General features: G+C 69.6%; 69 protein-coding genes and 2 riboswitches (1 of these 71 running past the window's edge). Of the genes, 23 read left to right on the forward strand and 46 right to left on the reverse strand.

The window, feature by feature from the left end; translation table 11 throughout:
• The 22 genes from ileS to CA982_RS09215 all read right to left on the reverse strand — a co-directional run.
• Positions 1-2,996, reverse strand: the 5' portion of a protein-coding gene (gene ileS / locus CA982_RS09105) for an isoleucine--tRNA ligase (RefSeq protein WP_279627962.1). It extends 148 nt beyond the left edge of the window; 2,996 of the gene's 3,144 nt are visible here — the first part of the coding sequence; the start codon lies at positions 2,994-2,996; its stop codon lies beyond the left edge, outside the window.
• A gap of 390 nt (positions 2,997-3,386) precedes the next feature.
• Complete coding sequence (locus tag CA982_RS09110) at positions 3,387-4,286, reverse strand: hypothetical protein (RefSeq protein WP_086535014.1); 900 nt, start codon at positions 4,284-4,286, stop codon at positions 3,387-3,389.
• Between the two features lie 33 nt (positions 4,287-4,319).
• The gene (wag31, locus tag CA982_RS09115; RefSeq protein ID WP_086535015.1) at positions 4,320-5,135 is read right to left on the reverse strand and encodes a DivIVA-like cell division protein Wag31; all 816 of its coding nucleotides are present in this window, start codon (positions 5,133-5,135) and stop codon (positions 4,320-4,322) included.
• A 334-nt stretch (positions 5,136-5,469) separates the two neighbouring features.
• Positions 5,470-5,811: a YggT family protein gene (locus tag CA982_RS09120; RefSeq protein WP_086535016.1), complete on the reverse strand. Its 342-nt coding sequence runs from the start codon at positions 5,809-5,811 to the stop codon at positions 5,470-5,472.
• 56 nt (positions 5,812-5,867) lie between these two features.
• Positions 5,868-6,584: a cell division protein SepF gene (locus tag CA982_RS09125; protein ID WP_086535017.1), complete on the reverse strand. Its 717-nt coding sequence runs from the start codon at positions 6,582-6,584 to the stop codon at positions 5,868-5,870.
• Positions 6,585-6,697: 113 nt separating this feature from the next.
• Complete coding sequence (locus tag CA982_RS09130; protein WP_086535018.1) at positions 6,698-7,465, reverse strand: YggS family pyridoxal phosphate-dependent enzyme; 768 nt, start codon at positions 7,463-7,465, stop codon at positions 6,698-6,700.
• A gap of 25 nt (positions 7,466-7,490) precedes the next feature.
• The gene (pgeF, locus tag CA982_RS09135; protein ID WP_086535019.1) at positions 7,491-8,291 is read right to left on the reverse strand and encodes a peptidoglycan editing factor PgeF; all 801 of its coding nucleotides are present in this window, start codon (positions 8,289-8,291) and stop codon (positions 7,491-7,493) included.
• A gap of 8 nt (positions 8,292-8,299) precedes the next feature.
• Positions 8,300-9,466 carry a cell division protein FtsZ gene (ftsZ, locus tag CA982_RS09140; RefSeq protein ID WP_086535020.1) on the reverse strand — a complete coding sequence of 389 codons (1,167 nt, stop codon included), beginning with the start codon at positions 9,464-9,466 and terminating at the stop codon, positions 8,300-8,302.
• Positions 9,467-9,792: 326 nt separating this feature from the next.
• The gene (locus CA982_RS09145; RefSeq protein WP_086535021.1) at positions 9,793-10,494 is read right to left on the reverse strand and encodes a cell division protein FtsQ/DivIB; all 702 of its coding nucleotides are present in this window, start codon (positions 10,492-10,494) and stop codon (positions 9,793-9,795) included.
• Positions 10,491-12,053 carry a UDP-N-acetylmuramate--L-alanine ligase gene (murC, locus tag CA982_RS09150; protein ID WP_167383348.1) on the reverse strand — a complete coding sequence of 521 codons (1,563 nt, stop codon included), beginning with the start codon at positions 12,051-12,053 and terminating at the stop codon, positions 10,491-10,493. Before murC ends, CA982_RS09145 begins: the two co-directional genes overlap by 4 nt.
• A 112-nt stretch (positions 12,054-12,165) precedes the next feature.
• Positions 12,166-13,293: an undecaprenyldiphospho-muramoylpentapeptide beta-N-acetylglucosaminyltransferase gene (gene murG, locus CA982_RS09155; RefSeq protein WP_086535022.1), complete on the reverse strand. Its 1,128-nt coding sequence runs from the start codon at positions 13,291-13,293 to the stop codon at positions 12,166-12,168.
• Positions 13,294-13,450: 157 nt separating this feature from the next.
• Positions 13,451-15,403: a putative lipid II flippase FtsW gene (ftsW, locus tag CA982_RS09160; RefSeq protein ID WP_086535081.1), complete on the reverse strand. Its 1,953-nt coding sequence runs from the start codon at positions 15,401-15,403 to the stop codon at positions 13,451-13,453.
• A gap of 5 nt (positions 15,404-15,408) precedes the next feature.
• A complete protein-coding gene (gene murD, locus CA982_RS09165) occupies positions 15,409-16,992 on the reverse strand; it encodes a UDP-N-acetylmuramoyl-L-alanine--D-glutamate ligase (protein ID WP_086535023.1) in 1,584 nt (527 codons plus the stop codon).
• Entirely contained in the window at positions 16,985-18,082 is a 1,098-nt protein-coding gene (mraY, locus tag CA982_RS09170; protein WP_086535024.1) for a phospho-N-acetylmuramoyl-pentapeptide-transferase, read from the reverse strand. Before mraY ends, murD begins: the two co-directional genes overlap by 8 nt.
• A gap of 124 nt (positions 18,083-18,206) precedes the next feature.
• Positions 18,207-18,692 carry a UDP-N-acetylmuramoyl-tripeptide--D-alanyl-D-alanine ligase gene (locus tag CA982_RS09175; protein ID WP_086535025.1) on the reverse strand — a complete coding sequence of 162 codons (486 nt, stop codon included), beginning with the start codon at positions 18,690-18,692 and terminating at the stop codon, positions 18,207-18,209.
• Positions 18,692-20,365: a UDP-N-acetylmuramoyl-L-alanyl-D-glutamate--2,6-diaminopimelate ligase gene (locus CA982_RS09180; protein WP_244176187.1), complete on the reverse strand. Its 1,674-nt coding sequence runs from the start codon at positions 20,363-20,365 to the stop codon at positions 18,692-18,694. The genes CA982_RS09175 and CA982_RS09180 overlap by 1 nt, the downstream gene beginning before the upstream one ends.
• A 274-nt stretch (positions 20,366-20,639) precedes the next feature.
• Entirely contained in the window at positions 20,640-22,565 is a 1,926-nt protein-coding gene (locus CA982_RS09185; RefSeq protein ID WP_086535027.1) for a peptidoglycan D,D-transpeptidase FtsI family protein, read from the reverse strand.
• A gap of 108 nt (positions 22,566-22,673) precedes the next feature.
• Positions 22,674-23,525: a cell division protein FtsL gene (gene ftsL / locus CA982_RS09190; RefSeq protein WP_086535028.1), complete on the reverse strand. Its 852-nt coding sequence runs from the start codon at positions 23,523-23,525 to the stop codon at positions 22,674-22,676.
• A 2-nt stretch (positions 23,526-23,527) separates the two neighbouring features.
• Positions 23,528-24,514 carry a 16S rRNA (cytosine(1402)-N(4))-methyltransferase RsmH gene (gene rsmH, locus CA982_RS09195; protein WP_086535029.1) on the reverse strand — a complete coding sequence of 329 codons (987 nt, stop codon included), beginning with the start codon at positions 24,512-24,514 and terminating at the stop codon, positions 23,528-23,530.
• A 261-nt stretch (positions 24,515-24,775) separates the two neighbouring features.
• Positions 24,776-25,216 (reverse strand): division/cell wall cluster transcriptional repressor MraZ, encoded by a 441-nt coding sequence (gene mraZ / locus CA982_RS09200; RefSeq protein ID WP_010843655.1) that lies wholly within the window; start codon positions 25,214-25,216, stop codon positions 24,776-24,778.
• A gap of 560 nt (positions 25,217-25,776) precedes the next feature.
• A complete protein-coding gene (locus CA982_RS09210) occupies positions 25,777-26,181 on the reverse strand; it encodes a DUF3040 domain-containing protein (protein ID WP_086535031.1) in 405 nt (134 codons plus the stop codon).
• A 166-nt stretch (positions 26,182-26,347) separates the two neighbouring features.
• Positions 26,348-26,827 (reverse strand): SAV_6107 family HEPN domain-containing protein, encoded by a 480-nt coding sequence (locus CA982_RS09215; RefSeq protein WP_086535082.1) that lies wholly within the window; start codon positions 26,825-26,827, stop codon positions 26,348-26,350.
• Positions 26,828-27,217: 390 nt separating this feature from the next.
• Here CA982_RS09215 and CA982_RS09220 point away from each other — a divergent pair, with 390 nt between their 5' ends.
• From CA982_RS09220 to CA982_RS09230, 3 genes are all read left to right on the forward strand, one after another.
• The gene (locus CA982_RS09220) at positions 27,218-27,892 is read left to right on the forward strand and encodes a GNAT family N-acetyltransferase (protein WP_086535083.1); all 675 of its coding nucleotides are present in this window, start codon (positions 27,218-27,220) and stop codon (positions 27,890-27,892) included.
• A gap of 1 nt (position 27,893) precedes the next feature.
• Entirely contained in the window at positions 27,894-29,513 is a 1,620-nt protein-coding gene (locus tag CA982_RS09225; protein WP_086535032.1) for a phytoene desaturase family protein, read from the forward strand.
• A 196-nt stretch (positions 29,514-29,709) separates the two neighbouring features.
• Entirely contained in the window at positions 29,710-30,705 is a 996-nt protein-coding gene (locus CA982_RS09230) for an LppM family (lipo)protein (RefSeq protein WP_086535033.1), read from the forward strand.
• A 75-nt stretch (positions 30,706-30,780) separates the two neighbouring features.
• Here CA982_RS09230 and CA982_RS09235 read toward each other — a convergent pair whose 3' ends face one another.
• Positions 30,781-31,758, reverse strand: a complete 978-nt coding sequence (locus CA982_RS09235; protein WP_086535034.1) for a methylenetetrahydrofolate reductase — start codon at positions 31,756-31,758, stop codon at positions 30,781-30,783.
• Positions 31,759-31,769: 11 nt separating this feature from the next.
• On the opposite strand from CA982_RS09235, the gene CA982_RS09240 reads away from it, so the two are divergent.
• The gene (locus CA982_RS09240; protein WP_086535035.1) at positions 31,770-32,939 is read left to right on the forward strand and encodes a polyprenyl synthetase family protein; all 1,170 of its coding nucleotides are present in this window, start codon (positions 31,770-31,772) and stop codon (positions 32,937-32,939) included.
• Entirely contained in the window at positions 32,936-34,567 is a 1,632-nt protein-coding gene (locus CA982_RS09245) for an alpha-(1->6)-mannopyranosyltransferase A (RefSeq protein WP_086535036.1), read from the forward strand. Before CA982_RS09240 ends, CA982_RS09245 begins: the two co-directional genes overlap by 4 nt.
• On the opposite strand, the gene CA982_RS09250 is transcribed toward CA982_RS09245, so the two are convergent.
• Positions 34,536-34,901, reverse strand: coding sequence for an Rv2175c family DNA-binding protein (locus CA982_RS09250; protein WP_086535037.1), 366 nt, complete (start codon positions 34,899-34,901; stop codon positions 34,536-34,538). The two genes, CA982_RS09245 and CA982_RS09250, sit on opposite strands and share 32 nt — an antisense overlap.
• A 153-nt stretch (positions 34,902-35,054) precedes the next feature.
• On the opposite strand from CA982_RS09250, the gene CA982_RS09255 reads away from it, so the two are divergent.
• Complete coding sequence (locus tag CA982_RS09255) at positions 35,055-36,269, forward strand: protein kinase domain-containing protein (RefSeq protein ID WP_086535038.1); 1,215 nt, start codon at positions 35,055-35,057, stop codon at positions 36,267-36,269.
• Between the two features lie 113 nt (positions 36,270-36,382).
• Here the strand turns inward: CA982_RS09255 and CA982_RS09260 are convergent, their stop codons facing one another.
• Positions 36,383-37,774 carry a class II 3-deoxy-7-phosphoheptulonate synthase gene (locus CA982_RS09260; protein ID WP_086535039.1) on the reverse strand — a complete coding sequence of 464 codons (1,392 nt, stop codon included), beginning with the start codon at positions 37,772-37,774 and terminating at the stop codon, positions 36,383-36,385.
• Between the two features lie 43 nt (positions 37,775-37,817).
• A complete protein-coding gene (locus CA982_RS09265) occupies positions 37,818-38,300 on the reverse strand; it encodes a polyadenylate-specific 3'-exoribonuclease AS (protein ID WP_004022893.1) in 483 nt (160 codons plus the stop codon).
• Between the two features lie 103 nt (positions 38,301-38,403).
• Between CA982_RS09265 and CA982_RS09270 the strand changes: the two genes are divergently transcribed.
• A complete protein-coding gene (locus tag CA982_RS09270; protein WP_086535040.1) occupies positions 38,404-39,975 on the forward strand; it encodes a mannosyltransferase in 1,572 nt (523 codons plus the stop codon).
• A gap of 336 nt (positions 39,976-40,311) precedes the next feature.
• On the opposite strand, the gene CA982_RS09275 is transcribed toward CA982_RS09270, so the two are convergent.
• The 6 genes from CA982_RS09275 to CA982_RS09300 all read right to left on the reverse strand — a co-directional run bounded on the left by CA982_RS09275 (position 40,312) and on the right by CA982_RS09300 (position 45,034).
• Positions 40,312-41,022 carry a lysophospholipid acyltransferase family protein gene (locus CA982_RS09275; protein WP_086535084.1) on the reverse strand — a complete coding sequence of 237 codons (711 nt, stop codon included), beginning with the start codon at positions 41,020-41,022 and terminating at the stop codon, positions 40,312-40,314.
• Between the two features lie 154 nt (positions 41,023-41,176).
• Positions 41,177-42,184 (reverse strand): ROK family protein, encoded by a 1,008-nt coding sequence (locus tag CA982_RS09280; RefSeq protein WP_086535041.1) that lies wholly within the window; start codon positions 42,182-42,184, stop codon positions 41,177-41,179.
• Positions 42,184-42,690 (reverse strand): hypothetical protein, encoded by a 507-nt coding sequence (locus tag CA982_RS09285; protein ID WP_086535085.1) that lies wholly within the window; start codon positions 42,688-42,690, stop codon positions 42,184-42,186. Before CA982_RS09285 ends, CA982_RS09280 begins: the two co-directional genes overlap by 1 nt.
• Before the next feature lie 201 nt (positions 42,691-42,891).
• Positions 42,892-44,121, reverse strand: a complete 1,230-nt coding sequence (locus CA982_RS09290; RefSeq protein ID WP_086535042.1) for an ArsA-related P-loop ATPase — start codon at positions 44,119-44,121, stop codon at positions 42,892-42,894.
• A 20-nt stretch (positions 44,122-44,141) separates the two neighbouring features.
• On the reverse strand, positions 44,142-44,579 hold the full coding sequence (locus tag CA982_RS09295) for an SRPBCC family protein (RefSeq protein ID WP_086535043.1): 438 nt from the start codon (positions 44,577-44,579) through the stop codon (positions 44,142-44,144).
• The gene (locus CA982_RS09300) at positions 44,579-45,034 is read right to left on the reverse strand and encodes a hypothetical protein (RefSeq protein ID WP_167383346.1); all 456 of its coding nucleotides are present in this window, start codon (positions 45,032-45,034) and stop codon (positions 44,579-44,581) included. Before CA982_RS09300 ends, CA982_RS09295 begins: the two co-directional genes overlap by 1 nt.
• Before the next feature lie 108 nt (positions 45,035-45,142).
• Here CA982_RS09300 and CA982_RS09305 point away from each other — a divergent pair, with 108 nt between their 5' ends.
• Positions 45,143-46,951: an AMP-dependent synthetase/ligase gene (locus tag CA982_RS09305; protein ID WP_086535045.1), complete on the forward strand. Its 1,809-nt coding sequence runs from the start codon at positions 45,143-45,145 to the stop codon at positions 46,949-46,951.
• Positions 46,952-46,991: 40 nt separating this feature from the next.
• Here the strand turns inward: CA982_RS09305 and CA982_RS09310 are convergent, their stop codons facing one another.
• From CA982_RS09310 to CA982_RS09325, 4 genes are all read right to left on the reverse strand, one after another.
• Entirely contained in the window at positions 46,992-48,116 is a 1,125-nt protein-coding gene (locus CA982_RS09310) for a glycosyltransferase family 4 protein (protein ID WP_086535046.1), read from the reverse strand.
• Entirely contained in the window at positions 48,116-49,513 is a 1,398-nt protein-coding gene (locus CA982_RS09315) for a hypothetical protein (RefSeq protein ID WP_086535047.1), read from the reverse strand. The genes CA982_RS09310 and CA982_RS09315 overlap by 1 nt, the downstream gene beginning before the upstream one ends.
• A 6-nt stretch (positions 49,514-49,519) precedes the next feature.
• Complete coding sequence (locus tag CA982_RS09320; protein WP_086535048.1) at positions 49,520-50,557, reverse strand: NlpC/P60 family protein; 1,038 nt, start codon at positions 50,555-50,557, stop codon at positions 49,520-49,522.
• 223 nt (positions 50,558-50,780) lie between these two features.
• The gene (locus tag CA982_RS09325; protein ID WP_086535049.1) at positions 50,781-51,464 is read right to left on the reverse strand and encodes a C40 family peptidase; all 684 of its coding nucleotides are present in this window, start codon (positions 51,462-51,464) and stop codon (positions 50,781-50,783) included.
• A 16-nt stretch (positions 51,465-51,480) separates the two neighbouring features.
• Positions 51,481-51,712: riboswitch (cyclic di-AMP (ydaO/yuaA leader) on the reverse strand.
• A gap of 613 nt (positions 51,713-52,325) precedes the next feature.
• On the opposite strand from CA982_RS09325, the gene CA982_RS09335 reads away from it, so the two are divergent.
• Positions 52,326-54,128 (forward strand): DEDD exonuclease domain-containing protein, encoded by a 1,803-nt coding sequence (locus CA982_RS09335; protein WP_086535051.1) that lies wholly within the window; start codon positions 52,326-52,328, stop codon positions 54,126-54,128.
• A 26-nt stretch (positions 54,129-54,154) separates the two neighbouring features.
• Positions 54,155-54,433, forward strand: a complete 279-nt coding sequence (locus tag CA982_RS09340) for an Lrp/AsnC family transcriptional regulator (RefSeq protein WP_086535052.1) — start codon at positions 54,155-54,157, stop codon at positions 54,431-54,433.
• Between the two features lie 44 nt (positions 54,434-54,477).
• On the opposite strand, the gene trpD is transcribed toward CA982_RS09340, so the two are convergent.
• Together trpD and CA982_RS09350 are read right to left on the reverse strand one after the other, a co-directional pair.
• Complete coding sequence (trpD, locus tag CA982_RS09345) at positions 54,478-55,548, reverse strand: anthranilate phosphoribosyltransferase (RefSeq protein WP_086535053.1); 1,071 nt, start codon at positions 55,546-55,548, stop codon at positions 54,478-54,480.
• A 181-nt stretch (positions 55,549-55,729) separates the two neighbouring features.
• Positions 55,730-56,215, reverse strand: coding sequence for a hypothetical protein (locus CA982_RS09350; RefSeq protein ID WP_086535086.1), 486 nt, complete (start codon positions 56,213-56,215; stop codon positions 55,730-55,732).
• Positions 56,216-56,368: 153 nt separating this feature from the next.
• Here CA982_RS09350 and ctaE point away from each other — a divergent pair, with 153 nt between their 5' ends.
• From ctaE to CA982_RS09375, 5 genes are all read left to right on the forward strand, one after another.
• Positions 56,369-56,980, forward strand: coding sequence for an aa3-type cytochrome oxidase subunit III (ctaE, locus tag CA982_RS09355; RefSeq protein ID WP_081487040.1), 612 nt, complete (start codon positions 56,369-56,371; stop codon positions 56,978-56,980).
• 55 nt (positions 56,981-57,035) lie between these two features.
• Positions 57,036-57,932 (forward strand): cytochrome bc1 complex diheme cytochrome c subunit, encoded by an 897-nt coding sequence (gene qcrC / locus CA982_RS09360; RefSeq protein WP_086535054.1) that lies wholly within the window; start codon positions 57,036-57,038, stop codon positions 57,930-57,932.
• A complete protein-coding gene (gene qcrA, locus CA982_RS09365; protein WP_086535055.1) occupies positions 57,929-59,086 on the forward strand; it encodes a cytochrome bc1 complex Rieske iron-sulfur subunit in 1,158 nt (385 codons plus the stop codon). The genes qcrC and qcrA overlap by 4 nt, the downstream gene beginning before the upstream one ends.
• On the forward strand, positions 59,083-60,705 hold the full coding sequence (gene qcrB, locus CA982_RS09370; protein WP_004022914.1) for a cytochrome bc1 complex cytochrome b subunit: 1,623 nt from the start codon (positions 59,083-59,085) through the stop codon (positions 60,703-60,705). The genes qcrA and qcrB overlap by 4 nt, the downstream gene beginning before the upstream one ends.
• A 200-nt stretch (positions 60,706-60,905) precedes the next feature.
• Positions 60,906-62,354, forward strand: coding sequence for a bifunctional phosphatase PAP2/diacylglycerol kinase family protein (locus CA982_RS09375; protein ID WP_086535056.1), 1,449 nt, complete (start codon positions 60,906-60,908; stop codon positions 62,352-62,354).
• Positions 62,355-62,474: 120 nt separating this feature from the next.
• Here CA982_RS09375 and CA982_RS09380 read toward each other — a convergent pair whose 3' ends face one another.
• Together CA982_RS09380 and ctaC are read right to left on the reverse strand one after the other, a co-directional pair.
• Complete coding sequence (locus tag CA982_RS09380; protein WP_004022916.1) at positions 62,475-62,891, reverse strand: cytochrome c oxidase subunit 4; 417 nt, start codon at positions 62,889-62,891, stop codon at positions 62,475-62,477.
• 2 nt (positions 62,892-62,893) lie between these two features.
• Complete coding sequence (ctaC, locus tag CA982_RS09385) at positions 62,894-63,991, reverse strand: aa3-type cytochrome oxidase subunit II (protein ID WP_086535057.1); 1,098 nt, start codon at positions 63,989-63,991, stop codon at positions 62,894-62,896.
• A 404-nt stretch (positions 63,992-64,395) separates the two neighbouring features.
• Between ctaC and asnB the strand changes: the two genes are divergently transcribed.
• The gene (asnB, locus tag CA982_RS09390; RefSeq protein WP_086535058.1) at positions 64,396-66,321 is read left to right on the forward strand and encodes an asparagine synthase (glutamine-hydrolyzing); all 1,926 of its coding nucleotides are present in this window, start codon (positions 64,396-64,398) and stop codon (positions 66,319-66,321) included.
• A gap of 125 nt (positions 66,322-66,446) precedes the next feature.
• On the opposite strand, the gene CA982_RS09395 is transcribed toward asnB, so the two are convergent.
• From CA982_RS09395 to CA982_RS09410, 4 genes are all read right to left on the reverse strand, one after another.
• The gene (locus CA982_RS09395) at positions 66,447-66,761 is read right to left on the reverse strand and encodes a DMT family transporter (RefSeq protein WP_086535087.1); all 315 of its coding nucleotides are present in this window, start codon (positions 66,759-66,761) and stop codon (positions 66,447-66,449) included.
• Positions 66,762-66,770: 9 nt separating this feature from the next.
• Positions 66,771-66,837, reverse strand: a riboswitch (guanidine-III (ykkC-III) riboswitch).
• A 66-nt stretch (positions 66,838-66,903) separates the two neighbouring features.
• A complete protein-coding gene (locus tag CA982_RS09400) occupies positions 66,904-67,881 on the reverse strand; it encodes a carbohydrate kinase family protein (RefSeq protein ID WP_208617918.1) in 978 nt (325 codons plus the stop codon).
• A 204-nt stretch (positions 67,882-68,085) separates the two neighbouring features.
• Complete coding sequence (locus CA982_RS09405; RefSeq protein WP_004022921.1) at positions 68,086-68,445, reverse strand: HesB/IscA family protein; 360 nt, start codon at positions 68,443-68,445, stop codon at positions 68,086-68,088.
• A 221-nt stretch (positions 68,446-68,666) separates the two neighbouring features.
• Complete coding sequence (locus CA982_RS09410) at positions 68,667-69,743, reverse strand: glycerate kinase family protein (RefSeq protein ID WP_086535059.1); 1,077 nt, start codon at positions 69,741-69,743, stop codon at positions 68,667-68,669.
• A 252-nt stretch (positions 69,744-69,995) separates the two neighbouring features.
• Between CA982_RS09410 and CA982_RS09415 the strand changes: the two genes are divergently transcribed.
• From CA982_RS09415 to CA982_RS09425, 3 genes are read left to right on the forward strand one after another with little or no spacing between them, the layout of a single operon-like run.
• Positions 69,996-70,685 carry a DUF3043 domain-containing protein gene (locus CA982_RS09415; protein ID WP_086535060.1) on the forward strand — a complete coding sequence of 230 codons (690 nt, stop codon included), beginning with the start codon at positions 69,996-69,998 and terminating at the stop codon, positions 70,683-70,685.
• Between the two features lie 3 nt (positions 70,686-70,688).
• Positions 70,689-72,521: a nicotinate-nucleotide--dimethylbenzimidazole phosphoribosyltransferase gene (gene cobT / locus CA982_RS09420; RefSeq protein ID WP_086535061.1), complete on the forward strand. Its 1,833-nt coding sequence runs from the start codon at positions 70,689-70,691 to the stop codon at positions 72,519-72,521.
• A 17-nt stretch (positions 72,522-72,538) separates the two neighbouring features.
• The gene (locus CA982_RS09425) at positions 72,539-73,336 is read left to right on the forward strand and encodes an adenosylcobinamide-GDP ribazoletransferase (RefSeq protein WP_086535062.1); all 798 of its coding nucleotides are present in this window, start codon (positions 72,539-72,541) and stop codon (positions 73,334-73,336) included.
• Positions 73,337-73,348: 12 nt separating this feature from the next.
• Here the strand turns inward: CA982_RS09425 and CA982_RS09430 are convergent, their stop codons facing one another.
• Positions 73,349-74,455, reverse strand: coding sequence for a branched-chain amino acid aminotransferase (locus tag CA982_RS09430; RefSeq protein WP_086535063.1), 1,107 nt, complete (start codon positions 74,453-74,455; stop codon positions 73,349-73,351).
• 91 nt (positions 74,456-74,546) lie between these two features.
• Positions 74,547-75,665 carry a glycine cleavage system aminomethyltransferase GcvT gene (gene gcvT / locus CA982_RS09435; RefSeq protein ID WP_086535089.1) on the reverse strand — a complete coding sequence of 373 codons (1,119 nt, stop codon included), beginning with the start codon at positions 75,663-75,665 and terminating at the stop codon, positions 74,547-74,549.
• Between the two features lie 113 nt (positions 75,666-75,778).
• Here gcvT and CA982_RS09440 point away from each other — a divergent pair, with 113 nt between their 5' ends.
• The 4 genes from CA982_RS09440 (at position 75,779) to lipB (ending at position 81,032) form a co-directional block, all read left to right on the forward strand.
• Positions 75,779-77,323, forward strand: a complete 1,545-nt coding sequence (locus CA982_RS09440; RefSeq protein WP_086535064.1) for a leucyl aminopeptidase — start codon at positions 75,779-75,781, stop codon at positions 77,321-77,323.
• A gap of 229 nt (positions 77,324-77,552) precedes the next feature.
• Positions 77,553-79,367: a 2-oxoglutarate dehydrogenase, E2 component, dihydrolipoamide succinyltransferase gene (sucB, locus tag CA982_RS09445; protein ID WP_086535065.1), complete on the forward strand. Its 1,815-nt coding sequence runs from the start codon at positions 77,553-77,555 to the stop codon at positions 79,365-79,367.
• Between the two features lie 35 nt (positions 79,368-79,402).
• A complete protein-coding gene (locus tag CA982_RS09450) occupies positions 79,403-80,302 on the forward strand; it encodes a TIGR01777 family oxidoreductase (RefSeq protein ID WP_086535066.1) in 900 nt (299 codons plus the stop codon).
• Positions 80,295-81,032, forward strand: coding sequence for a lipoyl(octanoyl) transferase LipB (lipB, locus tag CA982_RS09455; protein WP_086535067.1), 738 nt, complete (start codon positions 80,295-80,297; stop codon positions 81,030-81,032). The genes CA982_RS09450 and lipB overlap by 8 nt, the downstream gene beginning before the upstream one ends.
• Positions 81,033-81,066 lie beyond the last annotated feature (34 nt).

Consider the following 81,066-nt stretch of genomic DNA (forward strand, 5'->3'; position numbering starts at 1 on the left):
GGCACGACGAGTCGCACGGTGATCCGGTCGGAGACGTCGAGTCCCAGGGTGCGCCGGGCATCCTGCAGCTCGCGTACCCGGTCCTTCGCCCATCCCTCGGCCTCCAGTTCGGGCGTGACGGTCGTGTCCAGGACGACCAGACCGTTCCCGCCCGGCAACTCCGCGGTGGAATCGGGCTCGACGGCCACGAGCCGTCGGGTGAACTCGCCCTCGCGGAGTTCGATGCCGTCGGCGACGACCACCTCCGACCCGTCGGAACCCTCACTCACCGTCCAGTCGCCCGACTTCACCGCCTTGATGGCTCGTTGCACATCCTTGCCCAGTCGCGGTCCGGCGGCTCGGGCGTTGACCGCGATCTCGTAGCGCCCGTAGTCGCTCGCGTCGGCGGCGAGGGTGACGGTCTTGACGTTCATCTCGTCCTTGACCAGATCGACGAACGGCTCCAGCGACGCAGCCGCCGGCGAGGCGACCGTCAGGCCCGGCAATGGCAGACGCACCCGCAGCTTGTTGGCCTTGCGGACACTCGACGCCGTCGAGCACACAGCCTGGACCTGGTCCATCGCGGTGACCAGGTCGGCATCGGCCGGGAGTTCGTCGCTCGTCGGCCAGTCGGTCAGGTGCACCGACCGCTCGCCGGTGAGACCCCGCCAGATCGCCTCGGTCGCCAGCGGGAGCAGCGGCGAGGCGAGCCGGCAGGCCACCTCGAGCACGGTGTAGAGCGTGTCGAATGCGTCGGTGTCCTCGTCCTGGCCCGCCCAGAAGCGCGCGCGGGACCGTCGCACATACCAGTTGGTGAGCGACTCGACGAACTCGCGGAAGGCGTCACATGCCCCCGCGATGTCGTAGATGTCGAGGGCCTCGGTCATCGTCTCGCGCGTCGTCGCCAGCTTGGCCAGGATGTAGCGGTCCAGCACATGCTGCGAGTCGGTCCGCCAGGTCGCCGGGCGCTCGGCGTACAGCTGCAGGAAGCTGTAGGCGTTCCACAGTGGCAGGAGCGCCTGGCGCACCCCCTCGCGGATGCCCCGTTCGGTGACGACGAGGTTGCCGCCGCGCAGGATCGGTGAGGCCATCAGGAACCACCGCATCGCATCCGAGCCGTCGCGGTCGAAGACCTCGTTCACGTCCGGATAGTTGCGCTTCGACTTCGACATCTTCTGACCGTCGTCACCCAGCACGATCCCGTGCGCGGCAACAGTCTTGAACGCCGGGCGATCGAACAGCGCGGTCGCCAGCACGTGCAGGGTGTAGAACCAGCCGCGGGTCTGCCCGTTGTATTCGACGATGAAGTCGCCCGGATTGTGCGCCGGGGCATTCGCGGAGTCACCCCCGTCGAACCAGTCGCGGTTCTCGAACGGGTAGTGCACCTGAGCGAAGGGCATCGACCCCGACTCGAACCAGCAGTCGAGGACCTCGGGCACGCGCCGCATCGTCGACTTCCCGCTCGGGTCGTCGGGATTCGGGCGGGTGAGTTCGTCGATGAACGGGCGGTGCAGATTGTCCGGCCGCACCCCGAAGTCGCGTTCGAGGTCGTCGAGCGAACCGTAGACGTCGATCCGCGGGAACTCGGGGTCGTCGGACACCCAGACCGGCAGTGGCGCACCCCAATACCGGTTCCGGCTGATGTTCCAGTCCCGGGCGCCCTCGAGCCACTTGCCGAACTGCCCGTCCCGGATGTGTTCGGGCACCCAGGTGATCTGCTTGTTCAGCTCCACCATGCGGTCGCGGAACTGCGTCACCGCGACGAACCACGACGGCACCGCCATGTAGATGAGCGGCTGGCCCGACCGCCACGAGTGCGGGTAGGAGTGCTCGATGGTCTCGTGGCGGAGGATCCGGCCGGTTTCCTTCAGGTCCTTGATGATCACCGGGTTGGCGTCGAAGACCATCAACCCCTCGTACGGCGGGACCTGCGAGGTGAAGCGCCCGCCCGGGTCGAGCGGCTGCACCACCTCGATGCCGTTGGCGGTCGCGAGGTCCATGTCCTCCTCACCGAAAGCCGGTGCGAGATGGACGATTCCGGTTCCGCTGTCAGTGGTCACGTAGTCGCCCAAGAGCACCCGATGCGAGTTCGGATGGCCGACGAAGAAGTCGAAGGGCGGTGTGTAGGAGAGGTTTTCCAGGTCCTTGCCCAGATGGGTGCCGACCACCTCCGGATCGACGATCTCCTTCGCATACGCACCGAGCAGCGCTTCGGCGAGGAGATACTGCCGGCCGTCTCCCGCCCTGACGTGCACGTATGTGACGTCAGGGTTGACCGCGATCGCGAGGTTGGACGGCAGCGTCCACGGCGTCGTCGTCCAGATCAGCGCGTTGACCCCGTCCAGCGACGAGAGCGGGCCGTCGGGAACCGAGAGTGGCATGGTCACGGTGACCGCCGGGTCCTGCCGCATCCGGTATGCGTCGTCGAGCTTGGACTCCTGATTCGACAGTGGTGTCTGCTCGTACCAGCTGTACGGCAGCACGCGGTAGCCCTGGTAGATGAGCCCCTTGTCGTAGAGCGCCTTGAACGCCCACATCACCGACTCCATGAAGTCGAGATCGAGCGTCTTGTAATCGTTGTCGAAGTCGACCCAGCGGGCCTGGCGGGTCACGTAATCGCGCCACTCCCCCGTGTACCGCAGCACCGAGTCACGGCAGTACTCGTTGAATTTCGCCATGCCCATCTTCTCGATCTCCGACTTGTCGGTGATCCCGAGCTGGCGTTCGGCCTCGAGCTCGGCGGGCAGACCGTGTGTGTCCCACCCGAACCGGCGGTCCACCTTCTTGCCGCGCATCGTCTGGTACCGCGGTACCAGATCCTTGACGTACCCGGTCAGCAGATGACCGTAGTGCGGCAGTCCGTTCGCGAACGGCGGACCATCGTAGAAGACGAATTCCTCGGCGTCGTCGCGATTCTCGATCGACGCGGCGAAGGTGGAATCGGTATCCCAGTACTGCAGCACCCGCTGTTCCACGGACGGGAAGTCGGGCGCGCTGCGCCCGGTGCCCCCGGTCATGTCGACCTTCGGGTACACCCGCGCGTTCTGGGTGGGGTCGGTCGCGTCGCTCACGGCTCGTCTCCTCGTGCCTGGTGATGTCTCATCGGCACGGGGACGCAGTCCGGAGGTCTGCGCGGTACCACCCCGCTTGCGCCGGAGATCCGGCGCCACTCGACGAACCGCCCCGGCGAAGTCCCGGACGATCCCATGGCTGTGACGGGCCACACCCGCCCGGTTCTACTGGGTGCCGCACCGACGGACCGTCCACTTCGACGATGCGCGGTCAGCGACTCTGTTCTTCCGGGTGCTCCCCGGTGATGGCCGGATCAACGCGTCAACCAGTGTAGCGACGACCCATCCGGTCGGGCCAGCGGGTTCGGCGGCGCCCGATACGCCCGCGCCACCGGGTCAGTCAGCCGGCGGATGCCAATTCGGATCGAGCGGATCGAAATCCGGGCGCCGACGGCGAGACGCGGAATCGTCGGGCCGTTCGTGAGGCGTCGACCAGTCGTCCGGTCCGGGCGTGTCGCCGCCCGGCGCGTTGTCGGGAGCCCACTCCGACTGCGTCGGATCGAACGGTCGTTGCTGCCCCGACGACGGTAAGGCCGGCGGACGTTGTCCCCAGGGCTGCGGCCGGCCGGGCTGGCCAGACGACTGCGGCGAGCCGGACACGAACTGACCGGCCTGCGGCCGGGGCGGCTGCGGGGCCCGCGACTGTTGCTCGGACCCCGGCTGCGGCGGGACGGGGCCGGCCGGTGGCGACCCATAACGCTGCGGCGTCGGCCGACCCGCTGGGCCGGGGGGTCCCCCCGCTGCGCGCGCACCGTCGGGTGCGACGCCTGGCGCGGGGTCGTTCGCGCTCGGCGCGTCGGCACCGACCGAACGTAGGTAGTCCTCGAGAGTGCCCTCGCGACGTTCCGGCGCCGGACGGCTCGGGGGTGCCGAGCGCTCCGGAGCGGCCATTCCGGGCTCGAAGGAGCCGGGCCGGTATGCGGATGGTCCGGGATCAGCCGTTTCCGCGGCGTCGGACACGGGATGCCGACGGGTGGGCGCGTCCGCAGCGCCCTCGTCCACCGGTGCACGTTCGGCGTCGGAGTCGGTCGCGTCGCGACCGGCACCCGGGACCATCTCCTCGAGTGACCGACCCGCCTCGCCCTTGCGGCCGGCGAACACATCTGCCAGCAGGAAGCCGAGCCCGACCAGGCAGACCACGATGCAGGCCACGGCCAGCCACACGGTCCCGGTGATGAGACCGAGAATGAGCAGCACGAACCCGAGAAGGGTTGCGGCCAAGGCCAAGGTCAGCACATCACCAACCTACCGCGCACCGATTCGCCCAGGTCAGCTGGGTGAGTAGCTGCTGAATCCACCGTTACCCGGATCGTTCGAGAACGACTGATCGGGCCGGCCACCCTCGACGGGCGCCGCACTGCCACGCTGCTGGAGTTCCTCGAGCTGCGATTCCAGGTAGGTCTTGAGACGCGTCCGGTACTCACGCTCGAAGGTCTTGAGCTGTTCGATCCGGCCCTCGAGCACGCCGCGCTGCTGGTTGATCGTGCCCATGATCTCGCTGTGCTTGCGCTCTGCGTCGCTCTGCAGCGCGTCCGCACGCTCCTGCGCCTGACGCAGCTGCGCCTCCGACCGCGTCTGCGCGTCGGCCAGGATGGCCTCCGACCGCTGGCGGGCATCTGCGAGCATCGCGTCGGACTTGGTCTGTGCCTCGGAGACCAGCGTGTCGGCACGGGTCTGGGCGTCGGAGAGCATCGCGTCGGCGTCCGCGCGGGCGCTCCCGGTCAGACGGTCCGCGGTGTCCTGCGCCAGCGCGAGCACGCGCGCCGCGCGCACGTTGGCATCGTCGTTGGTCGCCTGCGGGGCCGGTGTCGGCGCCGGGGCGGGAGGTTCGGGTGCCGCTGCGGGCTTGGCGAACATCTGGGTCCGGTCGTCCGCGGAGGAGCCGGCACCGGAGCGGGCGTCGGCGAGCTCTCCCTCGAGCTCCTCGACGCGCTGCTTGAGGTCGGTGTTCTCCTCGATCAGCCGGGCGAGTTCGGCTTCGACGAAGTCGAGGAACTGATCGACCTCATCCTCGTTGTAACCGCGCTTACCGATGGGCGGTTTGCTGAACGCGACGTTGTGCACATCAGCTGGAGTCAGCCGCATGTCGGTTCCCCTCGTGTCTGGTGGTGAACTTGTGTTCAGTTGGCGGGCCGTCCAACCCGGATCGCGCGACGGTGAGTCGTTCGACCAATACAGGTTGTCACTAACTATTCATACCAGTCAAAAATTGTAACTGGCGTCCAATCCTGTCACACGCGAACCGTGGGTCGCATCTCTTCGATGCGCTGTTGACATGAAACAGTCATCCGAAGATGACTTACAACGGTAGACCATCGCCGAACCACGGGGTACCCGCCTCCGCGCGGTCGCGCATCTCCGGGCGAGCGTCGGCCGCGGCTTCCTCGGCGGGCGAGCCGGGTCGCGGCGGACGAGGCGATCAGTGACGGACGAGTTGTGCGGCGATCGCCAGCGAATCGGCCAGGGCGTCGGCGCGCAGACCGTTCACGATGTTCATGCCGATGATCACGACGAGCATGACGATCATGAGCGAGAGGTCGAGCCGGATGGGTCCGAGCGGGATCGGCGGGAGGACGCGACGCAGGGCCTTGATCGGGGGGTCGGTCACGGTGAAGACCATCTCGATGACGACCACCGCGACGCCGGTCGGACGCCATTCACGAGCGAAGGTTCGAACCAGTTCGACGACCAGCCGACCCAGGAGGAGCAACCAGAAGATCAGCAGGATGTAGTACAAGACGCTCAACAGAATCGCAGCCACGCGTCAAGAGTGCCTGAACATGACGCGCGGCGGCGAACCGAGGTCCCCGACGCCGGTCAGGAGTGGTTGTAGAAGCCTGTCTCGGCGATCTTGCGGCGGTCCTCCGGCGACACGTCGACGTCGGCGGGCGACAGCAGGAACACCTTCGTGGCGACCTTGTCGAACGAGCCGCGCAGGGCGAACGCGAGACCGGCCGCGAAGTCGACGAGGCGCTTGGCGTCGTCGTTGCTCATGTCGACGAGATCCATGATGACCGGGTTGCCGTCGCGGAAGCGCTCACCGATGGTGCGCGCCTCGCTGTAGTCCGACGGGCGCAGGGTGGTGATCTTCTGCAGCGGGCTGTCGGCGAAGACGCGCTCGAGTTCGACGCGCGGGTCGGCACCCATCGAACGCGGGGCGCCGGCGGCACGCAGAGCGGCGCTCGACGAGCGCTGCAGGGGCTCCAGACGCCCGGGTGCCCGCAGGCCGTCACCGGATGCGCGGGGTACGGCGTAGGCGAACTCCGCCGCATACTCCGGCGCGAGGTCGTAGCCGGCGTCGTAGTGCCGGTCGGCGAGTTCGTCGCGGTAGGCCATCTCCTCGCGGTAGCCCGCGTCCCGGAACGACGGCTCGTAGCCCGGATCGAAGGACGAGTCGCCGTAGTAGTCGTCACGGTAGGCGCGCTCACGCGACCGCTCACGCAGCGGCGGGGCCGACTCCTCGAGGTAGTCGTCCTCGTACTCGCTGGGCGGCACCATGCCGAAGTAAGCCTTGAACTTCTGCATCGTGGTCATTGACGGCCTCTCTGGTAGTGCGACGCCGGTTGCTGCCGTGCCGGGTGGTGCATCTGTTGTCAGTGAGTTCTTTGCGCTTCTTGTGTCACTTGGTTCTGGTGTTACCAATGTGATTACTGAGAGACTAGCGGCCGCTCGCCCATGATCGCGGTTCCGACACGCACGCATGTCGAGCCCGCGGCAACCGCGGCCTCCATGTCTCCGGACATGCCCGCGGACAGTTCCGCGGCGTCGTCGAACCGAGCCCGGAACACCTCGTGGACACGTGCCGTCTCGGCCATCCAGTGTTCGGGGTCGCCGTGCAGCGGTGCGATGACCATGAGCCCACGCAGCCGCAGCGCGTGCGCGGCGACGACCTGCTCGGCCAGACTCGCCAGATCGGCCTCGACCACACCGCCGCGCTGCGGGTCGCCGTCGAGGCTGACCTGCAGCAGGATGCCGAGCGGGTCGGCGCGCTCGGCCTCGTCCAGCGCGGCCGCGGCGGCACGATCGAGGGCGTCGACGACCTTCGGGCGATCCACGGAGTGCACCGCCCGCGCCCACCGTGCGACCGACCGTGCCTTCTTGGACTGCACCGAACCGATCATGTCGAAGACGGGCACGTCGTCGGGGTCCGGCGACTCCCGGTCCCGGAGCACCCGGTCCCGGAGCACACTGGCCACCTTCCGACCGGCCTCGGGCTCGCGCGACTCCCCGAAGGCGCGCTCGCCGAGCTGCAGCAGCCTGCGGACGTCGTCCGCGGGAAAGAACTTCGTCACCACGAGGAGCTCGCAGGAGCCCGGCGGCCGGTGGGCGGCCTCGACCGCGGCGTCGAGGCGACGACGCACAGCCACCAACCGGTCACCCAGTTCGACGGTGCGCGCATCAGATGACCCGGTCATGTCCCCATCCTTCTCGCTGCTGGGGTCATTCCCCGAGCGGACCCCGCTCGCCGGGTGCATCCGGGCTCGCTCCGCTCCCGGCGTCGGGTGCATCCGGCCCGCTCGCTCCGCTCCCGGCGTCGGCTGGATCCATCCAGATCACCGAGGCGAGTCGCCCAGTGGGCGCCCCGCGCCGGTGGCTGAAGAGGGTGGCATCGGAGATCGTGCACCGCGGGTCGACCGCCACACCGGCCACACCCGCCTCCAACAGCTGGCGTCGCAGACCGGCTCGCAGATCGAGACCGGGCGTGCCCTTCGTGGTGCGCGCAGCGCTGCCGGGCAGATGCTTCTCGACGTCGGCCTGCATCTCGGCCGGCACCTCGTAGTGATCACCACTCGCGGCGGGGCCGAGGAAGGCGCCGATCGACCCGATCCGTGCCCCGAGGCCGACCATCGCGCGCAGCGTGGCGGGCACGATGCCGATCCGGGCGCCGACGCGTCCGGCGTGGACACCCGCGATCACGCCGACCTCGTCGTCACTCAGGAGTACGGGGACACAGTCCGCGGACAGTACCGCGAGGGCGAGGCCTGGCGTGGTGGTGACCAGCGCGTCGGTGGCCGGCACCGGCTCGGTGACCGGCCCGTCGACCACGGTGACGTTGCGACTGTGGATCTGCTCCATCCACACCACCGACCCGGGAGGGACGCCGATCTGTTCGGCCAGCCGAATCCTGTTGGCTGCCACCGCTTCCGGATCGTCTCCCACGTGATCACCGAGATTGAACGAATCGTACGGTGACACCGAGACCCCGCCGGCACGGGTGGTGATGACACGACGCACCCGCATCGGCGGGCTCAGCGCTTCATGAACGACGGCACGTCGACGTCGTCGTCGTCGAGCCGCACGGTGTTGCGACGAGGCGGTTCCGGCTCCTGCTCGAACGGATCGCCCGCGCCCTTCGGCATGTCGCCGAAGAGCGGATCGTTCTTCGGCGGCGAGTTCACGGCGCCGGCCTGGCCCTGACCGACCGCGGAGCGTCCCGCGGCGGCGGGCACGTCGGCCCGCTTCTTCGGCGAACCGCCGTCGAAGCCGGCGGCGATGACCGTGACCCGCACCTCGTCGCCGAGGTTGTCGTCGATGACCGTGCCGAAGATGATGTTGGCGTCCTCGTGCGCGGCCTCCTGCACCTGGGTCGCGGCGTTGTGGATCTCGAACAGACCCAGATCGCTGCCACCGGCGATCGAGATCAGCACACCGCGGGCGCCCTCCATCGACGCCTCGAGGAGCGGCGAGTTGATCGCGGACTCCGCGGCCTTGCGCGCGCGCTCCTCGCCGCGCGCCGAACCGATGCCCATCAGCGCACTGCCGGCATCGCTCATGACGCCCTTGACGTCGGCGAAGTCGACGTTGATCAGGCCCGGCGTCGTGATCAGGTCGGTGATGCCCTGCACACCGTTGAGGAGCACCTCGTCGGCGCTGCGGAACGCGTCCATCAGGCTGACCTGTGCATCGCCGAGCTGCAGCAGACGGTCGTTCGGGATGACGATGAGGGTGTCGCAGGACTCGCGCAGGGCGGTGATGCCGGCCTCTGCCTGTCCGCCACGACGCTTGCCCTCGAAGGCGAACGGACGGGTGACCACGCCGACGGTGAGCGCACCGAGCTTGCGCGCGATCGATGCGACCACGGGGGCACCACCGGTACCGGTGCCACCGCCCTCGCCCGCGGTCACGAAGACCATGTCGGCACCCTTGAGCAGTTCCTCGATCTCATCGCGTGCATCCTCGGCGGCCCGACGGCCGACCTCCGGGTCGGCGCCCGCGCCGAGACCTCGGGTCGAGTCGCGCCCGACGTCGAGCTTGACGTCGGCGTCGCTCATCAGCAGCGCCTGCGCGTCGGTGTTGATCGCGATGAACTCGACTCCCTTGAGTCCCTGTTCGATCATCCGGTTGACGGCATTCACGCCGCCACCGCCGATGCCGACGACCTTGATGACGGCCAGGTAGTTGTGCGGTGGCGTCATGCGCTCGCCTTCCTTGTGTGGTCGATCTCGTGATTCGCGATCTTGTCTCGATATGTCTGTGTGAACCGTCCGGTCCACGTCCCGCTGGCGACAAACCCTAAACCTGAACCATAGATTTAGAGTTATGTCAAGTAACTCGTTGTGGTCATGACGCTAGGCATCGGAGGCCGCGGTATCCAGATCCGCCCTCGGCGTGTCGGGAAGTCGCACCCGAATTGCCCCGGAATCCGCGGCTTTTCACACGTGTTCGGAGAGATCCGCTCCGGCAGCGGCGGGTACGCACCGCCGCACCGGCCGAGCCGGGCACGACCGGGCTCGCCCGGATGTCACCGATAGGCCGGGAACTCGGGGCTCGACACGTTGTACATCGTCGCCTTGCGGGTGAGCAGATGCGTGAGCGTACGAGCCTTCTCGGCGCCCCGGTCGCTGTCACCCCAGACCACGGTGCGCTTCTCGGACAAGGTGAACTCGATGTCGACCGGTGAGGTCGCGGTCACCCGGATGACCTGCCGCGCCAGCGAATCGGGCAGTCCCGCCACCGCCGAGATGGTTTCCCGGGTGGTCGGGTCCGCCGGTCCCGGATTGGGGGTGACGAGTACCGGGAGCTTGAGGACCTCGGGCGGGACCCCCTGCGTGCGGTCGTAGTCGAGGAACGCGACCCCGGACTTGTCGAGCACGTGGACGTCATCGCCGTTGTTCACGATCACGACCGGCACCCGCTCGACGACGGTGATGGTCAGCGACGACGGATAACTCCGTTGCACCCGCGCCGACTCGACCGACGGGATCGTGGCGACGCGCTGCGCCACCGCCCGGGTGTCGACCTGCAGCAGCGGGGTGCCCGACGGCACCGCGGCGACCCGCAGGATCTCGTCCGCCGGGATCGATCCGTTGTCCCGGACATCGGTGCCGCGCACCGACATCAGCGGGGTGAGGTAGGCGATCAGGACCAGCCCGACCCCCATCGCGACGACCATGAGCGTGCCGAGGACCACGCGGGACCGGCGGCGCTCCGGCCACCGGATCACGACACCCGCCCCGTCCGGTCGCCGGACTCCCCCGGGCCGTCGACCGGAGATCCGGCCGAATCCGTCCCGGTGGCGGCGTCGCCGGTCGTCGACGCCGTGGCGAGCGCGGCGAGGATCTCCGGTCCCTGCATGGTGATGTCGCCCGCCCCCAGGGTCAGGACGACGTCGCCGGGCCGCGTCAGCCGAGCGACCTGCGCGGCCAGCCGAGACAGGTCCGGGGCGAAGATGCCCGGCACCGTCAGCTTGTCCGAGATCGTCCGCCCGCTGACCCCGGGGATCGGGGCCTCGCGGGCTCCGTACACATCGGCGACGACGACCGCGTCGGCGAGGTCGAGGGCGGCGGCGAACTCGTCGGCGAATTCGACGGTGCGTGAGTAGAGATGCGGCTGGAACACCGCGACGACGCGCCCGCGGGTCCCGCCCGGACCGCCGCGCGCGGCGACCATGTCCTGGGCCGCAGACAACACCGCACGCACCTCGGTCGGGTGATGGGCGTAGTCGTCGATGACCTCGACACCGCCGCGCTGTCCGCGGAACTCGAAGCGCCGGTGGACTCCGCCGAACGAACCGATCCCGGCCAGGATGCCGTCGAACCGGTCCGGGGTGCCCGGGTCCGCCGCGCCGGCCGGCGCACCGACCCGAGCCGCGCCGATCACCGCGGCGATCGCATTGAGCGCCATGTGCTCCCCGGGGAGCGGAAGAATCAGCCGGCGGTCGTCGTCATCGCGGGACAGCGGAGCGGCGAACCGGACCGTCGCTGCTCCCCCGACCCCGCGCGGCTCCCACGACCGCAGGATCGCGACGTTGGGGACGGTCGGCGCCAGCGCGGCGTGCGTCCCCCGTCCGTACCCCAGGACCTCGACGCCCCGCGCGGTGAGCGACTCGGCGACCCGGCCGGCCAACGCCGCCGAGCCCGGGTCGTCGAGACACACGACGAGCGAGCCGCCGGTCGTGATCCGCGCCGCGAACCGGTCGAACACCTCGACGTAGGCCTCGATCGAACCGAAGAAGTCGAGGTGGTCGGCGTCGATGTTGGTGACCGCGACGACGTCGGGCGTGTACTCCAGCAGCGAGCCGTCGCTCTCGTCGGCCTCGGCGACGAAGATCGGGTCGCCGCCGTGGTGCGCGTTGGTCCCCGACTCGTTCAACTCACCGCCGATCGCGAACGACGGGTCGGTTCCGGCGTGCTGCAGCGCGACGACCGCCATCGACGTCGTGGACGTCTTGCCGTGCGTACCCGCGATCAGCAGGCTTCGATAACCCGTCATCAGCTGCGCCAGCACGCGAGGACGCAGGAGCACGGGGATGCCGCGCGAACGTGCCGCGACGAGCTCCGGGTTGGTCTTCGGGATCGCGGCGTGCGTGGTCACCACGACCGACGGGCCGCCGGGGATCTGGTCGAGCGCCGACGGGTCGTGTCCGACCTGGACACGGGCGCCGCGAGTGCGGAGTTCGAGGATGCCGCGACTGTTCTTGGCGTCCGACCCCGAGACCTGACCACCGCGGGCCAGCAGGATCCGGGCCAGTCCCGACATCCCGGCGCCACCGATACCGACCATGTGCACACGGCTCAGCTGTTCGGGCAGCGCGGCCGGGGCCGACGCCGTCTCGTCGCTCACTGCGCCATCGCTCACTGCGTCATCGCTCACCGCGTCATCACTCGCTGCATCATCACTCACCGGGCGACCTCCCGGCGCGACGGCGCCCGGCACGGAAATCCTGCGCGAGTTCGATCGCCGCGGTGGCCACCGCCGACGCGGCGTCCCGGTGTCCGGTGCCCGCGGCGGCGACCGACATCCGACGGAGCCGCGCCGAATCCGTCAGCAACGCGGGCACTTCGCGGGCAACCCACGCGGCGTCGACCGTCGAGTCGTCGACGAGCAGACCTCCACCGGCCTCCACGACGGGCAGCGCGTTCAACCGCTGTTCGCCGTTCCCGTGCGGGAGCGGCACGTAGATCGCGGGCAACCCCGTCGCCGACACCTCGGCGACGGTCATCGCACCCGAGCGGCACATCACCAGATCGGCGGCGGCGTACGCGAGATCCATGCGCTTGAGGTATCCGACCGCACGGTAGGGCGGCGCGTCGTCGACGACGGCGGGGTCGATCGAGTTCTTGGGGCCGTAGGCGTGCAGCACACCGATGCCGGATCTGCCCAGCGTCTCCGCCGCACCCGACACCGCGTCGTTGAGCCGTTGCGCACCCTGCGAGCCACCGAAGACGAGCAGGGTCGGCGCGTCCTCGTCGAGCCCGAAATAGTGGCGCGCCTTGGCTCGCAGCGCCGGCCGGTCGAGTTCGGCGAGCACTCCGCGGACGGGGATTCCCACGACCGTCGCGTCGAGCCCGGAACCATCGACGGCCGCCAGGACGCGGTCGGCGAACCGGGCACCGACCTTGTTGGCGATACCGGCCGAGGCATTGGCCTCGTGGATGACGATCGGGATCCGATGGCGCCGCCGCAGGTGCATCTGCGCCGCCAGGTACGCGGGCACGGACACGTAGCCACCGAAGCCGATGACCACATCGGCGTCCACCTCGTCGAGCACCCTGCGGGTGGCGGCCACCGAACCGAGCAGACGGCCGGGGGTACGCGCCAGGTCGAGGCCGGGCTTGCGCGGCAACGGCACCGGCGGGATCAGCTTCAGGTCGTAGCCGCGTTCCGTGACGAGATCGACTTCGAGGCCCCGACTGGTGCCCAGCGCGGTGATGCGGGCGGTCGGATCGAGCCGGCTGACCGCGTCGGCGACGGCGAGGGCAGGTTCGATGTGACCGGCCGTGCCGCCACCGGCGACGACCACCGACAACGGACGGCCCTTCGACCGCCCGGTCGTATCAGCGTGTACTGCACCCGAACTCACCGGCGTCGTCACTCCATTTCAGCCTTTGATCATGTCTGCCGGACCATGTCCGGCGGGTCGGGCGGTCGCGCTCCGGCTCCCGCGGGGACCGCACGGTTCACCAGCGACCGGCACCGCGGACACTCGCACCGCGGGCGTTCGCCCTACCGCCTGCGCCGCGCGGATGTGGCCCGCTCGCTCCGCTCCCGGCGCCGCGCGGATGTGGCCCGCTCGCTCCGCTCCCGGCGCCGCGCGGATGTGGCCCGCTCGCTCCGCTCCCGGCGCCGCTTGCATTCCGCCCGCTCCCCCGATACCCGACACCGTAGTCGACGCCGCCCCGCGGAGACGGCCCAGGTCGGGCGCGCCCCGCCGGACCGCCGGCACGGCCGGTGGTCGTCGATCGGGCGCCCCAGGTGCTGCCGCCCCGGGAAGACGACCGGCCCTGTCGTCGGTCGTCGCGTGGGACCTGCGTCGTCTTCGCGCCGCGCCTCCAGGGCAGCGGGAACCGCCGGCGGCCGCGACCGGCGTCGGCGGACGGCGCGCGTCCGCCCGGGGGTCGTCGACGCGTCGTCGGTCCTCGTCCACCGTGACCACCGGCGACCGCCGCGCGCGGACCTCCCGACCGGCGCTGGTCCAGTCGGTCACGCAACGACTCCGCCCGCGTCTGCCGGTAGGCCACCGGCGTCGGGAGGCGCAACCACCGCGCGACGCGGCTCGGCGATCCGCCGGTCAGGGTCGCCACCGCCTCGGGTTCGTGTCTGGCGGCGTTGGCGAGCAACCCGAGCATCGCGAGCACGGTCAGTGTCGACGTGCCGCCCGCCGAGACCAGCGGCAACTGGATTCCGGTCACCGGCAGCAAGCCGATGACGTAGCCGATGTTGATGAAGGCCTGCGCGATGATCAGCACCGTGATGGTGGCCGACATCAGGCGCAGGAACGGATCGGTCGAGCGATGCGCGATCCGGAACCCGATGTAGGCGAGGACGACGAAGAGAAACACGACCATGAGGCCGCCGAGCAGCCCGAGTTCCTCGCCGATGATCGCGAAGATGAAGTCGTTGTGCGCGTTCGGCAGATAGTTCCACTTCGCACTGGACTGGCCGAGACCCACGCCGAAGACCCCGCCGTTCGCCAGCGCGTAGGTCGCCTGCCGCGCCTGATAGCCGGCGCCCTGCGGATCGTCGACGTTGCCGAGGAAGCTCATCACGCGCTGGGAGCGGTACCCCTCGGCGAGAGCGAGGATCACGGCCAGCACGACGCCGGACACCGCGAACGAGGCGAAGACCTTGATCGGCAGACCCGCGAACCACAGCAGCGCACCGACGATGATCGCGATCGTGATCGTCGTCGACAGGTTCGGCTCGAGGATGATCAGCAGGCACACGAGCATGGCCACCGGGACGAGCGGCACGAGCAGCTCACGCAGCGAAGCGTTGTCGCGCCTGCGCGAGGCCAGCAGGTGCGCGCCCCAGATGCACAGCGCGACCTTCACCAGCTCGGACGGCTGCACCGACAGGCCGTAGATGACGAACCAGCGGCGCGCGCCCTGACTGAGCGTGCCGACGCCGGGGATGAGGACCAGCGCCAGCAGCACGACCGCGACGAACATCGCCGGGGCGGCGAACCGGCGCAGAAGCCGTACCGGCACGCGCAGCATCAGGTAGAACACCACGAGGCCGAGCAGCGCGAAGATCACCTGGGTGGCGAAGAGGCCGTACGCCGATCCCTCCTTGGAGTAGCCCTCGACCGACGACGCCGAGAGCACCATCACCAGGCCGAACGCGGTCAGCAGGAACGACATCGTGAGGATGAGCTGATACGACGCCAGAGGCCGCGACAGGAGGTTGCGGATCGCGTCGAGGACGATCGCCGGGACCGACGCGGCGGTCGCGGCCGCGGCTCCGGCGGATCGGCTCGGGGTGTCGCCCGTCGCCGATCTGGCGCCGGCCGCGCGCGCGGTACCCGACTTGCCGGCCGTCGTGCCCGTGCCGGCGTCGTCGACGCCGTCGGCAGTGGGTGTGCCGTCGCCGTCGGCGGGCTGCTCGTCCGGGGCCGGCGTGCGGCTGCCCATCGGGCTCACCGTCCGGCGCGGGGAGAGCCGGCGATCCGACGTGCGGCGGCCGCGAAGGCGTCCCCACGCGCACCGTAACCGGCGAACATGTCCAGCGAGGCGGCCGCGGGGGCGAGTAACACGGCGTCGGGAGCGGGTGAGCTCGCGGCGGCGAGTGCCCAGGCCTCCTCGACGGCTCGGTCCATGACCGCGACCGACGCCGAGGAGCCCGGACCCGGGTGATCGGATGCTGAGGTGTGGGAACCGGCCTGTCCCGGACGATGCACGTTCACCGTGCCATCGTCTCCTGTGAATACTGTGACTGTTGGGACTTCTGGGGCGTGTCGCGCGATCGCCTCGATCACAAGGTCGCGGTCGCGCCCGATCGCGACCACGCCGACGAGCCGAGTTCGCACCGCGGTCAGCATGTCGTCCATCGACGCGCCCTTGAGCAGACCGCCGGCGATCAGCACGACCCGCTCGAAGGCGGCCACCGCGGCCTGCGCGGCATGCGGATTGGTGGCCTTCGAGTCGTCGACGAAGGCCACGCCGCCCCGGGACGCGACGACCTCACCGCGGTGACCGGCCGGCCGGAAGGCCGCCAGCCCGGCCCGGACCGCGTCGGGTCCGATGCCGGCCGCGAGGGCGAGGGCCGAGGCGGCGAGTGCGTCGGCGACGCCCGACGGACCGGCCGGCCGCACGGCGTCGGCGTCGTACAGGTCGCCCGCGTCGAAGGCGCGGTCGAGCAACCGTCCGTTCTCGACTCCGAGCTGCCCGGGCTGCGGCTCGTGCAGGGTGAAGCCGACGCGCCGCCCCGCGGCGGGCAGGCCGGCGGCGACCGGGTCATCGAGGCCGACGACACTCACCTCGCCGCGCAGCGCTCCCGCCTTGGCGAGCGCGTACGCCTCGAACGTGCCGTGCCAGTCGAGGTGGTCCTCGGCGACGTTGAGCACCACGCCGGCATCCGGACGGACCGAGGGAGCCCAGTGCAGCTGGAACGACGACAGCTCGGCACAGAGCACGTCCACCCGCGGCTCGGCCTGCATCGCATCGAGCACCGGGAGACCGATGTTGCCGCAGGCCGCGCCCGCGCGACCCGACGCATCGACGATCCCGGCGAGCATCGAGGTGGTCGTCGTCTTGCCGTTGGTACCGGTCACCACCAGCCACGTGCGTGGTGCGCCCAGCAGACCCGCAGCGTCGACGCGCCAGGCCAGCTCGACCTCACCCCAGATCGGTACCCCACCCTCGGCCGCCGCCCGGACCAGGTGGTGGGTGGGTGCGAAGCCGGGCGACACGATGACCACGGCGGCTGTCCGCAGCCGCGCGGGTTCGGCGAGCAGATCCGCGACGGCGACCGGCTCGACGCCCTGCGCCGCCAGTTCCGCGACTCCGGCGACCGCACCGGCGGCAGCCGCGCGATCGGCCGCGGACGCATCGCCGCCGGCGAACCGATCGTCGGCGAGCAGCACCTCGGCGCCGAGCGTCACGAGGAATCGGGTCGCGGACAGACCCGCCGTCCCGGCGCCGCCGACGACCACGATCCGGCCGGCCAGCTCACGGGGGTCGAGCCCGGCGGGCGTCGGATCCGGCACCGGGCGATCAGCCATTGGTGGTCAGGAACTCGCCGTAGAACAGGGACAGGCCGAGGGCGCAGGCGATGGCGGTGAGCAACCAGAACCTGATGATCACGGTGGTCTCGGCCCAGCCGCCGAGTTCGAAGTGATGGTGGAAGGGCGCCATCCGGAACACACGACGCCCCGTGGTCCGGAAGAAGGCGATCTGGATCACCACCGACATGATCTCGGCGACGAACAGCGCACCGATGACGACCGCGAGCAACTCGGTGCGCGTGGTGATCGACAGCCCGGCGAGCATCCCGCCGAGGGCGAGCGAACCGGTGTCGCCCATGAAGATCTTGGCGGGCGCGGCGTTCCACCAGAGGAAGCCGAGGCATGCGCCGCCGCCGGCCACCGCGATCAGCGCGAGGTCGAGCGGGTCGCGCACCTGATAGCAACCGGTGGGGATCTCACTCGGCGGCTTGGCGCCGCCCGCGCAGGCGTTGACGAACTGGAAGAAGGTGACCAGGACGTAAGAGCCCAGGACCATCGCCATCGACCCGGCGGCCAAGCCGTCGAGCCCGTCGGTGAAGTTCACCGCGTTCGACCACGCCGCGACCACGAGCCAGCAGAACACCACGAACACCACCGAGCCGAGCGTGATGGCGTCGATGTCGCGGACGTAGGACAGGTTCGTGCTCGCCGGCGTGTAGCCGTAGTCGTTGCGGAACTGCAGCACCAGGATGCCGAAGAGGATCGCGGCGACGAACTGACCGATCGACTTCGCGGTCTTGTTCAGACCGAGGTTGCGATGCTTGCGGATCTTGATGATGTCGTCGAGGAACCCGACGACGCCCAGCGCGGTCGCCAGTCCGAGCACGAGCAGGCCGGACGCGGTCGGCCCGTTCCCGGAATCGGTGAAGACCCCGATGAGGTGGGCGCCGAAGTAGCCCGCCCACAGCGCGGCGAGGATCGCCACACCACCCATCGACGGGGTACCGCGCTTGGTCTGGTGACTCTGCGGACCCTCGACCCGGATCTCCTGCCCGAATCCCTGCCGCGAGAACACCTTGATGAGGACCGGCGTCAACAGGATCGACACCGCGATCGCGATCGCGCCCGCGAGGAGTATCTGTGTCACCGCGTTGCCCCCGCATCCTGTCCGTACCCGACCGGACTTCTGTCATCGATCACGATCGTCTCCCCGAACCTGTCCTGTGCCCCACGCCGGTGCGGCATCGTCGACCCACGGGGTCCCCCGTCGGTCATGGCGCCGTCTCCCCGCCGGTCGTCGCGTCGACGATCTGCCATCCCCCGCGCTCGGACCACGCGGTGATCACCGCGTCGAGATCGGCGGTGGCGGCCGCCAGCAGGATCACGTCGCCTGCGGCGGGGCGCCAGTCATGGTCGGCGTCGGCGAGACCCGCGGCCTCGTCGACCGACCCGACGATCCGCGCCTCGTCGCCCCAGGAGCCCTCCATGACCGCGCCCTGGTGGAGGGCGTGCACCGACCGCGAGTCCCCCACGCAGAGAGTCTTGTCCACGGCCAGCCGGACCGCCAGACGACCCAGCAGATCATGTTCGACGACGCGCTGGTTCTCGGTCAGGTCGGCCGGCGAGGCGAGTTCGGCGATGATCGCCCAGGTGCGGCCCGCCCCGGCGGATTCGGCGAGGCGCCGCAGGAGTAGGCGGGCGTCGTCGACCGACACCGGTGGGTTCCCCCGGATCACCGTGACCGATGACGTCGTCATCACCGGTCCCCGGCTGCCGTGTCCGGGGCCTCGATGGCCTCGGATTCCAGCGCATGCGACCCCGACGTCCGGGACTCCAACGCACGGGCGACGACCTCGCGGTCGTCGAAGGGATGCTTCACGCCGTCGATCTCCTGACCTGCCTCGTGTCCCTTACCGGCGACCAGCACGATGTCACCGGGCCGGGCCCACTCGATCGCCGCCTCGATGGCGGCGGCCCGATCGCCGATCTCACGGATCGGCTCGGCATCGCCGGGGCGCTGGGTCGCGGGCACCGCGCGGGCCCCGGCGAGCACCTCGGCGCGAATTGCACCGGGATCCTCGGTACGCGGGTTGTCGTCGGTGACGACGACGAGCTCGGCGCCGCGCGCGGCGGCCTCCCCCATCAGCGGGCGCTTTCCGGTGTCGCGGTCGCCGCCGGCACCGATGACGATGGCGACGCGTCCGGTCGACTGGCCGCGCAGCGTCGTCAGCACGGCATCGACCGCGCCGGGCTTGTGCGCGTAGTCGACGAGGGCCAGGAACGGCTGGCCACGGTCGATGCGCTGCAGGCGTCCCGGCACGCTCACCGACGCGACCGCCTCGAGAGCGGTCGGCACCGGCACCCCCGCCGCGTGCGCGACGGCCACGGCGAGCAACCCGTTGGCCACGTTGTACCGTCCCGGCAACGGGATGATGAGCTCGTGCTCGCCGTCCGGTTCGGCGAACGGCGTGCGCGACGAGCCGTCGGCGTCGAGCGACGACTCACCCGCGTGCCAGTGGGCCGGAGTCGGCCCGGTGGACACCAGGACCGGCTGCAGATGGGCGGCCTCGCCCGGGCGCCGGGCGAGCTCGGCCATCCGCCGGCCCCACTCGTCGTCGACGCACACGACGGCCCGGACCGCGTGCGTCGGCGCGGACGGGACGAACAGCTGCGCCTTGGCGTCGAAATAGGCGCGCATCGTCTGGTGGAAATCGAGATGGTCCTGCGAGAGGTTGGTGAAGGCGCCGATCGCGAAATGCGCACCGTCGACGCGGCCGAGGGCCAGCGCGTGACTCGACACCTCCATCACCACGATGTCGACGCCGTCCTCGAGCATCGCCGCGAGCAGGGCCTGGAGGGTCGGGGCCTCCGGTGTGGTCAGCGAACTCGGCTGCGCGATGCCGTTCACCCGCGTCTCGACGGTGCCGATCAGTCCGACGGAATGCCCGGCGGCCAGCAGGGCGGCCTCGACCAGATAGGACGTGGTGGTCTTACCCGACGTGCCGGTGATGCCGATCAGTTTGAGCCGTTGTGACGGGTTGCCGTAGACGCGGGCACTGACATTGCCGAGCACCGTGCGCGGAGTGGGGTGGATGAGGACCGCCACGGCGGTCTCCGGCGGCAGCACGCGGGCGAGTTCGGCCCGGCCGGCCGGATCGGTGAGGATGGCCGACGCACCGGCCGCCACGGCCTGGTCGGCGAACCGCGCGCCGTGGGTGCTCGACCCGGGCAGCGCGGCGAACAGATCACCGGGACGGACCTCCTGGGCCCGCAGGGTGACGCCGGTGACGTCCGTCTCGGCATCGGCGCCGCCGACGAGGTCGAGCCTGGCCCCGGTGGCGGTGGACAGCACCGACACCGGTGTCGGCGTGACCGCTCGGGGACGGATGGGTCCACCACTGCGGTCCGGTGATCGTCGACGAGACGCCATCGGTGCTCCTCGCCTCCTCGGTTCTTCTCTCGGCGGATTCTTGTCGCGGGCGTGCTCGCCTGCTCGGTCAGGTATCGGTCGTGCGGGGCGGATCGGTGCTGGGGTCGGTGTCCGGACGGCGGATCGGGGGCGGGCCCCAGGGTGCGTCGGCCACTCTCCGGCAGCGCAGAATCGCACTCACGATACCGACCCGACCGGACCGGCCCGCCACACGGTGCGCACGGAGCGACACGTGCCGGATCACCCGGCCGGCCGCGGCCGACGGCGTACCGGACTACCGCGCGGTCAGGGTCAGTCGCGGCGCCGGAGCCGACAGCGGCACCTGTGCGCGCTGGAGCATCCACGAGGTGATGGTGGAGAACAGCGGCGCCGCCGACTGGCCGCCCGATCCGTCGGAACTGCGACGCGGGTTGTCGAGCATGATCCCGACCACGTAGCGCGGGTGGTCGGCGGGGGCGATACCCGCGAACGTGATGTTGTACCGCGAGTTCGAGTAGCACCCACACGCCGGATCGACCTGCTGCGCGGTGCCGGTCTTCCCACTGACCTGATAGCCGTCGACGGCCGCCTTGGTCCCGGTGCCCTGCTGTTCACCCGTCGGATCGTCCTGCACCACCGACCGGAACATGTCCCGGACGGTGCGGGCGGTCGACTCGCTCACGACGCGGACCGGCTGGGGTCGTGCCCGGTCGTCCGGTGCCGACCCGTCGCGCTGTTCGGAGGACAGGATCCGCGGCGGGATGCGCAGACCGTCGTTCGCGATCGCCTGGTACATCGCGGTCATCTGCAACAGCGACATCGAAAGTCCCTGTCCGATGGGCAAGTTGGCGAACGAACCGCCCGACCACTGACTCAGTGCGGGCACCTCCCCCGCACTCTCCGCCGGCAGTCCCACCCCGGTTCGCTGACCGAGACCGAACTTCTTGACCATGTCGGCGAAACGCTCCTCGCCGATGCGCTGCGCGAGCATCAGGGTCCCGACGTTCGAGGACTTACCGAAGATGCCGGTGGTGGTGTACGGCTCGACCCCGTGCGACCACGCATCGCGCACGGTCACACCGGACATCCGGATGCTCCCGGGCACCTGATGCACGGTGTCGGGCCTGGTGATCCCGTACTCCACCGCTGCCGCGGCCGCGATGAGTTTGTTGACCGAGCCCGGCTCGAACGGCGACGTGACGGCCGGGTTGCCCAGGTCGGCGTCGGGCTGCTCGGACAGCGGGATCGACGCGTTGAAGGTCCCGTCGTTCGCCATCGCCAGCACCTCGCCGGTCCTCGCGTCCAGCACGACCGCGGACGCCCCCTGCGCGCCGGATGCCTGCTTGGCCTTCATGATCTGACTCTGGACGAACCACTGGATGTCGGAGTCGAGGGTGAGTCGAACCGTGGCACCGTTGAGCGCCGGGTGCACGTTGCGCATGCTGCCGGGGATGACCGCGCCGTCCGATCCGCGGTCGTAGGTTCGCGAACCGTCGGTTCCGGACAGGATGGAGTCCAGCGACGCCTCGAGTCCGATGAGGCCGTTGCCGTCGTAGTTCACGTCGCCGACGACGTTCGCGGCCAGTGACCCGCCCGGGTACAGGCGGATGCTCTGCGGGTCCGCGCCGACCTCGGGGAACTCCTCGGTGATCCGGGAGGCGACGTCGGGGCTCACCGACCGGGCGAGGTACACGAAGGTGTCCTCGCCGGTGACCTTGGCGAGCAGATCTTCTTCGCTGATCGAACCGCCGAGGGCCACCGACACGCCCTTCGCGATCTCCTTCAGCCTCGTCTCGACGTCGGGCAGAGCCGGATTCTTGCGGTGCTCCTCGTCGATCGTCTTGCGAACGGCCTTGGGCAGGAACGTCAACGACCTGGCTTCGTCGGTGTAGGCGAGTGGACGCCCGTTGCGATCGAGAATCGCTCCGCGCTTGGCGGTCAGGACCTGGGTGTACTCGCGCTGCTGCGCGGCCTCGGCGGAGATCGACCCCGCCTGCACGGTGTGCACGACGATCATCTTGACCGCGACGGCGAGGACGACCAGCAGCACCAGCACTCCGGCCGCGCGCGCCCGGAAGACGAAACTCTGGGGGCCCCGGCCGTTCCGACCGCCCGACCTCGGCGGCTTCGGCCCTCCCGACCCCGCGGCCGGCCCTCTACCGGGGCGGCGTCCCGGTCGCGACGGCCCGGCACCGAGCCGCTCGAAGGTCGCACGTGTCATGGTCGTCAATTGTTCACCGCTTCAACGTGGTTACACCGGATTTGACCCCGGCGGGTTGGAGATGACGCCAGAGACCCAGCGCACGTCGTGCGCCGGGGCACCGATGAGTCACTGGGGCACCACATTCGGCGCCGGGGTCGATGTCGACGGCGCGGCCGGCGGAACCGCACTCGTTCCGGACGGCACCGGATTGGTCCCGGACGGCAGCGGATTCGAACCCGGCGGAGCGCTCTGCGACGGTGCGGGCTGCGAGGGTGTGGTCGGCTGGCCGGCGGACGGTTGCGACGGCGTGGGCTGCGGGGTGGTCGTCCGGCCCGCCTCGGCCCCCTCCGAACCCGACCGTCCGCCCAGCCCGATCGAGTCGTCGACCTGGCTCGGATCGACCGACTCCGCGGGATCCGGTGCGGTGTCGGGATTCAGACTCCCCATCGGACGGCCGGAGGCCGGCACCGGCTTGCCCACCACTCGCGGACGACGCGGATCGTCGACGATCATGCGCGCCGGGTTGTCCGCCGGGATCATGCCGAGACGTGCTGCCTTGTCGGACAATTCGGGCGCCGAATTGCCGGATTCGTAAGTTCGCTTGAGCGCGTCCCGCTGATCGATGAGCGACTGATTCTGCGTCCGCTCGATCCCCAGCTTGTAGGAGTCCTGCGCCGCCTTGGTCGACAGCCACAGACTGAGACCCAGCCCGAGCACCAGCAGCGCGATGACCGGTACGACGAACGGGGTGTGCTGCAGTCGCTCTCGGAGGGACACCCCGGTCATCGACAGCCCACCGCCGGTACGGCGCGGCGGCGCGGCGCGACCTGCCGCGGCGCGGCGGTGGCGCCGGTCGAGTGCACGTTGGGCGGCGCGCGACCGTGTCGCCCGCTCGGACTCGATGCGGGTCCGGCGGGACCGTCGAGAGTCACGGTCGTCGTCGGCGACACGCGACGGGGCCTCGTGCAGGATGGTCATGCTCAGCCCTTCTTCTCGACTCGTTCGATCGCGCGGACACGAACCGGCGCCGAGCGCGGGTTCGTGTCCAGTTCGTTCTCGTCCGGACGTTCGGCACCGCGGGTGATGAGACGGAATTCCGGTGCGGTGCCCGGCAATTCGACGGGAAGCCCGGGCGGTGAGGTCGACGTCGTGCGCGTGGCGAACTCGCGCTTGACGATCCGGTCCTCCAGCGACTGATAGCTCATCACCGCGACCCGGCCACCGACCACGAGTGAGTCCAGCGCCGCGGGCAATGCCTCACGCAGGACGTCCAATTCGTGGTTGACCTCGATGCGCAGGGCCTGGAAGGTCCGCTTCGCCGGGTGCCCACCGGTCCGCCTCGTGGCGGCGGGGATCGCGTCGTAGAGCAGTTCGACGAGCCGTGCACTGGTCGTGAACGGCTCCTTGCCCCGCTCGCGGAGAACCGCCGATGCGATCCGCCCGGCGAAACGCTCCTCACCGTAATCGGAGAGCACGCGGGCCAAGTCGCCGTGCGAGTACGTGTTCAGCACGTCAGCCGCGGTGAGCGGGTCGTCGGCATTCATCCGCATGTCCAGCGGCGCGTCCACCGCGTAGGCGAACCCGCGCCCCGCCTGGTCCAGCTGCATCGAGGACACACCGAGGTCGAACAGCGCCGCGTCGAGTGTCGATTCACCCGCTTCGTCCATCACCGCACGGATCTCGTGAAACGTGGCCTGGTGCAGGGAGATCCGGTCGGCGTACGAAGCGAGACGCGCCCGGGCGATCTCGAGGGCCGACGCATCTCGGTCGATCCCCACCACCCGGGCGTTCGGAAACGACTCGAGGATGAGCTGGCTGTGCCCGCCGGCGCCGAGCGTGGCGTCGAGAAAGATCCGCGTCTCATCGGAATCGAGTGCGGGGGCGAGTAGTTCGACGATGCGAGTACCCATGACCGGTACGTGCCCGAACTCGCCGGAACGGCGCGGTTCGTCACCTGCATCGACCATGATGAAGACCCCCCATCGGCATGTGTGCGGTATCGGCGGTGGGCGGTTGCTTCGGGTCGGCGAGAGCAGGAGGTCGGATGGAGCGGGGTCCCGACCCGGATCACGCACCTGGCGTTGGGGAAGTACGCCAGGGTCGCCACCGGGCCGGGGCCTCGTGCCACCCGAAGCCTCTGGGCACCGAACTCGCCCATCGGTTGCTGTCTCTTCGGTCGGTCTTCGTCTCGCCTGCTGTCTTGTCTCGTGGAGGGCCGGACGTCCCGGCTACAACACCGCGTTCAGTGCCGCGGAGTTGGCGGCCGAGAAGTTCTCCTCGTGCCGGGTCTGGTACTCGTTCCACGCGGCCGAGTCCCAGATCTCGAGGTGATCGAAGCTGCCGAACACCACGCACTCCTTCGACAGTCCCGCGTACACACGATGGTCGGCGGACAGGCTGATCCTGCCCTGACCGTCCGGTCGCTGTTCTTCCGAACCGGCGAAGAAGGTCCGCTGGAAAGCGCGCAGATCGGGATCGTTTCGGGATGCCTCGACGATCCGTGCCGCAATCGCGTCGAACTCTTCGGTCCGGTACACCGACAAGCTGTGATCTTGGCCTTTGGTGACCACTACCCCTCCTGCCAGTGCATCGCGGAACTTGGCGGGCAACGTGAGCCGCCCCTTGTCGTCCAACTTGGGCGTGTAGGTACCGACGAATCGCACGGACACGTCGACACCTCCTGCCCACCGGATTCCGCGCCGTCCTGCGCCTCACCCGGTGATGCCACAGTACCCCACTTTCCACCACTTTCCACCCCCAGCGCCCCCCAGTCCACCCCTGCTCAGCAAACTCGCAGTTCAGAGGAGCGAAAATTGTGGTGGCAGGCCGGCGTCCCGGCGCGTCGTACGTCAGAACTCACGCTGAAAGGTGTGACAGAAGGTGTCTGGAGTTGCGAGAGATACATGGAAACCCAGGGAAAACCAACGGGTGGGGCATTGTGGGGCACCCCGGTGGGGCGAAGTGGGGATCACCCGTGGGGAGAAGTGGGGACCGTCGACCGTGCACCCGATCCCGTCGACCGTGCGCCCGTTTCCGTCGACCGTGCGCCCGATCCCGTCGACCGTGCGCCCGATCCCGTCGACTGTGCGCCGCGTGGTCGATCCAGTCCGCGCGAGGTGCCGACAGGAACATGAAAAAGCCGCGTGCCCGAAGGCACGCGGCTCAGTCGTATGCGGTTGTCGCGGGAGTCGGTCAGTCGATCGACGAACGCGGAGTCGGGATCAGCGGATCACTCCTGCTCGAACCGGCGGTTGAAACGCTCTTCCATCCGCTCGGACAGCTTGCGCTTGCCGCCGGACGACCCGGGTTGCTTCTTGCCGCCCCTGGGCGCCGACGAACCGGCTTCGGCCGTGTGGTTGCTGTCGCCCCAGAGAGCGAAGAGGCCTGCCCCGAACATCACCAGGAAGCCCAGCAGGCTCACTATCGGGAACCCGCCGATGTTGATGTTGACGATGAGTCCGCCGACCAGCATCACCAGGCCGACGACGAAGATCGCCGCCGCCTGCAAGCGGCGCCGACCGCTCGACCTCCCCAGACGTCGACGCTTGACACTGGACGCAAACTTGGGGTCTTCCGCGTACAGCGCGCTCTCGATTTGTTCGAGCATGCGTTGCTCGTGCTCCGAAAGTGGCACCGACCCTCCTTCTCACTGATCCGTGACGCCGACGAAGGTCACCCGCGACCGGAAAGGCGTCTGCGCCTATATCGTCCCATGATACGAGGTGAAATCGACCGCGACCACCATTACTCGCCGTTGCAGATGACCGGCCGGTGTGAGAAACGGCAAAGTGTGGCCGGATTCACGCCGTGGCCCCGATCTGCGGGGCTTCGAAACCGAGTTTCCCTTGCTCGTAGGCGATGACCATCGTCTCGACCTGACGCAGGAAGTCGAGCACGAGCAGACGCATTCCGGCCACGCTGTCGGGCTCGACCGTGCGGATGATGCCGGACTCGATCTTCATCCGCACCGGCGAGAGCGCGGCGAACCGGGCGGCGATCGGGGCCAGCTCCGGTGCGACCATGCCGATGCGGGTCCAGGCGTTCGATGTCGACGTCCTGCGTCGGACCGTGCCGATCGGTTCGTGGACGGCCAGCGCCGCGCCCGATGCGCGAAGGGCGACCAGATACAGCTGACGAAAACGCTCGGCGCCGTCATCGACGCCGTCGGCATTGTCGAGGAGTAGATGCGCGCGCTCAAGGAGGTCGCGGGCGCGGCCGACCATCACCGGATCGACGGGCGCCGCGTGGGTGAGAGCTGTGGCACTGCGATTCCTGGCCATGGCGTCCTCCTCCTCGTGCGTGATGTGTGTGTCCGGCGGCAGACGCTTCCCTCGTCCGCCGCCGGACCGTGTCGTGGATGAACGCGAACAGCTTGCGGAGGCACATTCATCGAACATCCGTTCGACACGTTCAATATAGCTAGCCCGGCGTCGGTGTTCAAGACGTCTGTGACCCGAAACCGCCGCCGGCCTGTACAACGCCACCACCTGCGACCCGATTCCTGCCGAGTGTGCATCATCGGTAGGACAAGTCCCGGAAGTGGCCGGCGACGCGATGCCCGCGCCGGCGGGTGGCGCACCGTCGGCGATGCCGGGCGACCGCGCACGCGGGTCGCCGACGGCCCAGAGACCGACGACCCGGAGACCGACGACGCAGAGAACGGGAGTCCGTTGACGATCCGTCTGGTGAGCCTGACCGGCCAGGACGCCCGGGCATGGCTCGAGCCCGCACTGGAGATCTACGTGACCGCGATGAACTATCCGCGCGGTACCGAGATCCACCGTGCCGGGCTCTGGCGCGAGCACATCGCCCGGCCCGGATGGCGCGCGGTGGGTGCGGTCGAGACCGTGAGTCCGTACGAGGCCCGCACCATGCCGGCCGCGCGACGGCGGGTGGGCCCGCCGATCGGTGTCGGACCCGACGACCTGCTCGTGGGGATCGCCTACGGCTACACCGGCGCGACCGGTCAGTGGTGGAATCAGCAGCTACGACTCGGACTCCGCCAGACCGGCCGACCGCCCGAGACGATCGAGGCGATCGCCCGCGACTACTTCGAACTCACCGAGTTGCACGTGCACCCCACCGCCCAGGGACGAGGGATCGGTCAGTGGCTCCTCGGTCGGCTTCTCGCCGACCGGCCCGAACGTCACGTTCTCCTCTCGACACCGGAGATCCCGGCCGAGGACAACCGGGCGTGGTCGCTGTATCGGCGGATGGGCTTCACCGACGTCCTGCGTCACTTCACCTTCACCGGCGACCCCCGTCCGTTCGCCTTCCTCGGACGCCCGCTTCCCCTCGAACTACAACCGCCGACCACGGCCCGCCGCGCCGAAGCAGGGAGCTGACATGCACGGAACCCGGCGTGACGCCGTCATCATCGGTGGGGGCCACAACGGGCTGATCGCCGCGGCCTATCTGGCACAGGCCGGACGGGAGGTGGAGGTCCTCGAGCGGGACGAGATCCCCGGCGGCGCCGTCTCTACCGTCGAACGGTTCCCCGGGCACCGGGTCGACCGCGGGTCGTCGTCGCACCTGATGATCCGCCACTCCCCCGTCCTCGACGATCTCGAGCTGGCCGCACACGGGCTGCGGTACGTCGACTGCGATCCGTGGGCGTTCGTCCCGGCGACCGAGTCGGCCCCGCCGATCATTTTCCGCACCGATCTCGACGCCACCTGCGCGTCGATCGAGAATGCCTGTGGCGCTGCCGATGCCGCTGCCTACCGCCGATTCGTCGCGACATGGACGCCACGTGCCCGCGCGGTCATGGACGCGTTCTACCAACCCGCGACGATGGGCCGGTTCGGCCGGGCGTTCGGCGGGCTCGGCGAGACCGCGACGACGGCGCGCACCGGATTCTTCGGCCGGCGGGGCGGCCGGGTGCTGAACCTCACCGCGGAGCTGATGGCCTCGGGCGACTCGCTGCTCGACGAATACTTCGACTCCGAACAGCTCAAGGCCGGACTGGCGTGGTTCGGCGCGCAGTCCGGGCCGCCGATGAGTGCCCCGGGCACCGCACCGATGATCGGCTTCGCCGCACTCATGCACCGGATTCCACCGGGCCGCGCGATCGGTGGCAGCGGCGCCCTCACCGACGCACTCGTACACCGGCTCGACCACGACGGCGGCATCGTCTCGTGTGGCGACCCCGCGGTGTCGATCGCGCGGTGCGGCGACCACTGGCGGGTGCTCACCCGCGGTGGCGAAACCCGCTGTGCGGGCACCGTGATCAATGCCTGCCACGTGCTGACGACGCTGGATCTCCTCGCCGCCGGCGGTTACGACGCCGGCACCATCGACCGGTGGCGGCGCACGATCGTCGTCGGCAACGGAATCGGGATGGCCGTTCGGTTGGGGACGACGAGTCTGCCCGCGTACCGGGATCTGCCGGGCGACCTGCCCGAGCACGGCGTGCATTCCGCTCTCGGCCTGCTGGTCACCGACCGCGCCCATCTCACCCGAGCCCACGCCGCGGCGTCGGTGGGCGAGCTCCCGCCACGGCCCGCCGTGGTCGCGATGAGCTATTCGGCGATCGATCCGACACTCGCGCCGCCGGGCCGTTCCGTCATCAACCTGTGGGCGCAATGGCACCCGTACCGGCTGGCCGGGGACGACTGGCCGGCTGTGGCCGACCGTGCCGCGAAGGCCGTCTGCGACGAAGTCGACCGGCATGCACCCGGTTTCGCCGAGTCGATCGCGCACCGCTACATCCAGACCCCGCGTGACCTCGCCGACGAGCTGGGTCTGATCGGCGGCAACATCATGCACGTCGAGATGTCCATCGACCAGATGTTCATGTGGCGTCCGACCCCCGACCTCGCGGGTCACCGGGTGCCCGGCGCCGACGGGCTGCTCCTCGCCGGCGCGTCGACACACCCCGGCGGAGGCGTCACCGGCGCGAGCGGGTACATCGCCGCGCAGTCGGTCCTGCGGCGCGGGCGCCGGGGGTTCGGCCGCCGATCCTGACCCGCCGACCACCCGACCCGAGAAGCGCCCGGGACGCACCATGGGGTCGACCGCCGGCGGCGACCTGCCGCCGTGGGCTCGTGTGGGGCGTATCCCCGGTACGTTTTCGGGGCCGAGGCAGTTCGGGTCGTGGGGCCGGACACCCGACGCGGCGCGGCGCGATGGGTGACCCGCGCTTGCGCCGGGGTCTGGCACGATGAGCACCGTGCGTTCGTCGAATCCCGTACCGGGTGCGCCCGAGTCCCGCCGAGCCCGGCGCCTGTTGCCGTCCGCGGTGGCCGTCGCCCTCGTCGTCCTGTCCCCGCTGATGGCCGGTTGTCTCGAACGTTCGACGACGGTCGGTGACCGCTATTCGGGCAGCGTGGTCGTCGCGACCACCCCGGACAATCCGCGCGGAACACCCCAGTTCGATCTCCCCGAGTCGATGGTCGGACAGGTCTCGGTCACCGACTACCGGCAGGCGCCCGAGCGAGCCGACGCGCCGTCGTCGACCCCCGGCGCCGAACCCGAGAACCCGACCGCACCCGAATCCCCGTCCCCCTCCGAGACCGCCGGGAACGACGACGCCGCGGACGGAAATCCCGACGAGGACGATCCCGCCGTCCGGGTGGGCACGCGAGCGACGTTCAGTGATCTCACGGCGGGTCAGTTCGCCCAGCTCGGCGACATCGTCGCCGATGCCTATGGCGACACCTCGCTCACGATGGACCTCACCGCCAAGCGCAGCGGCGAGGTCGTGCGATTCCGGGGTGACACCGATCTGACCGAGCTCGTCCCGGATCGCGACTACGTTCAGCTGACCGTCACCTTCGGCGGACCGGTGACCGCGACGAACGGCGAACAGGTCGGCGAATCGACCGTGACCTGGACGCCCGCACCCGGTGAACCATCGGACTTCAGCGCCGACGCCACCTATCCGGACCCGGCGACCGCCGCGGTCAGCAGCTGGTCGTGGTTCGTCGCCCTGCTGTGCGTCGTGGTGGTCCTGGTGATCGTCCGGATCGCCTACACCAAGCGCTATCGCGGTCCGCGGCCCGGCCGCCCGGTGGCGACCACCAGTGCGCCGTCGACGATCTCCGGCGAGGGCCTCGCCGCTGCCGCCGATCCCGCAGGAGCCGGGCGTGAGGGGGCGGGTCCGTCATCGGCACCGTCGCCGCCGCCCGCGGACCGAAAGCCGCCCGCCGGCCCGTGATGTCGCCGCCGGMYCGGCRTCGAYRCCGRKCCGGCGGCGACATCGGTCCGGTCCCGGCGGAACGACTCGGGCGGTTCAGACGGGGACGTGCAACGCGGCGTCGACGTCCACGCCGAGTCGGCCCAGGACCTCCGTCGTGGCCTTCGCGAAGTTGAGGCTGCAGAAATGCAGGCACGGCGCACCCTCGGCGACGAGGCGCTGCGCCATCTCGGTGGCGAAGTCGATGCCGACGGCACGGACCGACGCGCGGTCCTCCTCGGCGCCGTTGCCCGCGGCCTTGGCGAAACGTTCCTCGACGTCGGCCGGGATCACCGAACCCGACAGCTCGACCATCCGCCGCGCGGTGGCCAGTGAGGTCACCGGCATGATGCCCGGGATGATGGGCTTGAGCCCCTGCTCCGGATCGGCGGCCGCGACCCGGTCGCGTAGCCGCAGGTAGTGCTCGACGTCGAAGAACATCTGGGTGATGGAGTACTCGGCACCGGCTCGTAACTTGTCCACCAGCGTGCGGGTGTCGTGATCGATGTCGGGCGACCGGTGGTGGGTCTCCGGGAACGACGCCACTCCGACGTGGAAGTCGCCCAGGGTGTCGATGAGCCGGACCAGTTGCTCGGCGTATTCGACTCCTTCGGGATGGGCGACCCACTCGCCGAGCGGATCACCGGGCGGATCGCCGCGCAGCGCGAGGATGTTGGTGATGCCCTGGTCGGCATAGGCGCCCACCAATGCCCGCAGTTCCGCGACGCTGTGGTTGACCGCGGTCAGGTGGGCCACCGGCAGCAGCGTGGTCTGCGCGGCGAGCTCGCCGGTGATGCGCACCGTGCGGTCCCGGGTGGAACCACCGGCGCCATAGGTCATCGACACGAACGCCGGGGACAACCGCTCGAAGATGCGCACCGCCCGCCAGAGCCGGGACTCGGCCTCGGCGTCACGCGGCGGAAAGAACTCGACCGAGAACGGGACCGGGCCGCGGTGCGGAGCGGACAGGCGTTCGACGATCGAGGGTGCGGGAGCGGTTGGGGTCACTCGCACAGTGTACGGAGCAGGTCGCATAGCCTGGCAGGGTGACCTCCACGATCCCCACGCCCACCTCGCTCGATGCGGTCCCGGGCGCCGTCGAGGCCGAATTGCGGGCCTTCTTCGCCGACGCGGTGCCCGCCACCACCTCGATCGCGCCGGTGGTCGGCGAGGCCGCCGAACTGATCCGGGATTTCGTGCTGCGCGGCGGCAAGCGCATCCGGCCGATCTTCGCCTTCGCGGGGTGGCGCTGCGGGACATCGTCGTCCGACCGCACGGTCGCCGGGACCGACGCGCCCGGCCCGCGGGACGCGCTGCGGGTGTGCGCCGCCCTCGAACTCGTGCAGGCCTGCGCCCTGATCCACGACGACATCATCGATCGGTCGGACACCCGCCGCGGGTATCCCACGGTCCATCGGGAGTTCGAGTCGCGCCACGCGGACGCGAAGTGGGCGGGGGACGCCGGGGCGCACGGGGTCGCGGCCGCGATCCTCGCCGGCGACTTCGCGCTCGCCTGGGCGGACGACCTGGTCCACGGGCACCGACCGGGGGTTTCGACAAGCTCAACCGGCGGGGACGAATCAACCGGCGGGGACGGCGGCCACCGGTTGCCCACCGAGGTGGGCGCGACGTGGGCGGCGATGCGAACCGAGGTCCTCGGCGGGCAGTTCCTCGACATCGTGAACGAGGCCGGCGGCGACGACTCGACCGAGGCCGCCTACCGCGTGATGGAGTTCAAGACCGCCGCCTACACCGTGGCGCGCCCACTCGAACTGGGCGCTCGGCTGGCGGGTGCGTCCGACCAGCTCGTGTCGGGCCTGCGGTCGATCGGGCACGATCTCGGCGTCGCGTTCCAGCTCCGCGACGACCTGCTCGGAGTGTTCGGCGATCCGGAGCGGACCGGCAAGCCGTCCGGTGACGATCTGGTCTCCGGTAAGCGCACGGCGCTGCTCGCCATCGCCCTGCGACGAGCCGATACGGCCGACCCGGCTCTCGGAGCCCGCCTGCGTTCCTACCTCGGACGCCCGCTGGACGACGACGAGTTGGACTCCGCGCGTGGCATCTTCGTCGAGGTCGGCGCGGTCGACGAGGTGGAGAACTCGATCGACGGGCTGTTGGGGTCGGCACTGTCGGCACTTGACGCCGCCGACATCGGCGAGGACATCCGCACCGAGCTGATCGCGGTCGCACATCGCGTCGCGCACCGCGAGGCGTGAACACCCCCGCGACGCGGTCCGACGACGGCGCGGCCGGCCGGGGCGATCTGGTCCTCGGCGCGATCGGATCCGTACTCGTCTGCCTGGGCAGCTTCGGGGTCGGCGATCCGCCGCGGAACTCTGCCGTCCTCTCCGACCTGGGTCTGAGCTGGATCACCTACGGACACGGGAAGAACATCTTCGGCACCCTGTTCTGGCTGGGTGTCTTCCTCATGGTGTTCGGCTGGGTCCGGCTGGGGCGTCGGGTCTTCTCCCCCGCTGCCGTGTCGCCGTCGATCCGGATGCTGAGACGGTGGGTGCTGGTGTGGGCCGCCCCGCTGCTCGTGGCGGTGCCGGTGTACTCCCGCGACGTCTACGCCTACCTGGCGCAGGGCGCGGTGTTCGGTGCCGGTTTCGATCCGTACGCCGACGGCCCGGCTCATGTTCCCGGTCCGCTCGTGGACAGCATGGCGCAGGTGTGGGCCACCACGACAGCCCCCTACGGACCCTTCTTCATGGGCATGCTGCGCGTCGTCACCGAGATCACCGGCGACCACGTCGTCGTCGGCGTGCTGGCCATCCGGCTCGTCCTGCTGCCCGGACTGTTCTTGTCGCTGTGGGCGATCCCGCGGTTGGCCGAACGGTTCGGCGCCTCCCCCCAGGGCGGACTCTGGCTGGCGCTGTTCAATCCGATGGTCCTGATCCACCTCGTGGCGGGCCCGCACGTCGAGTTGCTGATGATGGGCGTGCTCGTCACGGGGATCGTCCTGGTGGTCGACGGCAGGCACGTGGTGGGCACGTCGGTCCTGGCGCTCGCCGTGTCGATCAAGATCACCGCCGGGATCGCGTTGCCGTTCGTGTTGTGGATCTGGCTGTCGCACATCCGTTCTCGCCGCCCGGTGACACCCCGCGACGTGGTGACGGTGTTCGCGTCGATCGTCGGTATCGCGGTCGCGGTGTTCGGGGTGTGGACGCTGGCGATCGGCCTGGGACTCGGCTGGCTGACCGGTCTGGGGTGGGCCGACGTGATCATCAACTGGTTCACCATCCCCACCCTCGCCGCCCATCTCGTCACCCTGGTCGCCGCGCCCTTCGTCGCCCTCAACCTGCAACCGGTTCTGGAGATCACGCGGGCGATCGGTTCGGTCGTCCTCGCGGTGACCCTCGTCGCGGTGTGGTGGCGACACCGGCACGATGTCCGCGACGCGGTGGCCGGGATGGCCTGGGCGATGCTCGCCGTACTCCTGCTCGAACCGTCGACACTGCCCTGGTACTACACCTGGGTGCTGGTGATCGCGGTGGCCTTCGACCTGCCGATGTGGGTCCGGGCGACGGTCGTCGGCGCGTCGACCTTCCTGCTGATCGTGTTCCAGCCCGACGACGCGATCGTCTTCTACAAGCCGGTCGAAGTGGCGCTGGCGACGGCGCTCGCGGGCCTCGCGGCGTGGTCGCTGTCCCATCGGGACCCGTTGTGGCTGGGCCGGTTCGGGAGGTGGGCGTGGGGCGCGCCCCCGGTCGGCGAGAGCACTCCTGCGTCGGATGTCAGCGCGGGGTCCGGCGTGGCGAAGTCGGAGCGCGCCGAGGCCGAGCCCGGGGAGTTCGGGGCCGGGGCGTCGGTCAGAAAGCCTGGGCCTGCGCCCGGCGGATGACCTCGCGGGCGAAATCCGTGTGCAGCGCAGCTGCCGGGTGGAGACCGAGGTCTTCCTGCTCGGTGAACAGCCACTCCATCACTTCGTCGCGCGTGTAACCGCCGTCGATCAGGACCGCCACGAGTCCGTAGAAATGCTTGGCGACGCCGTCCTCGTCCACGAAGAGCGCCGGAATCGCCGGGTACCCGTCGTGGGAGACCGCGAGCAGGTGATGGTCACGGATGAGTGTGCGCACTCGGTTGGTCGACACCCCGAGGCGGTCGGCGACATCGTCGATCGACAGGAACTCGGTGTCGGAAGGCAGAGTGTCAGGCGACAACGGTAGGGAACCCACGTCGAAAGGGTAGCCGGTCGTCGGGAGCGGGAGAAACCTCCGGGTCGGGACGACCGTGACGACCGAGCGTCGCGAACCCCCGCGGCAACACACTCGGTCTCGGCATCGTGCCGATGCTCTCGACCGGCCCGGGCTGCAGGTAGATTCGGCACCGTGAACTCCCCCGTCGACACGATGCTCGGGACCGTCCTCGAGGACCGGTACCGGATCGACGCGCCCATCGCGCGCGGCGGCATGTCGGCGGTCTACCTCGCGGTCGACCTGCGGCTCGGGCGCGACGTCGCGGTGAAGGTGATGGACTCCCGATACTCGGGCGACCCACAGTTCCTGCGCCGCTTCGAGTTCGAGGCCCGCGCGGTCGCCGGCCTGAAGCACCCCGGGCTCGTCGCCGTCTACGACCAGGGCATCGACAACGGCATCGCCTTCCTGGTGATGGAACTGGTCGACGGGGGCAGTCTGCGCGAACTGTTGCGCGAACGCGGCCCGATGCCGCCCCACGCCGTCGTCGCGGTGGCCGCGCCGGTACTGGGCGGACTCGGCACCGCGCACGCCGCGGGACTGGTCCATCGCGATGTGAAACCCGAGAACGTACTCATCTCGGACGAGGGCGAGGTCAAGGTCGCCGACTTCGGACTGGTGCGCGCCGTCGCCGAAGCGGGGGTGACCTCGGCGAGCGTGATACTCGGGACCGCCGCCTACCTCTCCCCCGAACAGGTCGAGTCCACCCACGCCGATGCGCGCAGCGACGTCTACTCCATGGGTGTGATGATGTTCGAACTCCTCACCGGCAGAACACCTTTCTCCGGCGACTCACCGCTCGCGCTCGCCTACCAGCGACTGAGCTTCGATGTACCGGCGCCCGGTGACGTGATCGCGGGGGTGCCCGAGGAGTTCGACGAGATCGTGCTCCGCGCGACCGAACGCAACCCCGCCGACCGGTATGTGGACGGCTTCGACATGCAGCGTGCGCTGCTCACCGTCGCCGACGAACTCGATCTCCCGCCCTTCACGGTGCCCGCGCCGCGCCGGTCGGCCGAGCGACAGACGGTGTCCCGCTACCGGGGCCCGGATCCCGCCGGACACGGCACCCGAGTGCAGTCGGTGCCGGGTCCGCACACCCCGGCGTCCGAGCCGGTGCGGCAGGCGAACGACACCCCGGTCGAGCAACCGGCCGCCGCACACGAGGACCTCGCACCGTCGCCGCGCCCTGCGACCCGCCGCACCGCTCGGCCCGAAGCCGTGGAGCCCGAACTCATCGGCGGCAGCCGCCTGGGCGCGCTGATGTGGATCGTCGTCGTACTGCTGCTCACCGCGGGGCTCGGCGCCCTGGGTTTCTGGGTCGGCAGCACGTTCCTCGCGATCGGCTGACTCCCTGCTCGCCTGCAGTGCGAGTGGCCGAGTTCTCTGCTCCCTGAGGAGCGGAGTTCTTCAGTGGTCCACGACGGCCGCCAGACCGCAGATACCGAGGTGCGAGCGAAGGCTCAGCCGCGCAGCATCTCCGCGACGAGGAAGGCGAGTTCGAGCGACTGCTGGGTGTTCAGGCGCGGATCGCAGGCGGTCTCGTAGCGCCCGCCGAGGTCGAGATCCGAGATCTCTTGTGCGCCACCGAGACACTCGGTGACGTCCTCGCCGGTCAGTTCGACGTGGACGCCGCCGGGATGGCTGCCCAGCGCGCGATGCACCTCGAAGAAGCCCTGCACCTCGTCGACGATGCGATCGAAGTGCCGGGTCTTGAAACCGGTCGACGCCTCGTGGGTGTTGCCGTGCATCGGATCGCACTGCCAGATGACCTTGTGCCCGGTCGCCTCGACGGCGCCGACGATCGCCGGCAGCACATCCCGGACCTTGCCGTTGCCCATCCGCGCCACGAGTGTGAGCCGGCCCGGCACGTTGTGGGGATCGAGACGTTCGACGTACTCGACGGCCTGCTCGGGGGTCGTCGTGGGCCCGATCTTCACACCGATCGGGTTGCTGACGAGTTCGGCGAACGCGATGTGCGCACCGTCGAGCTGGCGAGTCCGCTCACCGATCCACAGGAAGTGGGCCGACAGGTCGTAGAGCACCTTGCCCGGACCGTCGGGGTCGTCGGCCAGACGCAGCATGGCGCGCTCGTAGTCGAGGACGAGCGCTTCGTGTGAGGCGAAGATGGAGGCGGAGTTCAGGTTCGAATCGGTGACACCGCACGCGTCCATGAACCGCAGACCGCGGTCGATCTCGGAGGCGAGGGCTTCATAGCGTGCGCCGGCGGGCGACGTGCGCACGAACTCGCGGTTCCAGTCGTGCACCCGGGTCAGGTCCGCCTCGGCCTGGGTGAGGGCCCGGACGAGGTTCATCGCGGCGGCCGCGTTCGCGTACGCCCGCACCAGACGGGACGGATCGTGAGCCCGCACTGCCGCATCGGCGGGGAACCCGTTGACCATGTCGCCGCGGTAGGAGGGCAGACCCAGGGCGTCGGTGTCGGACGACCGCGGCTTGGCGTACTGGCCGGCGATCCGGGCGACCTTCACGACCGGCATGCTCGCGCCGTAGGTGAGCACGACGGCCATCTGCAACAGCGTGCGGATGTTGCCCTTGATGTGCGGTTCGGTGTTGTCGGCGAAGGTCTCCGCGCAGTCACCGCCCTGCAGGAGGAAGGCACGCCCCTCGGCGACGTCGGCCAGCTGCGCGGCGAGCGTCTGGACCTCGGCGGGCATGCAGATCGGCGGAACCGACTCGAGGACGGTGCGCATCTTGCGCGCCTCGTCGGCCGGCCAGCTCGGCTGTTGCACGGCGGGGCGGCTGAGCGCGTCGTCGAAACGCGTCTGCAGATCGCCCGGTAGTGGAGGGAGCTCGGGAAGCTCGTCGATCGGCACGTCTACGGTCCAGTTCACCACCCGTCCAGGGTAATGGAGACGCGGCCGACGACCGGTCCGCGGGTCAGACGCGCGCCTTCTCGATCGCCTCCCAGCGGCGCAGGTTGTGCCGGGCGTCGCTCAGGGCGTCGTGCGCATCCGACGGTGTGGGCGGCAGCGCCGGACGGCCCGCGGCCTCCCAGTGCTGTCGCAACTCGCGGGTGAAACGCGGGATCTCACGGGGCAGCGCGGTCATCGGACCCCACAGCTGGCAGAGCACAACGTGGTCGTAGGCGCCCACCCAGGCCCACAGCTCGATGTCGGTGCCGTCGGCGGTGAGGAACTCGAGCAGATCCTCGCGGATGCGGCGCCGGTCCCGCCACGCGGACGACGACGGCGACGGCAGCTTCGGCAGTACGTTCGCCCGCACCCAGTCTCCCGCCCGGCCGGGGTCGAAATCGGTCGACACCGCATAGAACTCACGGCCGTCCTCACCGACCACCCCGATCGAGACCAGCTCGATGGTGGTGCCGTCCTCGATGAACTCCGAGTCGTAGAAGAAGCGCATGGGTCAAGTATTCACACACCCGCGTGCCGACCCGCGCACCGCGCACCGTTTCGCCATACCGCCCTCTGGCTGTCTACCCTGGTATTTCGTGCGCTCCAGGTCTGTGCTGGCGACCGCTCTCCTGGCGGCGTCGATCATCGCGCGGCTCGTCTGGGACACGCTGACCGTGAACGGCAGGAACTTCGTGGACCTGCACGTTTACCGCGACGGTTCGGCGGGTCTCGCCGACGGGTCGCTCTATGTCTTCACCTACGCCGGTGAGACCGACTTCGCGCTGCCCTTCACCTATCCGCCGTTCGCGGCCGTCGTGCTGTACCCGCTGTCGCTCGTGCCGTGGGACCTGGTGGCGATCGGCTGGCAACTCGCGACCTTCGGCGCGCTGTACGCCTGCGTCGTACTCGCCTTGCGTCTGTGCGGGTCGACCACCGACGTCTACGCCGTCGCCGCACTGTGGACCGCGCCCGCGATCTGGTGTGAGCCGGTGCGGGTCACCCTCGACTACGGCCAGATCAACGTCTTCCTGATGCTGGGCACCCTGCTGGCGGTGTCCTGGGCGCGCAGCGACCGCGGGGTGCTGGCCGGCGGTGCGCTCATCGGTCTCATGGCGGGTATCAAGCTGACCCCGGCGATCTCGGGCCTCTGGTATCTGGCCGCCCGCAAGCCCCTCGGCGCGGTGGCCGCCGCGATCGCGTTCGTGTTCACGGTCCTCGGCTGTCTGCTGCTGTTCCCGGACGTCACCCGGACCTACTACGGCACCCTGTTCGGCGACGCCGAGCGGATCGGCCCGGTCGAGGCGGTGATCAACCAGAGCCTGCGCGGCACCCTGTCCCGCTTCGTCGGATTCGACGTCGGGACGGGCTGGATCTGGATGATCGGCGTCCTGGTCGCCGTCGTGGTGGCCGTGTTCGCCTGGCGAGCGGTGTCCGACTCACTGGGCATCCTGATCGTGGTGCAGTTCTTCGGGCTGCTGGTGTCGCCGATCTCGTGGGTGCATCACTGGGTGTGGGTCATCCCGCTGGCGATCTGGCTCGTCCACGGCGCCGGGGCGCGGCGTCGGGGCGCACGAGCGGTACTCGCGATGTGGGTGGCGGTCGCCGGGCTCGGCATCCCATGGCTTCTGCGGGTCACCATCGAGTACGGTCCCGAGCCCCCGGCGGCACTCGAGGCGGTCTTCGGGGCCGCGTGGCCGGTCGCCACGTTCGTCACCTTCGCCTGGATGATCGCGACCCGCGCCGCACGTGACGATCCCCGGGACTCCCGGCCACTCGATGTGGTCGCCGCGGCGATCATCGTCGACGGTCGGGTGCTCCTCGCCCAGCGGTCGCGCCCGGCCGAACTCGCCGGTCGGTGGGAACTGCCCGGTGGCCGCGTCGAATCGGGGGAAACGCATGCGGCGGCGCTGACCCGGGAGATCCGCGAGGAACTCGGCGCCGAGGTCGAACCGGCGGAGTCCGTGGGCTCCCCCGTGGCGCTGCCCGGTGGACTGACCCTGTACGCGTACGTGGCCCGGCTGCGGTCCGGAACGCCGACCGCGCTCGAACACCTGGACGTGCGCTGGTTCTCCGCCGACGAACTACGGCTCTTCGACGCCGCCGAGATCGTGCCGGCAGATCGCGACTGGATTCCCGACCTGTGTGCCGTCCTCGACGGCACCCGGGTGGGCGACGCCGGCTGATCCGCACCTGCGCCACCCCCGCTCCCTGAGGAGCGAGCGTGCTAGCGCCACCCCCGCTCCCTGAGGAGCGAGCTTGCGAGCGTCACGAAGGGTCTCGCAACTCGTCTCGCCAAGACCCTTCGTGACGCGCCCTCCGCAAGCTCCGGGCGCTCCTCAGGGAGCAGTGGTCGGTCGTCGCCATCGCTCCTCAGGGAGCGGAGGTCGATTGTCTTTGCGCTCAACGCACCTCAGGGGCGGTGGGGCGCCATCGCTCCTCGCACCTCAGGGGCGGGGGTCGATCGTCGGTTGCGCTCCGCGCACCTCGGTCGCAGGCCGACGGAGGGGTTCGGAACTTCCTCAGGCGGCGGCGCCGGCCGCGGGCGGCTCGACCGGCGGCGCCTGGTTCTTGAGGCTCGCGGCGTAGACGTCGACATACTGCTGACCCGAGAGTTGCATCAGCTCGTACATGATCTCGTCGGTGACCGCGCGTTCGATGTAGCGGTTGCCCTCCATGCCCTCGTAGCGCGAGAAGTCCAGGGGCTTGCCGATGCGCACCGCGACCCGGGTGGGGCGCGGGAGGATGCTGCCGGGCGGGTTGAACTTGTGGGTGTCGATCATCGCGACGGGGATGACCGGCACCCCGGTGTCCATGGCCAGCCGGGCGAGGCCGGTTTTTCCCTTGTAGAGGCGTCCGTCCGGCGACCGGGTGCCCTCGGGATACATCCCCATCAGCTTGCCCTTGTCGAGCTGGCGGCGCGCCGCGGTCAGCGCGCCCTCGGCCGCCTCGGCTCCGGACCGGTCGATGGGGATCTGACCGACGGCGGTGAAGAACCAGCGCTGGAATCCGCCCTTGAGGCCGGTGCCGGTGAAGTACTCGCTCTTGGCCAGGAAGTAGATGCGGCGGTCCACCATCAGGGGCAGGAAGAAACTGTCCATCACCGCGAGGTGGTTGCTGGCCAGGATCGCCGGGCCGTCGGTCGGGATGTTCTCGTGCCCTTCGATGGTCGGCCGGCCGAGGACCCGCAGGATCGGGCCGAGAAGGATGTACTTGAACGCCCAGTACCACATGAGATTCTCCTCGCCGCGCACACCGACCCGATGATTTCCCGCCGGCCGATCGTCCCGCGGAGACCGCGGAACGCAACGGGTGCCCCGACGCCAAGACCTTACCCGCGTCGAACTCTACCGTCCGGCCAGGATCGGCAGTGGCCGTGCGGAGCGGTCAGAGCCCGGAGACCGGACGCGACTCGGGGCCGGGTTCGGCCAGGGTGCGGGCGGTCGACCGGATCGCCTGGCGCGCAACCTCTGCCGCGCCGACGACGCCGGCGGTCTCGCCGAGTTGGGTACCGCGGATGCGAGCGAGCTGGCGGTGTCCGGCGCCGGTGACCTGCCGGGCGTAGTGTTCCCGGGCCTCGTCCAGGAACAGACCCGACGCCGCACCGACACCCCCGGCCAGCACGATGAGGTCGGGGTCGAAGATGTCGGCGATCATCGCGAGCCCCTGACCCAGCGACGTCGCGAACCGTCCGAACGCCGCCAGCGCGACGGCGTCCCCGTCCGCGGCGGCCCGGGCGACCCGCCGGCCGGTCAACGACCCGGGATCGGCCGCGACGTCGGCCGCGAGCTGGCTGCGTCCCCAGTCGCCGTCGGCGAGCAGCTCCACGACGGTGTCGACCAGTGCGGTGCCGCTGCAGTACCGCTCCCAGCAGCCGCGCTTGCCGCAGGCGCAGGCGCGCCCGTCCGGGACGATCGTCAGATGTCCGAGTTCCGGTGCCACCCCGTAACTTCCGCGGTAGATCTCCCCATCGATGACGAACCCCGCGCCGATTCCGGTGCCGATCGCCAGCACGACGGTGTTGTGTCCGCGCGCGGCGGCCCCGAACCGCCACTCGGCCACCGCCGCGGCATTGGCGTCGTGTTCGGCGAAGACCGGGATGCCGACGCGCCGGGTCATCTCCTCGGCCACCGGCGCCTCGCGCCAGGGCAGGTGCGGCGCGAACCGGACGATCCGACGGTCGGTGGTGAGGAAGCCGGCGATCGCGAGTCCGACGGCCTTCGCGTCCCACCGTGACGTCAGCTCGCCGACGAGCCGGTCCAGGCAGTGCTCGAGCGCAGCCGCGGTGGGCGGGGTCTGCGCGCGGAGCGTGTCGAGCATCGTCCCCCGGTCGTCGACCACGGATGCGCGCACGCTGGTGCCGCCGATGTCGATGCCGATCGTCAAGTCGCCCATCAGTTCTCCTGCCCGGGCCCGGGGGCGGGGGGCGGTGCGGTCCGGCGCGATGTGTCACCCGCGCGCGGCACCCCGGCATCGCGACCGGCAGCCGGGCCGTTGAATCGCACCGCGATCGGTTCGTACTGGCGTGGTGTCGACGACGAGGTGGGCGAGGAGCGCAGCGCCTCGGCGATGGCCTCGAGTACGGCGATGACGGCGGCGATCAACCGGGCGACCAGGTCACCGATCTCCGCGAGCAACGAGGTGATCTCTCCCGATGCGCCCGAGAGCGCATGGCCGAGCGGACCACCGTCGACGAGGGTGGCGAAACCGGGTCGGGCCCCGGCCGCCTCTTCACCACCGCTGCCGGCCGGCTGCGGAGCCGGCGCGAAGAGCGCGGCCAGGTGGTCGATCTGCGCGGCCAGACCGAGCAGCAGGTCGCGCACGGGGTCGGCAGGTCCGTCACGACGCTCGTCCGCGGACCCGTCACCGGCCTGCCGGAACGTCTCGTCGTCCGTGCCCATCGCGAACACTCCCCTTCTCCTGGCCCCGCGTGTACACCCACCCGCGTGTCTGTCGTCGGGGTCATCGGCACCGTACCCCGCCGCCTCGAACAGTGCGGTCTCCGAACGTACCCCGACCGGACGGAATCATTCCACCATCGTCGTTTCCGCAGGTGGTCGGATCTGCGCGCGGTGCCGGCGTTCCGGACCGGACCGATCGGATCAGTTCTGCGGCTTGGGCCACACCGACGGATCGGGGACGAACCCGATCCCCAGGTGCGTCCCGTCCCAGTCGGCGTCGACCACGGTGCATCGCCGCAACACCGACGGCAACCGCACCGGATGGCGGAAACCCGCGATCGTCACCAGCAGATCGTCTCCGCTGCGCCCGAGGCCGAGCGAATCCGGGTCCGGTAGCCGCTGCGGCCAGGACAACCGATACACCGGGCCGGCCGGCTTCCCGTCCACGCGCCCCTGCCCGGCCTCGACCTCGGCCGCGGCCGAGCCCCGCGGCACCCCGTGCGGCTCCGGCAGCGACACCGACAGCTTGCGGAGCCGGGCCATGCGATCGATCGTGTCGGCCGACTTGTCGACCACCTGGACGCGGACGGACCGGGAGCCGGCGGCGTCCGCGAGCTCGGCCCGCACCATGTCGGCGATCACGGCCGCGGGCTCGGCGCCGACGCCCGCGTTGACCTGAACCGAGGCGAGGGGCAACCCCATGAGGTCCGCGGCGGCGAGGTGATACCCGGTCAGACGCCGGCTCCGGTCGTCGGCGGCGAGCACGAGATGCACCGCGACCGCGTGCGGGTCGGCGAACAGTTCGGCGATGTCGAGGCAATCCCGGTCGATGGCGTCGACCGCAGCCGTCAGCTGGGCGACCATCGGACGTTCGGCGGCCATCGCGAGACGTCGGTGCCGGGGCCAGAACCGATTGAGCGCCTGACTGAGAACTGCTCCGCCACGCAGGAATTGGAGCGGGTCTCCGCACCCTGAGCAGTCGACGACGATCCGCTGCCACCGGCCGCTGACCGCCTCGTCGCGGATACGACGCAGGACGAGGAAGTCGTCGATCCCGGGCAGCGACGTGAGCTCGGCGGCATCGATCCCGGCCAATGTGCCGACACCGGGAAGCGTCGTCTTGCTGCGGCTCACCGTGTGCTCGAGCACCTCGACGAACGCCGACCAGGTGCGTTCGGTGAGATCCAGTCGATCCAGGCTCAGCAGGTGGAGGTACTTGGACACCACCACGGGCTCATCGGGCCGGCGATACACCCTCGCCCAGTCGTGCACCGGCGACCAGCGGTCGACGGTGATGAGAAGGGTGTCGGATTCGGCGACGGCGAGGCCCGACCGCGGCGTCGCGCGGGTCGGCCGGTTCGCGGCGGGACGCTGGGTCGCGCCGCCGGCGGCGATCGCGGAGACACCAGAACCCCCCGGACCGAGCACCACGTGGATGGGTGTGAGATCGATCAGCCTTCGACCCTCTTCTTGAGGTCGTTCAGCGCCGCATCGGTGATGGCCTTCTCGGCGCGCCGCTTCAGTTGCCCGATCATCGGCACCTGCAGGTCGACCATGAGTTCATAGGTCACCTTCGTCGATCCCGGAACCTGCTGCGTGAGTATGTAGCGGCCGCGCTGATCCTTCTGCAGATCACTCGACACGAGCCGCCAGGAGACCGATGTGGTGTTCGGATCCCATTCGTAGGCAAGCACATACGTGTCCTGGAGAACGCCGGCGTCGAGTACGAAGCGAACCTCCAGCGCACGGCCGGATGCATCGGTGCGCAGCACCTCGACCTCGCGGGCCGCGGTCACCCACTCGGGGTAGTGCTCGAAGTCGGCGATGACGGCGAGGATGGCGTCGGCGTCGGCGCCGATCACGATGTCGCGTTCGGTGTGGTCGGCCATCACCGGGCCCCGGTCGCGGTCGTGTGTCGCCCGGGCGCGGCATCGTGGCCCGCGGCCGGACCGCCGACGACACGGCCGTCCTCGAGCAGTCGCTTGACCTCGAAGGAGACCTCTTTGCCCGTCACCCGACGCTGCTTGTTCGCCTCGGCCAGCACGTCGGCCCGGGCTCGCGGGTCCTCGGGCAGCGGGGCGGTCGGCTCGGCATGGAGGAAGTAGTGCAGGACGAAGCCGTCGAGGACGGCCTCGTTCCAGATCTCCATCGTCCCCGACACCGGACCCTCGACCCGCCAGCGCACGCCCTGCTCGCCCCGGTCCTCGGTGACCGCCAGACGGAGGTCCGGCCACCACTTACGCCAGTTGGCGGGGTCGCCGATCACAGCGGCTGCCGACGGCGGTGCCGCGGCGACGAAGACCTCGTCGGCCACCTGGATGCTCGTCACGCCCACTAGCTTCACATACTCGTGTCGGCGCAGGGTAGTGCACCCGAAACCGACGTCGCGATCAGTCCGATTCAGCAGCGGGGATACGATTCGGTCACTGATGTCTACTGGAGGGTAACCACGATGGGTGAGTACAGCGTGCCCGCGAAGTTCTCGATCGCCGACGACGAGAACTGCACGAACATCATCTTCGGCCTGGCGGAGCGATCACCGCAGCACATCGTGTTCCGCCACAAGCAGGGTGACCGGTGGGAACCGGTCACCGCCGCGGACGCCGCCGCCCGGATCTCCGCGATCGCCAAGGGCCTGATCGCCTCCGGCGTCAATCCCGGCGACCGGGTGGCACTGCTGTCGCGCACTCGCCTCGAGTGGAATCTGTTCGACTTCGCGATCTGGTCGGCCGGTGCGATCACCGTCCCGATCTACGACTCGTCGTCCGCGGGCCAGATCGAGTGGATCATGCAGGATTCCGGCGCCGTGGCCATCGTCGTCGAGGACGACGGGCACCGCGCCGAGTTCGAGTCCATCGACTCCCTCACCGCGCCGGTCACCGTCTTCCAGATCGACCGCACCGGCGCGCCGGGCGCCGTCGACGAACTCGTCGCGGCGGGCGCCGACGTCCACGACGACGAGGTCGCAGCCCGCCGGGCCACCGTCAAGGCCGCCGACCCGGCCACCCTGATCTACACCTCGGGCACCACCGGACGCCCGAAGGGTTGTGAACTCACCCACGCGAACATGCTCTCCGAGGTACGGGCCGTCCTCGCCGGCGACATCCTCGACAAGGTCATCGAGCGCGACGAGAAGCGCCTGCTGATGTTCCTGCCCCTCGCCCACGTGCTCGCCCGGGCCATCACGCTCGTCGCCATCGAGGCCGGCGCGGAGGTGGGACACACCAGCGACATCCCGAACCTGGTGGACGAGTTCGCGGTCTTCAAGCCGTCGCTCATCCTGTCGGTGCCGCGCGTGTTCGAGAAGGTCTACAACACCGCCCGGCAGAAAGCCCACGACGGCGGCAAGGGCAAGATCTTCGACGCCGCGTCCGAGACCGCGATCGCCTACTCACAGGCGAAGGAGAAAGGGCAGGTCGGTCTCGCACTGAAGGTCAAGCACGGCGTCTTCGACGCACTGGTCTACAAGAAGCTCCGAGCGGCCCTCGGCGGCGAGTGCCAGATGGCGATCTCCGGCGGCGCGCCGCTCGGCGCCCGCCTGGGCCACTTCTTCTCCGGCGTCGGCGTGCCCGTCTTCGAGGGATACGGCCTGACCGAGACCACCGCGGCCTTCAGCGTGAACACCCCGTCGGCGTCGAAGATCGGCAGTGTCGGGAAGCCGTTGTCGGGCAATGCTGTTCGGATCGGCGATGACGGTGAGGTGCTGCTTCGCGGCGGTGTCGTCTTCACCGAGTACTGGCAGAACCCGGAGGCCACCGCATCGGCCGTGGTCGACGGCTGGTTCCATACCGGCGACCTCGGCACGGTGGATGCCGATGGATTCATCACGATCACCGGCCGCAAGAAGGAACTGATCGTGACCGCCGGCGGCAAGAACGTCTCCCCCGCCGGACTCGAGGACGTCATCCGCGCCAATGCCCTGATCTCGCAGGCCACCGTCGTCGGTGACGCGAAACCGTTTGTGGCCGCACTGATCACGATCGACCCCGAGGCGTTCCCGGCGTGGAAGGAACGCACCGGCAAGCCCGCGTCCGCGACGGTCGCCGACCTCGCCGACGACACCGACCTGCGCGCTGAGGTCCAGTCGGCCGTCGACCTCGCCAACAAGACCGTGTCCAGCGCCGAGTCGATCAAGAAGTTCCGGATCCTGCCGACCGATTTCACCGAGGAGACCGGCGAGATGACGCCGACCCTCAAAGTCAAGCGCAACGTCGTCGTGGAGAAGTTCGCCGGCGACATCGAGGCGATCTACCAGCGGTGAGCTCACCGCCGGTGGCCCGGTCCGCCGGCGCCGGTTGCCGTCAGAGCAACTGGCGCAGGCGGGCCGCCATCTGGCTCCACTGCCAATTCTCGACGACGTAACGCCTACCCGCCCGGCCCATCTCGGCCGCAGCCGCGCGATCGGAGAGGATCGACAGGATCGCCAGGGCGACCGCGTCGACATCGGTGCCGTCGACGGCGGTGCCGGTGACCCCCTCCTCGATGGTCTCCGGCGCACCACCGGACAGGCCCGCGACCACGGGCACACCGGACGCCGACGCCTCCAGGTAGACGATGCCCAGCCCTTCGACGTCCAGCCCTCGACCCCGCGTGCGGGACGGCATCGCGAACACGTCGGCGATGTTGTGGTACGCCGCGAGCTCGTCGGCGGGCACCGAACCGGTGAAGATCACCTCACCCGCCACCCCTGTGTCGGCGGCGAGATCGCGCAGGGTCTTCGCGTAGGGGCCGCCGCCGACGATGACGAGCACGGCGTCGGGGATCGTGCGCCGGATGAGCGGCAGCGCACGGATCAGGACGTCCTGACCCTTGCGTGGTACCAGGCGCGACAAGCAGAGGATCGTCGGCCGCTCGCCCAGCCCGAGACGTTCGCGAAACTGTCGGCGCAGCATCGGGTCCGGGGCGAAGCGTTCGGTGTCGACACCCGGGGGCAGATGCTCCAGCGCCGCGCGAGCACCGAAGGCCGACGCGAAACGGCCGCGGGTGTATCGGCTGACGAAGGTGATCACGTCGGTGTGGCGGCCGATGTGACCGAGCACCTGGCGGGCGCCCGGGAGCATCGACCACCCCACCTCGTGGCCGTGCGTACTCGCGATGATCCGCTGCGCGCCCGCACGACGCATCGCCGGTGCCAGCACGGCCAGCGGTGCGGCCGCCCCGAACCACACTGTCGAGATCTGCTCCCGGCGCACGATCTCGGCGGCGCGACGCGCGACGAACGGCGTGGGCAGCATGAGGGTCGTCGGGTGCCGGTAGACCCGGTAGGCCGCCGCCGCGTCGAACTTCTCGTGCGAGTCGCCCCGCCAGCGAGGTGCGTAGACGACCACGTCCTCCGGGGGCAGCAAGTCCACCAGGTTCTGGAGATAGGACTGAATGCCGCCGGGTCGGGGCGGAAAATCGTTGGTGAGCAACAACGTCCGGGTCATCAGTCGGCCTGCCGGGCGAGCCAGCGCTGCCAGCCGTCGACCAGTTCGGCGCGCGTCAACCCGAGGCTCGAGGTGATCGCGGCGTCCTGGGCCGCGGGCAGGGCCGACGCCGCGACCCCCACGTACATCTTCTTCAGACGCGCCTCGTCGAATCGATCGGCGACGTAGGCGGCCAACGACCATGCACTCTGATAAGCCACCTGTGAAGTCTGCCCGTCCATCGCGAAGTCGGCGTCGGCGGGTGTACCCGCCGGGATCGCACCCGCGCGAACGGCCGCGGTCAGATCGGGCGCGGCGTCGGCGAATCGCGTGTAGGTGCCCTTGCGGCCGACATATTCGGCCACCCCCTCGGTGATCCACAGGGGCGCGTCGAGGGCGGTGGAGGTGCGGGCGGCGACGTGCGTCAGCTCGTGCCGGAGCACGACGGCCAGTGTCGGAGGCGCGAGGTCCCGGGCCGTCGGGGTCAGGATGATCCGCTGACCGGTCGCCGTGCGCTGCACCAGGTCCACACTGCTGTGCACCGTCGCCGCAGCGGCCGTGCCGGTGGCCGCGCGCCCGTCGGGCACCAGCGCGGTGAACTGGTCGTCGGTCGCGGTCGCCACGACGACGGCACGCCGATCCCAGGACTCACCCCAGAACGCGGAGACGGCGTCGACCGCCCCGGGCAGTTCACGTCGCAGCGTCGCCACGGTCGGAGTCGTCCGGGGATACGAGGCGACCACCGACGTACCCCCGGACGTGGCGGTGTCGGCGACCTGGAGCCCGGGCAGCTCCCACATCTGTGTGGGTGGCGGCTCACGCCCCAGGGCCTCGGCGTCGCCGACGAGGCGCCACTCGTCGCCGTGACGGGCGACCACGAACTGGGTGCCGACGACCACCTCGGCCTCGGCGATACCCGGGGCGGTCTCGCCGCCGAGTGCGTAGCGCAGTTCCACCGGTGCCACCCAGGAGTCCGAACTCCCCCCGGCGTCGAGGAGTTCTTGGAGATCGGCCGGTACGAGCACCTCCGCCTCTTCGGTGGGCGCCAGCTGGTACGTGAACGAGGCGAACCGCAGGGTGCCGGCACGACCGTCCCGCGGCGCGAACCGGCGGGGCGCGAATGTGCCGGTCGCGGTGACGAATCTGTTCTTGAACGCGGGAGTCGCGGCGGTGTCGAACAGGGCGCCGATCGCCCGGACGTCGCCCGAACGCACGGTCTCGGTGAGCGAGTCGAGCAGTCGGGTCACCCCCGCGGCACGATCACGCTCGTAGACGTTGACCGCCGTGCTCGACGCTGCGGGCCCGCTGGACGAGCCGGGGCCGCCGGGAACTCCGACCGTCCCGCACCCCGTGGCCACCACGAGGGCCAGGGCGACGACGGCGAGGGCCGGGCCGGCACGCCGGCGCCGTGGGATCACCGGGGACTAGAACCGGCGGGCGGAGTTGTACGGACCGGCCTCGTCGATCGGCACGACCTTGACCGGTACGCCGAAGGTCGACGCGTGGATGACATATCCGTCACCGACGTACATGCCGACGTGATGTGCGTCCGGGTAATAGATGATCAGGTCGCCGGGCTTCAGGTCGTTGCGATCGACGGACTGTCCGCCGCCCATCTGCGCCTCGCTCGAGCGCGGGATGGTCTTGCCCGCCTGTTTGAAGGCCCAGACCATGAGACCGGAGCAGTCGAACGAGTCGGGTCCGGTGGCGCCCCACACGTACGGATCACCGATCCGGGTCAGTGCGGCCTGGACGGCGATGAGACCGGCCGCGGTGCCCCTGGGCACCAGGCGCGGATCGAAGTCGAAGGTGGGTCCGCGGAGTGCCGCGAGCTGCTTTCCGGTCATGGACTTGTAGATCGCCCGGATCTGGATCGCCTGGAGCTGCAGGTCGGCCTGCTTCGTCTGCAGATCACCGCGCACACGCTCGGCGCGGGAGACGGCCTCCGAGGCCGCCACCGCCGTCTGTTCGGCGTCCTTCTTCGCGACCGCCGTCCGTGCCCGGACCTTCTTGATGGCGGTGAGATCCGCCGACGCCTGACGCGAGATCATGTCCAGACCCGACATCTGATCGAGGAGGGCCTGCGGGGAGTCGCTGATCATCACCGCGTAGAGGCCGCTCACGCGCGCACCCTGGTAGCTGGCTCGCACGATGGCGTCGACCCGGTTCTGGTGCACCGCGAGCTGGGCACGGCTCGTGTCGAGCTTCTGCTGCGCCTCGGCCGCCGCCTTCTTGGCCGCGGTCACGATGCCGCGCTGCTTGTCGTACTCGATCTTCGCGTTGTGCATCGCCTCGGTGGTCTTCTCCGCGTCGATGCCCAGCTGCTTGTAGCGGTCGAGCAGCTGATCGGCCGAGCGCGCGGGCACCGCGCGGGCGTCGCCGACGCCGCCGGCGACCGTGGGTACGAGCACGGCGAGCGCCGACAGGACGCAGGCCGCAAGCATCAGCGGACCCGAACGCATACGTGGCCGCGTTGCGCGAGCCCGTCCCTCCCCGATCAGCACGGTCCTACTCACTCCCTCGTGTGTGCTCGTCGATCCCTGAGCACCCGGATCGCCCGTCCCGCGTCCCGTCGACCACCCTAGGCCGCCGACAGGCCCCTGGGACTGGTTCGGGCGGATCGCAATCCACGCGATCCGCCCGGCCAGAGACCCTCGTGCTCAGTCTGTTCGTGTTCAGTTGTCGTCAGTAACGACGGATGCCCGTCAGGGTCCACTCCTTGACGGCGTCGCGCTTGACCGGCGTGCCGTAGTTGGACGAGTGGACGAACTGGCCGTTGCCGACGTAGATGCCGGCGTGGCCGCCACCGTTGAAGATCATGACGTCGCCGGGCTTGGCATCGGAGTAGGACACCGCGCGCCCGCCGCCGAGCTGGCCGTAGCTGTCGCGCGGGATGTTCTTGCCGGCCTGCTTGTAGGACCAGTAGACGAGACCCGAGCAGTCGAATGCGTTGGGGCCGGCGGAGCCGTAGGAGTACGGCGAGCCGATCTTGCTCTCGGCGGCCTTGACGGCCTTCTCGCCCGCGGTCAGCTGCGGCTGGCCCAGGGGGGCGCCGCCCTGCGGACGGAACTGCTGCGGGATCTGATCCGGCGCGATACCCGGCACGGTGAACTGTCCCAGGTTGGGGATCTCGACCGTGGCCGCGGGCGACTTCTTCACGGGAGTGGCCTCGGGTGCGGGCTTGGCCTCCGGGGCCTTCGCACCGGGCAGGGCCGGGATCTCGAAAGTGCCCAGCGGGGTGTGGACCGGGGCGGCGAGAGCAGGGCCGGCGGCAGCGGCGAGCGAACCGAGCGTGATCGATCCGGCGATCACCGCCTTCTTTGCGACCGTGCTGCCACGATTGGGCTGTTCCAAACGATGTTTGGCCACGAAGCGAGTTCTCCTTCAGATCTTCCTGTACCGCCGACCGAGTTAGCTGTCGGGTTCGGGCCGGAAGAGTGGCCCTACGCGTGTTTCGCGCATGAGGTATCCACTGGACACTCATGCGTGGCAACGCGATTCACCCCGATTCGGAACGGTTTCGCGTGAGGCACATCGAGGTGATGCGCTCCGACGAGCCCGCCCGAAGGTTGTGGTTCCCCGGTTCGCCCGCGAGGGCGATTGAGCGGTGACTACTGCGGACCACTTCTGTTGAAGCGGGACGCTCCGCAAGGTCTCAGAAAGGTTACGAAATCGGATGCGCTCTGTCCACTAAGCGACCGAGAGCCAAACCTCGGCCGATTCTCAGCCCGCCCTGAGGACAGTCACAGAGGCGCGTCGATCCGACCCGTGAGCTGCAGTTTTAGCCGATCTTGCAGATCGTGCAGCACTACTCGTCACCATTGCAGCAGCCTGTAGAACGTCGATGGCGAGGTCGATCTCGGCGTCCGCCTCGACCGTTGCCGCCGTTACCGAAACTCCACCTTGGTCCGTCATATCGTCCCAGCTCGGACCGCCAAACAGCACCGTCATCATGCACCCGTCGCAAGCGACGGGACGGGCGGGGCAGCGCGCGCAGTCGACGTACATAGTGTGATCTCCATCTCATCTGGTGAGGCGGGGCCGTGTCGGCCCTCGTAGGGGTCGTGGTCGCCGTGAGAGCACCGCATTTCTCACGTCCAGGTGGAGACTAAGAGCACCCACCGACAAGTCCGTCGAACTGTGATCGACACACCAGTCACACGAGCCACATCGACGGGCGCTCGGTGCGCCGCCGCCGCGCTGTCGGTGGATCGAACTAATGTTCGCCGGGTGACGCAGACCAGCGTGGCCGGCTCCCCCGCCGGGCAGCTCACCTTCGCCGACCTGGAGGCCGCCGATCAGGTGGCCACGGGCGGTTCGTCGAACGAGTTCAGCGACCGCTCGCTCTTCGACACGACCCTCGTCGTCGTCGACCTGGAGACCACCGGCTCCGATCCGGCGCGGGACCGGATCACCGAGATCGGCGCGGTCAAGATCCGCGGCGGCGAGATCATCGGCGAGTTCGCCACCCTTGTCGACCCCGGCCGGCCCATCCCCCCGCAGATCGTCACCCTGACCGGGATCACCACCGCCATGCTGACCGACGCTCCGCGGATCGAGTCGGTGCTGCCCTCGTTCTTCGAGTTCGCCCGCGGCTCGATCCTGGTGGCGCACAACGCTCGATTCGACATGGGCTTCCTGCGGCAGAACGCGATCCGGCTCCAGCTCCCGTGGACGTTCAGCCTGAGCCTCTGCACGGTGACCATGGCCCGGCGCATCCTGACCCGCGACGAAGCCCCGACCGTCAAACTCAGCGCCCTCGCCGACCTGTTCGACGTCTCCGTGCGGCCCACCCACCGGGCACTCGACGACGCGCGCGCCACGGTGGAGGTCTTCCACCGGCTCCTCGAACGCGTCGGGAACCAGGGCATCGCGACCGTCGGCGACCTGACGTCGTATCTGCCACGGACCGACCCGCGCCTCCGGGCCAAACGCACGCTCGCCGATCACATCCCCTCCCGTCCCGGCGTCTACCTCTTCCGCGGCCCATCCGACGAGGTCCTCTATGTGGGTACCGCGGTGGACCTCCGCCGCCGGGTCCGGTCGTACTTCAGCGGGAGCGACCCGCGTCGTCGCATCGCCGAGATGGTTCTCCTCGCCCAGCGGGTCGACATCGTGGAGTGCTCCCATCCCCTCGAAGCCGCCGTTCGCGAACTGCGGCTGCTGGGCGCACATGCGCCGGCCTACAACCGGCGTTCGACGCAACCGCACAAGGGTTGGTGGGTGACTCTGACCGAGGAACGCTTCCCGCGTCTGAAGGTCAGTCGCACACCCACCGACGAGTCGATCGGCCCGGTCGGCAATCGCACCAACGCCGCGACCGTCGCCGACGTGATCGCGGCGGCCGCCGGTCTGCGCACATGCACCAAGCGGCTCGGCGCCACCGGTTATCACTGGTGCCCCGACTCCGACGGACGCCGACGCCCCGGCTCATGCCGGGCGGCCACCGCGCAGCCTCAGACGGTGCCCGACTACTCCCCGCGCGTCACCGCGGCCCGGCGGCTCATGCGGGGTGAGGCCGACGAACTCCTCGACGGGCTCACCGCACGCCTCGCCGACCTCGCGCAGGCCCACATGTTCGAGACCGCGGCGCGGCACCGGGACCGGCTCGCGCTCACCATCGACACCCTCGCCCGTTGCCAGCGACTGGCCGCGCTGTGCGCGATCGCCGAGATCGTCGTCGCGCGTCCCGACGGCGAACGGGGATGGCAGTTCGCGGTGATCCGGCACGGACGCCTCGCGGCGGCCGGACGCGCACGACGCGGCGTCTCCCCCATGCCCGTCGTCGACGCACTGGTCGCCGCGGCCGAGACCGTACTGCCCGGCGACGGACCGCTCCGTGGTGCGCCGGCCGAGGAGGTCGGACTGGTCTACCGCTGGATGACCGAACCGGGCGCGCGGATCGTCTCGACCAGTGAGCCGGTCGCACTGCCCGCCGGCTCGGCCGAACGCCGGCTCGGCTGGTCGCAATCGGCGCACGACGCGCGTACGGCCAGGCCCGGCACCGACCCTCGCGTACGACAGGCGAGCTGACCGCGACACACCACTAGGCTGGCGGCATGATCACTGCCATCGTCCTCATCCAGGCCGACATCCACCGCATCCCGGAGACGGCGCAGGCCGTCGCCGACATCCCCGGGGTCGAAGAGGTGTACTCGTGCGCGGGCGACGTCGACCTGATCGCGAAGATCCGGGTGCGCGACCACGAGCAGATCGCGACGGTGGTCACCGGCGAGATCAATCGGCTGCCCGGCGTGCTCAAGAGCGCCACGCACATCGCGTTCCGCAGCTACTCCAGCTCCGACGTCGAGGGCGGTTTCTCCATCGGCGAGAGCTGACGCCCGAGCAACTCGGGTGTCGAGGGCACCCGGCGCGGTGCCTGTCAGGCGGGTGCCGCGAGCTGTCCGCTGAGCTCGGCCCACCGCTGCAGCAGATCCGCGGCCGCGCCGTTGTCGATGGCCTCGGCCGCGCGGGCCTTCGCCACGCCGAGCGCGTCGGTCAGTTCGGCCGACGTCATCGGCGCCTCCTGCTCGAACGCGACGATGGCCCCGGCGGAGTTCAGCAGCACCGCGTCGCGGACCGGGCCGGTGGTCCCGGCCAGCAGTTCGCGGGCGATAGCCGCGTTGACCGTCGCGTCGCCGCCCTGCAGCGACGACAGCTCCACACGCGCTATCCCCAGGTCGGTCGGATCGACGCTCAGTTCGTTCACCTGCCCGGCGACGACCTGCCACACCGTCGACGTGGTGGTGGTCGTCAGTTCGTCGAGACCGTCGTCACCGCGGACCACCAGGGCGGAGCCGCCGCGCTCGGCGAAGGCCCGCGCCAGGACCGGGGCGAGGTCGGCGAAAGCGCAGCCGATCAGCCCGCGGGACGGCGTCGCCGGGTTGGTCAGCGGCCCCAGCACGTTGAAGACGGTCGGGATGCCGATCTCCTTGCGCGGCGGACCGGTGAAGCGGAACGCGGGATGGAACACGGGCGCGAAACAGAACCCGATCCCCAGTTCGTCGACGCATCGTGCAACCGCCGCGGCGTCGAGGGAGATGTTCACGCCCAGCGCCTCGAGTACGTCGGCACCGCCGCTCTTCGACGACGCCGCGCGGTTGCCGTGCTTCACCACCGCGACGCCCGAGGCGGCGATGACGATCGACGTCATCGTCGAGATGTTCACGGTGTGCGACCGGTCACCGCCGGTACCGACCACGTCCACTGCCGGACGGCTGACGTCCACGAGCGTCGCGTGATCGAGCATCGCCCGGGACAGTCCGAGGAGCTCTGCCGGTGCCGCACCCTTCATCTTCACGCCGACGCCGAAAGCGGCGATCTGAGCGCCGGTCGCACTGTCGGTCATGATCTCGTTCATCGCCCACGCGGCCTCGTCGGCACTGAGGTCGAGGCGATCGATGATCTTGCCGAGGATCTGCGGCCAGCTGAAGTCGGATTGTGCGGTGCTCACGAGGACAGAGCCTAGTGGTGTGTCTCGGAATCAGGTGGCCGGTATCCGGTGGAGCGATCGGTGACCTGGGAAGGCGGAGGGGGGAGGGATGGCAGCGCCGTCTCGACCGACGACGAAGCCGGTCGCCGATCGAACGCCGGAGACCAGTCGCCCGATTCCGAGACACACCACCGGTGGCTGTTCATCCGGGCGGACGCTGGAGCACGGCCCACTCGCGCGCGAATCCGCCGTGCCGGGAGCCGAGGCTGGCCATGCGGGATCGTTCCTGTGACAGATGCATCGCGTCGAGCAACTGGACCCGCGCCAGGACGAGGACCACGAGTCCCTCGTCGCGCGCCGGCGGACACGGTCCCCAGCGCTCGTCGTCGACCGACTCGTAACCGTCGAGCGCGGCCACCGCCGCCGCCTCGGCCCGCCGCTCGGGCGGCACCTCGACATGGTGGCGCAGGATGACCTCCTCGGCCGCTCGCCATGACGAGGCGTCGAGGGCGACCGAACTCGCGAGCGCATCGTCGTCGGAACCCGCGACCACCTCCACCCGTTCGTCCAGTGTGAGTGGCCCCGCCGCGGCGCTGGGCCGCAGGCGCGAGCGGAGCCGCGCCAGGCGGCCCTGCTCGACGACACGGCCGTTGAGATCGCGGGGGCCGGGTGACGCCGAACTCGACATGAACACACGGTAGCCAGCCAGGCCCGCGTCACCCGCCTCCAGGACACGCCGACGGCCACCCGATACCGGCCCGGACCTGCACCGGGAGAATTACTCGGAGGCAATTTCCGACCCGGGTGGCCACCGCTTACTACGAACCGTCATACTTCACTTGTGACAAGCGCTGTAGGTACCTCAGGAACAGCCATCACCTCGCGCGTGCACTCGCTGAACCGGCCCAACATGGTCAGCGTCGGCACGATCGTGTGGCTGTCCAGTGAGCTCATGTTCTTCGCTGGCCTCTTCGCGATGTATTTCGTCGCCCGTGCCAACTCGGCGGTCGGCTGGCCGCCGCCGCCGACCGAGCTGAATCTCGCCCTCGCCATCCCGGTGACGACGGTGCTGATCCTCTCCTCGGTGACCTGCCAGATGGGCGTCTTCGCTGCCGAACGCGGCGACGTCTTCGGCCTCCGCCGCTGGTACGTCATCACCCTGGCAATGGGCACGTTCTTCGTCTGCGGTCAGGCGTACGAGTACTACCACCTGGTCGAGCACGGCACGACCCTCGCGTCAGACGCCTATGGCTCGGTCTTCTACATGACGACCGGCTTCCACGGCCTCCACGTCATCGGTGGTCTGATCGCGTTCGTCTACCTACTCATCCGGACCAAGCTGTCGAAGTTCACTCCGGCGCAGGCAACCGCCGCAATCGTTGTCTCTTACTACTGGCACTTCGTCGACATCGTGTGGATCGGACTCTTCGTCACGATCTACTTCATCCGGTGACACCGGCGACCTCGCTCTAGAACAACAGCCCGTCCCGCTTAGTAGAGAGTCACAGATGAGTTCATCTCCACCGCATCCGTCGGATAGCGGCACCGAGGTCGGACCCGATGCCTCGGCCCGACGCTCCTCTGCACGCGACGCCGGCCGCCGCGCCAAGACACGACGCAAGCTCCGTCGGCGCGCCACCGGCACCATCGTGCTGCTGGCCGGTCTCGTCATGGCAGGCGTCCTCGCCTCGGTCCTGACCCCCGACCCCCAGGTCGCGGTCGCCGACGAGAGCAACGCCGCGATGATCGACGACGGTCAGAAGCTCTACGAGACCTCGTGCATCACCTGCCACGGCGCCAACCTCCAGGGTGTGCCCGACCGCGGCCCCGCCCTGCTGGGCGTCGGTGACGCCGCCGTGTACTTCCAGGTCTCGACCGGACGTATGCCCGCGGCCCGTGGCGAGGCCCAGGCCCAGCGCAAGCCCGCGAAGTTCACCACCGAGCAGATCGACCAGCTCGGCGCCTTCATCCAGGCCGAGGGCGGCGGACCGCGGGTCCCGCGCAACGCCGACGGCTCGGTCGCGCAGGACTCCCTCCGGGGTGACAGCATCGGCCGGGGCAGCGAGCTGTTCCGCCTGAACTGCGCCTCCTGCCACAACTTCACCGGACGCGGCGGCGCACTGTCCTCGGGCAAGTTCGCGCCGAACCTCGACGGTGTCAACGAGGCCCAGATCTACACCGCGATGCTGACCGGTCCGCAGAACATGCCCAAGTTCTCGAACCGCCAGCTGGATCCGGAAGAGAAAAGGGACGTGATCGCCTACGTCAAGTACGCGACCGAGGCCAAGCCCAGCGGTGGACTCGGACTCGGCGGTTTCGGCCCGGTCAGTGAAGGCATGGTCATGTGGTTCGTCGGCGTCATCGCCATCGTCGCTGGCGCCATGTGGATGGGATCTCGAGCATGAGCGCGAACGACAAGGATGTCCCCTCGCGGGACGAACTCGATCAGATGAGCACCGACGAACTCGTCAAACTCGGTACCAATCTCGACGGCGTCGAGATCATCCACCGGTCCGAGCGGTACACGGTCCCCGGCACCAAGGTCGAGAAGCGCGCCGAGCGTCAGGTGGCCATCTGGTTCACCATCGCCGGCGTCTCCGCCCTGGCCTGCCTCGGCATCTTCCTGTTCAACCACTGGGAGTTCGCGCTCCCCGATGACCCGAACTACTGGTGGTACACGTTCAACACGCCGCTCCTGGGCGTGACGTTCGGTCTGTCGGTGTTCGCCATCGGTGTCGCGATGATCCTGATCACCAAGAAGTTCATCCCCGCCGAGATCTCGGTCCAGGACCGTCACGACGGTGGTTCGGCCGAGGTCGACAAGAAGACGATCGTCGGCCTGCTGCAGGACACCGGCACCACCTCGACCCTGGGTCGTCGGAAGATGATCATCGGCTCGGCCGGATTCGGTCTCGGTGCGTTCGCGCTCACCGGACTCGTCGCCTTCCTCGGCGGTTTCATCAAGAACCCGTGGGCCGAGGGTGCCGACTCGCCGCTGTGGCACTCGGGCTGGTCACCGATCTACAACCCGCCGGAAGCGCCCAACGAGACCATCTACCTGCGGCGCGACACCGGCAATCCGTTCCAGGTCGCCCTGGTCCGGCCGGAAGATCTCGACGCCGGCGGCATGGAGACCGTGTTCCCGTGGCGTCGTTCGGACGGGTTCGGCGAGTCCGAGCACTCCCGCCACCTGCTGGAGGAGGGCCTGCACCAGGTCCGCAACCCCGTCATGCTCATCCGACTGCGTCCCGAGGACGCGGCCCGTGCCATCAAGCGCAAGGGCCAGGAGAGCTTCAACTACGGTGACTACTTCGCCTACACCAAGGTGTGCAGCCACCTCGGCTGCCCCGCCTCGCTCTACGAGCAGCGGAGCAACCGGATCCTGTGTCCCTGCCATCAGTCGCAGTTCAACGCGCTCGAGTACGCCAAGCCCATCTTCGGACCGGCCGCCCGTGCCCTGGCACAGCTGCCGATCACGGTGAACAACGAGGGCTACCTCGTTGCCGCAGGCGACTTCATCGAGCCCGTCGGACCGGCATTCTGGGAGCGTAAGTCATGAGCATCGCCGAACGTCTCGGCACTCAAGCCGAGGAAGTCGACTCGCGGTATCACCTGGCGGCGGGAATGCGTCGCCAGATCAACAAGGTGTTCCCCACCCACTGGTCGTTCATGCTGGGTGAGATCGCGCTGTACAGCTTCATCATCCTGCTGGTGTCCGGCGTCTACCTGTCGCTGTTCTTCGACCCGTCGATGACGCGCGTGGTCTACGACGGTGCCTACCAGCCGCTCAACGGCGTGATGATGACCAAGGCGTACGAGACCACGCTGAACATCTCGTTCGAGGTGCGCGGCGGTCTGTTCGTCCGTCAGATCCACCACTGGGCAGCGCTGCTGTTCGCGGCGTCGATCATCGTGCACATGCTGCGCATCTTCTTCACCGGTGCGTTCCGTCGTCCGCGCGAGGCCAACTGGATCATCGGCTGCCTCCTGCTGATCCTGGCGATGTTCGAGGGCTTCTTCGGCTACTCGCTTCCCGACGACCTGCTCTCGGGCACCGGCGTCCGCGCCGCGATGAGTGGCATCGTCCTGGGCATCCCGGTCGTCGGCACCTGGATTCACTGGGCGCTGTTCGGCGGCGACTTCCCCGGCGTCATCATCATCCCGCGCCTCTACGTGCTGCACATCCTGCTCTTCCCGGGGATCATCCTGGCGCTGATCGGCGCGCACCTCGCGCTCGTCTGGTACCAGAAGCACACGCAGTTCCCCGGCCCCGGCCGCACCGAGAAGAACGTCGTCGGTGTCCGGATCATGCCGGTCTTCGCTGCCAAGGCCGGCGCGATGTTCGCCTTCGTCACCGGCGTGCTCGCGATCATGTCGGGCATCTTCCAGATCAACCCGGTCTGGAACATCGGTCCGTACAACCCGGCGCAGGTGTCCGCGGGTTCACAGCCGGACATCTACATGATGTGGACCGACGGTCTGATACGTCTGTTCCCGGCGTGGGAGCTCTACCTGGGCAACTACACGGTGCCGATGTCGAACTGGGTCGTGCTGATCATGACGATCATCTTCGGCCTGATGTTCGCCTACCCGTGGATCGAGAAGAAGCTCACCGGCGACGATGCGCACCACAACCTGCTGCAGCGTCCGCGTGATGCACCGGTGCGGACCGCGATCGGCGCCATGGCGGTGTCCTTCTACATCCTGCTCACCATCGCGTGTATGAACGACATCATCGCGTTCAAGTTCCACATCTCGCTGAACGCGACGACCTGGATCGGACGCATCGGCCTGATCATCCTCCCGCCGCTGGTGTACTTCATCACCTACCGTTGGGCGCTCTCGTTGCAGCGCAGCGACCGCGAGGTTCTCGCGCACGGCATCGAGACCGGCATCATCAAGCGGCTCCCGCAGGGTGAGTACATCGAGGTCCACCAGCCGCTCGGCCCGGTCGACAGCCACGGTCACCCGATCCCGCTCCCCTACGAGGGCGCGGCACTGCCGAAGCGGATGAACAAGCTCGGTTCCGCGGGCGCACCGGGTACCGGTTCGATCCTGACGGCCGATCCGCTGGAGGAGCAGCTGCGCAACGTCGAGCTCGAGCACGAGATCGAGGCAGGCGAACGCAAGGCTCTCCGCGAGCTACAGGCCAAGGGCGGCAACCCCTTCGGCGAGTAGCCTCACACGAGGAGTTCCACGCACGACCCACCGCGGGCCGTCGAGCACCATCAGGTGCACGACGGCCCGCGGTGCGTTTCCGGGTCCAACCACTCCCCTCCCCCGCGTCAGCGCCCGGCAGCGCTCGTCGATGTGGCACGGTGGACCCCATGCACCGGCTACCTCCCCGAAGTTCCGGTCTGTCCCAGATCACCCGTGGGATGGGCACTCTCGACGCCGAGATTTACGATTCGATCGCCCGTTCCCCGAGCCCGCTGCTCGACGTGACGATGCCTGCACTCACCCGGGCGGCCGACCATTCCAAGCTGTGGATGGCCATCGCAGCCGGGCTCGCCGTGTCCGGACGTCCCTCCCTGCAGCGCGGTGCCGCGCGCGGCATCGTCTCGCTCGCCGTGACGAGCCTGGTGACCAATCAGGGCGCCAAACGGGTACGACGCCGCTCACGTCCGGCCCACGGGCTCATCCCGGTGCCACGGCGCGGCCGTCGGCGCCCGACATCGAACTCCCTGCCCTCGGGTCACTCGGCCAGCGCCGCCGCCTTCGCCGTCGGTGTCGCCGTCGAGAATCCGCCGGCGGGGCTGCTGCTGTCCGCACTGGCCGGGCTCGTCGGGCTGTCCCGGGTGGCGACCGGGGCCCACTACCCCGGTGATGTGGTCGCGGGGCTCGGCATCGGCGCCGCGATCGCGACCATCGGCGCACGCGTCGTACCACCGATCACCGAACCGTCGCTGTCCCTGGCCGCTCCGTCGGTCGTCGATGCGGACCGCAACCCCGACGGGGCAGGTCTGGTCGTCGTCGTGAACCCGGGCTCCGCGGACGGCCGTGGGCGCCGGGTCCTCGAGGAGATCCGTGGTCGGCTACCCGCCGCCGAGATCATCGAACTCGACGAGACCGACGACATGGCAGCCGTTTTCGCCGACGTCGCGACCCGCGCGAAGATCCTCGGGGTGGCCGGTGGCGACGGCACCGTGGCGTGCGCCGCCGGGCCCGCACTCGCCGCCGACATCCCCCTCGCGGTGTTCCCCGCGGGCACCTTCAACCACTTCGCCCGCGACATCGGTTGCGGCACGGTGGACGCCACCATCGAGGCCATCCGCTCGGGGTCGGCGTCCCGGGTCGATGCGGTGTGGCTCAACGATTCCCGACTGATCCTGAACACGGCGAGCATCGGTGCGCACCCCGACTTCGTCCGGGTCCGTCGGCGTCTGCAGCGACGGATCAGCCGACCTCTCGCGACCGCGGCCGCCGTACTACACGTCCTCCGCAAGGATCCGCACGTGCGCATCGAGGTGGAGGGGCGTGTGCTCGACGCATCCCTCTTCCTCGTCGGCAACTCGATCTACCAACCCACCGGGTTCCTGCCGTCCCGCCGTGTCCGACTCGACGACGGACTTCTCGACGTGCGCATCCTCGAGACCAGCCATCGCTGGGCGACCCTGCGGCTACTCGGCTCGCTGGCCGTCGGACGTCTCGAACGCTCTCGCCTCTACCACGAGATGCAGGTGCCCGAGTTCCGGTTCACCGCGGTCGACGGCCCCGTCGCGGTGTCGCACGACGGCGAGGTCGAGGATTCGTACTCCCACGCCGACTTCCGGGTCGACTACCGCGCCCTCAAGGTGTTCCGGCCCGTCGCCCCCAGGTGGCCCTGAGCCGCGATCCCAGCGTTCCGCCCGAGCGCGGGGCGACGCCACCGACACGAAGCGCCCCACCGGAATCCGGTGGGGCGCTTCGTATGGATTGAATTCGTCGACCGCGGGTGCGGCGGCGACTCAGTGCTTCTCGGGACCGACGTGGTACTCGAAGACGAGACCGGCGGCCGTACCCATGATGACCACCGCCGCGAAGATCGACAGCCAGAAGTTGCCGGTGGCGAAGCCGACCGCGAAGGTCGAGGCGCCGAGCGCGATCAGAATCGGCCACCACGAGTGCGGGCTGAAGAAGCCCAGCTCGCCGGCGCCGTCTTCGATCTCGGCGTCCTCGTAGTCCTCCGGACGGATCTCGACGCGTCGCGCGACGAACCGGAAGAAGGTGCCCGCGATGAGCGTCAGGCCCGCCGCGAAGAACAGGCCGACGACGCCGACCCACTCGATGCCCTTGCTGGTGAAAGCGGTGAACAGGGTGTACGCGACGCCCGTCAGAAAGAAGAAGGCGGTCAGCATCTCGAAGAGGCGTGCCTCGATCTTCATCGTCAGCTCACTTTCTTGGTGCAGTTGGCGAGGGTCGGGTTGTCCGGGTCACCGGTCGCGCCGACGGTTCCGTCGGTGGCGCGGCGGGTGTCGAACGGCACCGTGGTGACCGACTCCGGGGCCTGGCAGATGGCCGCGAGAGCCTCGGCGTTCGTGGCACCCGGGTTCGCCTCACGGAATCGGATGTAGCTGTCGAAGTCCTCCGGGGCGACCGCGCGGACCTCGAAGTTCATCATCGAGTGGTACGTGCCGCACATCTCCGCACAGCGGCCGACGAAGGCGCCGGTCCGGTCGATCGACTTGATCTGGAAGACCGGGTCGGTCGCGTTCTGCTCCGGGAACGGGAACACGTCGCGCTTGAACAGGAACTCCGGCACCCAGAACGAGTGGATGACGTCGGCCGAGGCGATGTTGAACTCGATCCGCTTACCGGTCGGCAGGACCAGGACGGGGATCTCCGACGACGAGCCGACGGTCTCGATCTTGTCGAACTTCAGGTAGTCGCGGATGTCGTCGTCACGACCACCGGCCGGACCGGGGAGCTCGCCGTGCTCGCCACCCTCGTCGCTGCCGGCGTGCTCGGTCTCCGCGCCGCTACCGGTCTGGGCCTGGACCTCGAACGGGTTGCCGTTCTGCTCGAAGCCGTTGTAGGTGGTGCCGTCGGAGAACTCGACCTGGTTGTAGCCGAACTTCCAGTTCCACTGGAACGCGGTCACGTCGACCACGACCTTGGAGTCGTCGTTCTTGCTCTCGACGTTGTTCTGCACGATCACCGTGAAGTAGAAGAGCACCGCGATGATGACGAACGGGATCGCCGTGTAGGTCAGCTCGAGCGGCACGTTGTACGCGGTCTGACGCGGGAACACGCCCTTCTTGGCGTCGTTCGCGCGGTGGAACGTGATCGTCCAGAAGATCAACGCCCACACCAGAATGCCCATGACCAGCGCTGCGATGACCGACCAGGTCCACAGATCGACCATCTCTTTGCCGTCGGGCGTGACGCCCTCAGGCCAACCGAAACGCATCGCCGCACTGGCGTCGCAACCCGACATCAGCAGTGCGCCGAGGCCGAGAGTGGCGACGAATGCCAGTCGCTTCATCGTCCGCGACGCTGATGAGACACGCCTCGCTCGGGGCCGTCCACCGTGTGCCAATTTCACGCCTTCCTGCTCGCTCACCGGCGCCCTCGCGCCGAGGTGAGTGCATGCCACATGACCTGCACGGGGCAAGGTCTTGCCGTGGACACACAGCAATTCTTGCACCTAGTACTACGCAGCGTAGACCAACCCGCGGAAGCTGTCGGAATCGGGGCGCGATCCGGTCGTGTCCCCTCGGTTTCCGCTCCGTGGCCATGTCGGCGGCCCGTTGACGACGACCCGCTCGCGGGCGTCGCCCGACCCCGCCGCGTCGGAACTCCGCGGGCGGCTTCAGGCATACTCGGACGCGGTCCGGCGCAGCGTCGGAACCTGTGCGTGGACTGGCAACCGAATGGAGAGAACGAGACGTGTGTGGTCTGCTCGGCCTGCTGACATCCGACGGAACGGCCGCCGAGGTCGTCGAACCGGTGGCGGTGGCCTCGCACTGCATGCGGCATCGCGGACCCGACGAACCCGGCACCTGGCACGACGATGACATCGTGTTCGGCTTCAACCGGCTCTCGATCATCGACATCGAGCACTCGCACCAGCCCCTGCGCTGGGGTCCGCCGGAGAATCCCGATCGCTATGCGCTGGTGTTCAACGGGGAGATCTACAACTACCTCGAGATCCGCGCCGAACTCGCCAAGGACGAGGGCACGCTGTTCCGCACCGAGGGCGACAGCGAGGCGATCGTCGCGGCCTTCCATCACTGGGGACCCGACGCGGTCCGGCGGCTGCGCGGCATGTTCGCGTTCGCCATCTGGGACACCGAGAACCGGTCGCTCTTCCTCGCCCGTGACCCCTTCGGCATCAAGCCTCTGTTCGTGGCGTCGGGCCCCGGCGGGCTCGTCTTCGGCAGCGAGAAGAAGAGCCTGCTCGAACTGATCGAACGCGTCGGGTTGTCGACCGAACTCGATCCCCGCGCGATCGAGCACTACACGGTGCTGCAGTACGTCCCGGAGCCCGAGACCATCCACGCCTCGATCCGGCGTCTGGAGTCGGGCTGCCACGCGACCGCGACACCGGGCAGTCCCCTGTCGATCCGCCGCTATTTCACCCCGCAATTCGGTGTCCGCCCGGTCACCGAGGCCACCCGGCAGAAGCGCTACGACGAGATCGCCGACGTCCTCGCCGACTCCGTCGCCAAGCACATGCGGGCCGACGTGACGGTCGGGTCGTTCCTCTCCGGCGGTATCGACTCGACGGCGATCGCCGCGCTCGCGATCCGGCACAACCCCGACCTCATCACCTTCACCACCGGCTTCGAACGCGAGGGATACTCGGAGATCGACGTCGCCGCCGAGTCCGCGGAGGCGATCGGCGCGCGGCACGTGGTGAAGGTCGTCGGACCATCGGAGTTCATCGAGGCGATCCCCTCGATCGTCTGGTATCTCGACGACCCGGTCGCCGACCCCGCGCTCGTCCCGCTGTACTTCGTGGCCGCCGAGGCACGCAAGCACGTCAAGGTGGTGCTCTCCGGCGAGGGTGCCGACGAGTTGTTCGGTGGTTACACGATCTACAAGGAACCGCTGTCCCTGGCCGCGTTCGACCGGCTGCCACGGGCGCTGCGCCGGGCCGCAGGCAAGGTCTCGGACCGGATCCCCGAGGGAACGCGTGGCAAGAGCCTCCTGCACCGCGGCTCGCTCACGCTCGAGGAGCGCTACTACGGCAACGCCCGCAGCTTCGACGACGCACGGCTACGCGCGGTCCTGCGCGACTACCGCCCCGAATGGACCCACACCGACGTCACCGCCCCGATCTACGCGATGAGCGAGGGGTGGGATCCGGTGGCCCGCATGCAGCATCTGGATCTGTTCACCTGGCTGCGCGGCGACATCCTCGTCAAGGCGGACAAGATCACGATGGCCAACTCCCTCGAGTTGCGGGTGCCGTTCCTCGACCCGGAGGTCTTCGCGATCGCCGAGTGCCTCCCCCACGACGAGAAGATCGCCCACGGGACGACGAAATACGCGTTGCGCAAGGCACTGGAGCAGATCGTCCCGGCGCACGTCCTGCATCGCAAGAAGCTCGGCTTCCCGGTCCCGATCCGGCACTGGCTGGCCGGCACCGAGATGTTCGACTGGGCACACGAGACCATCACGCACTCCCAGACCGATCACATCTTCGCCAAGGACGCGGTGATCGCGATGCTCAACGAGCATCGAGAAGGCGTGGTGGACAACAGCCGTCGGCTCTGGACCGTCCTGATGTTCATGGTCTGGCACGGCATCTTCGTCGAGGGCACCATCGTCCCGGAGATCGTCGACCACACCTACCCGGTGCGGGTCTAGTCCGGGACTCCCTGTCCGACAACAACAACCGCCCCCGAAGCGGCCGCCACTGCGGAGTCGGCGACGACGTGTCGCCGACTTCCCACGGCGGACGCGATTCCGGGGCGGTTGTCGGTCCGGCGGACTCAGTGCGCGAGCTTGAGGCCGATGACCCCGCCGACGATCATCAGCAGGAAGAACACCTTGAGCGCGGAGACCGCCTGCTCACCGGTGGCCATCGCGTAGACGATGGTCAGGACCGCACCGATGCCGACCCACACCGCGTAGGCGGTGCCGACCGGCAGGTCGCGCATCGCCACCGCCAATCCGGCCATGCTGGCGATGAGAGCCACGACGAACACCGCCGTCGGACCCAGCTTGCTGAAACCGTCCGACTTGCCCAGCGCGGTCGCCCACACGGCTTCCAGGACACCGGACACGACCAGGATCAACCACGACATGACGCCTCCCACGGGCCGTCTTGTCGCACACCGGGTACAGCACCCCTCGTCCGGGAGCCCTCGATCGGGACTCCGTTCCAACGTCTCACGCGGGGGCGGGGGTGGCAACGTCAGACGCGTCACCACCCCGGGCGGACCGGACTCAGCCGGCGAATGCGGCAGTGATCTCCGCAGCGGCCTCGGCGCCGTATGCGCCTTCGATCCGAGCGAGAGCCGAATCCGAATCCCAGGCCCAGTCCTGTGTCGAGACGGTCTCGAGCACGAGCACCGCGACCATCGAACCCACCTGCGCGGCCCGCTCGAAACCGAGTCCCTTGGACAGCGCGGACAGGAACCCGGCCCGGAATCCGTCGCCGACGCCGGTCGGGTCGACCTTCGCCGTCTCCGGCACGACGGACACGTGGATGCGGGTGCCGTCGCGGTCGACGATCTCGACGCCGTCCTTGCCGAGTGTCGTGACGCGGACGCCGACCATCTCGGCGACCTGCGCCTCGGACAACCCGGCCTTCTGACGCAGGAGGCCCCACTCGTATTCGTTGGTGAAGAGGTAGGCGGCACCGTCGATGAGAGTGCGCGTCTGCTCGCCGTCGAGGCGGGCCAGCTGCTGTGACGGGTCCGCGGCGAACGGGATTCCCGCGGACCGGCACTCCTCGGTGTGCCGGATCATCCCGGCCGGGTCGTCGGCACCGATGAGGACGAGCTCGGGCGTACCCACCTCGGCGATGACCTCGGCGAGGGCGATGTCGCGGCTCTCGCTCATCGCACCGGCGTAGAACGTGGCCAGCTGGGCCATCGTCTCGTCGGTCGTGCACATGAAGCGCGCGGTGTGATGCGACTCCGACACGTGCACACCGCGGCAGTCGACGCCGTTGGACTCGAGCCATCGGCGATACTCGGTGAAGTCGGACCCGACGGCCCCGACCAGGACCGGGGCGCCGCCGAGCTGGCCCATCGCGTAGCAGATGTTGCCGCCGACACCGCCGCGCCGGACGACGAGGTCCTCCACCAGGAAGCTGAGGGAGATGTGCTCGAGGTGGTCACCGAGCAGCTGCTCGGAGAACTTGCCCGGGAACTTCATCAGATGATCGGTTGCGATGGACCCGCACACAACGATTGCCACTGGAGATCTCAGCCCTTCATGTGGTTGCCCGACAGATTGCGTCCAGCAGGTGGTGACCGCCGGGTGCTGACCCAGATGGGTGACGACCCGGGTAGGTGATGACACAGACAGGTGTCCACGCTACTCACTCCCCGGCACACGACACCGGCCGCACCCCCATGGGATGCGGCCGGTGCCGGAAAGCGTCAGACGAGTGCCGTCGTGTCAGTTGAACGAGTCGCCGCAGGCGCAGCTGCCGGTGGCGTTCGGGTTGTCGATGGTGAAACCCTGCTTCTCGATGGTGTCGACGAAGTCGATGGTCGCTCCCTGCACGTAGGGGGCGCTCATCCGGTCGACGGCGAGCGTGACGCCACCGAAGTCGGTGGTGATGTCGCCGTCGAGGGTGCGATCGTCGAAGAAGAGCTGGTACCGCAGGCCGGCACAACCACCCGGCTGGACGGCGATACGCAGCGCGAGGTCGTCGCGGCCCTCTTGGTCGAGCAGCGCCTTGGCCTTGGACGCGGCAGCGTCGCTGAGGACGACGCCGGTGCTCGTGGCTGTGCTCGTTTCGTTCTGCACGGTCATGGATGCTCCTGTAAGTGGTGTGGTCCCGGTGCAATGTGGCCCGATGACGTCGTGGTGGGTTGCGCGCCCCGCACGGTCGTTCGGGATTCACCCCGCTCGCCGGGAGGTCGACCGGTTGTGCCCGTGCGTACAACCGTACTCCTTCCCGTGGTATTCCCGTCCAGTCGGACGGGCGTTTCCACGAGGTCCGGCCGGGTTCTCGGCCCGCCTCGCCCTCGGGGTCAGCGGTGCGCGTCGCCGAGGCCGGACGCCACCGACTCGGCGAGGGCGACGAGCTGGTTCTCCGCGTCTCCCATCGCGACCTCGACCGAGCCGGCGATGTCGACGATCGCGTGCGCCGCCGCCACACCGGCCGCGGCGATCTCGTCGGGTCTCAGCGCGACCTGTCCCGCTAGGACGATCGTGGCGGCGCCGGCACCGCGGGCGCCGACCGACGAGGCTGCGGAGTGCAACGCGGAGACGACCTTGCCCTGCAGTGTCTGCGTGTCGAACTTGCCTTCCCCGGTGACGACGACGTCGGCCCCGGCGACCTCGGCGGCCAGACCGGTCACCTCGGCGACGACGCCGGCACCCGACACGCGGGTACCACCGAGCGCGAGCAGCGCCGCGCCCAGACCACCCGCGGCGCCGGCACCCGGCTCGTGCGCGATGTCCCGGCCGGCGAGCTCGCCCAGGACGCGCGACCAGTCGGCGAGCCGCCCCTCGAGCAGGGTGACGGTGTCCGGATCGGCGCCCTTCTGCGGACCGAACACCGCCGCCGCGCCCAGCGGCCCCACGAGTGGGTTCGCCACGTCGGACGCCGCGACCAGTTCCACGCCGCGGAGTCGTTCGCGGGCGCGATCGCCGCCGCCCAGGGCCTCCAGCAGTCCTCTGCCACCGTCGGTCGTCGCGCTGCCGCCGAGCCCGACCACGATCCGGCCCGCCCCGCGCGCCAGGGCCGCCGCGACGAGTTCTCCGACGCCCCGGGTGTCGGCCGTCATCGCCGTGCGCGGCGTGGGCGTACCGCCCAGCTGGTGCAGACCGCACGCCTGCGCGCATTCGATGTAGGCGGTCGACGGCTCGTCGAGAAGCCACCGCGCGGTCACGCCCGCGCCGAGTGGACCGGACACCGATTCGGTGATCACGGTCCCGAATCGCGACGCCAGGACGTCGACGAAGCCCGGTCCGCCGTCCGATTGCGGGGCCACGACCAGTTCGTCCTCCGGCCGTGCGGCGCTCCACCCGCGGGCGATCGCCTGCGCGGCGACCACCGCGGACATCGTGTCGCCGAACGAGTCCGGCGCGATCAGGATCCGCACCGGGACCCTCTCGCCGGTCCCGGGGGAGCCGCCCCGCGCGTCGCATCGTTCCCGGTCATGAGCACGGAGTATAGGTAGCCGGCGGGTTCCCGGCAGTGCGACGCCGGGCGCCGCGGTGAAGTCGGGCACTTCGCTCGGGACGACGCCGGGACCACCGACGCCCCACCGTCTCCCCCGACGCCGGCCGACGACCACCGAAAAGCGACGACCGCGCGTTTGTCTCGCAACACCGATCACCTAGGCTCTACAGGCGTGAAGCTGCCATGGAAGAAGGACGACACCCAGGCGGATTCCGGCGACAGCTCGGTCTCCACCTACACCGCCGACGACGAGTCCGGCACCGACGTCGCGCCCTCCGCCAAGGGCAGCAAGTACACCCCGGGCAAGGGCCGCCCGACGCCGTCTCGTCGACAGGCCGAGAACCGGCGGCGCGGTCCGGTCGCGCCGCCCCCGACGAACCGCTCCGAGGCTCGCGCCCGCAAGAAGGAGCTCAAGTCGACGCTCTCCAAGGAGGAGAAGCGCGCTCTCTCCACCGAGCGACGCGAGAAGCGACTCCAGCAGCGGGAACGGATGATGGCCGGCGACGAGGCCTACCTGATGCCGCGCGACAAGGGTGCCTCGCGGCGCTACACCCGCGACATCGTCGACGCCCGGCGTAACTTCGCCGGGTTGTTCATGCCGTTCGCCATCCTGCTGATCGTGCTGATGTTCCTGGTGCCGCAGGCCGCCGCGCTGACGAACCTGATCCTGGTCGCCTTCGTCGTCTTGATGGCCCTCGACGGTGTCATCCTCGGCCGCATGGTCAACCGGCGCGTCGCCGAACGTTTCCCCGAGTCCAGCGACGGGGGCTTCAAGCTGGGCTGGTACGCGTTCACCCGCGCGATGCAGCTGCGCAAGATGCGCGCCCCCAAGCCGATGGTCTCCCCGGGCGACGAAGTCTGATCGATGACCGATCGCGCAGTGCGCACCCTCGTCCTCGGCGGCGTGCGCTCGGGTAAGTCCGCGCACGGCGAGTCCTTGCTCGGCGAGCACCGCCAGATCCGGTACCTGGCCACCGGCCCGCTCACGTCCTCCGACGGGGACTGGATGGACCGCGTGCGGATACATCGCGAACGCCGCGACGACCGGTACACCACGATCGAGACGACCGATCTCGGGCACGCCCTGCGCGCCGCACCCGACATCCCGGCCCTCGTCGACGATCTGGGCAACTGGCTCACCGCACAGATCGATGCCGTCCACGGCTGGACCTCGGGGTCGGAGATCGACCTCGACGGCCCGATCGACGATCTCTGCGACGCGTTGGGTGCCATGACCGCCGACGTGGTGCTCATCAGCCCCGAAGCCGGACTGTCGCTCGTACCCCCCACCCCCGCCGGCCGGGTCTTCCAGGACCTGCTCGGAACCCTCAACGCCCGGGTGGCGCAGGTGTGCGAGCGCGTCGATCTCGTCGTCGCCGGGCGGGTCCTGAACCTTCCTGCCGCGCCGGGGCCGATGCTCACCCGGTCGACAACAGGCAGTGCGACTCCGGCGTCGGACACCCAGCTGCCAACGGCGACGACCTCGGATCACGACGGGCCCACGCTGACGCCGTCGATCGCGATCACGACGACCGACATCTCCGCACCCGAACCCGTTGCGGCCGTCGGGTTCTCCGCGGGTCCCCGGCCCGACCCCACCGACGCCGAGGTGTTCGCGCCGATCACCCCGCCGGACGAGGCGATCGCCCAGGACGCGCGCAGGCGGCACGCGACACTCACCAAGCCACCGGGGTCGCTGGGCCGCGTCGAGGAGATCGGCGTCTGGATCGCCGCCTGCCAGGGTCAGTGCCCGCCCGCGCCGCTCACCTCCCCCACCGTCGTCGTCTTCGCCGGTGACCACGGCGTCGCCCGCGGCGGGGTGTCGGCGTTCCCGCCCGAGGTGACCGCGCAGATGGTCGCCAACATCTCCGCGGGCGGCGCGGCGGTGAACGTCATGGCGGGGCGCGTCGGTGCGACGGTGAAGGTCGTCGACATGTCCGTCGACGCCGACACCGCTCCGGAGCTGTCGAGGTACAAAGTCCGGCGCAGCAGCGACGACCTCCGCACCACCGATGCGCTCACACTCGCCGAGGCGCGCGAAGCACTGGCCGCCGGCCGCGCCATCGCCGACGACCTCGTCGATTCGGGCACCGATCTGCTGATCGCCGGTGAGATGGGTATCGGCAACACCACGCCGGCAACCGTCCTCGTCGGCGCGCTGACGCGGCGCGAACCGGTCGAGATCGTCGGCCGGGGAACCGGTGTCGACGATGCCGGGTGGATGCGCAAGACCGCCGCGATCCGCGACGGTATGCGGCGCGCCCGCAAGGTGATCCACGACCCGCTCGCGTTGCTCGCCGCCGTCGGCGGAGCCGACCTGGCCGCCACCGTCGGCTTTCTCGCCCAGGCGGCCGTGCGCCGGACGCCGGTCATCCTCGACGGCGTGGTGATCACCGCCGCCGCGATGGTGGCCAACGAGCTCGCCCCGGGGGCCATGCGCTGGTGGATCGCCGGTCACCGGTCGGTCGAACCCGCCCACCAGATCGCGCTCGAGCACCTCGATCTGGTTCCGGTTCTCGACCTCTCGATGCGGCTCGGCGAGGGCAGTGGCGCCGTCCTGGCTCTGCCGATCGTGCAATCGGCCGCCGACCTGCTCGTGTCCATGGCCACCTTCGGCGAGGCCGGGGTGACCGACAAGAGCGCCCCAGATGCGAACACTACAGCCGGGGCGACCACAGCCGACGCCGAGACCTCCTGACGCCGAACGGATCCGCCATGATTCCGCCGACCCGGGCGCTCCGTACCGCGTTCAGTTGGCTGACGGTCGCGCCCGTCGGTGGCCACAATTCGTCGGCCGCGCCGGATCGGTCGCTGGGGGCCGCGGTGATGGCGGCGGTCCCGGTGGTGGGCGCGGTACTGGGTGCCGTGTCGGCGATCGTGGCCTTCGGGCTCTCGCACACCGGACTCTCGACGCTGCTGATCGGGGTCCTCGTCGTCGTCCTGCTCGCCGCACTCACCCGGGGCATGCACCTCGACGGACTTGCCGACACCGCCGACGGACTGGGGTGTTACGGGCCACCCGAGCGTGTCACCGAGGTGATGCGCAGCGGCACCGTCGGGCCGTTCGGCGTGGCGACGCTGGTCTTGGTACTCGCGGTGCAGTCGACCGGGTTCGCCGCACTCGCCGACGAGGGGCGGTGGTACGACCTCGCGTTCGCCATCGGATTCGGCCGGATCGGCGCGGTCATCGGCACCCGGCGGTCGCTGGAACCGGCCCACCGCAACGGCTTCGGCGCGCTGGTCGGGGGCACCCAGCACACATCCATCGCGGTGTGGCTGCTTCTCGCGCTCGTCGCGACCATCCCGCTCGGACTGTCCGCGAACGGATTCGACGGCGGCCATCTCGAGGTGGCCGCCGTCGTCCAGGGAGTCGCGGTCGTGCTCGGCGTCGCGGTCGTCGCGTGGTGGTTCACCCGCCACTGCGCGCGGCGGATGGGCGGGATGACCGGCGACGTGCTGGGCGCGACCATCGAACTCGGGGTCGCGCTCGGCGTCGTCGGCCTGTTGCTGTGACCGCGGCGCCGCTCAGCGGCGGTAGAGCTCGGTCATCCAGCCGTGGGTGTCGGCGAACGTCCCGCGCTGGATGCCGGTGAGGGTGTCGCGCAACGCCTGCGTGACCTCGCCGGTCTCCCCGTTGTTGATGGTGTAGTCCTCGCCCTCACCCTTGACGCGGCCGACCGGGGTGATGACGGCGGCGGTGCCGCAGGCGAACACCTCGGTGATGTCGCCCGACGCCACGCCCTTGCGCAGCTCCTCGGTGGTGATCTTGCGTTCCTCGACCTCGAAGCCGGCGTCGGTGGCCAGCGTCAGCAGCGACGAGCGGGTGATCCCCGGCAGCAGCGATCCCGACAGTTCGGGGGTGACCAGGCGGGCGTCGGCACCGGAGCCGAACACGAAGAACAGGTTCATGCCGCCCATCTCCTCGATGAAGCGACGCTCGATCGCATCGAGCCAGACAACCTGGTCGCATCCCTGCTCGGTCGCCTGCCGCTGTGCGAGGAACGCGGCGGCGTAGTTGCCACCGCACTTGGCGAATCCGGTGCCGCCCGGTGCCGCGCGAACGTACTCGGTGGAGAGCCAGACGCTCACCGGCTTGATGCCGCCGGCGAAGTAGGCGCCGGCCGGCGACGCGATGACCGAGTAGATGTACTTCGTGGACGGGGCGTTCACGCCGAGGCTCGCCTGCGAGGCGAACATGAACGGGCGGAGATAGAGCGACTCCTCGCCGCCGGCGGCGGGGACCCACTCGTTGTCCGCGTCCAGCAGCGCCTTGAGGGACGCCAGGAAATCCTCGACCGGCAGTGCCGGCATCGCGAGTCGTTCGGCACTGCGCTGCAGCCGGGCCGCGTTGGCCTCGGGCCGGAACGCGGCGATCGAACCGTCCGGCTGACGATAGGCCTTGAGCCCCTCGAACACCTCTTGGCCGTAGTGCAGGACCGTGGCCGCCGGGTCCAGCGCGATCGGACCGTACGGCTTCACCGTGGCGCTGTGCCAACCCACCTCGGCGTCGTAGTCGATCATCACCATGTTGTCGGTGAAGTGGCGCCCGAATCCCGGGGCGGACAGGATCTCCGCGCGCCGGCCCTCAGACACCGGATGCGGGTGCTCGGTACGGTTGAACTCCAAGGTCATGGCGCCATCGTACCGTCGGCCACAAAAGCATTTCCGCGCCCGGTGGGGTCACCCCCGACCCCCGACGGGGCCGCGTGCGAGTGCCCGCAGGTCACACGTGTGACGGCACGAACGGCGGGATCACGACCTCGCACACCAGGTCGCGACCGCGGACGTCGACCACGACCTCGTCGCCCTTCCGCACCCCCGACGCCGTGTCCAGCAGTGCGAGCGCGATGCCCTGCTTGAGCGTGGGCGAGAACGTACCCGACGTGCAGGTCCCGATCTGCTCTCCGCTCGAGGAGTCGCCCGCCGGACGAACCGCGCAGCCGGCGCGCGGCACCCCGCGCCCGGTCGCCCGCAACCCGTACAGACGACGCGCCGGGCCGGCCTCCTTCTCGGCCAGCAGAGCGTCGCGACCGAAGAACGACGGCTTGTCCCAACCGACCGCCCAGCTCGACCGCGCCTGCACCGGCGAGATGTACGGACCGAGCTCGTGTCCGTGCAGGGCGTAACCCATCTCGGTGCGCAGGGTGTCCCGCGCGCCCAGGCCGGCGGGCAACCCGCCGGCCGCGGTGATGGCCTCCAGCAGCACGTCGAAGACCGCCCCGGCGTCGTCCCAGCGCGGCACGATCTCGTACCCGCGTTCACCGGTGTATCCGGTCCGGCAGACCCGCACGCGAGCCGTCCCACCCGCCGTCGGCAGATCGGCATCGGCGAAGGCCATGTACTCCATGTCGGCGGGGAGCCCGAGCCCGGTGAGGATGTCGGGGGACCCCGGCCCCTGCACCGCCAGGACGGCCAGGTCGCGATGGTGGTCGGTGATCGAGATGCCTTCCGGCGCAACCGCTTGCAGTCGGGCCACGACATCCGCGGTGTTCGCCGCGTTGGGCACCAGGAAGACCTCGTCGGCACCGACGAGGTAGGCGATCAGGTCGTCGACGACTCCACCGGATTCATTGCAGCACAACGTGTACTGCGCCTTGCCGGGAACGATCTTGCCGAGGTCGTTGGTGAGCGTCGAGTTGACGAACGCCGCTGCCCCCGCCCCCGACACCAGCGCCTTGCCGAGGTGGCTGACGTCGAAGATGCCCACGTTCTCGCGCACCGCGGCGTGCTCGGCGACGGTGCCCGAATAGGACACCGGCATGTTCCAGCCGCCGAACTCGGCGAAGGTGGCCCCCAGTGCGGCATGACGGTCGGCGATCGGCCCGGCGAGGAGTTCACTCATGGCGTCCACGCTATCGGGCGGCCCGCGCCGCCGGGCGCACCCGTCGCGTCACGTCGGCGGGATCGGCGTTCATGGCAGCCCCGCCGCGGCGCCGCTGTGGCAGAGTTGAGCGGGTGAGCAAGAACGACACCGTCGACCGCGCACGCGGCCCCGAACTCGAACTGTCCACCTCGATCGGCAAGGATGATTCCGTCCTGGTCATCGGCCTGATCAGCACGTCGTCACCGGACGACGACGCCGACGGCCCCGGTGCCGAGCCGACCCTCGCCATCGGCGACGGCATCCTCGACGACGCCCAGGCCGCCGCCATCAGTGGCGCTCTCACCGCGCTCGGAGCCACCGGCTCGCACGGCGAGGTCACCCGGACCGCGGCCCCCGAGTCATTGCCGGTGGGGGTCGTCGTCGCCGTGGGCCTCGGCGACGCCGACAACCTCGACGACGCCGATCAGGTCCGGCAGGCCGCGGGGATCGTCGCCCGCGAGCTCGACGGGCACGAATCGGTGGCCACCACGCTCTCCGCGATCGATCTCCAGGCCGCCGCCGAGGGCCTGTTCCTCGGCGCGTACCGGTTCGACGAGTTCCGCTCGGCCAAGTCGAAGCCGAAGAAGACTCCGCCGCAACGCTTCACGCTGCTCGTCGAGTCGAAGTCCAAGGAGGCCAAGGCCGTCCTGGAGCGGGCGGTCGCGGTCGCCGACTCCGTCGCCATCGCCCGTGACTTCGTCAACACCCCGCCGAGTCACCTCTATCCCGAGGAGTTCGCGGCCCGCGCCCGCACGCTCGGGAGCAAGGCCGGGCTCAAGGTCGAGATCCTCGACGACAAGCAGCTCGAGGCGCAGGGTTACGGCGGGATCATCGGCGTCGGCAAGGGTTCCTCGCGCCTGCCGCGCCTCGTCCGACTGACCCACACCGCGAAGAAGTCGCCCACGAAGGTCGCGCTCGTCGGCAAGGGCATCACCTTCGACACCGGCGGCATCTCCATCAAGCCCGCCGCGAACATGGACGCCATGACCTCGGACATGGGTGGCGCCGCCGCCGTGATCGCGGCGACGATCCTCGCCGCGCGCCTCGACGTCGACGTCACGGTCACGGCGACCGTGCCGATGGCCGAGAACATGCCGTCGGCGACCGCGCAGCGCCCCGGTGACGTGCTGACGCAGTACGGCGGACGCACCGTCGAGGTCCTCAACACCGACGCCGAGGGTCGCCTCATCCTCGCCGACGCGATCGTGCGGGCCTGCGAGGACGATCCCGACTACCTCATCGACACCGCGACGCTGACCGGCGCGCAGATGGTGGCGCTCGGCACCCGCACTCCCGGGGTGATGGGCACCGACGAGTTCCGCGACCGCGTCGCCGCCCGGTCGGCCGATGTCGGCGAGAACGCCTGGGCCATGCCGCTGCCCGCCGAACTCCGTGCCGACCTGAAGTCCCGCGTCGCCGACCTGGCGAATGTGACCCCGCACCGATGGGGCGGGATGCTCGCCGCCGGGATCTTCCTCAAGGAGTTCGTGCCGGAGGACGTGCAATGGGCCCACATCGACATCGCCGGACCCGCCTTCAACACCGGCGGCCCGTGGGGTTACACCACGAAAGGCGGTACGGGCGTGCCCGTCCGGACCATCGCCGCGGTGCTCGAGGACATCGCCGCGAACGGCTGACCGACAGCCGCCGACACCCGCGCACCGGCCCGATGAGAATCGTTACCGACGAGTACGAGCCGAACCGAGTCGGCGGCGCACCGTGCGGGTAGGGTTGGCCGCGGGGATGAGCGGCTGATCCGCCACTCATCTGCGCGGTCGTCGCACCGCCCCCGACCCCGTGCCCACGGCGCACACACCATTGGGCATCACCTACAGACCACCACGTCGAGTTCAGGAGTTCACAACGATGGCCTTCTCCGTCCAGATGCCCGCCCTTGGTGAAAGTGTCACCGAGGGGACAGTCACCCGGTGGCTGAAGGAGGAGGGCGACACCGTCGAGGCCGACGAGCCATTGCTCGAGGTGTCGACCGACAAGGTCGACACCGAGATCCCGGCGCCCACTGCGGGTGTACTGACCAAGATCATCGCGCAGGAGGACGACGTCGTCGAGGTCGGCGGCGACCTCGCGCTGATCGGTGACGCCGACGAGGCCGGATCCGACGACTCCGGTTCCGACGACTCCGGCTCGGATTCCGCCGGCGGCGACGAGCCCACCGAGGCGGCCCCCGAGCCCGAACCCGAGCAGGCGGCCGAGGAGCCCTCCACCGACGAGGACGCTCCTGCCGAGAAGCCCACGGCCGACACCGGTTCCGGCTCCGCCGAGGGCACCGACGTGCTCATGCCCGAACTCGGCGAGTCGGTCACCGAGGGCACGGTCACCAACTGGCTGAAGTCCGTCGGCGACGAGGTGGCCGCCGACGAACCACTCCTCGAGGTCTCCACCGACAAGGTCGACACCGAGATCCCCTCCCCGGTCGCCGGCACCCTGCTCGAGATCCTCGCGCAGGAAGACGACGTGATCGAGGTCGGCGGCAAGCTCGCCGTCATCGGTGATGCCTCGGCGGCTCCGTCCAAGAAGGAACCCGAACCGGAACCCGAACCCGAACCGGAGCCCGAGCCCGAGCAGGAATCCGCGCCGGAGCCGGAGCCCGAGCAGGCGCCTGCCCCTGAGGAAGAGCAGAAGCCGCAGCCCGAGGCCAAGGACTCGAAGGCCACCGAGCCCAAGGCGCAGGCCGCGGAGAAGTCGGATCCGCCGACCGTCGAGTCGACCCCGTACGTGACGCCGCTGGTGCGCAAGTTGGCCGCAGAGAACAACATCGACCTGAACGCGATCAAGGGCACCGGTGTCGGTGGCCGCATCCGCAAGCAGGACGTGCTCGCCGCGGCCGAGGAGGCCAAGGCGCGGGCGCCGGAGGCCGCGCCCGCCGCCAAGCCCGCGGCATCGTCGGCACCGGCCGCGTCGTCGGGCTCGCCCGAGATCCGGCCCGAGCTCGCCGAGCTGCGCGGGACCACGCAGAAGATCAACCGGATCCGTCAGATCACCGCGAAGAAGACCCGCGAGTCACTGCAGCAGAGCGCACAGCTCACGCAGGTCTTCGAGGTCGACATGACCCGCATCGCCGGACTACGCAAGGCGGCGAAGGAGAGCTTCAAGGCGTCCGAGGGTGTCAACCTGACGTTCCTGCCGTTCATCGCGAAGGCCGTCGTGGAGGCGCTCAAGGCGCATCCCAACGTCAATGCGTCGATCGACGAGGACAAGAAGGAGATCACCTACTACGACAAGGTGCATCTCGGCATCGCCGTCGACACCCCGCAGGGTCTGCTGTCGCCGGTCATCCACAATGCCGACGACCTGTCGATCGCCGGTCTGGCCCGCGCCATCGCCGACATCGCGGCGCGGGCACGCTCCAACGGGCTCAAGCCCGACGAGCTCGCCGGCGGCACGTTCACCATCACCAACATCGGCAGCCAGGGTGCGCTCTTCGACACCCCGATCCTGGTCCCGCCGCAGGCCGCGATGCTCGGTACCGGAGCCATCGTCAAGCGTCCGGTCGTCATCACCGGTGAGGATGGCTCGGAGTCGATCGCGGTGCGCTCGATGTCCTACCTGCCGCTCACCTACGATCACCGTCTGATCGACGGCGCCGACGCCGGCCGCTTCCTCACCACGGTGAAGAAGCGTCTCGAAGAGGCCGCCTTCGCTGCGGACCTGGGCCTCTAGGCCGGATCTCCTTCAGACGGCACCGAGGACACACAATGCGCATCGCCGTCGCCGGTTCACAGGGGCTCATCGGCAACGCCCTGGTCAACTCGCTGCGCGCGGCGGGCCACACGGTCACACGTCTGGTCCGCCGCGAGGCACGCGCCGATGACGAGTTCAGTTGGGATCCCGAGACCATCGGCGTCCCGCCCGAGAGCCTCGAGGGCGTCGAGGCGGTGGTGTCGCTCGGTGGCGTCGGTGTCGGCAACGGTCGATGGACCGGCCGGTTCAAGCAGGAACTGCGGGACTCCCGGGTCACCCCGACCGAGGTCCTCGCCGAGGCCGTTCGTGACCTGGGCATCCCCACGTTCGTGAGCGCCAGCGCGTCCGGGTTCTACGGCGACACCGGCAGCCGTCCCGCGGTCGAGACCGACGGGCCGGGAGAGGGTTTTCTCGCGAATCTGGTCGTCGACTGGGAGACCGCCGCCCGGACCAACGTCGGTGCGGATACTCGTCTGGTCCTACTTCGGACGGCCCCGGTGCTCAGTGCGCAGGGCGGTCTGCTCGGGAAACTTCGTCCGCTGTTCAAGCTCGGACTCGGCGGGCCCATCGGCGACGGGAAGCAGTACTTCTCGTGGATCAGCCTCATCGACGAGGTGCGTGCCATCGAGTTCCTCCTCGAGTCCGACGTGTCGGGACCGGTGAATCTGAGCGCGCCGGGCGCCGTTCCGTTCGGCGAGTTCGCATCCGCGCTCGGCCGTGCGGTACACCGCCCGACCGTGCTGCAGGTCCCCGCTTTCGCGGCCCGCCGAGTCGGCGGCGAGATGGCCGAGGAAATGATTCTGTTCAGTCAGCGCGTTGCACCTGAGGTGCTGACCGATCACGGATTCACCTTCACCCATCCCGGTGTCGACGAGGCCCTGGCCTACGCCACCGGTTCCTCCCGCCATGACTGATCGTCCGATCCGCGCGAGTACCGAACCGGTCGAGATCCGCCGGCTCGGCGTCCTCGACTACCAGTCGGCCTACGACATGCAGCACGGCCTGGCCACCGACCGCGCGGACGGCGTCCTCGACCACGACGTGCTGCTGCTCCTGGAACACCCCTCCGTCTACACCGCGGGCAAACGCACCGAGGACGCCGACCGGCCCACGAACGGCGCACCGGTGGTCGACGTCGACCGCGGCGGCCGGATCACCTGGCATGGCCCGGGTCAGCTCGTCGGCTATCCGATCGTGAAACTCGCCGAACCGCTGGACGTCGTCGAGTACGTGCGTCGCCTCGAGGCGGCGCTGATCTCGGTCTGCGCCGGGCTCGGCGTCACGACCGGGCGCGTCGACGGCCGGTCGGGCGTGTGGATCACCGACGACGCCGGGGAACGCAAACTCGGCCAGATCGGCATCCGTGTTGCACGGGGGGTGGCGTTGCACGGCTTCGCGCTCAACGTGGACCCCGACATGTCGGCGTTCGAGGCGATCGTCCCCTGCGGGATCGCCGACGCCGGAGTGACCTCTCTCGCCCGCGAACTGCACCGGCCGATCTCGGTGGACTCGGTGCTCGACGACACCGTCGACGCCGTGCTGTCCGCGCTCGACGCCCCCGGTGTCGACGTCACCGCCACCCCGGTGCCCGCCACCACACAGTCCGAAACACCCACTTCTGCAAGCGTAGGATCGATTCAGTGACCGCGTCCCCCCTCACCCCCGGACCCGGTGCCCC

Source organism: Gordonia lacunae (genome assembly GCF_002149015.1).
In the GTDB taxonomy this organism is placed as follows: Bacteria; Actinomycetota; Actinomycetes; order Mycobacteriales; family Mycobacteriaceae; genus Gordonia; species Gordonia lacunae.

What these genes read in the sequence shown, in the direction of transcription:
- wag31 (WP_086535015.1), bottom strand. Translation starts at nt 5,135, where the DNA reads ATGCGGCTGACTCCAGCTGATGTGCACAACGTCGCGTTCAGCAAACCG.
- CA982_RS09125 (WP_086535017.1), bottom strand. Translation starts at nt 6,584, where the DNA reads ATGACCACGATGCAGAAGTTCAAGGCTTACTTCGGCATGGTGCCGCCC.
- CA982_RS09130 (WP_086535018.1), bottom strand. Translation starts at nt 7,465, where the DNA reads ATGACCGGGTCATCTGATGCGCGCACCGTCGAACTGGGTGACCGGTTG.
- pgeF (WP_086535019.1), bottom strand. Translation starts at nt 8,291, where the DNA reads ATGCGGGTGCGTCGTGTCATCACCACCCGTGCCGGCGGGGTCTCGGTG.
- ftsZ (WP_086535020.1), bottom strand. Translation starts at nt 9,466, where the DNA reads ATGACGCCACCGCACAACTACCTGGCCGTCATCAAGGTCGTCGGCATC.
- murC (WP_167383348.1), bottom strand. Translation starts at nt 12,053, where the DNA reads ATGGTCGGTATCGGTGGCGCCGGGATGTCGGGACTGGCCCGGATCCTG.
- ftsW (WP_086535081.1), bottom strand. Translation starts at nt 15,403, where the DNA reads ATGGGCAGCCGCACGCCGGCCCCGGACGAGCAGCCCGCCGACGGCGAC.
- murD (WP_086535023.1), bottom strand. Translation starts at nt 16,992, where the DNA reads ATGGCTGATCGCCCGGTGCCGGATCCGACGCCCGCCGGGCTCGACCCC.
- CA982_RS09175 (WP_086535025.1), bottom strand. Translation starts at nt 18,692, where the DNA reads ATGACGACGTCATCGGTCACGGTGATCCGGGGGAACCCACCGGTGTCG.
- CA982_RS09180 (WP_244176187.1), bottom strand. Translation starts at nt 20,365, where the DNA reads ATGGCGTCTCGTCGACGATCACCGGACCGCAGTGGTGGACCCATCCGT.
- CA982_RS09185 (WP_086535027.1), bottom strand. Translation starts at nt 22,565, where the DNA reads ATGACACGTGCGACCTTCGAGCGGCTCGGTGCCGGGCCGTCGCGACCG.
- ftsL (WP_086535028.1), bottom strand. Translation starts at nt 23,525, where the DNA reads ATGACCATCCTGCACGAGGCCCCGTCGCGTGTCGCCGACGACGACCGT.
- rsmH (WP_086535029.1), bottom strand. Translation starts at nt 24,514, where the DNA reads ATGGTCGATGCAGGTGACGAACCGCGCCGTTCCGGCGAGTTCGGGCAC.
- CA982_RS09215 (WP_086535082.1), bottom strand. Translation starts at nt 26,827, where the DNA reads ATGGCCAGGAATCGCAGTGCCACAGCTCTCACCCACGCGGCGCCCGTC.
- CA982_RS09225 (WP_086535032.1), top strand. Translation starts at nt 27,894, where the DNA reads ATGCACGGAACCCGGCGTGACGCCGTCATCATCGGTGGGGGCCACAAC.
- CA982_RS09230 (WP_086535033.1), top strand. Translation starts at nt 29,710, where the DNA reads ATGAGCACCGTGCGTTCGTCGAATCCCGTACCGGGTGCGCCCGAGTCC.
- CA982_RS09235 (WP_086535034.1), bottom strand. Translation starts at nt 31,758, where the DNA reads ATGCGACCTGCTCCGTACACTGTGCGAGTGACCCCAACCGCTCCCGCA.
- CA982_RS09265 (WP_004022893.1), bottom strand. Translation starts at nt 38,300, where the DNA reads ATGCGCTTCTTCTACGACTCGGAGTTCATCGAGGACGGCACCACCATC.
- CA982_RS09275 (WP_086535084.1), bottom strand. Translation starts at nt 41,022, where the DNA reads ATGTGGTACTGGGCGTTCAAGTACATCCTTCTCGGCCCGATCCTGCGG.
- CA982_RS09280 (WP_086535041.1), bottom strand. Translation starts at nt 42,184, where the DNA reads ATGGGCGACTTGACGATCGGCATCGACATCGGCGGCACCAGCGTGCGC.
- CA982_RS09285 (WP_086535085.1), bottom strand. Translation starts at nt 42,690, where the DNA reads ATGGGCACGGACGACGAGACGTTCCGGCAGGCCGGTGACGGGTCCGCG.
- CA982_RS09295 (WP_086535043.1), bottom strand. Translation starts at nt 44,579, where the DNA reads ATGGCCGACCACACCGAACGCGACATCGTGATCGGCGCCGACGCCGAC.
- CA982_RS09305 (WP_086535045.1), top strand. Translation starts at nt 45,143, where the DNA reads ATGGGTGAGTACAGCGTGCCCGCGAAGTTCTCGATCGCCGACGACGAG.
- CA982_RS09310 (WP_086535046.1), bottom strand. Translation starts at nt 48,116, where the DNA reads ATGACCCGGACGTTGTTGCTCACCAACGATTTTCCGCCCCGACCCGGC.
- CA982_RS09320 (WP_086535048.1), bottom strand. Translation starts at nt 50,557, where the DNA reads ATGCGTTCGGGTCCGCTGATGCTTGCGGCCTGCGTCCTGTCGGCGCTC.
- CA982_RS09340 (WP_086535052.1), top strand. Translation starts at nt 54,155, where the DNA reads ATGATCACTGCCATCGTCCTCATCCAGGCCGACATCCACCGCATCCCG.
- CA982_RS09350 (WP_086535086.1), bottom strand. Translation starts at nt 56,215, where the DNA reads ATGTCGAGTTCGGCGTCACCCGGCCCCCGCGATCTCAACGGCCGTGTC.
- qcrC (WP_086535054.1), top strand. Translation starts at nt 57,036, where the DNA reads ATGAGTTCATCTCCACCGCATCCGTCGGATAGCGGCACCGAGGTCGGA.
- qcrA (WP_086535055.1), top strand. Translation starts at nt 57,929, where the DNA reads ATGAGCGCGAACGACAAGGATGTCCCCTCGCGGGACGAACTCGATCAG.
- qcrB (WP_004022914.1), top strand. Translation starts at nt 59,083, where the DNA reads ATGAGCATCGCCGAACGTCTCGGCACTCAAGCCGAGGAAGTCGACTCG.
- CA982_RS09375 (WP_086535056.1), top strand. Translation starts at nt 60,906, where the DNA reads ATGGGCACTCTCGACGCCGAGATTTACGATTCGATCGCCCGTTCCCCG.
- CA982_RS09380 (WP_004022916.1), bottom strand. Translation starts at nt 62,891, where the DNA reads ATGAAGATCGAGGCACGCCTCTTCGAGATGCTGACCGCCTTCTTCTTT.
- ctaC (WP_086535057.1), bottom strand. Translation starts at nt 63,991, where the DNA reads ATGAAGCGACTGGCATTCGTCGCCACTCTCGGCCTCGGCGCACTGCTG.
- CA982_RS09395 (WP_086535087.1), bottom strand. Translation starts at nt 66,761, where the DNA reads ATGTCGTGGTTGATCCTGGTCGTGTCCGGTGTCCTGGAAGCCGTGTGG.
- CA982_RS09405 (WP_004022921.1), bottom strand. Translation starts at nt 68,445, where the DNA reads ATGACCGTGCAGAACGAAACGAGCACAGCCACGAGCACCGGCGTCGTC.
- cobT (WP_086535061.1), top strand. Translation starts at nt 70,689, where the DNA reads ATGACCGATCGCGCAGTGCGCACCCTCGTCCTCGGCGGCGTGCGCTCG.
- CA982_RS09425 (WP_086535062.1), top strand. Translation starts at nt 72,539, where the DNA reads ATGATTCCGCCGACCCGGGCGCTCCGTACCGCGTTCAGTTGGCTGACG.
- CA982_RS09430 (WP_086535063.1), bottom strand. Translation starts at nt 74,455, where the DNA reads ATGACCTTGGAGTTCAACCGTACCGAGCACCCGCATCCGGTGTCTGAG.
- gcvT (WP_086535089.1), bottom strand. Translation starts at nt 75,665, where the DNA reads ATGAGTGAACTCCTCGCCGGGCCGATCGCCGACCGTCATGCCGCACTG.
- sucB (WP_086535065.1), top strand. Translation starts at nt 77,553, where the DNA reads ATGGCCTTCTCCGTCCAGATGCCCGCCCTTGGTGAAAGTGTCACCGAG.
- CA982_RS09450 (WP_086535066.1), top strand. Translation starts at nt 79,403, where the DNA reads ATGCGCATCGCCGTCGCCGGTTCACAGGGGCTCATCGGCAACGCCCTG.
- lipB (WP_086535067.1), top strand. Translation starts at nt 80,295, where the DNA reads ATGACTGATCGTCCGATCCGCGCGAGTACCGAACCGGTCGAGATCCGC.